Origin of the sequence: Effusibacillus consociatus, from assembly GCF_042652925.1 — a bacterium.
Classification (GTDB): domain Bacteria; phylum Bacillota; class Bacilli; order Tumebacillales; family Effusibacillaceae; genus Effusibacillus; species Effusibacillus consociatus.
The window spans coordinates 56,959-150,798 of the sequence record NZ_JBHSHC010000154.1 but is presented as its reverse complement, the minus strand read 5'-3'; the positions used below and the strand labels follow the sequence as shown (position 1 = coordinate 150,798).

The window sequence follows — 93,840 nt, the reverse complement described above, 5'->3', positions numbered from 1 at the left end:
TTGGCTCTATTTCATTAACATGGTGGCTCTCATTCATTAACCTAGCGGCTCTGCCGCGCCGAAATATTCACGGTGAGAGGAAGTTGTTTCATACGAAATCATCCTACATCAATTTGAGAGAAATAAAAAAGAAGGTCGCGATAAGCGAGCCTTCCTCATTTGTTAATTCGCTAAGAAAGCAATTCTATTCTCAAAGCGCTTAATACCCCTTGAGATTTTGTGTCAGTTCCTTAAACTGTTCCTTGGTAACCCGATTCCCGGGGTGATCCTACGGTGTAACAATTAGTCTCGTCTCTATTATATAAGCCTAGAACGCACATCGACAATTGCATTGATATCATCAGTCCATAATCTTGTTTCTTGTCGTATCAAAAAGGGCAAATTGGTTTTTCCGTAATAGGGTAGATAAGGGTGTGACAGCCAATTCCAGCAGCAATAGGGTTTTCCGCTCGTTGAATCAGTTTTGCCCTTTTCCCGAAAAAATCATCGTAAAAAACAGTAAATGTTGATAGGACTCAAGGGAAGTATACCATATATTGGAACACTAAGTAGATGTGCACAATAAAGGGGTTATGTGAAAGGTGGTTCTCAATGTAATCGATGATCTGATTTTCCTTCGCATACCACCATTGTAAGGTGTCATACCTTTCCCTGCAAAAAACTCCTGTATACGATTCAAGCATAAATCAAATTCGTCCGTAAAAATAACAAGATAACGCAGATTATTTTCTTTTTTCACTGCGTTTCTCCTTCAGCTCGCTGGCTGAATATCGTTTCATATCAGGATGATCCAGATACCGCTGTAATGATGCTTTTAGCTCCGGGTAGTCTTCGATTTCTTCTGCTGAATCTATATCTTGAAGGTCTTCCTCGTTTGTTTCAAAGTTCTCCACTTCGACGGAAACAAGCTTCCCATTAATCACGAACAGTCCGGATTGTTTCCCTTTCAGTGCACTTAAAAGCTCTTCTTTAGTCTGATCACTTAACAATCCCATGACCACCATCACCTCATGTTCATTATATCAAAATATTGGGAAATCATCTTATGCTATGACCACCCATTGGAAAGCAGCGACAGCAGAAGCCGTGCGCCATCTTTTACCCCCACTTACAAAACCGTTCTTTCTCCAAAGAACACTCATTCTCCCTTTTTTCAACACCATTGATGATATGCACTCCACATGTCGGCGATTCCAAATCATGGAATACACCCTTCCTTTTATCTTTAGATCTGTTATAAATCCGCGAACAGTCGCTTTTAGCCTCTTTTTTCAATTAAAGCACTTAACTCGTCACACAGCGCCGGCAGCTTAGCATAAGTAGTCAATAATTCCTGCAAATAGTGATCCCCTTGCTCAGGTTTGGACAGATTATCGACATAGATACGTTGGATGTGACGGGCATAACGAGCAGCCTCTTTATAAAATTTCCGTTGTTTTAACCGAATGCAAGCCTCGACTTTGGTCCGGTAAAATTCGATCATTTCCTGCGGATATCTTTTTCTTAAAAGTTTCTCATACTTTTCCAAGTGAAAACCAGGATAACCACTATGAGCATGAGCCATCACATACTCTAAAAGACCTCCGCTCGGCCTTCCGCAAAATCAACTTCCGCTTTAGTCGAGGAAAAACGGGGTTCGCATACAATTTGAATATAAGGGGCTTACCGGCTCATGTTATTCCTCTACCGAAATGTCTGAAATAAACCGGTCAATGTCGAAGTTTTTCAGCTTCTTCGCGCAGCAAAACTTATACTTGGCACCGCTCCCGCACGGACATGGAGCGTATGGATCAGACGGTCCCAGCCGTTCTTTCAAAGCTTTCTTCAGGTCGGTCAAATCCTCCGCGAAATCGAGTCCCATAATAAAATGCAGTCCGAATCGATCACAGAGCTGGGCGATCTTCTTGCCCTTCTCCTCCGATTTGACTTTCACTACAATGGGACGTTGTTCAGAACCTAATGAAACCATCGCATTCCTCTCTGTTATTTTTTCCTGTTTAAGCCTGCCACCGGGCAGATGTTTGTCCAAAGTCCGGTCATGCGCGGGAAGTTCCATTCTCCGATTCCCCATATACATCTCGGCCAGCGGTAGAAACGACTCCTGGTCGTCCGGATAAATTTCCAGATCGACAAATGCAAGCCGGGGAACTCCATCTGAGGCGGCAGCTATTTCCTTCACCCCATTCAGAACAGTAAGCTCTTCCTCTGACGGCAAAAACGAAATGGAGCGGTTGGAACGGTCATGGATGAAGGAAAGGTTCTGCAAGCCCACAACCAGCATTTCCCGCATTTGGCCAGCTTCCAGTTTCCGATAAACACGTGCATAAACGAGCATCATACGGAAATGGTGCGCCGCCCGTTCCGGTTCACCGACCTGCAGCAGGATATCTCCAAGCGAAAAATGGGATTCCATCTGTGAAGGGTCAACGCGAATCGACTGTTCGAAAGCCACTGCAGCCAATTCGGGCCTTCCTCCTTTGTAGTACAAATTCCCGAGCCGATTCCACAGGTAACCATCATTTGGTTGTTCATGCAACCTGTCCAAAAATCGCTCCTCTCCGTCGCTGACCCAGCGGGGACTGCTTCCGTCAAACAGTCTCAATTCACCGGTTGAATAACTGGCCTGACCATCCATATTACCAGCCAGAAGTCCTCCCATTACCCCCAGTCCAAGGAAAGGGGATGCTTCTTCCCATCGACCCGCACCGTTACAGTGCTTGCAGCGAAAATAAGCCGTTGCTTGGATATAGTCCATAAAATTCATTTCGGTACTTTTTCTTGAGCGCCCACGTTTTTTGTCGTCCTCGAACCAACGCGCGGCGTTAAAAAGGACGAGTCCCAAATCATACTGCCCTTTTCGGCCGCAATGGCCGCAAATGAGATAATGTTTATTCGGCTTGTACGGAGGGCGGATTTTGCTTTTCTTGTCTGCAACCTTTCTGGCATATTCACCAGGTAACATGGTTAAGGTCGGCTTTTCCTTGACATTTGATGGTTCCTGGCCGGTAATGATGCTGATCAACCTGGGGTTGATGGCTGCGTGTGGATTTGGCATACTCTTTTCTCCTTCCTAATCAGACTTGGATTGTCATCGCTTGTTCGCTGTAACCCATCGAATGGTATCCTTTCAACCTTTTCTTGTACATTCGCATAAACATGGGAACCTGGGTATCGACATAATCGTAGATTTGAACCTCGTGCTTTCCCTCGTAAAGTCGATGAAGTCTCCCTGCGTATTGCTGGAGCGTTCCCTTCCAGGAAATCGGCGTGACCAAAAACAGCGTATCCAGGCGGGCGTCATCGAACCCTTCTCCCACAAATCGGCCGGTGGCAAGAAGCACTCGTTCCTGGTCCCCAGGAATGGAACGAATCTGTTCTTGTACCGCCTTCAACTGCTTTTTTCCCATCCCGCCTCGCAGCACGATGACATTTTTGGCAAAACCCTGCAATCTTCTTTTAAAATATTCCAGATGAGAAGTGCGGTCCGTAAGCAAAATCGGATGGTGCCCGTCTTTGCGCGTGAGTGTTGCCGTTAACCCCAGTATATATTTGGCCTTAGCCTGCTTGAACACCTGCTCAAAGCTGAAAGCGGAAATATGATGACATTCGTCGACAACGATATGTCCGTAATCGGCAATGAAGTCTTTGATTTCCCCTTTTGCGTGAATCGTCTGCAACATGGCCACATCGATTCGCCCCGTTCTTTTGTTTTTGCCTCCGCCAATCATTCCGATTTCTTTCACCGGGATATTTAGAAACTCGGACAGCCGTTCCTTCCACTGTTCCATCAGCTGCGTGCGATGCACCAAAATTAACGTATTGACTGCCCTGGCCGCAATCATCCATCCGCCAACCACCGTTTTCCCAAACGCGGTGGTCGCAGACAAAATCCCGGTATCATGCTTAAGCAGCTCATGAACGGCTTGTTTCTGTTCATCCTTTAGTTCTCCTTGAAAGGCGACATCAATTGGCGTTCCCGGATTCCGTTCATCCACAACATCCATGATAACATCCTGGCTCTGAAGCAGTTGAACGACTTCATCATAGCATCCGCGCGGCAAAGCCAGATATCGTGCGAAGTCTTCGGAACAATTGATAATACGCGGCTTGCCGAATGTAGGCAACCGCATGGATTGCGCTTTATAAAACTCCGGGTTTTGAAAAGCGGCCATGCGTATAAAATGATTGATTTGCGAAGATGACAAACCCTCTTTGCCCACATATAGCATGTTGCTGAGCACCAGTTTCAGATGAGTTGGAAGAGGTTCTTTCGGAAGAGATGGTTTCTCCTTTCTCAACGGCAAAGTCCAGGGATCGATTTCATTCTCTTCTTCTGTTGCCGATTTGGCAATACGGATGACATCGCCTTTTCGTTCAGCTTCGCGGACAATCGCTTCCACTTCCGATAACGCCATTTTTCTGAGTGAGGACAAGAATATCCATTGATCTTTGTAAGGCTCATGATGATCGTCGATAAACAGGCTGTTTCCTTCCTTGCCGGGCAGCCTTTGCAGCGGCAAAGCAATCAAATTGCCGAGTTTCTTCTCCTTCGGCAGTGTATCCTGATTGGGAAACATTCTGTCATACGAGTCCAAACCTATTTGATGCCGTTTCTCCAAAGTGAGGGTCAATAAGGTGCTGCCCAACATTCGAGCTGTTCGGGCAGGAACCTGCTCGTTAAAAAAGATCCATACATGACCTCCGTTCCCCGAGCGCGAACGTTCCAATGCTGCAGGAACATTCAAATTGCGACAAATTTCCAGAAAAGCGGCCGTATCTTTCTTCCAGCTTGCTTTATCAAAATCGATTGCAAGAAACCAGCAAGTTTCATCAAGCAAAAGCGGATAAATGCCGATTGTGACCGGTCTATTCTCTTCCTGCAAATGAGCCTTTATCACTTCGTCCGTCAAAGGCAGGTAATCACCCCAAACGATTTTTCCGTTTTCTTTTCCAAGCCGTTCCTTCTGCGGAAAATACGCCGGTTTTCCTCTCTTATCGATTCCGCGTACGGCATAAACATCTTCCCGGCCTTTAAAGTAATCGCGAAACAATACGATTTTTTCTTCAATGGGAGATTGTTTTGTTACCATACCCAAAGTTACCGGATTTTTAGAGTACTGTAATTCCTCGTGCATCAACTCTAGTGAAGTCTTATTCTCAGAACAATGCTCCAAATGCGTTTCAGAATGGATCAATTGTTTCAAGTGTTCAATTTCGGTCAATAACTTAACATTCTGTTCTTGCAACCGATTGTTTTCTGCCCGCAGACGTTCCATCTCATTAGGGTCATAAATATCCAGTTTCAATTGAGCCGATTCATCACGCCTCTTTGCCATAGTACCTCTATACACATTCGAACGAATTCTCTATGGGTTTATTATAACACTATAATTTACAGATCTCGGAACAGGCCCACGTCAGCATGATTTGCTACCTCCGTCATGGGAAGTAGCGGGTGCAGTTGCATTATACCTCATGTTTACTTGCCCCTGAACTTCTTTTTGAGCAAAACGGCCAGAATGAGTGTCAAGGGAAGATCACTTTCAAATCGGCATTCTACCTGATATAATGCAGAACCTCTTCCCATTCTGTAGAGCAAGGAGCGGAAGTTCTGATCAAACCGGTGTTGACATTGTTCGAATATGGATTGTACCAGAACCCGTAGTTGTTTAATTTCAGGTTCTAGTCCTTTCTATCTATTATAAATGGAAGTTTTTTACGATTCGGATAGAAAGCTCAACTTCATCAATTTTTCTCTGAAAGCGGGCTTCCTGGGGTATTTTGCAAGAAGCATACGTACAGATTGTTCAGCCTCCGCTTCCCCTCTCGCTCGTTGCAGCATTCGGATGATCCTGCACACATCCTGGTAATGCTTTCGCGTACTCGACCGGTTCGCCGTGTTTTCAATGTGTATTTGAAACAGCCGCTTGATTTCGTCAGGAAATCGCTCCACTAGGTACGTATAAAACTCTTCAACCGTTGCAGGATGCTTTTTTACAATTTCCAAAAGTTTTTCGCTTTCCTGCTCTTCTACCAAAATCCTTGTGTAAATCTCTTTGTGCCAACCGTCTTTTTCCAGCTTATACAGCATGGACCGATAAACAGCCGGCCATTCCGCGGACGGGTAGGTGTTTTTGATCTGATGATAATAGGAGAAATCGCCGCCAAGTACCAGTTCCTCACCAACACTGCGTTGCAGGTCCAACTGTCCGGAACGCCGATAGGCTTCATATCGAAACTGCTTCCACTGTTTCACCAGCCCGGGCAAACCTCTGGCCTGATCCAGTTCTTCCCCTTCCTGGGCTAAATTGATTGCTTCCTCGAAACTATCATTATCCAGCGCCTGCTGTATGGCAAACTTCCGAAATTCAGGAAATTGGAGATTTTGGTTCAAATACTCTTTTGCCCGTTCCCTACTCTCATTCTCTTGAATAAAGCGGTAACGCAACACGGCTATGCGCTCGGCAAAATATCTTCCGCTCCATGTCCCTTCTTCTTGTTTGGAAATCATTCGGGAAACGTATTCTTCCCATTCCCTCAATAAATCAGTGGTTTTCGCTAACCGGGAAGCGCTTTCCAACAAAGCAAGCTGCCAGTCCGACCATCCTTCAAGAAGGGAGTGTTCGGATTCCTTGAGAAGCAAGCGGAATAGTTCCTCAACCTCAGTTTGAGAAAAGCGATCACCTGACTGGGTTACCTCTTGAATGCGTTCAAGACTGTCCTCAATGATGTCTCCGATTATTCCGCCCGAATCGTCCGCCGTCTGTAGTAAACTCAGCATTTCCTCCATGATGCACAGATTCATCCGTACGGCCAGAACCCAATCTGCATTCTCCATTGCTTCATGAGCCTTTTTGGCCACGCTTTGCGCGCCTTCCACCGCACGGCCGACATTTCTCCAGATTACAAAACCATAATTGTCGGAATACGTGTTAACATAAGTCCGAATCAGATTCCTGCATTCGGCCAACTCCTCAACTCCTCCGGCTTTGGAAACATGCAGTTTGATTCGGTCCTCCACTAAATCGGAGTCGGCGGCTAAAGAAAGCGGCAAGTGAACCAAATTGTCTTTACTTTGGGCTTCCAACAGCACCTTGAGATCTTTTTCAGGGGTGGATGGAAAATCGAAGTCCTTTTGTGACCCCGACGGTATCTCTTCACGAAGCTTGAGCAATACCGCCGCTTGATGCTTGCACACTGGTCCATAATCGTATGGACAATCACATTCCAACGTTATGATTCTACCGTCTTCGTCAAGCTCCACATACACACTATACAATTCATTGCCTTCCACTACCGCCTGAAAAATCCATTCTTTCACTTTATCTAACACCATGATGTGGCCGCCTAATAAATAATCTCGCCCTCTATCCAAAATAACCGGGTCGATATAACTGGTAATTTCACTTAATTTCAAGCTTTGGCACTTCCTTCCGCCATCCTTCCTTTGTCAGCCCTAAGTCGAGAATTTATCCGCCATAGTTTTTATTTAACATCAGCATGTAATCATTCCACTAAATATTTTTCCATTAATTCCTTAGCTTTTTTCTCACCGGCTTCTGTGATGCCGACTGATTTAGAACAACGACTGTCCGTGATCACTCCTTCTTCCAGCTAATTCGTTCAGCACGCCGAAATCATATCCTTTCGAAAAAAGCAGCTATAGTGGGCGGGGGTGAATCCCATGCAACAAGATCTTGTGAAACACAACTATATTATAGCTCAAGGGGGCCAACCCGGTTAGTCAGTATTGGTTTTATGGTATAATTTTCAAAAACATACGGAAAAAAGTGAGGTATGAATGATGAGCGCCGATATAAGATGGAAACAACGCTTTCATAACTTTCAAAAAGCGTTCAAAAATTTAGAAGAGGCTCTTGCTAAAACGGAACTTTCCAAGTTAGAAAAAGCCGGAGTCATTCAGATTTACCAGTTTACCTTCGAGTTGGCATGGAAGACGACCAAAGATTATTTGGAGGAAAAAGGAGTTTCAGTAAAATTCCCTAGAGACACCATCAAGGAAGCATTTAAATATGAAATAATAGAAGATGGTGAATTATGGCTGGATATGCTGCAAAAGAGAAATCTCATGGCACACACTTACGATGAAGCCTTGGCAGAACTCGCTTACAGTCTGATCGCTGATCATTACTATGCCGCTTTGAGACAAGTCTTGTTGAAGCTGGGAGCAGAACAATGAATCAATTTGGTATATCAGAGAAATCGTTTCAGTTATTGTTGGATACTTTTATACAGTATACTCAAGTGGAAGAAGTCATCCTCTTCGGCAGCAGAGCAAAAGGCAATTATAAAAAAGGAAGCGATATTGATTTAGCAATTAAGGGAGAAGAATGTTCAGCGAGTCTGGCTCTGACATTACAATCCTATATTAATGAGGAATTGCCTATCCCTTATACGGTGGATGTAATAGACTATAATTCTTTGAATCATAAGGAATTAAAAGAACATATTGATAGAGTTGGAATAAAATTTTATAAACGATGATCCTCAATACGCCTGTCGGACTTATGGCCGCACATTAGTGGCTTACCAATTTTGCGGGAGGGAACGTGCCGGTGACAAGCACGTTTCCCGCTGCCGTCCCTGAATCCGGTCGGGCCTTAACAGCGCTTACAGCTCCCATCATTTGTCATAATGTAATAACACACAGCACTCCACATGTATTGTGCTCGGAATAGGAAGGCACTTTCCCCCTTTCACTTCGCATGGACTTTTTTTGCTTATGCATCTTGCTTTGGATGCTGTTATGAAAGCCGGTTTTGTAGACGAAGGTCAGTTTATACGGCTCGGGACTACCTTGATCGGGGTTCTCCCCAATAATCACTTTATCAACGATGCTCTCGAATACGTTCCGGTCGAATGCGGTCAGAACCTCATTCGTTTGAAGCACTTTGCGAAAATGTTCAAGCCGTTTTCCCAAATCAATTTCTTCTTGCGCGGATTGCTCCAACTGTTCCTTTTCTTCGAGCAATTTAGTAAGCGAAGTATCGAGCTCCGCATACTTCTGTTCGTAAGTAGCCCTGTCTATTTTTTCATCCAGGCACAAATCAATCAGTTTGCAACGTTTTTGCTCCAAGGCCTCAATATCGCTAATAGTTTTGTTCAGCCGCTTTTGATGATTCTGATCGCTAAACACGGACTCCATTCTTTTCATAAGCTCGTCCAGCACATCCGAATTGTTGCGGCACACTAATTTGTACGATTCGACAAAAGCACCCTCAATCAGCTTTTCCTCCAAGGCTTTACTGTGAGGGCAGTATTTCTTCCCTTTTTTCGTGGCTGTCACGCACTGCCAAATCACCTTCTCATGCGGGGTTCCGCTGTGCCAGTTCCGCCGCGAGAGGTTACTTCCGCAGAAAGCACATTCCAACTTGCTGCTGAAAGCAAATTTCCTGCTGTACTTGTCCCGCTTGCCTTTCGCGCCGCGGCGGCGATTCTCGCTCCTTCGATGCAATATATCCTGCGCCTTCTCAAACACTTCCTCGCTAACAATCGGCTCATGATGATTTTTGACATAAAACTGATCTTCCTCGCCGTAATTGTCCAGTCTTCTCTTGGAAATGGGATCGACGGTAAATGTCTTTCCTTGCAACAAGTCACCTTTGTACTTCTCATTCTTTATGATACCAAGAATGGTTGTGTCCTGCCATTCGACTCTTCCGTACTTGGTTTTATGTCCAGCCTCAGTCAGTTCTTTTGCAATAACGTAAGCGCCGATTCCCGATGTGTATCGTTCAAAAATATAGCGGACGATTTTGGCTTCTTCTTGATTAACGGTTATCGTTTTCGTATTCACATCGTAATCGTATCCCAGACAACTTTGAAAGCCCACCAGTTCGCCTCGCTTCATCTTCATCTTCAGACCTTTTTTCACGTTCGCGGAAATGTTCTCCACTTCCTGCTGCGCCACGGAGCTTAAAATGACAAGCAACAATTCGCCGTCCATGGTCAGTGTATTGATATTTTCGTCTTCAAAAAATACGGCGATGTTTTTTTCCTTCAACATTCGGACGTATTTCAACGTATCCAGCGTGTTTCTTGCAAACCTGGAGATAGACTTCGTGATGATCATATCAATTTTCCCATCCATACAATCGTTAATCATGCGTTGAAAATCCTCGCGCTTCGTTACCTGTGTCCCGGTTATAGCTTCGTCCGCATAAATATCAACCAACACCCAGTCGCTGCGTTTGCTAACGAGATCGGTATAGTAGGCGACTTGCGATTTGTAGCTGTTCAATTGCTCCTCAGTGTCGGTACTTACGCGGGCATAAGGGGCGACGCGAAGAACATCCGATAACTTTCCGGCGTTGCGATCCGATATTTTCCGACTTGCTTTAATCACTTGCACTTCAAGAGCCATGATGTTGTCCTCCATTCTTATTTACTTGCCATCAGTTTAATAAGAGATGGGCGGACCGACAAATGTGCGAATCAAGAAGTAAGGTCCGAAATGATGCCGTAATCCTGCATCGTTTTGTTCTTTATCAAATGAAATTCGCTTTCGGTAATCAAAGATAATGCCAGCAGCTGTCTTATCATAGCGATTTGCAAACTGTACCGGATGAGTTTATGGTTCATAGCTACCTCCCAATCATTCTTAAAAACAGAAAAGCAGAGATGCGCAACGAACAAAACCTTATGCGCGCATCTCTGTTTCCGCCTCTGTTTTGGTTGCTTCTCTTCCATTAACCCTATCCGGCGGACAGTGGTTGGCCGTCCTCATAGGCTTCAAACCTCTTCCAGGATCGCTGCAAGCCGCCCCCATTGCGCTGAACTGTGGCTGGACGGAAGTATCATTATCCCTCCGCATGGGTCTTCGCCTTAAATGGAACCACCATTTATGTATTGCATGGGCAAAATCGCTCGCAGTTTACCGCTTCTGATTTCAAGGCATGCAGAAATAAGAATCGGCAAACTGGTCGTGGCGCGCCTGCAATTTGGCTCTCCCTTTTAGGCCATGCGGGGAACGTACCGGATAAGATTGTATTTAGTTTTCAAGGATCAATGAAGGATGAATAATATCCCTCTAATATTCATTTCATTTTTAGGGCAAAATCGGAACTACTTGTCCAAAAACTATCCTGCGCGGCTGCCTTTTTTTGAGACAATTAAATACCTATCTGGATTTGATATATAAAATACAAATCGAGATTGACTAGAACGGCGATTTCAAATAAGATAAAAACATGTTCATAAGGCGATGGAGTTCGCCATAAACCGCCGGTAACGGCTAATGACTCCTACCAGATTTTTATTCTGGTAGGAGTTTGTGTTTTGTTCCAAAAATTGGAAAGGAGGGGTCGATTTGATTTATGTGTATCTCGGTGTCGGCGGAACGCTCGGCGCTATTAGCCGCTATACACTTGGCATTTGGATAGGAGAACGTTTTGGACAAGCATTTCCGGTTCACACGCTAACGATTAATTTATTGGGTTGTTTCTTACTTTCTCTCTTCTATACGCTGACCACGACAAGATTTTTGGTACATCCGCACTTCCGCTCTTCTTTCGGAACAGGATTTGTTGGGTCGTTCACTACGTTTTCGACCTTTAGTTATGAAAATGTAACATTGCTTCAATCAGCACATTATGGATTAGCATTGCTCTACATTGCAGCAAGCCTGCTCGGCGGTTACCTGTTCACAAGCTTAGGTATACGCCTGGGTAACTATGAGAAAGGCAGAATCCAGCAGGAAAGTGAGTAAACGTTAATGGATATTTTATGGATAGGCATTGGTGGGTTTATTGGGGCGATTAGCCGATTTGCTGTCGTGGATGCGTTTAGTCGACGATCAATATCATCGATTCCTTTCGGAACGTTGACTGTAAACCTGGCAGGCTCCTTTTTACTCGGCCTTTTGTATGGGCTGACTTTGAATTTACATCTTACCGCCCTTTTGGGAACGGGCTTCTTAGGAGCTTTCACAACTTTTTCTACATTCCAGTACGAAATTGTTCAGATCCGCCGACTATATAAATGGCGCTCTATTGTCTCTTATGTGTCTATCAGTGTGATTTCTGGAATTGCTTTCTGCGCATTAGGTTATGTACTCGGGCATTTGTGGACCTAGACGAACATCAGGAGGATTGCCGCTATGAATTATGCTGTTTTTCAATTTATTAACGATTTGTCGGGACATCTTATTTGGCTCGATTCGATTATGGTACTTGTAAGCAAATACGGTTTGGAGTTATTTGCTATATGGCTTGGATTCGTGTGGGTACTTGGCGATGATCGAAGGAGACATATTGTTGTGCAGTCGGGGTTCGCTGGGATGCTGGCTTTGTTTCTGAATTATGTGATTGCCCAGTTCTATTTTGAGTCTCGGCCGTTTGTAAGCCATTCGGTTCATTTACTGTTCCCTCACGCAGCGGATGCTTCCTTTCCAAGCGATCATACATCGGGGGCATTCACACTTGCATTAATGGTACTTATTTGTAAACGCTGGTCCGGATGGTGAGGCTACAGTATGTTGGCTTTAGCCGTTGCAACAGGGAATTCGCGAGTATATGTTGGCCATCATTATCCGGGAGATGTGATAGCGTCCATCGTAGTAGCTTTTTTTAGCAAGCCTATTGCTTCAAAGCCGTTGGAGTCGCTGTCTACTTTTATAATAAAAATGTACAAAAAATTGTTCTTTCGCCTTTTGGCAAGAAAAAAAGCTGAACTTCCAAGTTAATAAATAACGATTGTAGTAGACTCATAAGCTCATTGTATTCCAAGCTCATAATCCTTCATAAGCTGATAAAACGTTGGCTTCTTCAACTTTTATGGGATTCTGATTTTTTCAAGTTTCCAAAACAAGTTAACTTTTTTGAGACCTCTTTCAGGAGCGTTCACATTACCTAAGCAGCAAGCCCCTTGCGGGTTGTTAACCTCACATCCACAGCGACCTGCCTGAACATGAGCTTTAATTTGGTCAGTTTCCTCATTTCGTGGATCAAATAAAATTCCCCATTTCGAATCATGTTGTGTCTCTCCCTCACGGGGAGATTTTGCGTCGAAGGTGGGGAATTTTCAACCGATTCTATTGAGGATTTTACCGCCGTTGTTCACATCCCTCTTCACGACATTGCATGACGAGGTCGTAAAACAGCTTTTCGGCAAGGCTTTTCTTGACGATTTGAGCAAATACGCGACTAAACGTTGCAATGGATGGAACGGGTCGATCAATGGGAAACCCACATTGGTAACGAAAGCGTAAATCACTTGTGAGTCTCAGATGAAGAGCAGTAAATTGCGAAATTCCTTCGAAAGGAGCCACCAACAAAGACCGTAAAATCGCTTCGCGGCTGTGTCCCGTTGCACCTTGGGGCGTAATGCTTCTCAATTCTTTGGCGTACGGGCGTAAGTCCAAAACCGAAAAAAATAAGGGCAGACGTTCTTTCGATTCAAGTTTTTGCAGTTCCTCAAAGGAAAAAAGTGATGGCTGGAGAATATACAAGTGACTTTACCTTCCTCGAAAAGTTTTCGTGTGTGGTTGCTTGAAAACTTCTACTTCTTGGGGTGAAGTCCTTTTTTATGCTTTTCAAGCGCTTGATACGAAAGGGCTCAGAAATCTGCAAAAGGCTCATTTAAGAAACCACCTGATTTACAATTAATTACATTGTGAAGTATGTGATAACAGATAACAAAACAGATGTAATAGCCATCGCTAGAAGTGGTCTTAACGCTTTCGTTCTAAGGTCTTTTAGACTAACATTTAAACCTAATCCAATCATAGCCATAGTTAGGATAAAGGAAGTGAAGAAAGAGATGCTATTCATGACACTAGTTGGGACGGTAATCAAATGACCAAGGACATAACTTCCAAATAAGCTCATGATAATAAAACCTATGAGAAACCATGGAAATTCAATTTTAGCATCAGAATCTGATTCAACTTTATTTTTTCGTTTCATCCAGTACATAAGAATAAAACTAAGTGGAACGAGTAAGAATACACGACCTAGTTTCGCTAACAAAGCAATAGCAAGTGCATCTGGACCAGCAGGCGCTCCTGCTAAGGCAACATGAGCAATTTCGTGTAGACCTACACCTGACCAAACACCGTATTGAAGGTCTGTCAAAGGGAGAAACGGACGTAAGATAGTGTATGTTATGGCGAAAATGGTACCAACTAAAGCAATTATACCTGCCCCAATAGCAGTATCTTCATCCTTTGCTTTCAAAATGGGTGAAACGGCTGCAATTGCAGCAGCGCCACACACCCCTGTTCCAATTCCTAATAACAAGGATAAGGAAGAATTCGCTTTGAATAGTTTTGCAAGCAACATTGTAAGAAGGATTGAAAAAACGATGGTTCCAACATCTCTTGCAAGCAAACCTAACCCTTGATGAAAAACAACATCAATGTTTAGTTTTAACCCAAAAAGGATAATAGCAAGCCTTAACAACCTTTTGGCAGAGAATTGGATTCCAGTACGGAATTTCTCAGGATATCCCCAAATTTGTCGATAAACTACTGCAATGATGATTGCACAGGCGAGCTGACCAACATGATCTAACCCGGGTATTTTTGATAATCCAAAACCAACTGATGCAATAATAAAGGTAAATCCAACACCACCGAACCAAAGTCCTCTCGAGGATGATTTTTTATGTTTTGCTAATGATGTATTCATTTTAACAACTCCTATATTTGCTTCCTTGTATTAAGAGTATATTTGTTTTGATAATAAGTAAAATAGATTATAATTATAGCTATAATATAAAATTACTTATCATGGAAGTTTAAAATTTTTAGACCCCATTTTATTCTAAGGAGGAAGACTCATAATGGATCAATCTTTACTTGTATTTACTACAGTTGCAGAACAAAAGAACTTTACTCGAGCAGCTGAACTTCTCCATATGACACAACCAGCAGTCAGCAATTATATACAAACGTTAGAAAAAAACATGGGGATAAAATTGTTAGAGAGGACAAACAAATATGTTCGACTTAGCAAGGCTGGAGAAATAGTATTTCATCACGCCAAGGACATCTTAGGTCTCTATACTCGAATGGAAAGACTCATTGATGATTTAAAACATACTGCAAGTGGTCCTCTTTCTATTGGTGCAAGTTATACTTTCGGGGAATACATTCTTCCTCATAAAATTGCCAGTTTGCTTAAATCCTATCCATTATTAAATCCAATCATTACTATAAAAAATTCTAATGAAATTATAGATTTAATAAAGAAACACGAGGTAGATGTTGGGATAATCGAAGGAGAGGCTAATAATGAAAATATAAAGGTTATACCATTTGCTCTTGACGAGTTATCAATTACAGTCCCTTCAAATCACCATTTAGCAGAACAAAAGGAAATAGACCCCTTGTCATTAAACCTAGAGACTTGGTTAGTTCGTGAAGAAGGTTCTGGAACGAGAGAAATGCAAGAAAAGGGGTTTAAACAATTGGGGTTTTCTCCGAAGAAGTATATGACATTTGGGAGTACGCAAGTTATTAAGGAATCTATTGAAGCTGGTCTAGGAATTTCTATACTCTCACACGCGTCAATAAAAAACGAACTAGAACTTGGTAAAGTGAAGTTACTTGATATAAATGGGTTTCCAATCTCACGAAATTTTTCACTTATAACTCCAAGAGTTGAATTTTATACAAAAGCAATCGAGATATTTATTGAATCCTTAGTTATAGAATGAAATCCAGTCAATTGTGAAGGACGAGGTGAAAAGCAAGCCCTATCAACGTGGAACAAGTTCATCCAATGTCAGATAAAATAAATACCAATCCCCCACCTATCGTTGTTAAAATCGGGTTATTAATCTTGGGAGTGATCTTAGCGTTGTAAATCCGCATTTTCCTGACGCTACCTCTAAAGGATCGCAAGGCACCAGCATCCTGAAGATCTTCGGCCTCATAGCGGCAGGCACAGGGAACAATGAACGAATTTTTAAAATGAAAGGCGTCCCTTTCCAAACCGCCGTCGTTACATCCGAACTCGCATGCCTGTTATTATCCCGGAGCTTCGTCCATCACACTCAAGCTGTTATTCAATGCTGAAGGAAAGATTCTCGGAACACAGGCTTACGGCAGAGAGGGCGTGGATAAGCGGATTGACGTGATCGCGACCGTCATGCGCCTGAAGGGCTCGGTGTACGACTTGACCGAACTGGAATTGTCCTATGCGCCGCCCTATTCCTCCACGAAAGATCCCGTCAACATGCTGGGATACATGGCCGAGAACGCACTGAGCGGCTTGTCTCCTATCGCAAGCCTGGAGGACGTTCATTTGCGTGACACAGAAGCAACGGTTCTCCTGGACGTGAGGTCACAGAAAGAATTCAATGCCGGACATATTCCCGGAGCAATCCATATTCGCGTAGATGAGCTCAGAGGCCGGCTGAACGAATTGAATTCCGCCAAGCCGCTCATGGTCTATTGTCAAGTTGGGTATCGCGGCAACGTGGCCACTCGAATCTTAAGACAGCATGGGTTTGATGCCGCTAACCTGACTGGCGGCTATAAATCCTTCGAGATCGCCTCCTTCCGCTCATCGGCATCGGAGTAAATAGTGAGGCTGATGCAGAAAAAACCCTGCATGACAGAGTTCTTTCTGCATATTGCCGTATTATTTGCTTTTATCTACGCAAGCAATGAGTCGTTTCTCGATATCCGTTGCAATCGCCATGAGGTTGTCATTTTCCACGAGGCCGATCAGGGCCGTAGGTTTCGGAAGGCCGATCCGGGTTTTCCCCTTCTCCTCATAAACCGCGATCTTGCAAGGAAGGAAATAACCGACTAAGGAATTTTCAGATAACACGCGTTTGGCTTCGACGGGATTGCAGACCTCCAGGATATGAAAGGTTTGTTCGAAATCCACACCCTTCTCCTGAAGTTTAGCCTTCATATCCAAATGCCATAGCACGCCAAACTTTTCTTCCTTTAGGGCTTCGGTCAATTTCTCAATGGCTTGTTCCGGAGTTTTCCCCGTTTCAACCGTGTAATGGAATGTCATTTTAATGTCCTTCCTTGTCATGCTTTCAGAGCAATCACGGCATATTGGGCATCTGTCGGCCTTATGACCTCAATAATCGAAAATCCATGCCGCTCCATGGATTGTTTCAATGCATCCGCGCTGATGCGATGATGGAGAGGCGGCCCTTGGGGCGTCTCTTTCTTCTCCCATTCAAGACATAGACAAATACCGCCGGATTTCAGGACGCGGTACATTTCTGCAACGGCCTGATCGACGGTTTCTGCTTCATGGAGCACGAGGGATGCGAGCACCCGATCCACAGATTCCTTTTCCAGCGGAATGTTCTCCAATTGTCCTTGCAGGGTCTGAATATGGTTCAGTTCACGTTCTTCAGCCTTGCTGCGGATGATATCCAGCATTCGCGGTTCGATATCGAGTGCGTATACGGTACCGCTCGTTCGCTCCGCCGCCGGAAGCGTAAAATATCCGGTGCCGGCCCCCAAGTCCAGAAGTGAAAGCGAATCACGTAAATTGAGTTTATCAAGTAGCGGCTCCGGAGGATTGGCTGCTTTGCGTTCAGGACTCTCCAACTTCGCCATATGTTCCGGATTGAACCTTCGATCATACATAGGATCTCTCCTCCTTAGCAGTTCCATCAGTACTCATCGATTTAAGCTTACCCATACGATAAAGGGTTAACCCTCCCGTTTATCGCTTCGACACCGGGCCTGTCCAAGCGCTGATACCACCGCGTAAGTGAGCCAGCCGGGTAAAACCGTTCTTCATCAGAATCCGCGCGGCACTTTTGCTTCTCATGCCGCTTCGGCAATAGAGCAGCAGATCCCGATCCTTGGGGATTTCGCAAAGTCGGCGATTCAACTGGGACAATGGGATATTCTTCGCCCCTTGAATATGTCCTCCCTTGAACTCTCCGGGTTCGCGTACGTCGATAAGAACCGTTTGCTTGGACCCCTCAAGCTCTTGTTTGAAATTTGCCGCACTAAGCGTCTTTAGCCCCTTCGTCGGACCGAATCGGAAATAAAAAAATGCGAGTACCAGAACGACGAGAATGATATTCACCCAAAGGTCGCTGTTCAACTGAAAAGTCCTCCTTTCGCCTTGGCTTTTATGCGCACCGGTTGCCTTCTCCGGTATATAGCTTTCGGAAGCCGCGTCGTCTGAGGATTCGCGCGGCGGATCTTCGCTCATAATCGCGATCCGCGATGATGAGAACGGAATCCTCCGGCGACAACGCCTTCTTCCAAAGCACCGGAAGACGGCCTAAAGATATGTTAATGGAGCCATTCACGTAGCTTGCTTCATAGTCCATGGCATCGCGAACGTTCAACAGTTCATTTCAGAATTCCGGTCGATGGCTTCTTTCCATGTTTGGGAATCCACCCAATTTAGCCCTTTAGCCGGCCAAATTCGGCAGAGTCCCCAAGTAGCCAGAACAAGAACGACCAGAGCAAACACGATCGCCACGTTCCTCCTCCTTTATTCGTTTATTCGCGGACCAACTCATCCGTCCAGTTATTGAGACCGCCTGTCATGTTTACGACGTTGTATCCCTGTTCGCTAAGCAGTTCGCATGCAAGACCGCTACGGTTGCCGCTTCTGCAAATGACGATGGTTTCGCGCTTGGGGTCCAGTTCATTGCGACGTTCGCCCAGTTGACCGAGGGGAATATGTTTGGCTCCGGCCACGTGGCCTTCCGCCCATTCCGCCGGTTCGCGTACATCCAGCAACATCAGAGGTTCCCCTGATTTCAGACGGGCTGCAACTTCTTGCGGAGTAATTTGCTTGGGAATCTTGAATGCCATGTTTTTCTCTCCTTCAGATTGTTATTTGTTGCGTTAGCGGCTTTTAACCAGAAGCTCTACAGCTTCCTTGACCATCTTTCCCGTATCGTTACCGGCAGCCTGTTCCGCCAGGATGCATTGCTGCAAATTTTCCGCAACGATCTGAGCGATTGCCTTGTCCGATGCGTTGCGAACGGCGGACAACTGTGCCACAACTTCTTTGCAGGACTTTCCTTCCTCCATCAAACGCAGCACCCCGCGGACTTGTCCTTCGATTCTGCGCAGCCGGGTTTTGATTTCGTCCGTGTATTCGTAGTTCATGTTCAACATCTCCTTATACGTGTATGGGTATAGTATAAAGAAAAAAATAGTAAGATCATACACGCTTGTTCAAATGAATAAGTTTACTTTTCCGTTCGCGGCGTCACCCAGATATGCGGCTACTCCTGCATACTCCAGACCATCGATCAATTCTTCCTGTTTCAGACCGAGCAAGTCCATAGTCATCGTACAAGCGACTAACTTCACGCCTTGTTCTTGAGCCAGTTCAATCAGCTCGGGCAACGACAATGCTTTGTGCTTTTTCATCACATATTTGATCATCTGGGGTCCCAGGCCGCCGAAGTTCATTTTCGCCAAGCCCAACTTCTTCGCGCCGCGCGGCATCATCCATCCGAAAGCTTTTTCAAGCAAGCCTTTGTTCGTTTTGATCGGTTCGTCGCGGCGAAGCGCGTTTAATCCCCAGAACGTGAAGAAGATCGTCACTTCGTGATCATACGCCGCAGCTCCGTTCGCAATGATGAATGCCGCAATGGCTTTATCCAAATCGCCGCTAAAGAGCACGATTGTCGTTTTATTTTTTGCCATTTCCAACGTCACATACCTTCTCTCTCATGAATTTTACTTATACCCCTATAGGTATAATAAAGATCAATAAAAAAGATTGCAACCCTTTTGCCGCGGCAAATACTTGCAGATACGATTTATCATTCACAAAATCGACGACCACACTTTAATGGCCGTGAGTACGATCAGGACGACCAAACCATATCGAAGCACCTTCACGTTGATTTTCGAACTGACCATCGTGCCGATCGGTGCTCCGATCAAACTGCCGGTGACGGTATATACCGTCGCCAACAGAGGGATATCGCCGCCCATGATTTTCCCGATGACGCCTCCGATGGCCGAAATGAAAACGATCGCGAGCGAGGACGCAATCGTTGTGCGCGTGGGAATTTTGAGAACGGTGAGCATAATGGGAATTAAGATAAACGCGCCGCCGGCCCCCACTATTCCGGAAACGATGCCTACTACAAATGCCGCAGTAATGGCGATGATTTTGTTGAAACGGAGGTCGTCCGTTTCCTGTTGGTTCCCCCGGTTGGGAATGAGCATCAACACGACGGCCAGTACCGCAAGGATGCCGTAAATCAGGTTGATGACATCCCCGTTCAATATACCCGAAACAAAGCCGCCGACCAGGCTGCCGGCAAGAATGCTGCTCCCCATGTAAAGGACCAACTGTTTATTAACGACGCCCGTTCCTCCCTTTTTGCTTTTTTTCCGGAACGCGATAACACCCGCAAGTGAAGCGAAAAAGACTTGGAACATGCTGATGGAGGAAACTTCGTGGGCGGTAAAGTGTGCCGCACCGAAAAGGGATGGAATATACAGTAGGAGGGGATAATTAATAATCGCGCCGCCAATACCGAGCAACCCCGAAAAGAAAGAGCCGAGCAGACCGATGAGCACCATGATAATGAGCAGTAAGAAATCCATGACACCCTCCTGTCGAAAAGTTATCTTTTAAGGCGTGACATCAAGGTGAATACAGGTTATAATTAAATCCAAGTAAAATCATCAGAAAAAAAGGTGATCCGCTTGCTTCAACAATTAAAAAGCCTTTTCGAAGATAAATGCCCGTTGTGCAATCAGAAGCTGCAAGCGAAAAACGACATGGCATGCACCACAAAAACTTGCCCCCGAGGCCATTATACCGAAGAAAGTTATTGTTCCCTCGGCGTCACCATCGTATATGACGAGTTAAAATAAGCGGGCCCTTCCGGGTCCCGCTTATTTTTTAGGATTTGCGAACGTAAAATTTATAAACGCCATCTTCTTCGACATGCTGAATGAGTTCGTGTTTTGTTTGTTTGACCCACGCCTGAAAATCATTCACGGAGCCTTTGTCCGTAGACAGAACCTCCATGACTTGACCCGTCTGTAGGCCATCCAACGCTTTCTTCGCCTTGACGATCGGCATCGGGCACGCCATACCTTTCGTATCCACCGTGATATCTGTATTCATATTCATGTTCCTCCTTTATTTATCATGCACCGCGCAGCGGTTCGGACCGATTTCCATCTCGCTCTGCTCGTTTTCGTTCGGTGTAATCTTACCCATGTTCGTTTGGCGAATCTCCTGATAGGCGTTCGGTTGAGGAGGCAAATTCACGGTTACCGTCCGCCGGAACGTCTCCTCGTCCTGAATGTTCAAGCCCGGATTGTCGCGGTACAGATCCGACAAACGGGCCATGACGCGGCCGCCTTCTCCCAGCTCCGTCACTTTGCCGAAATGGGCCGGCAGTACGATCAAATCCTGAGCCAAGCCTTTGTAACGGTTATACAAGGTGTTGCGAAGATCGCCAACCCAGTCCTCTGCTTTGCCAGCCAAGTCCGGGCGGCCGATCGATTCGATGAACAGGATATCGCCCGTAAGCAGATATTCATCATCTACGATAAACGACGTGCTGCCGATGGTGTGACCCGGCGAGTAAATGGGTTGAATTTTGATCTTCGTATTGCCAACCGTGATGTCACGGCCTTCTTCCAGTTTCTCATATGGGAACGTTACTTCTGTCGCGTCCTTGGGCGGCAGCCAGTACGTTGCGCCTGTTTGCTCCGCCAATTTGCGCCCGCCGGAAATGTGGTCCGCGTGCAAGTGCGTGTCCAGCGTGTGTTTAATGGTTGCTCCCTGTTCCTTGGCGAAGCGTTCGAATACATCCGTCATCCGGAGCGTATCGACCACAGCCGCTTCACCGCTGGAAATCACCATGTAGGAGAGGCAACCTTTACCGATCCGCACGAATTGGTACAGGGAGCCGCCGTCTTTCAAATCCCCGATTTTTACCGGCTCCAGATGCTCGCTCCAAGATTTCATGCCGCCTTCCAGATAAGACACGTTCGTTCTTCCAGCCTCGACCAGTTGTTCCGCCACGAATTTGGACGAGCCTTCCTTGGCGCATACCACCAGCAAGCGTTTGTCGCTTGGGATTTGTTCTAACGCTTGATCCACGCTGTCAAGCAAATCGAAATACGGAATGTTGATGACCTCGACGCTTTCCCCTTCGATTTTCCAATCGTCAAAATCGCTTTGGTTGCGCACATCAAGAATAAAGAACCCTTCTTTGTTCAGGACGATTTTCGTCAGTTCTCCCGCTGTCATCGGGCGGAGTCTGCTTGCAGTAGTCAATGTTGTTTCCCCCTTTGATGAATTAGAACGTCAAGGACACGTTTGCGTCCTTCGCGAAATTCAAGAACGTGACGGCTCCGCCGACTTCGATTCCTTCAATAAAATCCTCTTTCTTCAGGTTCATGACGTCCATCGTCATTTGGCAGGCGATGATTTTCACGCCCATTTCCTGCGCCATGTTCACCAGTTCCGGAATGGAAGGAATGTTGGCGTTCTTGAAGCCTTCCGCGAAATGCTCTTTGCCTGCGGGCAGCGGAAGCTGGTGATGCGCCTGCTTGTGGATCAGGTTCAGTCCTTCGAAGGTGAAGAAGATCGCCACCTCGGCATCCGTTGCCGCAGATGCGGTCGCGATGTTGAAGACCTTGTAGGCATCGAACAGTCCGCCGTTGCTTGCGATAATCGCTACTTTCGTGCTCATTTGGAATGACCTCCTTGGTCGATGATTAGATTTGAAAGTCCTTTTCCGTCGGGCCGGACCACCCACACATGCCAGGCTCCACGTTCTTCACGTTCTTGAAGCCTTTCTCGGCCAGCAATTGGCAAGCAAGATCGCTGCGTGTTCCCGTACGGCATACTACGTGAATGTCATCATCCGGATTGAGCTCGCCGAGGCGCTCTTCCAGCTCCCCAAGCGGAATGGAGACGGCCCCGGGTATGCGGTTAAACGCGTATTCGGCAGGCTCGCGAACATCGAGCACGGTTACGCTGCCCAGCTTTTTCTCCAGATCTTCATTGGTCACGGTGTGAGGATATTTCTTTTCTTCCTTGATCTCATCCGCGCTCGATTTACGGATGAAGTGCCTGAGCACGTCGCCCTCCTGAATCGTACCCAAATATTGATGGCCGGTATTCTTGGCCCAGCCTTGTATATCAGCCAGTGAACCTTTATCGGTTGCCTGAACCTCGATGACCTGCCCGGATTGCAGCTGATCCATCGCTTTTTTGGTTTTGACGATTGGCATCGGACAGGCCAAACCTTTGCAATCAAGCGTCTGATCGGCTTTGATTTCTGGATGTGCAGTCAAATCGTAACCCTCCTATATTGGTGGTTTTCCGGGGCCTACCTATCCTGTTCGAGTTTACCCAAATGACTTCAAACTCATTATTACGTATACCCCTATACGTATAATAATCGAGTAATGTATTGTTGTCAACTTTGGATTAACTGGGACTCAAGAGATATAAGGATTATAGTTATGAAACCAATATAAAAACAAAAAAACTGACTTTACCAGCTTGCATCCAGAGTTCACTAATTTCTGGAATTGATTTCTGCGTATTAGTTATGTACTCGGGCATTTGTGGACCTAGACGAACATCAGGAGGATTGCCGCTATGAATTATGCTGTTTTTCAATTTATTAACGATTTGTCGGGACATCTTATTTGGCTCGATTCGATTATGATACTTGTAAGCAAATACGGTTTGGAGTTATTTGCTATATGGCTTGGATTCGTGTGGGTACTTGGCGATGATCGATGGAGACATATTGTTGTGCAGTCGGGGTTCGCTGGGATGCTGGCTTTGTTTCTGAATTATGTGATTGCCCAGTTCTATTTTGAGTCTCGGCCGTTTGTAAGCCATTCGGTTCATTTACTGTTCCCTCACGCAGCGGATGCTTCCTTTCCAAGCGATCATACATCGGGGGCATTCACACTTGCATTAATGGTACTTATTTGTAAACGCTGGTCCGGATGGTGAGGCTACAGTATGTTGGCTTTAGAGGTTCCAACAGGGAATTCGCGAGTATATGTTGGCCATCATTATCCGGGAGATGTGATAGCGTCCATCGTAGTAGCTTTTTTTAGCAAGCCTATTGCTTCAAAGCCGTTGGAGTCGCTTTCTACTTTTATAATAGAAAATGTTCAAAAATCTGGGTATCGAAGACCAGTCCTGAATCCGTGATAAAGGTTCTTTGAAAATTAAAGATAATTAAAGGAAAAAGCACCCCCGGTAAAGAAATTAAAAGAAAATCATAACTTTTCCAACTTCACCTGAGAGGTGCTCTATGAAGATCCAATTTGTCCGCTCGAAAGAGCTAATTCTCTCTACTCACGCCGGTTTAGCAACCGTTGGTGCGCTGCTTGCACATACCGGACTTAGAAAGCGACTTAACCATACAAAAATTAAAGGAATGGAGACACCAATTCATTCCCACGCCGATGTCATGAAGAGCTACCTAGGCTTGCTCTGCCAAGGCAAGAGCGACTTTGACCATATTGAGCCATTCCGAAAGGATGACGTATTCTCGATTTGTCTGCAGCTTCAAAAAGTCCCTTCCAGCCCGACCCTTCGTCAGCGGCTGGATGCCGCGGCGCAAACACCGGAATGGAATCGGATTTTGCTTGAGGAATCCGCTGATCTCATTCGCAAGGTAAAGGCTCCATTAACAGGGCTGACAGCAGGTGAAAAGGCTTATGCGCCGCTGGATATCGACGTATCTCCTTTTGACAATTCCGGCACAAAGAAAGAAGGCGTATCTCGTACTTACAAAGGGACTGACGGCTATGCTCCCATCTTTGCCTACCTGGGCCAAGAAGGCTATGGCGTTAATGTGGAACTGCGTGAGGGCAGTGTGCATTGCCAGAAGGGAACAGCCGCATTTTTAGAACAGAGCATCGCATACGCCAAACGTGCAACGGACCTGCCGCTGCTCATTCGCATGGACGCTGGAAACGACAGCGCCGAAAATTTGCATGTTTGTCATCGCGAGAAAGCCGACTATATCATCAAGGCCAATCTCCGCAGAGAACCGAAGGAAATGTGGCTGCGCATTGCGGAAACGACGGGAATCGCCTGCCAGCAGCGCGAAGGAAAAGTCGAATATATCGGCGCGATAGAATTTCGCGAAAAGGGATTCGACCGCCCCCTTCGCCAAGTGTTCCACGTCATTCATCGAACGATTGATCGGGATGGACAAGTGTTGCTGTTCCCGGAAATTGAAGTCAGTGTCTATTGGACTTCACTTCGCTGTGCGCCTTCTCGAGTGATTGAACTCTACCGCGATCATGGTACGAGCGAGCAGTTTCACAGTGAAATCAAAACCGACTTGGACCTGGAGCGCCTGCCAGCCGGGAAGTTTGCAACCAACGATTTAGTGCTGCATGCTGGCCTGTTTGCTTACAATCTCCTTCGGATGATCGGTCAGGAGAGTCTGCGCGAGAATGATTCGCCGATCCGAAACAACGTGCAACGCCGCCGAATTCGCACGGTCATTCAGAACATCATTTATATGGCGGCAAGATTGGTACAACATGCGCGAGGCATCCAATTTAATTTTGGCTGCAACAGTCCATGGTTCCCCGTGATTAGCCGCATCTACCGAGCGTTTACCTGACATATTGGACTTACATACTTGGTCATACGGCCTTGTTTCCCAAGGTCTGTTTCGTTGTCCGCCGAATCAGAATATGGCCATTGAAAATAACGGTCATCTGTCCCAATTATCTCGATTTTACAACAATATCCACATTTTCCTCTGAGCGAAGTTAGACGTCACGGATTCAGGACCAGTTTACATCTAGTCGATTGTTTCCGTCTTGTTTCTACCAGACCAAATTTCCCCATTTTTGAAGGCAGGGTCTAATGCAGTAAAGCGGTAGCCCTAAAAAGGTTACCGCTTTTACTTTGTTGTATTCCGACAAGATCGTCGTCTTTAAGGGGCAAAGGAATGATTCATGCGAGCTACAATTTGTTTTACCAAAGATGTCGCTGTACTTTTGGGATTCGCAATCAATGTCTGTCCAAGAACCTTTGGGTTTACAGAAGAAAACCCCTAGCTTCGTGAAAATCAATATACCACGATGGTTGGAATTCCGCCGCTATCGCTAACCGAAAAAAAGCAGCCGGTAGCGGTGAAGTTACCCCCGTCAAGTAGACAGCTATAAAAGAAGCGCACTAAGCAGCCTTAGTTCGGTACTCCACCGGACTAAGGTTATTTAGTTTCTTTTGGAATCGTTGGTGGTTGTAGAAGCGGATATAGCGGTGGATTTCATCCACAAGCTGCTTCCTGCTGGTGAAGCGGTGGAGCCGGAGCGATTCACTCTTGAAATGGCCGAAGAAGCTTTCCATGCTGGCATTATCGTGACAATTCCCTTTTCGTGACATGCTGGCTTGAATCCCATGTCGTTTTAACAGCAAGCTGTAGGGCTTGGACGTATACTGGAAGCCGCGGTCGCTGTGCAGGAGAAGGCCCCGAGTCTTTCGGTTGCGAATCGCTTTCTTCACCGTATCCAGCACAAGACGAATGTCGTTACGCGCGCCAATCTTGTAGGCAATCACTTCGTTGTTATACAAATCGTAGATCGTCGAAAGGTACAAGAACGATTGGCCAAAGGGGAGGTATGTAATATCCGTGACCCATTTCTCAAGCGGACGTGTCGCCTGGAACTGGCGGTTTAGGACGTTGTCTGAGATCACGTACACCGCCTCTTTTGCTGCGAAATACGGCCGCTTACGCCGAATCACCGAGCGAATGCCCAGTTCCTTCATAAGCCGGTAAACGCGTTTGTGGTTGACCTGGATGCCGTAGAACTTCCTCAGCCAAGTACGTGTGCGCAAGTAACCATAGATCCCGCGTGTCCGCTTTCGGCATTCCATAATCTTAATCTTGAGCTGTTCATTCTCCTGTTGACGAGCTGTCAGCCTTCCCTTGCGGCTACGCCATTTGTAGTAACCGCTTCGAGAGACACCAGCCAGTTGACAGAGCAAAGCGACCGCATAGCGTTGCGCTAGCTCCTCAATGATTACGAACGCTTGCTGTCGCCGTCTGCTCGCCCCCTTTGCAGTGCCCATAACTTTTTTAGATATTCATTCTCCGCACGTAACCGATAAAGCTCCGCTTCCACGCTTTCTTCTCTGGTTCTAGGCCTGCCCTTTAAAGGTCCTGTTGCCTTCCCGCGTTTCTCCTCAAGCCCCTGCGCACCTTCTTCCTGATACCGTCTCTCCCAAAGCTGCAGCATAGATCGGTGAATCCCCAGTTCCTTCGCCACCGTCGTTGCGCTCATGCCCTTTTTTAGATACATATCTACGGCTTTCTGCTTAAATTCCGCTGAGTACGTTTTCCGAATTCCACCCATGAAAAAATCCCCTCCATGTAGACTGTAGTGCCGTTCTTTAGCACTTGTCTACTCGAAGGGGATAATATCACGGCGACGTGACGCTTCATTTTGTTTGCGTTGGAAAGTCCGATTCAAATCAGGAATCTCCCTAATACGCCGCTTATAAGCATTATTACAATATTTTCCATAATAACCTGCCACTACCCTAACTGCGCTCCCTTTTACTCGGCCTCGCAAAATCGACATTTGTACGGTCCTTTGTTATCGAACGAACGGCGAATACGCTTTCAAACAGCTGTAAATAAATGATTTTTTTCTACGCTAAAAATACGAAAAATCCGGTTTTTCCAACTCTAAGGGATTCTGATTTTTTCAGGTTTCCAAAAAAAGTTAACCTTTTTCGAGAGCTCTTACAAAAGCGTTCACGTTACCTAAACAGCAAGCCCCTTGCGGGTTGTTTACCTCACATCCACAGCGCCCAGCCCGAACATGAGCTTTAATTTGGTCAGTTGGTTGTTGGTCGGTTTCTATTGCTTGACTGAGACGCTCTCTCGTCCAATTGAAACAATAACATACAGGCACGCCCATGCTCGGATTCTTTTGGTACACAGGCACTTTCAAGTCGTCCTCGGCAAATGATTGCGAATGATTCCCGCTAAAATAGACGGTAGAGCAAGCAGAGTTCGAACAAAATACATAAGAGTTATCGGGTTCAATGGTTTCTAAAGCAGAAGCTTTAAGCAGGGACTTAAGCGTTATGAGTTGCACGTTCTTACCTCTTGTACCGCAGGAAGGGCACTCCTTCTTAGCGACACCTTCATGATTGGATGATGTACAGCAATCCATTCTAAACCACTCCTCTTGTAGACGTAAATGGGCCTAAGGGTGAGGATATATTTTTTCTTTTCTCATTTAATCCTGCCCATGGAGTAATGACAATGTTTAGTCTACAACTTTACATTCCCGTTCAAATTTACCGTCCTTCGGCTAGAAACTTTTCGATACGCGACTTAATCGCATCCCGAACCGCTCGAAATTGGCTCATGATTTCTTCCTCGGTGCCGGTCGCCTTGGCCGGATCATCGAACCCCCAATGCCACTTCACGACGTTTTTATTCGAAATCACCGGACAATGTTCGTCTGCATGGCCACATAACGTAATCACATAGTCAGCCCGATTCAAAATCTCCGGATCGATAACATCCGATGTATGGCCGCTAATATCGACGCCAGCTTCCTTCATCACCTGGACGGCACGGGGATTCAGCCCATGTGCCTCCAACCCGGCGCTTTTTACTTCGTAGCGATCATTACCGAGCGCCTTCAACCAGCCATCCGCCATTTGGCTGCGGCAAGAGTTTCCCGTACAAAGAAAATAAACGAGTTTTTTGTTATCTGACATGGTGAATCCTCCTGTTTATGTTAAGCTGCTTGCTTTGAAAAATACTTCCGCTGGAATCGGAGCGCGACGTTGACTAAGGCAATCATCACAGGGACTTCCACAAGAGGACCGATGACGGCCGCAAATGCTGCGCCGGAATGAATACCAAACACCCCGACGGCAACGGCAATCGCCAGCTCGAAGTTATTCCCCGAGGCGGTAAATGCCAGTGTAGAGGTGACCGGATACCCAGCCCCGGCTTTTTTGCCCATGAAAAACGAAATCAAGAACATGACGACAAAGTAAATCAAGAGCGGAATCGCGATCCTCACGACATCGAAAGGCAATTGAATAATCATTTCGCCTTTCAGCGAGAACATGACGATGATCGTAAACAATAACGCGATCAGTGTAATGGGACTGATTTTCGGAATAAAGACGGTTTCGTACCAGGACCGCCCTTTTACTTTTACAAGCGAATAGCGAGTAATCATTCCGGCCAGAAACGGTATCCCTAAATAAATAAACACGCTCTTGGCGACTTCGGCCATCGTAATGTCAACAACGACGCCCTCCAACCCGAACCGTCCCGGCAAAATCGTAACAAAGATATAGGTGTAGGCAGAGTAAAACAAAACTTGAAAGATCGAGTTGAAAGCAACGAGTCCCGCCGCGTACTCGGCATCCCCTCTGCACAAATCGTTCCAAACGATAACCATTGCAATACAGCGAGCTAAACCGATCATAATCAGCCCAACCATATATTCCGGATAGCCTTGGAGAAAAATAATAGCCAAGAAAAACATTAAGATCGGGCCGATAAGCCAGTTTTGAATCAATGAAATGGTTAACACTCTGCCATTTCGAAAGACACGGCCGATTTCTTCGTATCGTACTTTCGCCAGCGGCGGATACATCATTAAAATGAGACCAAGCGCAATCGGTATCGATGTGGTTCCAACTTGAAACTCATTCAAACCGGCGACAAAGTTAGGAAATACGTAACCCAAGCCAATTCCTATCGCCATCGCAACAAAAATCCATAACGTCAAATAGCGGTCCAGAAATGAGAGTTGCTTTTTCTCTTGTTTACTCACTTGCTGTACACCCCTTTTACTCGCATGTAACCGTCAGTCCTTGTTGCTCCAATTTCCGCAGTTCCTCGGATAGATCAGGCAAATGGGACAGAGCATAACCAATTTCCTCTACCCGCTTCTCATTGATGGAGTAGAACACCCATTGCCCCTTTCGCGTTTCGCGGACCAGTTCAGCCGTTTTTAGACGGCTTACATGTTTAGAAATGGCTGGCTGGGAAATGTTAAAGATGGGAACCAGTTCACACACGCAGCAATCGCGAATACGGAGCAAAGAAAGGATTTTCAGCCTTGTCGGATCGGCAAGAGCTTTCAGAATATCCGCTATCTTTTCAAACTCCATTGTCATGATTATCACCCCACACCAAAAACTATATAACCATATTGTTATTTATATATAAAAAAAGGTCAATACCGAAATTTCCGTCCCCCCCTCTCAACCCATTTCCTGAGATAAAGGCAAAATTAATACTTGCAAATTGCAAATAAATGCGATATAACTGTTTCATGAGGTGAAGCACCGTGGAAAATGTACGCGAATTATTTCAAATCATGACTCGTCGCTTTGGCTTTCTGAATAAAAACTGCTGTTCTGCCGGTGGCTGCGACATTTCCTTAATTCAAAGCCATATCCTTTACGAAATTGATCGCCAGCACAAGCCTTCCATCCAGCAAGTAGCAGAGGCATTAGGGACTGATATCACGACATTCAGCCGACAAGTCCAATCGTTAATCAAGATGAAATTAGTGAAAAAAACGCCCGATCCAGACGACCGGAGGATAAATCTACTTTCCCTAACGACGGAAGGCAAGTATGTTGCGGCGTCGATTGACCAACAAATGAACGACTATTTAAACGAAATCTTTTCGCACATGAACGATTTTGAAAAAGATACCGTCATTCGCTCGATCAAGCTATTAAACGAAACGATGGCGAAATCCGGCCAATGCTGTTCAACCCCTTCTTGTGGGTGATCTTTTTTTCTACAATAATTGCAATTTGCAAATAATTCGAGGGGGATTGGAATGTCAGCGATTTTCGATGCAATCGTTATCGGGGGTGGGCAAGCCGGTCTTGCTTCCGGATATTACTTGAAGAAGAACGAACTGCAATTTTGATCCTGGAAGCAAGCGAACAGGCAACCAGTTCTTGGCCACATTATTACGATAGTCTAAAGCTGTTTTCGCCATCTCGGTTATCATCATTGCCGGGCATGAAGATACCCGGAACTGCAACCCACTACCCATTACGAAACGAGGTGATCCAGTATCTAAAGTCGTATGCCCAGCGCTTTGACTACCGATCCGGACCAACCAGAAGGTTGTTGCCGTGGAGAAAAGCGAGTACGGTTTTACGATCCGAAAGGCAGCAGGAGACGAATATGAGACGCGAACGATCATCAATGCGACAGGCTCCTTTCATAATCCCTATACGCCGAACATCAGCGGAAAGGAAGTCTTTCAAGGAGAAGTCCTTCACTCTTCCGCGTACCGCAATCCGGATTGTTACCGGGGGCAACGAGTGGTCGTCGTCGGGCGCGGAAATTCTGCGGTTCAAATTGCAATAGAGCTTGCCGACAGCAGCCATACATTGCTCGCCGTTCTTCGGCCCGTTCAGCTTACGAAAACAAAAGTATTGGGAATTAACCTGCACTTTTGGATCAGAGCCGTCGGCTTGGATACCTTTCCATTCTGGCGATTTGGCAAAAAGCCTCCAAGTCCGAGTTCCGTTGCCGATTTAGCCGATTACCGAGCAAGATTAACGGCTGGGAAGCCGGATCAACGGGCTATGTTTGCCTCTTCTTACTCCGAGGGCGTCGTCTGGCCAGACGAAACCAAAGAACCGGTACAAACCGTCATCTTTGGACCGGGTATCGTCCCGATCTGTCTTCCCTTCATCCCATCGGGGCGCTTGACGCCGAAGGGAAACCGTTACAGACAGCAGGAATCAGCCTTTCCGTTCCGGGACTGTATTATGTCGGTTTGGAAGGACAGCGTTCCTTGCTTCCGCCACATTAAGGGGGAGGGGCCGGACGCGAAATATGTTGTTCGCAAGTTACGGCGTTACGTGAAAAATCACCTTTAGGAAGGCTAGTTCCCATGAACTTGAATTGGTTCGCCGCGGAGTACCTTATGAAACAGGAACAGCGTGAAATAGAGCGCTCGGCACGGGAAGCCTGGAAATGGCAAAATCCCAAGGAGTTATCAAGCCGGTTCCTTTGGAGACGGCAACTCACGATAGCAAACACAGCAGCTTGTTGCACCCCTAGCTGCTGCTGATTTGATAAAAAAGTTGAAGGAGAGATAGTTCATGAATCAAGTAACGAACGATCAAATTCGCCAAAATGTACGCAGCTGGTATAAAGAAATCGCCTTGCAAGAAGTGGAGTCGGGTTCGTGCTGCTCGCCAGCTTCAAGCTGCCGTGGATCGGCAAATGACGTTTCTTCGCAGTTGGGCTATTCATCCGAAGAATTAACCACTGTGCCGGACGGTGCCAATCTTGGCCTCGGTTGCGGCAATCCGCAAGCCATCGCGGAGCTTAAACCGGGAGAAGTAGTATTGGACCTCGGTAGCGGCGGCGGTTTCGATTGTTTTCTGGCGTCTCGGCAAGTCGGGGAAACGGGCCATGTGATCGGGGTCGATATGACGCCGGAAATGGTGAGTCGCGCCCGCAACAATGCCGTCAAAGGCGGGTTCACGAACACGGATTTTCGGCTAGGGGAAATCGAGCATTTACCGATCCCGGATCAAACGGTGGATGTTATCATTTCCAACTGCGTCATCAATCTTTCGCCGGATAAACTGCAAGTGTTTGATGAAGCATTCCGCGTCCTGCGCTCCGGTGGGCGTCTGGCCGTTTCCGATGTCGTGATGACGGCAGAGCTTCCTGCGGAAATCAAAAACGACTTGGATGTTTTTTATTCGGGGTGCATATCGGGGGCTTCGTCCGTTGACGAACTGAAGACGATGCTAACGCAAAGTGGATTTAAGGATGTGGTGGTCGAACTGAAAGAGGAATCCAGGGCGTTTATTAAAGATTGGGTTCCTGGGTCGAAGGTGGAAGATTGCATTGCCTCTGCCGTTATAAAAGGAGTTAAACCATAACCCAATCGGCACAGCTATAGATCATAAGTAAAGCAAAGCAGTTCTATCGTTGTTTGGATAGAACTGCTTTTATTTGGTTAGCTCGCCATTGCCCGGCATGTCTTTACACAGGAGAAGCAGGCTTCAGCACACCGCATACGTATTACAAATGACTTTTCCGTAAAGCCAATCTAACTGCTACATAGGAGACAACACCTACTGCGGATACCGTTCCGATAAACGTCAAAAAAGGAGATACCGCCAAAGTCCGCCTAGTCAATAACTTGAAAAGCGACGACCATCCGATGCATCTACACAGGCACCTCTTCCAAGTAATAAACAAGAACGGGAAACCGTTTGAAGGGTCCCCCGTTATTAAGGATACGTTGAATTTGAAGCCGGGCGAAGAATACGTTGTTGCATTTGAAGCAGATAATCAAGGGAACTGGATGTTCCATTTTCACGATCTTCATCATGCTTCGTCTGGTATGGTAACGGAATTAAAATATACAGACTATAAGACTGATTTTGTTGCAGACCCGAATGCAAGAAATAAACCAGAGTAATACAAAAATAAAAAATGAGCGCTTACCCGTAACCTGGCCAATTCGTCACATCGGCTCCATTGCGCCATTTTGGGCGTTGGTTCTTGATTTCGCTATTTTTGTGCCGACAGGGAGGAATCTTGTTGCGAAGAATCAGAAAGACTCGGCCTGCCGAACAACACCTGTTTATCCGAATCAAACAAGTCGCGGTAGACGACCTGTTCTCTACTGGAGGAAGCGTCCACTACTTTGCCGTCTCCCGCATAAATGCCGACATGCGTAATATCCATGAATCTGCCATTACGCTCGTAGCTCCAAAAAACAAGGTCGCCCGGAACCAAATCCGCCGCGCTTACGGTCAGGCCATCCTCCACGCAAAATCTGGCCTGCTCAGCTGCGGTTCGCGGCAAGCTAATACCTAGCTGATGATAAACCCATTGGATGAGATAGCTGCAATCCGTATAGTTATCCTGTCCAGCCTTCGGTTGGCTGTACGGATCGCCTAGACGAGTCAGCGCCAACTTGACGGCTTCACTGCCCAATTCGCCTTCGGGCAATTGCTGTTGAACCAAATCAAGCTGCTCCGGCGTCAAACCAACATCCGCATCTTTACCAAGTATCGCAAACATAAGCGGGCGAAACTCCTCGGACAGCATCTCCTTCATTAATTCCATCTGTTCATTTGTAAAGCGATACATATCTGCCTGTTGTTCCGCAGTATGGCTAGCGATCGTAATATGCAAAATACGTTCATACCAGGTAATTGTCTCTTCGCTTGTACTCCCGTCCTCATGTTCTTCCATAACCGTTTCCTTATGTTCTATCGTCTCAACACGAGATTCCAGCGAATTCATATCCCAAAACACCGATCGAATGATACCGATTCTTGTTGCATCAAGCGTAGCCACATCCATTCCGTTTTCCGCATCCATGACGGTCTTCACGGCAAAGACGGCGATAATGTCCATCCAGTTATCGATCCGCGTATTGTCCGCGCTGCCAGGATAATGATATTCCACCCGGTCTACATTGCCAGCGGATCGCTGCATATCTACCAGTCGGGCGGCGAATTCATCGTCTATTTCCTGAACGATTCGGGTAAGCGGCTTTACATCGGCATCCGTATTTTCACCAGACACAAAGATACCGAACGGAGAGGAAATGACAGAGGCTACCGCCATGATAATGCACAAAACTACAATTACCGAACCGCTGATCCCCAAAAGCGCCGTCAATCCCTTGACAAGAAAGGCGGTGGCTCTTACAACCATTTTAACGATAAGGCGATTCAATCTCGCGCCTGCTCGCGCGGTTTGAACGGACCGGCGGGCAGACATCGCCATCTGCGCAGCCCGCTGAGCTTCCTTGACGGCATTCATTCTCCCTTCAGTTTGAGCATCCGAATAATTGTTAGCGTGATCTAACCGATGCCCATTTTTTATAAATGTCGCTAACGTCTTGAAATTTTGCGCTTTCCGTTTGATCGTATGACCTGATTGTTTCATTATAGTAGACGGGACTCGGGTTAACGGATTCACGCGTCCATTTGCTGAATGAGATACCGCGGCGGAGAATGTTTCCTTCTTCCCGACCGGTTTTAGAGGGCCGATATCCCGTTTTCGCACCCGCTCAGGAGATCTGCTTGTTCTAGAACGATACAGAAGCCGGGCATTGACCCGGCTCTGTATAAAACGTTGTTTTCCTGGATGCAAGCCAGAAGACAAGACGTATTTTCCATCAACCGGCTTACGAAGATGTATCCTACGGTCAAGTCGCGGTGTACGCGCAATCGAAGACTCCGTATTAGCATCAATTGGGTTCTGACTTGTGACAGAATTACCATCTGGAAACGGCTTCCTTTTTAGAATGTGCCGAATCAATCTCTTGTTGATAAGCACACTCATCCCCATTTGGGCACGTATCGTTTTTTTCGTAGCCGCTGCGGACTGGCGCTGCGCATATTCAACTGGAGTCTGGGAAGTCGTCTTGTCATGATCAACCTGCCGCTTGGCACGAGCGCTTGAACGCCTTACACGATGCAATACGTTCGGTAATCTGTCCAAACGTTTGATGTCTTTCACAACATTCCTCGTTTTAATTTCCTTCATCGTCCCATTTCACTCCCAATGTCGGCAGCCATTCAGCGAATTTGTTCGGCCAGCCGTTTGATCGTTCTCTCGTGACTTCGGCAATATTCGGGATAACGAAGACGAATCGCTTCAAAAAAGTAGGGAGCATAGCTGCAATCGAATAATTCGTGGGGAGTAGAGTAACGTTCGCTGCCTGCTTCGGTCCAGCCGTTCCACAGATTAAAGGCGAGCCGACACACTCGAATGGTGCTGCCGGTTTGCCAAGGGGCCGAAAGACCCTCGGGCTTAATGCCGCCATTAGAAAAATCATACAAATCGCGGATATGACTTCTGGTTTCTCGGGAAATGCCCAATGTATAGAACAGCGACCGGTGGTAGCCATCGCTGCATTTCCTTTCATCCAGTATCTGAACATAAAACTTCTCGTGTTCCTCATCTCGAAATCGAATCGGATGCATCGTCACATACCCCTTTCATGGAGAATGCAGCGGCTGGTTGCAACCAACCGCTGACTGAACATGGTCCTCTATATAACAGTTCATTTTGGCAGGAAAATCGGACCCTCCGACGAAACGATTAGATGTTTTTCAGCAAGTATTCCATTTGTTTCAAGCCTCTTTGGATAGATTTACGAACCGCCCGCTCATCGACATGTTCGGCTCTGGCAATAGCGACTTTGCTCATGCCTAGGAAATAATGGGCATAAATCCGTCTGGCGGATTTCACCGGCAATTGGCACATAGCTTCATAAAGTTGCTGCCATGAAAGTTTGCGCTCGTAAACCTCCTCCGGTGAAATCGAAAGAAATAAAACATGCTGCTCAATCCCATCGTTGCGATCAAGCGAATAATAGGCCCGATGGCGATACGTTCGCAGTCTGTAGGCGCTTTCTTCCAAGTCGAAGCGGCGTATTTCATGAGCAACTTCTTCATCCACATCAACCCATACATCCGTCTTAAAAAAAGGATACATATCCCGCAAATTCATCTTTTTCATTCAAGTCCCTCCATTTTGGTTTGTTGGCAAACCAAAACAGAAGGGGGAGAACGACAGCCAGCGTTACCTTTTATGCATTTGTGTAATAGCTGAAAAAAACAAAAAAGACCTTGCCGCAGAGCATGCCAACTCTCCATTGCGGCAAAGTCTGAAAATGATATCCATCGTTGATGTGGTAGAAACCGTACTAGTAGGACAGACACATAAAGAGACCGCTGCATGACATTGCAGGCATCTGAGAGCACATAATATCAGCTCCATCTCACATGGCAACACCGCTGCGAGAAGAAAGATAGTCTGTTATTATGTTGGTGCTGTCATACGTTTTTTGTCCAAACGCTCCTTTTTATCTCGAACTCAGCCGGTTATAGGTCATTTGTTCGATGAAATTGAACTTACAAAACGACATTTTTTGGCGCCGTGCATAAACTCCTTTCAAAAGGGGACTTGATACCCTTGCATATAATTGTTATCACCTTTGTTCAAACGATTATCCTCTAAAAAGCATTGGACAATCTCATTAAATCGTTGTGGTTGGCACAAGTTGCTTGGGTTACAGGAATCCTCAATGACTTGTAAACGAGCATTGGACAATAGCCCTGCAGTTTCATTCATTTGCCTGATAACTGAATAGGAATGGTCCCCGGCAATACAAAGCGCGGGCACTTTAATTTGCGGCAAGAACGGGGTGAAATCAATCCCCCTGACCGCCAGGCGCTGTTTATACCATTCTCCAGATCTTTTTTGCAGCATTCCCTTTCGAATTGCACGATAAGCCAAGTCCCACTTATAATAAGTGATCTTCATCGAGCGTAAAAAGAATTCACCTGGCAAATAATACGAAAGCGAACTGATGAGATCGATCATGGAGACGAATTTGCCAAGCATAGTTGTCCTGACATTTGTACTCAAGCTGTCTGAAATAACGATTGCGCTTACTTGGTTTGGATACAAATTCGAGAATTTCTGAGCAATGATTCCACCATAGGAAACGCCAACAATTACAGCTTTTTTAATTCCCAAATACCCCAGGAGGAGACTTAGATCCTCACACTGGGTTTCTATAACTCTTCCAACCGGAACTATCAAATTTCCAGACTGTCCGTTTCCTCTCAGATCAAGGAACACAGTTTGATACGATTGTTTAAAATAATTTTTTTGAATTTCAAACATTTCATGTGTTAGTCCAAGACTATGAATAAAGACGAGGGATGTTCCTCGACCACAAACTTCATAATATAGCGAAGTTCCATTCACTTTCCAAAGTGGCAACATTCCCAACTCCTTTTCGTTAACATCTATTAACTTTTTTCCATTAACTATCTGCTAAAACGTAATTATCTTTCATGAGACGACAAGATATGTTACCCTTCATCTTGATAATAGCAAGCCTCAATATCCGCAATCACCAACACATCCATATGGCGTCCATAACGCAGAATCGGCTTGATTACGGATCGTTTCCATATTTTTTCCCACAAGGTCCGCTTCGATTGCCCGACAATCATCTGCGTACTTTGGATATCGTTGGCTTTATTCAGCAAGAGGTATGGAATCTGCCTTCGGCTCCGGGCAAACAGCATCATAAACTTACCGCCCAACCGCGCTGTCAAGTCTTCCAGCACTTTGATGCGTTTTTTCAACTCATCAGCAACCTCAGCATGATCGTGAACATACGTTACAACCCAGTCGGCCTTCAAACGATAAGCAATTCGAAACCCCCGCCTGATCAAGCGCTCTGCATTGGTGCTTAATGTTACCCCGACGAAGACCGTCTCCTGCTTTCTCCAAGGTCCGCGAAGCGAATCGTTTCTTTCCCAGGCTTCCAATCGTTCGTCCACATCGTCGGCGATTTCCCGTAGCGCCAATTCACGCAAAGCAATCAAATTGCCCGTTCGGAAGAAATGGTTCAAGGCCTGATCCACTTTATCCAGCGCATAGATTTTTCCTTCCCGCATTCGTTGCTGCAGCGTTTTTGGATCGACATCAATGAGCTCGACTTCATCGGCCATGCGCAACACGTGGTCGGGGAGGGTTTCCCGAACTCGCACGCCGGTAATCTGTTCAACCGCATCGTTCAAACTTTCCAAATGCTGTACGTTCATCGTCGAAATAACGGAAATGCCTGCGTTCAAAATATCTACAATATCTTCGAATCTTTTTTTGTTTTTACTGCCGGGCACGTTCGTATGTGCCAGTTCATCCACGAGTACGACTTCCGGATTGCGGCGAATGATGGACTGGACGTCCAGTTCTTCCAGATTCGCTCCACGATACTTCAACTTCGCCCGCGGGATCGTTTGCAGCGAACCGACTTGCGCTAACGTTTCTTTTCGTCCATGCGTTTCGAGAAGTCCAATGACGACGTCAATGCCTTTCTTCTGCAAATCGTTCCCCTCGCGAAGCATCGCATACGTTTTCCCGACCCCGGGGGCGGCGCCGATGAGCACCTTGAATCGTCCTCTCCTGATTTCCCCTATTTTTCGCTCCACTTCCTGATCGCTTAGCCTGCGGTAGCGATCATCCGACCGACCTTCCGTCAGCATTTTGGTCGGCAGTATCCGCTCTCCTTCCTTTTCAGCACGATCCGCAACGAAGTAGATATCCGTATGTCTCGATTTTTTAAGGATGCCGTTTGCAATCGATCCCCGCCACAGCTCCTGCCAGCGATTTTGCTTGGAATGGCCGAGTACAATTCTCGTTGCCTGATGCTGGACTGCGTAATGAGCCAACATGCCGGGGAGCTTCCTTTTGCTTGACAGTGGGAGTTCTTCGAATTTAGCGCCTATTTTTTCGGCCAATTTCACGATGGAACGCTTAAATGCAGTTGCTTCGCGAGACAGCATTTTTTTCGGATGGACAAATGTGACGATCATCAAATCGCCGCCCAACCGTTTGGCGATTTGTTGACCGCGGCGAATATGAATGGACCCGTTCCAGTAATATTGCGCTGCGACAAGAATGCGTTCGGCCGTTCCGGAAGGTCCGGTTAATCCTTGCTCCATGCGGTATTTCTCAAGAGAATCGTTGACGTCTTCCGCCACAAGCCGCAAAGCCAGTTCTCTCAGTTTTCCAAAGTTGCTTCGTTGGAACAACATAGGCGAGGAATCGCCATTGACGTGCCCTTCCTCAAGCCGCTTCAGCATCGTTTCCGGAGATACATCGATCAATTGAATTTCATCCGCCATCTCCAAAGTGTCCGCCGGAACGGTTTCCTCCACCACGACACCAGTCCATTTTCTCGCCAGTTCCGTTGCTCCTTCAAATTCGTACACATTGACGGTCGTGATCACGCTGATTCCATGACCGAGCAAGAATTGGATATCTTCGAGACGAGTTGGAAACCGTGCTCCTTCCCGATTGCGATGGGCAAGCCCGTCGACTAACACCACTTCCGGATTGCGCTTTACCAGCGCCTCGAGGTTCAGGTCTTTGCGTTCTATGCCATCCTTGATCCAGTGAATGCTTGGCACCCGTTCCAGATCTCCGAGCTGCTCCACCGTTTCAGGCCGCTGTCTTGTCGAAACCGCACAAATGACGACATCGATTCCCTGCTGCTTCAAATGCTGACCTTCCTGAAGCATGTGGTACGTTTTACCCGAACCGCTGACCGCGCCGATATAGATTTTGAGCCGACCGCGGTGCAGCTTGGAAATGGAGTACAGGATTTCTTCCGGCGTCTTTCTGCGAAAACTTCCCACTCTTGTTCCCCCTTGCGCAATCTCTATACTAAAATGCGATAACCCCGCCTATTTGGCCATAGGCAGGGCTCGCAGATGATATTTAACTATTTCATAAGTTCGCGCAGCGCGATGTTCAATTTCAACACATTGACTCTTGGATCCCCGAAAATCCCCAAATCCCGTCCTTCGGTATGTTCTTGTACCAGTTTCTCGAGCTCGCTCGAAGACAAACCGGTCAACTTGCTGATACGCGGAATTTGCACGTTGGCGGATTCTGGCGTAATATGGGGATCCAGCCCTGAACCGGAGTTCGTGATCAAGGCAATCGGCAATTGGCTAACAGGAACGTCCGGATTGTTTGCCTTCCACGCTTCAACGGATTCCTCCGTCCTTTTCAGCAAGTCCGGGTTCGATGGCCCGTAATTGTTGGAACCGGAGGCTTCCGCTTTGTATTCAATGCTGGAGACCCGGCCTTGAAAATATTTTGGATCGGTAAAGTTTTGCCCGATTAATTCGGAACCGATGATTTCTCCGCTGCTGCTTTTGATCAAACTGCCGTTAGCCTGATCTGACATCAAAAGTTGCGCGATGGCGGTGCAAACGAGCGGATACACAATTCCGCATAGCAAGATGAACAACAAACTGAGCCGAATCATGGAAAACAAGTAAGATCCGCGGGAAAGTCCCTGAACATGCTGCTCTGAATGATTCATTCCATTTCAATCCTCTCTGTATTCGTTTCAACTATACCCATAAGTGAACGACCATGTCGATCAATTTAATCCCGACGAACGGCGCGATGACTCCGCCCAATCCATAAATAAGCAGGTTCCGGCTGAGCAATTGGGCGGAACTCATCGGTTTGTAGGCAACGCCCTTCATGGCCAACGGAATAAGCAACGGGATAATGATCGCATTAAACACAAGCGCCGACAAAATGGCCGACATTGGTGATCCGAGTCCCATTACATTCAATACGTTCATTTCCGGAATCGCCTGCATGAACATGGCCGGGATAATGGCAAAATATTTGGCGATGTCGTTCGCCACGCTGAAGGTAGTCAGCGCGCCGCGCGTCATTAGCAGCTGCTTGCCGATCGCCACCACTTCAATGATCTTCGACGGATCGGAGTCAAGATCGACCATGTTGGCCGCTTCCTTGGCTGCCGTCGTGCCGCTGTTCATCGCAAGCCCAACGTCCGCCTGCGCCAGCGCAGGGGCATCGTTCGTTCCGTCACCCGTCATGGCCACCAGCTTGCCGGCCGCCTGTTCCCGCTTGATCACGGCAATTTTGTCTTCCGGTTTGCTTTCGGCGATAAAGTCATCCACACCGGCCTCGCGTGCGATCGTCGCTGCTGTCAGCGGATTGTCTCCTGTACACATGATCGTTTTGATTCCCATTTTTCGCAGCTGATCGAAACGCTCCCGCATGCCGGGCTTCACCGTATCCTTCAAATAAATCAACCCGTAAATTCGATTGTCGACGGCAACGGCGAGCGGTGTTCCGCCCTCCGATGCGATTGCGTTCCCTTTTTGGTCCAAATCGGCGGGAATCACTCCCCCCTTTGCGCTAACCCAAGCCTTGACCGCGTCAACCGCGCCTTTACGAACTTTGCGTCCGTCCGGTAAATCGATTCCGCTCATGCGAGTTTCCGCTTTAAATTCAATGAACTCCGCGCCTTCGACCGCATTTGCCGGATACGAATACCCTTCTTTTTTCATGAGTTCGAGTACGGATCGGCCTTCGGGCGTTTCATCCTTCACCGAACTGACGGCCGCCCATTCGGCTACCGTCTCCACGGATTCATCCCCAACGGCGATGAACTCACTGGCCATCCGGTTCCCAAACGTGATCGTACCGGTTTTGTCCAAGATCATCGTATCGATGTCGCCTGCCGCTTCAACCGCTTTTCCCGACATGGCCATTACATTGAAACGGGTCACACGGTCCATCCCGGCAATGCCGATCGCGGATAATAAACCGCCGATCGTCGTTGGGATGAGACACACGAGCAGCGCGATCAAAACGGGAATCTCCAGTTTAATCCCAAGATAGTCGGCCATCGGGGCCAAAGTCACTACTACGATCAGGAAAATCAGCGTTAGGCTGACAAGCAGGGTATTCAACGCGATTTCGTTCGGCGTTTTCTGCCTCTTCGCGCCTTCGACCAGTGCGATCATGCAATCGATAAACGATTCTCCAGGGTCGTTTGTAATCCGTACGGTAATCTGGTCGCTAACGACCCGTGTGCCGCCGGTCACAGAGCTGAAATCGCCGCCGGCTTCTTTAATAACGGGAGCGGATTCTCCGGTAATGGCTGATTCGTCCACGGAAGCCAAGCCCTCAATGACCTCTCCGTCACCCGGAATCATTTCCCCTTGCGAGACAATCACAATATCGCCTTTGCGCAGTTCCGTGGACGGAATCACCTTCACACTGTTGCCGATTACTTTATTGGCCATGATTTCTTTTTTCGTCTTCTTCAGCGTGTCAGCCTGCGCTTTCCCTCTGCCTTCAGCCAATGCCTCGGCGAAGTTGGCGAACAGTACGGTAAATAGCAGAATCAGAAAAACCGCCAGATTAAATCCACCTCGTCCTTGGGTACCGAAGTAGCCCGGAAACAGCGTCATCAACAACACAACGAACGTTCCTGCTTCGACGACGAACATGACCGGATTTTTCATCATGACAACCGGATTTAATTTGATAAAACTGTCCATGATCGCCTTTTTTACGATCTCGGCGGACAACATGTTTTTTTGTTTCGTATTCATGATCTCACCTCTTCTATTTCAGGAGCGTCAAATGCTCTGCGATCGGACCGAGCACAAGGGCGGGCAAAAAGGTCAAAGCTCCGATAATCAGTACGGTACCGACGAGAATACCCGCAAATAATTTGGTGTCCGTGCGGAACGTTCCGATCGTTTCCGGCACCCATTGTTTCGCCGCCAGGGAACCGGCTACGCCGAGCAGTGCCACAATAGAAATGTAACGTCCGAACAGCATGACAAGTCCCGTAGAAACGTTCCAGAACGTCGTATTGTCGCCCAAACCTTCGAAGCCGGAACCGTTGTTCGCGGCGGAAGACGTATATTCATACAGTACCTGCGAGATGCCATGGAAGCCGGGATTGCTGATGGCCCCTTTCCCCAAATCCGTCAAAAAGGCGATTGCCGAGGGCGCCAAAATAATAAGCGGGTGAGCTAAAATAGCGATGGCGACTAGTTTCATTTCCCGGGCTTCGATTTTTCGCCCCAAGAATTCGGGCGTACGGCCGACCATCAGTCCACAAAGGAAGACGCCCAATATCGCATACATCAGCATGTTCACCAACCCGACCCCGTCGCCGCCGAACACGCAGTTTAGCATCATTTGCGCCAGCGGCACAAGACCGCCCAGTGGCGTAAGCGTGTCGTGCATGTTATTGACGGAACCGGTTGTCGCCGCGGTCGTAACCGTTGTAAACAAGGCCGACTGCGCAATCCCGAACCGGACTTCCTTGCCTTCCATGCTTCCTTGCGAAGCGTCGATTCCGAGCGCATTCAGTGCCGGGTTCCCCCGCAATTCCGACGTGTACACAACCGAGAGGAAGGCGACAAACAAGATAAGCATCGCGCTGAAGATGACCCATCCTTGTTTTTGATTTCGCGCGAATCTGCCGAATGTATACGTCAATGCGGCCGGAATACACCACATCGACAGCATTTCAATCACGTTCGTCAGCGGATTCGGATTCTCAAACGGATGCGACGAATTGGCACCGAAGAATCCTCCCCCATTCGTTCCCAGGTGCTTGATCGATACGAGGGAAGCCACCGGACCGATCGCGATTTGTTGCGTCCCGCCTTCAAGCGTTGTCGCTTGAACGGTCGGACTAAGCGTTTGCGGCACCTTTAAAGCCACAAGCGCCAGCGTCACGATGATCGCCATCGGGATGAGCAGACGGGTATGCGCTTTGACAAAATCGGTGAAGAAGTTGCCGAGCGTTTTCCCTTTGCTTGTCAAGCCGCGAATGAATGCAATCGCTACGACGATGCCGGATGCCGCCGATGTAAACATCATCATTATAATGACAGCCATTTGTGAAAAATAGGACAGACCCGTTTCACCGCTGTAGTGCTGCAAGTTTGTATTTGTCATAAAACTGATTACGGTGTTGAAGGATAGCGTCGCCTCCATGTTGTCAATACCATTTGGGTTTAATGGCAATCCTTTCTGGATGCGTAAAATGAAGTAACTAACCGCCACCAAAATTACGTTGGTTAATATCAAACTGAGTGTGTACCGTTTCCAGTTCATTTCGGCGCGGTTTTTCAAACCGGTCAGCCCGTAGATCAACTTCTCGACCGGTCCGAATACGCGATCCATCCGGTTGGGCTGATTGGAAAACACGTGAAAGATGTACGTTCCCAACGGTTTGACCAGCAAAACTAAAATCAGAATGACCGCTGCCAGTTGCAAAATGGCCATTTTATGCCCTCCTCAAGACGTTTCATTAAGATTAAAATTTTTCCGGATTCACCAAGGCAAAAATGAGATACAAAAATATAAAAACCGTAAAAGTAATAACGACGATCATGAGTGTTCTCCCCCCGATTCACCTGCAACCCGTCCGCACCAAGCCAAAAATAAGCAAAACAATCCATACGCGCCAGCTAAAGTCAATACCATCGCGATATCCATCATGAATGATCAACCCTCCTCTGGAACAACTATCAGGTATGAATTTCTTTAACGGATTCAGCCTTCTTTATCAAGCAGAAACGAAACATCATCACTTTGGGTGTGAATGACGTAATTGGCACCAAGTCCTTTGTAGACCATTCTTGCATTGCTGCTTCCGGTGATGACATAGATCGACTTGTCTGTCCATGAACGGCAGATCTGAATGTATCTGCAGATCAAGGGCAAACTTAACTCAAACAAGAACACCTTACCCACCGGGAGCTCTGGAATAAGCCAGGTTTCTCGGTCTGTAGTATCGACCGACAGGATGTTTTTTACTCCCAAATGCACCAATCTTGATCTTTCGGTATCATTATTCGTAATCGCGGCAAAAAGCATTTTTTTGATTTGCAACGTTTTGATAAACTGCCCCCCGGTTTTGTTGGGCGCAGAGACGAGTATAAACTCATCGTGAGCTTCCATGATCGATCCCCTCCACCTTGTTCAGGCAACAAAAAAGAAGCTTTCGAAGAGGAACTCTTCGTCAGCTTCTTAGGCACGAAAAAACACCGTGTCTAATCACGACAATTGTTGCCTCTCTTAAAGACGCTTACGAGGTTAGCTGTCGGATTCGGGCGTAAGAGTCGCCCTACGCCGGATTTACCGGCGATTCACCCCATGAAGCCGACAAGACCGGCTTCGATTGGTTCCCCCGCTCCTTCGTGTTAATCGAAGAATTCAGCGATTGAAACGATGATTATCATGTTCACGAAACACCACAGAGGCATAAGCACTGTGGTCGAAACTTACGATCACAAGCTTCATCATCCTCTCTCTACAAGGGCCACACTTTTGAAAAGGGCTGCTTCCGCATTTACGAGTTTTCCTTACGGATTCGGGCGGTGAGAGTCGCCCTGCCCCTGCTTAAGCTTCGTATAAACGGGGGAATTCATCCCTTCCGGATCCGGTTGCCTTGCTCTCACACAAGCACTGATCCGTAGTTGGTTTCCTCTTGTTCCTGAGTCACAATTAAGCAACTGTAAATGAAAAACAATTCAATTCATGGACGTATGTTACTCCGAGATAAAAAAACTGTAAAGTGAAGCATATTGTATATCCGCTTAAAAAGAGTGCTTTATGTTTGGGAATTCATGACCCTGGCAGCAGATCTTCATTATTCTCGTATTTACTCATTATTTTGAGGTTTCTCAATCATTTTTACGAATTTTTTACGCCTAGTACCGGTTTATTTTACTCTTTTTTTACAGTAACCTAGAGAGGAGAGACACAAAAAAGAGCAGGATGTGTTTTGCTATGCATAAATGGAATGCGGTATGGATTTCGTTGCGACCGTACGTAAGCACGACTTTGCTGATCGCTCTCATGACCATGGTATTAAAACCGTTTGGTCTTGCTTTTGATTTGGTCAATATTGCCCTTATCTATTTACTCCCGGTTCTTATCAATGCCGTCTTCGGGGGACTGCGTCCTGCTTTCTACGCGGCAATCCTGGGTGTTTTAGCCTTCGATTTCTTCTTCGTGCCTCCTGTCTTGAGCTTTACCGTGGCAGACTTGCGCTATCTGGTTTCATTCGGCGTTTATTTGGCAGTCGCAGCATTAACGGCCAGCCTGGCGGCCAAGCTGAAGCAGCAGGCCATCTATTCCAAGCAAAGGGAGGCACACACCGCTGCACTATACGCGCTTAGTAAGCAGATGAGCGCGATAGCGGACATCGATTCTATGCTGGACCATTTTTCCCGACAAGTTTCAAAAACCCTGAACTCAGAAATCGCCATCTACTTGGCAGGTGACCGGAACAACCTGGCGCTTGCTCATCGGTCTGCCGATCGCTCCGAACACAACCAAGAGAATGAAGAACTCTCTATCGCAAAAAGGGTGTTTGAACTCGGCGAGACGGCCAGCTTGAACGACCCCCCAGGCTATTTTATTCTACTTCGGGCCGAGAACCGAAAATATGGTGTTATGGTGCTCTATCCAAAACAATTGCGAACTGGGATCACAACCGAACAAAAGCGGCTCCTCGAGGCGCTCACGGGCTTGGCGGCAAGCGCAATCGCTCGCGTCAGGCTGGCGGAGGAAGCCAGAATTGCTCATCTTACAGCAGAGTCGGAACGGCTTCGTACTGCGATTCTGAATTCGGTTTCCCACGAACTGCGCACTCCTTTGGCAACCATCATTGGCTCGGCAACTGGTCTGATCGAGGGCGAACATCTTTTTTCTACAGGGGATCGAATGGAGCTTCTTGTCACGATTCGGGACGGCGCTCTTCGTATGAATCGGCTGGTGACAAATCTGCTCAGCATGGTGCAGCTTGAGAGCGGGATGCTGCGCCTTAGGAAATACTGGTGTGATGTGGAGGACTTGATCGGTGTCACGTTCTCTCAAGTCAAAGACTATCAACAACATCGCAAACTGCGAGCCGAGCTGCCGGATGACGGTCCCATTATGGTGCTGGGCGATGAAGTGCTGCTGGAGCAAATGTTGGTCAATGTCGTCAGCAATGCGATCAAATACAGTCCGGATTACAGTGAAATTGTCCTAGCTGTACAAACCGGGGAAGAAGATGTTGTCATCTCTGTCTCCGATCAGGGGATTGGACTGAATGAGGACGAATACGATCGGATATTCGAAAAGTTTTACCGTTCAGCCGCGGCGAAACAAATAACAGGTACAGGATTGGGACTTGCTATTTGCAAAGGAATCGTCGAGCTTCATCAAGGAACGATATCGGCAAAGCCGAATGAGCCGCGAGGGACCATTGTGACGATCACGCTTCCCTTAAACAAGCAAGACGACTTGCATGCTGCATCTGAAGAAAGGGGCATCAAGAATCATGGCCATGAATGAACACGGGGCTCGCATTTTAATCGTCGATGATGAACCCCAAATACGCAAGCTTCTGAAGGTAACCCTGCAAGCCCATCAGTATGCCATCTACGAAGCTTCAACAGGTGAGGAAGGCCTCGGGCAGGCTTCTAGAATCATTCCGGACTTGATCGTACTGGATCTCGGATTGCCTGACATGTCCGGCATGGATGTGCTTGGCCGCATCCGGGAATGGTCGAATGCGCCGGTCATTGTGCTAACGGTAAAAGATCGGGAGGAAGACAAGATCGCCGCATTAGACAGCGGCGCCGATGATTATGTGACCAAGCCGTTCGGAATGGGAGAACTGGTCGCCCGAATACGTGTCGCGCTGCGGCACATGGCCAAATCGACGAACGAGCCCCTCCTCCGGATCGGCGAGCTGACCATCGACTTGGCACAGCGAATCGTAGAACTGAAGGGAGAACGAATCAAGCTGACCCCAACAGAATATGATCTTCTGAAAGTTCTCGCCTCGAATGCCGGGAAGGTCGTCACGCAGCGTCAACTGCTCCAACAAGTGTGGGGCAGCAACCACAATGAGTCAGACAGCCATTACTTGAGGGTGTATATCGGACATCTTCGCAAAAAACTGGAGGAAGACTCGACCCAACCCAAGTTAATCGTGACGGAGCCGGGCATTGGCTATCGCTTCCTGTCCAGGGAATAACAGAATCGCTGACCCCGGCTGTGTAACGATTTCTTGTTTGGCCGTCCGAAAAATCTCTTCAAAACGACAGTGTTTGTTCCTACGGCTTTCAAAGAATATCATGACAGTTGCTGACGAGCAGATAAGCCTTTGTAGGTAGTCTGCGCATCGTTTTCAGTATCTGTGATTACTCATCTTCATTAAGTCGTGTAGCAAAGACGGTAGTCGATTACAGGTAGTCGATTACTGTCTTGGCCCCCCAAAAAACATGTGCTACAATCGTTCCTTTTGATAGTCGCCTTTTCGCCTTCCGTTTGTTCATGAATTAGCTGTTCGTAAGCATGTGCGAGCTGTATGACTTTTCAGCAAATCAGCCACGTTTTGCGTAATTCCCGTACAAAAAGCGCATAGTTTCGGACGCGCATCCAAAGCGTGAACAGAAAGTTGGCGCTATATTCGTGCTGAAACAGAAGTTAGATTTCGTCGTTGACGTCGATCTGCCTTTGACCTTTGCATTCCTTTTTGAACTCCCGACGTTCAGACTCCTCAGTCCTTTCACCGGAGAAAACTGCTTGTAAACAAACCACGATACGAGCAGAACAAGGATTGCGTAAAGGTAAGGTTTCCAATGAACTCACTACCTGCTTTTGATCAATAATTCGACAGCTTCCCGAATCAGTTACATGTGGACTCACTTATTTTTTAACAATGAAGGAAGTTATTTGAAGAAATGGAAATCAAGGCAACTAAATGGCAAGTGACTCTAGAGCGCATAAGCACTTCTCCATTTTGACTGGTGAACAAGAAGGGCTCACTGGTTTCTTTCAAAAACTCAGATACACGTAGGGTTTCAAGAACACATGTTTGGAAGGAGTTGGCGTTTTTTTGGCGAATCATTGGGTATAAAGAAGGATTTTGGCGCAAATAACGAAGGTTCATTAGGAAGGATGGAGTTTTATTTGTAGGTCCTCAGGCTGATCATCTTCCTTTCAAGATCATACAAACGAAAAGGCAAACTCATTGAAAAATGGGGGCGCAAAACTTCAGACCTAAGGATTTTATCTATGGTAGCTGGGTTGCCGAATTTGTTGCTTCCAAGCTCAAAGCTGCTCCAATTCGGGGTAGCTTCTTATTTTGATTCTCTAGCAAAGGGAGTAGCCTTGATGCCTAATATAGAACAATTGATTGTACAAAACGATTTTTATCATGTGTTTCAGACCATTTACGGGTTCCCGGGAAAGAGCATACTGGGTTACGAGGCCCTCATTCGCAGTAAATCCAATATGAATCCAGATCTTTTATTTCAGCACGCCATGGAACAAAACAAGTTGTTCGAAGTTGATTCTTTTTCTATTTTAGAGGCCATTTCAGCTTACTTCAACTCTCCGGGCTCACGAGAACATGGCCCGTTGTTTATCAACATTTTCCCTTCAACCTTGGTCTCGCCTTTATTTATCGACTTACTCGACACCCTTGTCAAGCAATTCGAGCCTTATAGAAATCAAATCGTGTTTGAGATTAATGAGTCCATTTATGAGGGCCTATTATGGAAAAGCGCTTCTTTCAAAGATGCCATCCGTTTGCTGCGTGAACTGAATTTCTTGATTGCCCTTGACGATGTAGGAGATGGAACAACTTCGTTTCGAAATATTCTGGACATCTCACCGGATTTCATAAAAATCGACCGATTCTTTTCAGCTGACTTGAGTACATCCAAGAAGAAGCAAAAAGTTGTCGCACTGTTTGTCGAGTACTGCAATGACGAGTCCAATCTGATTTTAGAAGGAATCGAAAAAGAGGAGGATTTCGAGACCGCGCTATCTTTGGGAATTAAGATGGGACAAGGCTATTTATTCGGGAAACCGAATCGGTTAACGTAAACGGTTGAATGTGAAGTCTCACCCGAACATGAAGGAGTAATCAAGATGCAGGACAAACTGAACTATTTCCGGAAAGCAATGCTCTCATTAAAAATTTCTGAATTTGAAGTTCCGCCTATGCAGGATTTATTGATCATCGGGAAAAAAGCGCCTATCGGGCCGGAAGCGGTGAAGCGAATGGCACAGGCGATATCACCGGAACAATTTACAATCGTTAAATTGGAGCACGCCAAAATTGAAGCGGTCTTAATTCGAAACTCCCTTCTCCAAATGCTGGATGAACATGTGCTGATGCAAATCATACTGGAAGAAGCAGATCGCTTGATCAGCGACAACATGGTTCTTCGTTCCGAATTGAAAATATCGGTATCGGTTCAGCGGGAGGTAGAGTTGCAATGAGGGTCGCGGAATTCATGTCATCCCCGGTCTACACGGTTTCATCGGAAAGAAGCGTCCAGTACGTTTCCGACATGATGAATGAACTTAAAATTGGTTCGCTGCTCGTCACGGATCATGGAACAATTGTAGGGATTATTACGTCGCGGGATCTCCGTTCTTCCCACCCCAATCGCATTGTGGCCGACGCGATGACCCCAAACCCGATCAGTATTTTGCCTGACCAATTCGCCTGGGATGCATTAGAAAAGATGGAAAAACATTCAATCGAGCGTTTGCTTGTCATTCATGAAGAACAGGCAATCGGGATCGTGACCCGAGAAACGCTTCAGATCAAACTGAACCAAATCGTTGATCCGCTAACGGGTATGTACCGTGCACCTTATATTCAACAAATCGGCGAACATTTTCTGAACCGTCGCCAACATTTCCATTTGCTCTTTATTGATCTCAATAACTTCGGTGAAATCAACAAATTGTATGGGCATCCAGTAGGGGACGATTTTCTTGTCGAGTTCTCCAATCGCTTGCGTACATTAACAAACGAACAGGATTATGTCTGCAGGTATGCGGGGGATGAGTTTATTGTGATTACATGCCGTAATGAGAACGATGCCTTGCAATTAGGAGATTCCCTATCCCAACCCATCGTCATTCAAAACGTTACATTGTCCGCATCGGTGGGAGTCGTCAACGGCTTTCTCGTACCTGACTTTTTTTCGCTGTCTTTTCGAGAACTGATCAGCAGAGCGAGTCTTCTATCCACTTCTTTGAAACAAAAATCTCTTGCATGATGGAGAATTCGACTTTTCGTCAAACTTGAGAGCGGTAAAAAGCGTCAAGCATTCTGTCACGCGTCCTAAGCATAAACAGAAGGTTGGCGCTATTATTTTTAAAACGGATGTTCATCCTACCAGAACGTGTCGACTGTCTTCGCGATTCAATCCTGCATATTTTTTTTCTCCCATTGTCTTCTGATCCAGGCCACACCGAATAGCGCCGCGGGAATGCAAACCAATACCGTCAATGCCGAAAAAATGATCGAAGTCGATAAAGCATGCGTCAACTCTTGCAGATTGGGCGCGACCCATACGCTCATTAACAGCAGCAAGAAGCCGACAGGGAATACGATCGGCTGGTATTCACGAAGGTTCATCCATTGAGCGGCGCCCATGGCCGTCACATAAAAGAAAACACATATTTTAACAAATGCGCCCAACACCCAGATAGCCATAAAAAGCGACTCCAGATGGGTAAAGAAATCGGCCAGGTTGATGTATCTGGCGACAATCAGGAAAGGATAGATATAATTTCCCGTTAGATCCCCCAATAGCAGCAGCGTAACCAGATTGGATGACACAAGCGTCACAATGACGGCCAGCAAAGTTATCGCCATGCTTTTTTTCACTTTTTCCGCACGGTTTGCAAATGGAATTAAAAACGACACGGTCAGAAATTCGCTGAACCATGCTTGCAAAACAACCGAACCGGAGAGGGAAGGCCCGATACCTTCTCCCATAATCGGCAGCATCTTCAGAATATGAAGATCCGGAAGCAGGGGGATGATTAGAAGCAGAAAGAGCAGCGCAAAAACAGGGATAAATACATCGGCAAATCTCGCGATGATTTCCACGCCGCTACGAACAACAATGGCACATACGAGCACCATGCTTCCGGTTACCACCAGCAACGGCGTTTGAACTAGGAACGCTCCGACTACAAATTCGCCGTATTCCCGCACAATGACGCCGCCCAAATACAAATAGTATAACAGAATAACTAGCCCGAACACTTTACCCAACCTTCGACCTAAAATGCGTTCGCCTGCCTGAACGAGATTCTCGCCCGGAAACAATCGGTGAATGCTCAGCGCAATCCAGATCGCAATAACCCCACTGAATGCCCACATCGGAGATATCCACAAATCCTGCTTGGCGAATTGATACGTAATCGCCGGCGTGCTTAAAATTGCCGTCGGAGTTACCGCCAAATAGATCATTTTCCCGATTTGCGGAGCGGATATTTTCCCTTTTTCAATCACCATTCACCCGCTCCTTTGCACGGTGAGCTTCTCCAGCAAGTTTACCAGAGGTTTGTAAATAACATCCATCCACTGCGTAGGACCCGGCATTTGGGGATCGAGAACAAGCAAGATCGCCAATATCGCGCCCAATCCGATTAAGGCGCCATAAGCCGTCTTCTCCCGCTTCGTACATGGCGAAAGATTACGCCAATCATGCAGGACCATCAAAGCCAACACCGCGGCAACGCCCAGCAATCCCCCCCATATCATGATCCAATCATCACCTCTGTTCCGGCTTGAATATGCTTTTGTTGGTCAAGCCGGGACGGACAACTTTGACCTTTGCCTGTACATTGACTTCCAGTTTGGAATATAGATTGTCCCAGCGATCCTTGTTTCGATTCCACTCCCTCGGATACTTCCGATAAAAGGCGTCCGCGAAATTGAAAATATCCGCTTTCATTTCTTTTTGCGCCCGTTCCAGCGCCATTTGAACGCGGCGTATGATATCGTCTTCCAGTTCGCGCTCCAACTCCCAGATATGGTCCGGTACCGAAAGATCCAGCTCCGACGTATTTTCAACGATGTCATCCTGGGTCTCGATCCGAACCGTGAGGCTCCATTTACTTCCTTTAATGTGCGGGATCAACTCCGTACGGCTTTTTAGCAATTGAAGCGACACAAGTCCCTTGCTTTCGGTTGGGAAAACAGTCACTGTCGCTTTTTTCACTTCGTTTCTCAACCACATGATTCCCCGCGTCTCGGCATCGTTCATGCGCCCGATCATCTTGCCGTTTTTCAGGACCGCCGTGCCGTTAATGTAAGCGAACGCAGTCTGTTTACCATCGCCAGGCTTGATTTCTACCCAGGGAATGACAGCCGCTCTGGCTCTTCCCGCCATCATCTCCGCCAGTTCTTTCATCGTAATATTCAGCCCGGTTTCATTTTCGGCCATTTTACGTAAAGCTTGCGAAACCGAGCGTTCAATCGGCGGATCAAGTTCCAGCACCTCTTTGGCGGGATTCTGACTGACGAAAACATTGGCCCGCTCCCTCGGAATCGGATGTCTCGTCAAAAATTCCATCGGTTCGGCAAGTCCGTCTTTCGCCAGCCGCTGACCGAATACGAACACTTCGTCCTGGCCCCAAAACACTTTGCGGCTTAATACCTGCTGCAAATGGGATTCCGCATCAGCCATTGATAAACCGCGTGAGGAACGAACGAACGACTTGCCGGAACCTCCGCCGGTGTCCGAAGAGATGCTTCCCGATTGATCGGAGGAAGAGGGCGATACCACATATTGCTTAACGGAGAGTTCCAGTTTTCGATCTTCCGTCAAGTCCATCCCGCCGGCGGTAAGAATCGCCAAATCGTTTATTTCGGTTCGGTCCCAACATCCGGACAGCAACACCGCCGAGGCAATCAGCCCCCCCATTAACGTCCTCTTTGCACCTGATTTCGTCAATCTCCTGTCTCCCCTTTATGCGGGCCCGGGCGTTGACCGTGGGGCTGCCTTCTGGGATTCCACGCCCCCGTCATGTGGGGACGTTTGGTCATGAGCCAGCGCGGAGCGCGCCAGAGCACATCGTTCAGGCTGCGCCACTGCATCGGGGCCAGGGGGGCCATATATGGAGCGCCGAACGAGCGCAGTTTGAACAGGTGATTCAGAATGAGGATGCCCCCCATAATCAATCCCAGTAGCCCAAGAAAGCCGGCAAGCACCATCATGGGGAACCGCAGCAGCCTGATGGCAATGCCGACGGTAAAACGGGGGGCCATAAACGACGCGACGCCCGTAATGGCCACAACCATTACCATCGGCGCAGAGACGATGCCGGCAGCAATGGCCGCCTGACCGATGACCAGCGCTCCGACAATGCTGACGGCGGTGCCGATTTGCTTCGGCAACCGCGCTCCGGCTTCGCGCAGCGCTTCAAACATCGATTCCATCAGCAGTGCCTCGATAATGGCGGGAAACGGGATTTGTTCCCGGGATCTCGCCATCGTAATCAACAGGGAGTGCGGTATCATTTCCTGATGGTAAGTAATAACCGCAACGTAAAAGGACGGCCCCAGCAAAGAGATCAAAAAGAACAAATAGCGCAGCCAGCGTATTGCCGTACCTACAACATACCGCTCGTAATAATCTTCCGGCGACTGCAGCAAGGAGTAAAAGGTGATCGGCGCAATCAGCACGCTGGGCGTACCGTCGATCAAAACGACGACGTGTCCTTCGAGCAAGTAAGCGCTCGCCACGTCCGGCCTTTCGGTGGAAAGCAACTGCGGGAACGGGGAGAACGGGTTGTCCTCGATCAGTTCTTCAATGTACACGCTCTCCAAAATGCCGTCGATCTCAATTCGTTGCAGACGGCTCGTTATTTCTTCCACCAAAGCAGGGGCTGCAACTCCCTCCAGGTAGGCGAGCGCAATCTTCGTGCTCGTATAAGTCCCCATGCTCATCGTGACGATTTTGAGATAAGGGGTTCGGATTTTGCGCCGCAACAGAGCCGTATTGGTGCGTAGCGACTCAATGAACCCTTCCCGAGGTCCTCGCAGAACCGTTTCGGCGGACGGCTCGTCGATGGCTCGTTTTTCCCATTTCGGCAAGCCGATCGCCAGTCCCTGGTGTTCACGTTCCATCAGCAATACGGGATTGCCGCCGGATATTTCTTCAAGCACCTTGGCTATCGTATCCACCAGCTTTATCGAAGAAACGGCAATTTTTCCGCGAATGTCTGCCAGCGTGTAATCCATAGGGAAATCCTGCTGCAGCGGAGCGAGCACATGTTGATCCACTTCTTCGATATGAGCAAGACCGTCGATATAAACGAGCACAGCCTCCATGCGGTTGCCTATGCAGAACTCGTGAAAAATCACGTCAGAACAACGGATATACAAGCGCTGAAGCGCCTTAACATTCTCGGCCAGATTTGCGGAAAGAGCCGTATCGAGTTGCCGATTTTCTTCCTGATGCGCTAAGCGTTCGCCCTTGCGATGATTGGAGCGCGGGCGGCGGCTCCAAAATCCGTTCGTTTTCCCCATGGCGATCCCCTCATTTTTCATTTCCATTTTATTGTTGGCAATTTATTCTGTTTTTAATCGGTGTCGGGGAGGGGGCGCACACACTAAAAAAATCCCGATCTCCATCGGATGAGGGGATCGGGACTTGCACTCAAACTTTGAACTTGCCGACTAAAGCTTTCAGGGAATCGGACATTTCGCCAAGCTGGCGAGCGGTTTGCAGCATTTCCTGACTCGTGGCCGCCTGCTCCTCGGTCATGGCCGCAACCTCTTCAGTGAACGAGGCGGTTTCTTCCGTTATCTTCGTAATTTCCCGAATGGAACTTTCAATCGCTTTGCTGCCGGCGGACATCTGTCCCACAGAAGCGGCAACCTCCATGACTTGAACGCTCAGGTTGTTCACTTCGTTCATAATGGCCCGGAACGACTCGCTGGCTTTCATCATGGCCTGAACGCCATCCTTGACGCCATGGCTGTTCTCATTTACTTTCTGGACGAGTCCGTTAATGCCGTTCAACATCACTTCGATGGTTTCATGAATCTCGCGGGTCGAATGCGCCGCTTGGTCCGCCAGCTTGCGGATTTCACCGGCGACGACGGCAAACCCGCGACCTTGTTCCCCGGCGCGCGCCGCTTCGATGGCGGCGTTCAGCGACAACAGATTGGTTTGGTTGGAGACGTCCTGAATATATCCGACCACATCCCGAATTTTTTCAGACAGCGATGCCAATTCCGCGGCGGAAGCTTGAATGTCGGAAAACGTTTCTTCGATTTGCCCGATTTTTTCCGCATTTGCCTGCATTTCGCCGGCATTCTCCGTCGCGACGGACTGCGCTCGCTTGGCAAGGTCGGAAACGTCGGTTGTCGTGGCGGCAACCTGCTCCAGTCCCGATACCGTCTCCTGCAAAATCGCCGACATCTCTTCCGTCTGGGATACTTGTTGCTCCGCTCCCTGCGCTACGCGCTGGACAGATTCAGAGATCTGATCGGCGGCTTTGTAGCTCTCGTCTGCGCCAACCTTCAACATGGATGAGGAGCGTTCCAATTCCTGGGTCTTCCCTTGGATATCGGCGATCATGCTCTGCAGACTGGATAACAGCAAGTTCGTTTGATCCGCCAAATCTTTCGTTTCGTCTTTGGTTTTCACTGTAATTCGTTTCGTCAAATCGCCGCCGGAAGAGGCAATTTCCGCGATGGCGTTCCCAACTTTACGTACGTTCCTGGCCGTCAATGCGCCGGTGAAGAAAGACGAGATGATCGAAACGATAAGTACCAGCAACAGAGAGCCGTATAGCTGCAATCGGAGTTGACCGTTTTTCTTTTCGAGCGCCGACACCCGATTCAACGTAAGCTGTTTTTCGATGGAACGAAACGACGAAAGCTGCTCGCGCAGGGCATCCATATCCTGCTTCCCCGGATCGTCCTGGAAAAACTGCTGGATTCCCTTGTTGTCATTTGCCTTTTTCAAGGCAATCACTTTCTCGCCGGCGTTTTGAATCCAATGTTCCACATTTTTTTGAATGGCTTTCAAGTTGTCCTGCTGGCTTGGATTGTCGGCAACAAGCTGGAAAAGGGCGTCATAGTGCTTCTGCCAATTGGTTTTGCCGTTGTTGTACGGGTCCAAATATTTGTTTTCTCCGGTTATAATAAAACCTCTTTGGCCGGTTTCCATATCCACCAAATCCTTCTCAATGGACTGGGCCAGGCTATGTACTTGCATATCATGATCCGTAATGAATCTCGTTTCCTTCTGGAAGGAAGATAGTTGCCGGGTTACGCTGAGAATGGCGATGACAAAAAAAATGACGACGACCAGAAAGCCAAGGCCGATTTTATTTTGGATGCGGTTTAGACGAATGGGTACAGTTTTCATAAATTTAAGCGCTCCTTGTTACTAAGTTGAATTCAGAACCGGATTAACGTAAAATGGCTTTGTTCAAATCGTTTAGTCTTTGTCTGTGATGCACATGTCAATCATTGTGTTGGCTGAATTTTTGCTTGTACATTCTCTTGTCCGCCATTCTCAAGAGCTCGCCAAGATCGGTGCTCTCGTCGGGACAAACCGCATAACCGACAGAAAGATACACGAGCGTCTTCCATTCCTCTAGCGATATGAACAGCGCACTGCCAAGACGTCTCTGGAGCGCCCTGGCTCCTTCTTCGTCGGTGTACGGCACAATGACTACAAATTCATCGCCTCCCCATCGTGCAACATAGTCGTACTTGCTCGTTGTTTTTTCAAGCAGGTTTGACAGTTGACATAACACACGATCTCCGGTTTCGCGAGAGTATGTGTCGTTAATATACTTGAAGTTGTCTACGTCAACATAGAACACGAGCAGTTTGTTTTCGCAGCCTTTGAGATCGGCGAACCAGTCTGGGGAAAACGCGCTGAATGAACCCGCGATTATACGCCCCGGTCAAGTCGTCTCTTTGCGAGAGCCGCAACAGCGTATCGAACCGCTTGCCGCAAAAGTAACCCAACGGCAAAAAGACCGCGAGCGACATGGCCACGGCCTTATCCACTGCCTCGTAAGCATGCTTAATATAAATGAACAGAACAGCGACAAGGGAGATAACGAAAACGGCAGCCGTAACGCGACCGATCTTGTACATAAACCCCCGGCTACTTCAACGCTTTGGCCAGCGTTTCCAGAACTTTCTCCCTTTGAAACGGCTTGACGATAAAATCCGCGGCTCCTGACGTAATCGCATCGACAACCCGATCTTTTTGCCCCATTGCGGAACAGATAATGACTCGCGCCATAGGGTCTATTCGTTTTATTTCCTTACAAGGCGGCGATGCCGTCCATTTCAGGCATCGTAATATCCATCGTGACAAGTTCGGGTTTGTGCTGCCTGAAAAATTGTACGGCCTCTTTTCCATTCTCTGCTTCCGCTACCACTTCAAAGCGGCTATCCGTTATGATCTCTCTCAGCATCATTCTCATGAACGCCGTATCGTCCACAATCATAATTTTGGCCATGACAACCTCCCTCATGCCAATGCTCTCAAAGGCCTATGATTCCAAACCTATTATACTCGAAAATGGCACATATTTCATAGTCCGCCTTTTTAAAAATCAGACCATCGTATTTTTAGTCGATATCATGATTATTCATTGACAAGAAGGGGCTGACCTCACCAGAGACCAGCCCCTTCTCGCCACTTACTCCTATTCACCAGGCTTAGTTGTCATCAAGCTGTACAATTTTGTGTGCCGCGGGAACTTGTCGGTAAACGGCACAAGGGAGCTGCCTACCTTCATCAATCCGTTCCCGGCGTCAGCATTTGTAATATAAGAGAGTTGCAGTTCCGAAATATTAAGAAGCTCGGCAAGCTCTACCCGGTCGGTAGCTGCTTGATTCAGCATCACGATAAATTCGCTGTTCGCCAACATCGTGCGGGCTGTATGGCTTTGCAGCAAATCATCCACATTTTGCGTAATGCCAGTACAAAAAGCGCCATACTTTCGGACGCGCTTCCAAAGCGTGAACAGAAAGTTGGCGCTGTATTCATGCTGAAACAGAAGATAGATTTCGTCGATAATGATAAACGTATTTTTGCCTTTAGCCCGGTTTTGTGTAATCCGATTCAGGATGCTGTCCAAAACAACCAGCATGCCGATCGGGAGGAGTTGTTTGCCCAAGTCGAGAATATCGTAGCAAATGAGTCGGTTATGGACATTGACATTGGTAGGCTTGGCGAACGTGTTCAGACTGCCGGAAGTAAACAGTTCGATCGCCAGCGCAATGTCCTGCGCCTCCGGCTCCGCTTGCTTGAGCAGCTCCGCACGAAAGTCCTGAAGCGTCGGAGGCTGCCCCTTATAGTTGCTCTGCAAATACTTCCTGTACACGCTGGCGGTGCAGCGGTCAATGAGCGACTTTTCCTTGGCTCCCAGCTGGTATCCGCCAATCAACTGCTCGCAAAGCGAAAGGACGAATTCCGATTTAAGAATGATTGGATTAGCTCCATCGCCATATTGACGATTCATATCCATCGCATTGATATGGTTGGGCGAAGTGGCGGATATATGAATCGTCTCGCCGCCCATTGCGTTCACCAGCGCGGAGTATTCCCGTTCCGGATCGATCAAAATAATATCGTCGTCGCTGGCCAGCATCTGGTTGACGATTTCCCGTTTCGCGGTGAAGCTTTTGCCGGAACCGGATACGCCGAGGATAAAGCTGTTTCCGTTCAGCAGTTGCTTGCGATTGGCAATAATCATGTTTTTGCTGATCACATTTTGTCCGTAGTAAATGCCGCCAGGATGCACGATTTCCTGCGCCCGAAACGGAATAAAGACAGCCGTGCTTTCCGTCGTTAACGTCCGCAAGGCATGAACCTTTCGCAAGCCGTAGGGGAGCACCGTATTCAGACCGTCCATTTGCTGGTAGGTCAGCGTGGAAAACTGGCACAAATGCTTGCGGGCGGTTGTGAGCAGCGCCTCCGTATCGCTGTCGAGCTGCTCCTTGCTGTCCGCGATATGGACCATCGTCAGCAGGCCGAACATCATCCGCTGATCGCGTGTAGTCAGGTCGTTCAGAAATTCCTTGCTCTCTTTGCGTTGCTGCTCCATATCGTAAGGGACCACGGCGGAAAAATTGTTGTTCCGGTTTTGTCGCCGCTGCCAGTTGGTGATGTTCGTCTCCACGCCGAGCAAACGGCTCTCCACCTCGCGAACGGCCTCGTCGGTCGGAATCGGGATGATATCCAGCGACAGCAGCAAATTCCGGTTCAGGTCGCAAAGCTCGGACACCATGCTGTCCTTAATATAGCTGGCGTATTCCCGCAGAAAGATGACGCGGCCAAAAAAGTTGCCCATCCGAAAATGATCTTTTTCAAACTCGAACGTATCCGGGCAAATGTAGTCCTTGAAATCATGGCCCTTGCGCATTGTTTCGGACAGATGGAAACGAAAATCCGCTTCCTCGCCAATCCGAAAGAAATCATGGAAAATGCGCAGACGGTCGGTTGCATCCAGTTCGATACATTTGGAACCGAGACGGGAAAAATGCGACATCAATTCGGTTCCGACCCTCGCAAAATATTGACGGGCTTCCTCCACATTTTTCTTGACGACAGAAATGGTAACGTACTTTTCCTGAATCGTTCCGTTCGCGCCGATGGCCTTTGCGAGCAACATCTCGTTGTACTCTTGCCGGTACACATCGAGATGGTCCTGCCGTAGCGGAATCAGAATCGAGCTTTCAAAATCGGCCCGATTCAAACGCCGGTTATGGATTGTAATTTTCGTGGTCGCTCCGCTGTCAAAGGAATTGAGCAGCTCGGAATAAGACAAAAACATCGCTTCCTTGTCTTCCCTGGACGCTACGGCGTAGTTGATATCCTCGAACCGATACGATTTGGAGAACTTGTTGCCGACAAAAAAAATCCCGTCCGGCCAGAGGGCGCGAATCGGGATGACTTGCTGAACGCCTTTCGGGATGACCAATCGTTCCTTGTCCTGCTTGATGATGCGTCTGAGCGTTTTAATCACGGCGCTTCATCCTTTCCTGCTCATGATAGTGCATGCTCTTTTTCAGCGCTTCAACATAGATATTGGCCGAATAGAAGACGAAGCGCCTTGGCAGCAGAAATTCCGATTTCACATACGCCCAAAGCAACTGCTCGGCCGTCATGCCGTGATAGTTGATGAAACCCAAGGCTGCGCAGGGCGCGGCTCCCAAAATGCACATCCAACTGAGCGTTTCCAAGCCAAAGCGGCCGCGCAGTCCAAAATAAAGGCCGATCGCCGCGCCGACAGCCAGCACAGAAAAAAAGAACTGCCGCAAGGACAGTCCAAAGAATAAGCTTTCGGTATAATCCCGGATTTCCCGGTTTATTTTCACTTCCATTTGAAGTCCTCCCATTAACGATGTTCACTATGGTCTACAACTCGCCCCCAGCCTCCGGTTGAGCCGATGTTGGCTCTGTCTTTTTCGTTTCTTGCCAACTACTCATCGCCGGATGGAAGGGGATCGGAGAGAAGCGCAAACGCAAGCTGTACGCCGTCTCTCATTCCTTGCAAATACAAGCGTTCATTCTCCAAAGCCCGCGTAAAATGAACCTTGTCCTCCCATTCCATAAACGCCGGCAACTGCGTCATCTCCACGCAGGAAAACATCGCTTGAAAAGCCGTGTACTCTGCTTTACGATAGGTGCACAACTCGGGATCGCGTTCGATCCGAGCTGAAACGTGGTCCAGCCGCCGCTGGATCGCGTTTTGAAACCATGACGGAAACTCCATTGACTTCCCCCTCCTTATGCGAACGCGCTCTAGCGCAGCTGACGCTCTCGTCCGGACTTCCTTTGAAGCCACTGGACAATCCATTCGTCCACCTTCCGGCTTTGAGCCTGGACCGCCTCATTCTCGAACAGAGGAATTCCCTGATCAAGAGATTTTTTCCCGAGTTCGTTCAACTTCCTTCTTTCCTCCTCCAATTGACCAAGCAATCGTGTCATCGGTCGGCCTCCCAGTGTCTTCATTAGATCGGCGTTTCTGGCTGTCTGAATGATAGAGTATCTCTCCATTTTATTGCGAAAATCGGTTTATTTCATTTTAATGCGATAATCGCATTAAAACAATGATGCACTCACGTACAATTTGATTTGTATTGTGAGGTGCATACCATTGAAACATCGAAAAGAACCGCCAGGTGACAAAAATATTATCGGCGCGAGAGTTGTTGCCATCCGTAAGGCAAAGGGAATGAAACAGAAGGAGTTTCTCGCCAAATTGCAAACGGCCGGTCTCGACATCAGTCCAACGAGCCTTTCGCGTCTCGAAGGGCAGAATCGGCTTGTCCAAGACTACGAAGTTGTGGCGATTGCCAAAGCGCTGGAAGTTTCCCTCCGTGAATTGTTGGGCGAAGGGACTGAATAGTCGATCTAAAAGCGGTGTCTATCGTTTCTTTTACTCATAACCCCATCATTTCCCGCACTACTCGGTCCGCCATTTTCACCGTACCGACGAGGATGAGCATATTAAAAATTAACTCCCCGATATACGTCCATACCATCGTCACCGCACCCGCGCTTTCATCGACCGCTGGAGGCGCGGAGGCGAAGGCGGAATAGATGATGCAGGCGAGTACGATTACCACCCCCTCCATGCAAGCGGCTGCGTACCCTTTCAGGAACGACTTGCCGATATTTTGGCTCGGCTCCCCGGCAAAAGCGGACAGCGGAACGGGAGCAATCGCCGTATATATATAGATGCGAAAAAAACGTCCATACACTGACAGAATCATCACAAAAGATAGCACCGTGATGAACAGACTCCCCAGAAGGGTGACAACCCACAGTGGAATGCTTTGCCAAAAGCCAACATCTTCGATCGCTTTTGCAATCGTGTTTGGTAGGACTATGGCTTCTGTCTTTCCGAACCCAAATCGTCCCAGCATCGTCGAGATGATGCCCTGAACGATCGTGAACAACGCCATCATTAACTCCAGTCCATAGGTGACGACCGCTTTGGCTAACACAAAGCGGATAAACAACTTGACTGCCAACTCCGGCCTTTTCATCTCGGCAAAACTGCCAGTCGTCTTCACCACACCGATGACAAAAAACAAGACCAAAAGCGCCAGTCCCGTCGCCTGCAACGCGCCATGAATGTCGGTAATGACGCGCCAAACGCCGCCGCCCTTGAAGTCGGCCGGCGACTCGGTGACAAGCTGCCAGATTTCGTTCATTTTCTCGTTCCACGTATCGAGCGCATGTTCGAGATTGTCAATAATCCAACTGTTATTAGCCAAATTCTCACCCCTTTCTGTAATCAGGGGAAACAGACATATCGTCCGTTCCCCTCATTTATGACTCCATTTATCCGGCAATCAAGGTAAGAATTTCTTTCGTAAACGTAATAATGACCCCACCGGCTAGCGTCAGAAATCCGTTCGCTCGCTGGGAAGGGTCGTGGGACTTGAGCGACAATCCGATCTGGACAATGCCGAAGCCGAGAATAATCATGCCGATGGCACGGATTAAGCCGAATATGAAAGTGGACAAATTATTGACCGTCGTCATCGGATCACCCTCGGCATAAGCGGTGGAGACGAATACGGTTCCCGTTAAGATCAGCATGATATAGATCGAAAGCAACCTTTTCATTTTGAAATTCAAATTTTATCGCTCCCTTCGCAAAAATAGCGACTCTAATTCTTCCTCCGACAAAAGCTCGTAATCTCCGTTTTCATCCAGCATCGCGGTTCGCCAATCGAGCGCAAGTTCAGTACCACCATGCTGGTAGGGAAGACCTTTGCCATCCGTCGTAAGCGATACATGAGGATGCTTAAGCAAATCGTACTTGTCATCCTGAACAGGACGCTCGCCGCGAATAAAGAGAAGGGCATAACGGTTGTCGAGGAGTCGCACCTCATCGGGCGTCAGCAAGTCTCGGCCGGACAACTGATAGTTGATCGAATAGCTGCCGCTGCGTCCCTTGCTTTGGCCGTACGTGTTCGTGTCGATCGTTTCCTTGCCCAGCAGCTCCGAGACGTATTTGTGGGTGGATTGTTCATTGCCGCCCAGGTACAAAAATATGTCGCAGTTTCCCACGATCGATTCCCATGAATCCTTGTACAGCGCTTTGAGCTGCGCCAGATTTTGCAGGATGATGGAGACCGAAATCTCGCGGCTGCGCATGGTGGAGAGCAGCTTGTCGAATTCATCGGGCAAGGCGACGTTGGCAAATTCGTCCATCACGAAATGCACGTGCACCGGCAAGCGTCCGCCGTGCCGGTAGTCGGCCTCATACATCAGGCATTGGAAAAGCTGGGTGTAGAGCATCCCTACGATGAAGTTGAAACTGCTGTCGTTGTCGGGAATGACAGCAAACAGCGCCGTCTTCTTTTCTCCTATGGCGGACAATTCCATTTCATCGACCAGGCTCATCCCGGCGATCGAATGCAAGTTGAACTTCTCCAGCCGAACGCCGAGACCGATCAAAATCGATTTGGCGGTTTTACCCGCCGCCAGTTTGAAGATGTTGTACTGTTTAACCGCCAAATGTTCCGGGTCGCGCATGGCCAGCCGTTCAAACAACTCGTCCAACGGACTTTGGTAGGTTTCGTCTTCTTCCCGCACCTCGGCGGCGGCGATCATCTCCATCACCATCGGAAAATTCTGCTCCTCCGGCGGCGCTTCATAAAGCAAATACAACATAAGCGCCTCCAGTAGCGCCGTTTCGGACCGTTCCCAGAACGGGTCGTTCGTGTTGCTGCCTTTCGGCGTCGTATTGCGAATCAAATTGGTGACCAGTTTCAACACATCCTTGTCGTCGTGCAAATAGGCGAAAGGGTTGTAGCCGTGGGAGCGGTGCGGATTGATCAGATCGAGTACCTTGATGTCATACCCTCTGGCTTTGAGCAGATGGCCGGTATCGCGCAAGATTTCGCCTTTCGGGTCGAGAACGACGAACGACGTGTGCGCCTGCATGATGTTCGGTTTGGCATAAAACCGCGTTTTACCAGAGCCGGAACCGCCCACAACGAGCACATTTAGATTTCGGCGATGCTTGCGACCGTCGAGACCGATGAAAACCTGCTTGGTTAAAATTTTGTTTTGCTCCGGCTGCTTGCTTCGATATTTGGCGCATATGCTTTTCGCCCGTCCCCAACGGGCGCTGCCGTGTTCCTCCCGCCGCCGGTAGTTTCGCGGAGAGGCCAGATAAACGCCGACGCCGAGTCCATAGGCCAGCGTAAAAAAGAGCAGACAGCGCGGCGTATCTTCCACCCACCGGATGTCAAAAGGGTGGTGGATCGCCACGCTCAGATGTTCCACAATCGCCGGCAGCCCCCCGGAAAGTGCAGGGGCGGTCAGCATCGCCACCCACAGGACGGGAATAAAAAAAACCGCAAAGAATATCAAATGACTCCTTGCAGTTTCAACGCGCCTCATGATGGCTCCGTCGTTTATGTTTTGGATAAGGGGCGTCAATCGTTTTGAGCAACAGTTCATCGACGGCGTCGGTGGGGCGCTTCTCGCCGATCAAATCGTTTCGCAGCGCATTCAGCGCATGCACCACGATGCCATGTTCGTAATGATCCAAACAGAGAATCCGTTCTTCTTCCTTCACAGGCGCTCCCTCCTGAACAAAAATTGAGCATGTCCCGCGCGGCGCTCCTATCTTGCTGGTTCTGTCCGATGATGCTGCCGCTGCTGCACCAGCATCCGGTTCATCCTGCGGGCTATTTCATGCGCGGCATCCTTTATTACCGTCAGCTCGGCGCGAACTTGTTGCGGCTCGATGTCCTTCAACTTTTCGGGCACATGATGAAAGCGAAAGGAGGCAGTATCAACCCCGAATTGTTTGCACAGCATGTAAGAGGCGCAATATGCATGGAACGTAAAATCGGAACGGCTGTAACGGCCATCGCCGCGATCCACTTCCGCATGCGCCAGCTCCTGCGCGAGCGCCCGAAAAATATCTCCCGCATCCATGCCGCGGCGAATGACAATATTTCTCGTATCCGGCTGATAGAGCGCATTTGTTTCCGGCGGGAGCGCATCGCCGATGACGATCGGAACAGGGGCGCGATCCATCAGCGCTTTGATACGCATTCGATCGTCCGGATAGGTCGGTTGTTCCTGTTTTGGGTTGGCCGTCGTTTGCGTGATGTCGAACATCTTTTTGAGGTTATAACTGATGCCGGTGCTGCCGTCTTCCCTCCGGTACTCCTCGCCCGGCTCCAAAATATAAAAGCCGGTTTCCTTGCGGCGAATAAACACGCCTTGTTCCTTCCACGAATCGAAATCGGCGATGCGGGTCGCCTCCGGCCGCTGTGTGAGAATCAGAAGCGCATTGGATACGCTGTAGCGGTCGAAACGGCTTTGCACATCTAGATACCGCTGAAATTCATCGCCGCTGTGCAAGATGGCAATCGTAGCGGCATCAATCGTCTCGTAGGCCCATTGCCTGAGTTCCTGCTTTTTCTGTGCCCACGCTTCCTTGTCAAAAGGTTGCTTGGACGAATTCGCAGAAAAATGGCCGGATGTTTCCTGCCGGAATAAATCGTCCAGATTGTTCATTTCGCTTTCCCTCGCTTTCGGGTTCCGATTGGTTTGGTTTTGCCCGTCTTCGCTTTTCCATTATTTCGCTCGCTTCGCTTGGGCAGCGACGATTCCTTGGCCATCTGACGCCGTTCTTTCTCCGCCTTCCGATTTTCTTCCCGGATCTCGCGCAGCAGTTCGCGGATCGATGGCCGCTGCTGCACTTTCTCGGCTTTCGGTTCAATCATACCCCTTGCGGATGCTTCGCTGCGCCCGAAGGTAGGCTCGGACGGATGGGGCGGCTCCGTCGTCGCCACCGCGGGGTTTGGGTTGCCGTTCGCCGGGGAAGTTGGCTGCGCCGATTCGGGCCTCTGCATCAGTTCATCCAAAAAATCGTCGGCGTTCTTCGCTCCTGGCGTTCCCATGACTTCCGCTCCTTGTACCTCCGTCCTCAGCCGGGTTTGGTCCGATGCTTGTTGTTGACCCTCCCCGAACGCTGGATGGTCTTGCTGTTTCCCGGCGCGGGATTTCCCAATTTCGCTCTTAATGCTGGCTGTATCCACGGTCGCCAGCTTGAACCGCTCTACGATACGGTTGATTTTGGACGCGTCCTCAGCCCGCACCATCACGTCGCACAATCCATCGACATTCTTTTTGTCCCGCAGGGCACAGTACAGGACGCCGTAACGTTTGGCCTCCTTGCAAAACGTGGGCAGGTCTTCGTTTTTGACGGCAAACACTTTCAATTCCTTGCCGCTGCGAAGCAAGCTTTCCAGACGGATGCTGCCCTTCGTCCGCTTCTGCCCCTGTAGGGCGGCAAACAAATAGACGGCCAGATGCTTAGCGCCTTCACCGGAAATCTTGGCCATTACCTCGATACCCCGCAGACTCATGTTGACGACCTGATCGGCCGCCTCGGCTCCACTGCTCATGGATGGAATCCTCCCTTCGTAATGGTTGATTTTGCTTGTCGCCATGTAGTTTAGTCATCATTTCACCGGATCGGGCAAGGATGCCCGCACACAGCTTCACCTCCTTTCGGAGCGCGGCAAGGCGCTTGGATAATACGGCTATTTGCGCTTTGCAAGCGTCGATCCGGCCTTCCTCCTTGCAGCGGCGGAGGCGGTTGTACAGCGCTTTGCGCTCACTGGAAAGCAGGCGCATCTCCTGCCGGACGACGGATACATAGTCCAAAAGCTGATCCTTGCTGGAAATACGGTGCTGACAGAGCAGCTTGGTCTGCGCGGTAATAACCGCCAAATGCCGCAAGTCTTCACGCAATAAAAAATGCGTCCTTCTCACGGACGCGCGAAAATGAGGCAGTATGCCCATCTCATATAAGTAGCGCAAGTACAATGCTTGCAAGCCGCTGAACTTCCTGCCGGATCGAAGCGTTCCTTTGCAAACGGCGCGCCTGCGTCGCGGCATGGGCAGAGGCTGTGATTTACAGGGAATGCGATTTCGTAAAATCCGCTGTTTCAAAGCATCTTCCGTATAGTCGTCCCCCAAGCTGCGCAAACGAACGAAACGTTCCTTGCCCGGTGGACGCACCGCCATATGCTTCACGGTCGTTTTCACTTCATAACCCTGCTTATGCAAAGCAGCGATAAACTGGGTCCACGTCATGGATGCCGCAATCGCCAGATCTACATCGCTCCGAATCGCCCCCCTCCAGGTCGGCTTGCCTTCCCGATCCGCTTTCCATTCTCCGTAGTGTTTGGCCTTGCCCGGCTCGGGCTGCTCGATTACTGACAATGCATGTTCACGGCATAACCGGTCGGATGTTCTCCGTAGAAGGGCGTAGGAGGCTTTGTTGTCGTAATAACGTTTGCCGTCCATAAAGGAGACGGAGTTCAGCACAAAGTGATTGTGCAAATGCTCCTTGTCCAGATGGGTCGATACCACGACTTCAAAACGATCGCCCCATAGCTCATGTGCCAGCTTGACGCCGATGGTGTGCGCCGTTTCCGGCGTCGTTTCGCCGGGTGCAAACGCTTGGTAGCCGTGAAACGCGACGATGCCATCCGTCTTCTGAAATTGACGCTTGGTGCGCTGCATTTGCTCGTAAGCGGTAAGCGGGTCGCAATTGATGCCGCTCACGTAAAGCAGCCTTTCCGTCTTGGCATCCGCTTTTGCATATTCCAGCACCTGCCGCAAGCCTTCATTCTTCACGGCGCGATCTTGCGCTGTTTTGTCGGGATCGGTGGCGTAATCAATCACGCGCTTCAATCGGTCGGTGACATCCCATATCGCCGTCGTCGCCATACGTGACGCCCCCTTTACGGCGGATGCACATTTGGAGTCGCTTGCTCGGTTCTTCGTTCCGGCGCAGTCACGACCTGTTGAATTTGTTGGACGGCGCGGCGCAACTGATCGGCCTCCTGTTGAAAAGTGGCCCGATCCAGATGACCTGTCGAATGCGCTTTCGCCGCCAGTTGATTGAGATTGTTGCCAATGGCGTGAAGCTCGCGCATCATCGCATAATAATCCGGCGGCGGCAGCGGTTTCGGTATATACCCATTGATGAGCGCCCGGATGTACGCTTCCCGAGAAAGACCTGTTTGTTTCACTTCATTCATTAGGCGAGCATGTTCGCTTTCACTTAAACGAAGCAGAAATGAGATCGAACGTTTTCTCAACGAACAACCCCCTTTCAAAATCAACTATTCGAAGAAGCTTACCGCCGCGATAAACAAGCGATCTGTAAACCATCCGCTCATCGAATCGTTAACATCGCGATGAGGGGTCTTAGGGGCGCAGGCTCCTAACAAGCGAATTTGGATATCCAAATTCAGTGCTTGCTGCAACACGAGACATTCGTCTCGCGTCGCCATCAAACCACCTGCCGGGAACAAGAGAGGACCCCAAAAACACAAAAAGACGCCGATCCACTCGGGCGTCTTCCGCAATACTTTTTTGTTATCGCACCAACCAGCGGTAATCCTGGCGGCAGTCTACAATGAAATCGACATACACGATTTCATCCTGAATCTGATACAACACCAGAACCCATTTTTCCACAAACATCTTGTGGTACTTGTTTGACGGGATAAATTCCGCTTCGAGAAAAGGATAACGTTCCGGCATACTCGCTAAGGAACGTATCGCATGCAGCAATTCGTTTTTCGTTTTCCGCGCCGCATCCGGACTTTTCTCCGCAAGAAATCGCACATGAACCGCCAGCATTTGGCGGGCGCGATCGGAAACGACGATCTTATATCGGGGCATCTTTTCCATGCTGAACCTCGTCAATAATGCCCTCCAGGTAATCGTCCAGTTCATCCGGCGTCACACCAGCACGGCCCGCCAAACGATCCTCTTGCACAGCGAGCAGTTCTTCGCGCAGCTTTAACATCTTCTCGCGACGGGAGAACGTCTCGATGTCCATCACGACGAGATCGCCTTCACCGTTCTTGGTCAGATACACCGGTTCCCCGGACGATTTGCATAGATCGGCAATTTCATTATAGTTTTGCCGGATACTGGCGGAAGGCTTGATAATCATCTTGGTCACCCCTTGCATAGCTGTATATTGATTTTATTATACCTATTACATGCTATACAATCAATGCGGTTGCGCTTATCCTCAATCTATTCACATCTTATCCACATGCTGCGAAAATTTTCCGTAACCCAGAAAGAAAAGACATCGACCGTTCAGCGTCTACCGCTATCGGGATGGTTCACCGCATCTTCTTCGGAATTCCATCAATTCGTTGTTTACATCCTTTCCGAACTTAGGCGGCTCATCGGATATGAGAAGGGCGGGGGAGAGGAGCCTCTGTATCGTGGCTGCCGCCAATCGCCCCGGCTCATCATTATCCAGGTGCAGGACAAGTCGATTTACTTGGGGAAAGCACTTCAAGTAATGCGTTAGGGCAGACGGGGGAGTAGAGTCCTCCCCATTTGTCCTGGGCCTGTATATTCCGGCTAATGAAAGCTTATGCGCCTGCCGCCAATTCCGGCCAACGAGATGTTCCAGCGCGCAGTAGGATAAAAGATCAATGGCGCTCTCAAACAGATGCAGTTCCGTACTGTTTTCCGAGGCCGGAATGGAAAACGAATACCGCTTGTCGCTGCCAGCAGCTTCCCCCATATAACGGGTGCTTGTCGTACCGCGTATCGCCGCATAGCGCGGCGTCCCTTCCTGGTCAAATCCGACGAATACCGCGTTGTGATAGCGTCGGCTTTCATACAAGCGCCCCGTTTCGAGACAGTAGTCGATCACCGAACGGTGGATGCCTCGTTTGCTGAGATAGGTCACGACGCGATGCGATGTATGATTCGGTTCGGGAAGCTCAAACCGCGCTGGAAAAGAGCGTTGTTGCAAAGATTGCGAAAATGCAGGTGCGCTGTCTGGATGAACGCCTTCAATTTGCAGCACCGCATCGGGAAAAGACATGCCCCGCACTTTGATCAGGTAATCCAGCGCCGAGCGCCCGCCGATCCCCCTTGACCACCAGTACCATTTGCCGTTGGAAATTTTCAAGCTGTCATGTGTTCGGGTGGTGTAGACATTGCGGGAGCAGCGTACCAGTTCCGCAGGCTCGTGCATATGCAAATATGTGAGCAAATCCAGTTTTTTGGCACGTTCGATCTGTTCCTTGCTTACATAGCTCATTGCCGCAGCTCCTTTTGGAAATCCAAGCAGCGTCCGATGGGTATATTGTTCATCGTGCCTTACCCCTCTTTTTGGGGTACGTATAAGCTCTGCCTTCCTTCAATTTCGTAACGCCTTTCTTTTTCATGAATGCGTCTAAATCGCCTTCATGAACTTGACTGGTCACCCCGTTTGAGTCGCGGATGTAATAATACGTGTCGCCAAATCCGTTTTTCTCTTTGGATATCAACTCCAACGATGGCACGGTTTCTCCCTCCTCGATCAAGCCGGTTCCGTAACAAAAAGGCGGTAGAATCGGACAAAAGCATCCGCCGCTTGGGATGGCATACAACATGTTCATTCCTCCGGAAATGAGAAAAGGACCCCAAAACCGGAGTCCATTTCGTCATGAGATTTATAATCTTATCAGGTGGGCTTATCTTCGACCTGTGAAATACTACGCATCGTAAAAATTTCCTAAACAACAAAAAAGCCTGTCTCGCGATGAAGCAAGGCAAGCTTTCCTACCGATATTGCGATGACTTACCGATCCCTGTCCGGTTCACTTTTTTCCATTTCTTTAAACTCGATGCCGTCGATGGCATGCTCGTAAAGGAAGACCTTGATGGCGCGCATATCATTCGTGTTGTCGTACGCTGTCAACAGTTCGTTAAACTTCTCCATGTTTTTCTCTGTAATGGTCAGCATACCGTTTCCCTTTTCCAATAGCAGCTTGTTGGCCAGTAAAAGTGAAGTCCGCTTGTTGCCGTCCCAAAACATCTGCCGCCGCGCGCCCCACAGAAAAGCGGTAATCGCCCTCTCGGTATTCGTCATATCCGCAGACAAAAGCACGGCAAATTCCTGCTCGATTTCACCGCTTACGGTGAGAGGGGGCACATCATCCGTTCCGGGAATGCCGATTCTTCCCGTTCGCAAAACGCCCCATTCCAACGCTTCGTTTCTCGCCACATATTCGTTCAATTTGCAAATGTATGTCAGCGTTGTCGGCTCGTCAATGGTAGTAACCAGGTAGCGTCAGGCATCCCGCATATTCAGTACGGCCTGAATGTCGTCCAAGGTAACACCGGGTACGTTCACACCGTTCAAAATCGTTTGCGTCTGCGGAAAGGTGATGTTTCGGTTCTCCATCTTCATGCCGCAATATATATTTTCATCCCATTTCTTTTTGGCCAGAAACACGCTCTGTTGCCTGGTCAATGCAAATTTATCCGAGAAAGCGTTCATCTTCGTTCCCTCCGCCTGTAGATCATTAGTTCCGGTTTTTAGCTGAAAGGCATAGATACGCCACTAATTGGGATTAGAAAATAAGCAAAAGCAGCCAACTCCAAAGGGAGTGGCTGCCATAAACATGTTCGATATGAGCCATCTTCGCTGCGGCATCCTGCCTTAAAAATTCCAGCGTGTCTATCGCTTTTTTCAGCTTCGGCTCATTCATCGCAAGCACCTTTCAATTTTCTGAACTATTGAAGAGGGGTTAATGCTTTAATCTCCTCAACCGACAGTCCTGTTGCTTTAGCAATGGTTTGGATATCGATTCCCATGGCAAGGAGCCTAGCCGCAGTTTCCGCATTTGCCTCTGCCTTAGCCTCTGCCCTTGCCCCTTCAATGCGCGACTTTTCGTCGCTGAGCGCTTTCATCCGGGCGTCGTAAGCCATTCTCGCCGCGGCATCCTGACTTAAAAATTCCAGCGTATCCATCGCTTTTTTCAGCATCGGTTCATTCATCGTAAGCACCTCCCAATTCGATTTGTCCACGCCTCTCAAAAACAGCAACCAGTTGACCAACCCGCCTCGATCAAGCGGAATCGAATGCTGATCCAGCTTTGACAGTTCCATCACATGAATCTCGATGTCATCCAGAAGCGCAATCCCGGTATGATCTTCCCGCAAATAAAACACGCTGTGGTAACGATCATTGGGCAGGCAGGAATAATTCAAAATGTTGATCGTCACGCATTTTTTTAACGCATTGTAGTTGCTGCCCTTCGGAATCTGATGATAGTACATCTCGGCCCAATAGAACAGGGTTCGCTTCTCCATATGATACGGGTTAAACAGCTGCATCTCAATATTCAGCAGTTCGCCCTTCGCCGTCTTGGCCTTAATATCCATAATCGACTGCTTGTCGTCGAGGCCGTCCGCCTCCGTATACGGATTCAGCAGGACAATCTCCGTCAGCGGCGTCTCGCCCGCCTCGCGAAATGTGCTGTTCAAAAAAGCGAGCAGCACATCCCGATTATGTTCGCTGCCAAAAATGCGTTTGAAAACAATATCCACGCGGGGATCAAGCAAGTCATGCATCGGAAAACCACCCCATTCCTTTCCTTTTTAGTATATCATTTTCGTCCTGGAAGATGAAATACTTCGCCGGGACATCGGCAGGTTACAACACGCCAATTGTGCGCAAATATGCGAAACATCGGCATGGCCTTGGATGTAAAGCGCGATACCAGACCGTTATCGCTCACGGCCCACAGCCCGCCGTTCCGGTGCTTCTAATTCTTCGTCCGGCACGCTGTCCACGGCTTCGTTTTCCCGTTTGTCCATATTCAGCAGGGCATTCAATTCCGCAAGACGCGCCGCTTTCGTTTGCAGCTCCTGCTCCTTCTCGAAAGGAGCCGCGATTTGTTCTTTCGCCGTTTCCATTTGCAGACGCAAGGTGGCAAGCTGCTCGCGGGCATATTCCAGCTTCGCAGGCAAGTCGGACAAGGCGTTGTTGATGCGGCTAATGTTGCCGCCTGCATCCGCTCCGAGCGTCACCGTATGACCCAGTGCGCCGCGCAACGTGACCTTGTATTCCTTATGGAAACTGTCAAAGGACAGCCACAAGGAAAATCCCCGGTAGCTGCCGAATTCCTGCGGATCGGACGATATCATTCCTTTGCAAGCATCCAGCAAAGCCGCGCCCGCTGCCGCCCTTTCCGAGTAGGTGTAATCTTTGACCGTCATGCCGGGGAATTTATCTGCCCCATCCGCCTCGGATGCCAGAGAACGTGTATACAAAGCCGCGTCCTGTTCATAGCCGGCAATCCGTTCCTCCGTGGACCTGATTTGCTGCGGCAGCATTCTGAGCAGCCGGTCCTCCAGTGCGTAGCGCTGGCTCAAATGATTGGCTTTGAGCAGCTTCAATTTGGATACCTGGATGTCCAGGTCCATTTTCTCCTTGATGTACGGGTTGCCGGTCGCCAGCGCCTTCACCTCGGCATAGGAGAGGGCCGTCTCGTCGATATCCTCGGCGGAACGCACCGGCGACTTGCTGGTCATGATCTGCGAAATGAAGCGCTGCTTGTTCTCCAGCGTTTGATAAAGGTACGCGTCGAACGTGTTCTCCGTCACATAGCGAAAAATATGCACTTCGCTGTTCTGGTTGCCTTGCCGGATTATGCGCCCGCTGCGCTGCTCCAGGTCGCGCGGACGCCAAGGGCAGTCGAGGTCGTGAAGGGCAATCAGCTTCGTTTGCACGTTCGTGCCCGCGCCCATTTTGAATGTCGATCCGAGCAGTATCCGAACCTGTCCGCTGCGTACTTTGGCGAACAGTTCCTTTTTCTTGACCTCGGTATTGGCATCGTGAATATAGGCGATTTCCTCGGCAGGAACACCTTTCTCCATCAGCTTGCGCCGCAGCTCGTCGTAGACGTTGAAGGAGCCATCCTGTTTGGGGATGGATAGATCGCAGAACACCAACTGGGTCAACCGCTGCTCCTGATGTTCTTCCCAATACCGGTAAACATTGTCCGCGCAAGCGCTGACTTTGCTGCCTTCGTCGTCGGGAAGCAGGGGATTCGCCAGCCGCTGATCGAGTGCGAGTTTGCGTCCGTCATTGGTGATCGTCAGCATGTTGTCCTCGTGCGGCTCCACTTCCTTCGCCCGCACCCGCTCGGCGCGGCGGGCAAGATCTGCGACCATGTCGCGCTGAAAGTCGCTTGGCGGCACGGCAACATTGTGGAAATGGGCTTTCGGAACGGGAAGCTGGAGCATGTCCGCCGTCTGGATATCGGCCACTTCCTTGAACATATTCATCAGTTCCGGCAAATTGTAAAAACGGGCAAACCGGGTTTTCGCCCGATAGCCCGTTCCTTCCGGCGCAAGCTCTATCGCGGTGACGGTTTCACCAAATGTCGAAGCCCATGCGTCAAAATGTTGCAATCCCTGCCGCTTGAGCCGATCGTATTGCAAGTAGCGCTGCATCGTATACATCTCGGTGATGGAGTTGGAGATCGGCGTACCCGTCGCAAAGATGATGCCCCGGCCTCCGGTCAGTTCGTCCAGATAGCGGCATTTGGCAAACATGTCCGACGACTTCTGCGCTTCGGTTTGCGACAGTCCGGCCACATTGCGCATTTTCGTATAAAGAAACAGGTTTTTGTACGAATCGGCTTCGTCCACGAATAGCCGGTCTACGCCCAATTCCTCGAAGGTAACGACATCATCCTTCCGGCTGGTGTCGTTCAGCTTCTCCAGCTTGGCTTGCAGCGTCTTTTTCGTTTTTTCAAGCTGTTTGATCGCATACCGCTCGCCTCTGGCTTCCTTGAGTTCCCGGATGCCGCTTGTAATTTCCGAAATCTGTTCGTACAGTTGCTGCCGCTGACGCTCCGTCGAAATCGGAATTTTCTCAAACTGCGAATGGCCGATGATGATCGCATCATAATCGCCGGTGGCAATCCGCGCACAAAACGTTTTGCGGTTTTTCGTTTCAAAGTCCTTCTTGGTCGCCACCAGAATATTCGCCGACGGATACAGCTGCAAAAACTCCGCCGCCCACTGTTCGGTCAGATGGTTCGGAACGACCAGCATACTCTTGTTGCACAGCCCAAGATGCTTGCTCTCCATCGCCGCGGCGGTCATGGCGAAAGTTTTTCCTGCGCCGACACAATGAGCGAAAAGGGAGTTGCCGCCGTACAGCGCCCGGGCAACCGCATTGACCTGGTGCTGGCGCAGCCGGATTTCCGGGTTCATCCCGGTGAATCGGATATGACTGCCGTCGTATTCGCGAGGACGGATGGCATTGAACCGGTCATTGTACAGCCTTGTCAGCCGTTCGCGCCGCTGCGGGTCTTTCCATATCCAGTCGCGGAACGCTTCTTTCATCATCTCCTGCTTTTGCTGGGCGATGGCCGTTTCCTGCTTGTTCAGCACACGCTTTTCCACGCCATCCTCATACACGGTGTCAAATACGCGCACGTCCCGCAAATTCAGCGTATCTTCGAGAATTTTGTACGCATTGACGCGGTTTGTGCCGTACGTGACGTTCGCCTTGATATTGTTGCTGCGGTCATCGCTTTTGCCTTTGACGTTCCAGGCAGCCGTATATTCGGAATACATCACCTTGATATAGCTCTGATACATCGGCGGCGTGTCCACCAGCTCAAACAGAAATTGCCGAATGTCTTCCGGCGGCAGCCAGGTTGCGCCCAAGCGAACATCAATTTCGGAAGCATCCAGATCTTTCGGCTGCACCGCTTCAAGCGCTTTGACGTTTTCGCCGTAACGTTCAGCATCGTATGCGGCAAACTGTCTGGCCACACGCAGCTTCTCCCGCACATGGCCGGACAAGTATGCATCCGCCGTTAAGTAGATCGGCTTGCCTTCCTCGTCCAGATTTTCGGGATTGGGAAAGATGACGCCGCGCAGCTCTTTTATCAATTGTTCTTCCGTCAAGCCGGTTAGCTCCGCCATATACGGCAGATCGACACGGGCTTTTGCGCCGATGGAAACGGCGAGCGCCTCCGAAGCGGTATCCACCTGTTCCACGCGGATGCGCTGCCGGATAGTGCGTTTGGTGAACATATCCGCCTTGCGCAGCAGCCGCCCTTCCTCGTCGATGATTTCCAGCGAGCAAAGAAGAAAGTAAGAACTGTCATCCGAAAAAGCAAGGCTGTTGGCGCGGCTGTTGATCAGGCCGTATTGCGCCGTAAACCGGTCATACTGCGCATTCAGCTTGCGCTGTTGCTGCTCTATCATCTCATCGCTGTAGTCTTCGGTTTGATACTCGATCAGCTCGCGCACGGTGTCCCGCAGTTGAATCATTCCCTTGATGCGGCCTGACGCCGTCGCAGAAGTGTCCACGCGCCGCATCCGGCTGTTCTCCCGATAGTAGATTTGTCCATCCACCAGCGCAAAGCTGAAATTGCGGACAGACGGATCGGCGGGGAGGGAAGGTTCTTCTTCCTCCGGCTGGTCTTCCCGTTCGAGTTCCACCCATTCGGCATGGATGTTGGACAACGCCTCGCGCAGCAGTTCATCCAGTTTGGCGTCCGGAAATGGCTTGCAGGACGTTTCCTGACGATTGCCGTACATCCGGTCGTCAAAAACCATGGTGCCCAGCACCATATCGGGATGTTCTGCGAAATAGCGATTCACCGGAACACCGTCCGCTGTCTCGGAAAGGGATAGCCATGCTTCGGTTTGCTCGCTGACGGCGACCATGCGATCCCGTTTCTGCAAAAAGATAATGTCAGCGGTCACTTCGGTTCCGGCATTGGCTAAAAACGCATTACTCGACAGGCGCACCGCTCCGAGCAATTCGGCGCGTTCCGCAATATATTTGCGTACCGCAGGGTTTTGTTTGTCCATCGTTCCTTTGGACGTAATAAAGGCGATAATGCCGCCCGGACGCACTTTGTCCAATGTCTTGGCGAAAAAGTAATCATGGATGAGAAACTTGTGCTTGTCGTAACGTTTATCCGCCACGCCATAACCGCCAAACGGCACGTTCCCAATGGCGAGATCAAAGAAGCTGTCCGGCAAATTCGTCTGTTCGTAGCCGCTGACCGCTATCGACGCCTGCGGGTATAGCTGCCTGGCAATACGGCCGGTAATGCTGTCCAGTTCCACGCCAAACAGCCGCGAGCCTTGGAACGACTCCGGCACCAGACCAAAGAAATTGCCGATGCCGCAGGACGGCTCCAAAATATTGCCGCTGCGAAAGCCCATCGATTCCAGACAGTCGTACATCGCCTTGATGACGGTCACTGACGTATAATGGGCATTCAGCGTTGACGCGCGAGCGGACGCATATTCATCCGGCTCCAGCACATTTTTCAGTTCCGCATATTCGGCTGCCCACTGCGTGTTCGCTTCGTCAAATGCCTGCGGAATGCCGCCCCATCCGACATAGCGGGCCAGCACCGCCTGCTCGTCCGCTGTCGCTTGCCGCTGCTCCTGCTCCAGCTTGTTCAGCAGCCGAATCGCTTCCATGTTCCATTTGAACTTCGTTTTTGCGCCGCCATGCCCCAGCTCATCATCCGTAATCCGGTAGTTGATAGCCGGGACAGACGGGCGGGCTGGCGCGGTGCGGCCGGCCACAGGATCAGGGGAAAGGGAAGTGTCTGGCTGCGATATGGGCTCTCGCCCCTCCGTCACCGGCTCTTCCGGTGAAACCGCATCTTCCGGTGAAACCGCATCTTCCGCTGTTTCCCAGGCCGCTTCGTCAGACCGTTCCGGCTCCTGCTCTCCAGTAATCAGATGATCGTTCAGCGGGTTTTCGCGCAGCATCCGCTCAAAATCCCGGCGATTCAATGCTTTGATGAAGAGCGGGAACTGACGGTCTTGCAGCACCACTGTTCGTTGCTCCAGTTGCACAATTTCATATTCGTCCGCACCAATCCAGACCGTGCTGCCTTCGGCATAACCGTAGCGCGCCCGTTCCCGATTCACCGGCTTGTGTTCCGATTCCGCTTGTGCGTCTGGTCGGAAAAGCCCCGACGATGCATCCGGCTGCGGCACATCGGGCCTGGCCATTTCCGCCGCTTGCAGCCGCCGCTTTTCCTCCTGTTCCTCTGCAAAAGCGGGCAACCGCTCGGCTTCCTGCCGGTTCAAGTAACGTCCCGCTGCCAGCAGTTCGCCGATACGTTTCTGCACGTTCATCCACGGCAGCACCACCTGCGTATCCGGGTTCATGATCGAGCCCCGGGTCAGCGTGATGCCTTTGCTGTCATAATTCATGTGAATATCCGTGCCGATCAGCGCGGGAAGACGCCCGCCGGTCCCGTATTCCCGTTTCAGGAAATCGGCGTTCTCCTGTGCGGACAGCGACTGCTGGAAATGCAGCGCAATGCGAAACTTGCCGTTCTCAAAACCGCTGCCGTTTTGCAAAATGGCGTCAATGACCGCTTGCGGCATGAAAAAAGCGGAGGCTTTTGCGTCCTCCGCTTGTTCCATCCACAGCGTCTGCTGCTGGACGGATGGTTCTGACTTTCGCGACAAGTCAAATTCGTTTAACAGCATCATGCTGGCGATATGCCCGGCGATGACGCCCCAATCGTAAAAGCTTTGCGCCGTTCTTTGCTCCGCTGTACCTGTCCAAAGATGAAGCACATTGCTGTACGGCTCAAATCCGGCCTGCACCCCTTCATCCAGCGTCAGTTCGGTGATGCCTGCCGGAAACAAACCGCGCACATACAACATGCGCTCGCGCTCATCCTCGTGAGCAAGGAAAAATGCTGTGATGTCCGACTTGCTCTCCCGCAGCGGCGCGGCTCGGAGCATGTCATTGATGATGGCATGGTCGTGAAAAAACGGAAGACTTCGGTCCTCCGTTTCCCGGTCGTACCATTTTAATGATAAATCAGTTCCGCGAGAATCAGTTCCTCCGCCTGCTGCTTCAGGTTGTTCATATGTCCCGTCCAGGCCAGCGGGTCGCTCGCCTTGTCCGGGGCCGGGTAAGAAGCGAGCATCTCCTGCATCGTCCGGTCGATCTGCTCCCGCGCCGTCCGGTCGATGTCCGCCAGATGCCGGTTCAACTGCTCCGACAACATCAGATGGGCGTACATGCCCTTCCGCTCGGTTTTCAGAAACGTCTTGCGCATCATCCCGTACTTCCCAATGGTCGTCTCCGCTTCGCTCAGCGTCAGGTTGGGCAGCAGATAATCCCCTTGCGGCGTGTACGTCAGTTCCATGTTCATCCTTCCTTTCTTGTCGAGTAGCTTCATTGTGCGGCAAGGAATCGGGTCTTGCAAGGGTATGAAACGATTGCCCCTCATTTGCACGTTGTGCATCCCGGCGCAGCGCCCGGACGGTCGATTCCACTTCCCGCAGCATCATCTCGGACACATCGCTGATCGCTGCGCCCAAATGGGATAATGCTGGAAGCGTATTGAAATAACCAATGGCAGACAAATCCTCGGTGCTAATGTAAAGTTCGGGATTCAACTCGCAGCGGGTTAAGGCCATATAAGCGACGGCTTTTTCAGCCGCTTGTTTGAACAACAATTCCACATGCGGAACGTCCAGGTCCTCAAGCAAACTGTTCTCCCGCTCTTTCATCAACTCCGCCACATAATCGGCGCTGTTGTCATCCACGGCATTCCGCGCAGCAGCAAGGAGCGCAGCAGGCAGATCCGCACGTGGTTCAATCTCGTCCGGCGCGCCGAACGCATTTTCCAGCGTTTCGATCACATGAGCCGTGTCGCTGTCCTGCAACCGCCAAAGCGACACCTGCGGCTGGCGTCTGCTCTGGGTATCCGATACGTCAAACACATGGCGCAGGCCCAGGTGGTTGCCTCGGTCTTCAATCAGGGCAATCCCTTTTGCGCCGCGTTTCACCCAGCGATCCAGCCGCTTGTTCCACACCTCAATCGGCGCGCAGGCCGTTGCGTCCGGACGTTGTGCGTAGATTAACAGTTGATCCTGAAACGGATATTTATAGTTCCAGGCCGCCGTCCGCAAAAAATCCGCCCAGCGGTCAGGCTGATTCGTCACCGTGCGAGCCGTGCTGGCAGCCAGTTCGACGATGCGCTGCAACTTGGCTGTCATGAGAGCACCTCCCTTACCGAAACGTGATTTGATTGGTCAGGCGAATGCCTTCCTCGGAATAACGAGCCGTAATCCGAATGAGTCCAATAAGTTGCAGTCGATGCAGATTTCGGCGGACAGTGGAAGGAGAGAGACCCACCTCCGAAGCCAGCTTTTGCCGGACAACAAGACGCAGCCATGCCGCCCGCCCGCGCGGTCCATCAGGTAGCTGTACAATAGCTTTGCTGCATGAGGGACCAACGCTTCGGCCAGCAGTTTATACCGCATGAGATCGTTCATAGGCTTCCTCCTCAGCAGACGCTAACGCTCCGGCGACCGTTCCGACAAACGCTCCGGCCGGATGTAGCAGTACAGATAGAAATTGTAGTCTCCCGCATGCGGGAAACAACGCAGGTAGTACCGATGGTGTGCGGTTTGAAAACAAAAGCCGTATACGCCGGAATGCCACGCCCCCGATAATCGGGCCTCCGGATGCGACAGGCAAAAACGGTGCATCTGGCTGCGGCTTTGAAGCCATCCCTGCTTCGTCAATGCCCGCACAACCGCATCCAGTTCCGCCCGGAAAGCCGGCGTTTTTAGCGCTGGCAAATGCTCGAACCAGTTTGCCCAGAATGTCTCGCCGCTGCTGCCAAAATAACCGCGCAGGTGCCCGATGCAACCCCGTTCCGTATCCTTCTTTATCGAAGCGGAATAAAAATAGGCCGCGTCCTCCGACACGGCCGTTTGCAGTCTTTCCAGCATATTCTTTTCCTCCCGGCTGGTAGGTGTTCGCTCTAGGTTGCGACACACATAGAAGGGGAAAGTCCGATATCTGCCACAAGCCGACGGGAGGAAAGCCACACGAGGCTGTTTTTTCCTCCCGCCAAATCCGGTAAATAGCAGTACACCAGCTTGGCCGCAAGCGGAAGCGAGGCTCCGTCCAGCAGCCGATAACGAGTGAGATCGTTCATTGCGTCCTCCTATCGTTGCGTTTCCTTTTTTTTCTTCTGTGCGGCAGGCGTGGAAGGCGCTTGCTGTTGCTGCTCCACCAAGCGCTCCGGCCGGGCATAACAGTACAAGTAAAAGTTGTAATCCCCGGCAAAGGGAAAGCAGCGCAAATAGTAGCGGTGATCCTGCGTTTGCATGCAAAACCCGTACACATCCGTGCTCCTAGCACCGCCGATGCGCGCCTCCGGATGCTCGCTGCAAAATCGTAACATATGCTGGCGGCTTTTCAGCACCTTCTGATCGCCGATAGCTTGAAAGACCTTACCCAATTCTTCTTTAAAAGCAGTCGTTTCAAAGGGAGAGCGCCGGGGAAACCAGGTTACCCAGAACTCCTCGCCCGACCGCCCAAAATCGCCGCGCAGGTGGCCGATGCAGCCACGTTCGATCTCCTCTGCGGCAGAAGCGGAATAAAAATAAGCCGTATCCTCTGGCGCGGCACTTTGCAGCTTTTCCAACATGTTTATCCCTCCCGTCTGGTGAATTTAATGGGTGCCTCCCGTCCCAAAGTCGTCGTAGCTGGACAAATCGGCATGATAAAAGACGACGTCGCCGTCCAGCAGGGAGAACGTTGCCCCGTATGGATCGACGAAGCTGCGCTGAAACCCTTCCATCCGCCACTGATTGTCCAGCGGCGCGTTTTTATATTGCAGATGCGGGTGGTTCAAGTCTTGATTGCGGATCGTTTCGATGTTGAAATTGACGATGATGTACCCATCCTTCAGAAATACGGGCGCATGGTCGTCCAGCCGGTGCGTGCGGCCGTACTCGGCCAGATTGAAGCCTTTCGGCACCACGTACGGCGCGGCGGGCAAACTGTAGTCCCCTCTCCACCGCTGAACCGAAGCGTTGGCACGTGCCGCATCGATGCCGGAGGGCACCTGCGTGCTTCCGACAAACGTCCGAAGCTGAGGCGGCAGCAGCATGATATCGTAGCCGCCCACATAGGTCGGCTTCTGCGCATCCTTTACATATTGATCGATAAACGTCTGCCTCGCTCCGGGCGAACCGTTTAGCGCCCAAAGCGTTGCGGCGGTGTCGGTCAACTCCTGCTTCGGCACATTGCGCAGGCGAGCGTCGAGCGTCACATACCGTTTCTCCGCATCGTCGCCGGAGCCGATACGAATAAACCGCTGACTGCCTGAATGATAGTAGAGATCGACTTCTTGCCTGTTCTTCCCCTTGCTGTCCACAAAATAAAACGTTGGTGTAATGAGGATGCCGTCGCCCGAGCCGAACATGTTGCCTTTCGTCATGACTTCGAATTTGACATGGTAACCCGTTTTGACCGCAACATTTTTCTTGCCGCTCTCCGGGTGACTGCCTTGCCGTACTGGCAGCACGTAGGGAGGGGTATTGCCGCGCGGTGCGCCGTCAATGCCTTTCGTGCCGACCCAATAGGCGTTTCCTGTCGGCGTCGCGCTGCCCTTTTGGGTGCGGAACACCGATTCCCAGGCAAAATCGGCAATGTCGGTGATGCGGAAATCGAAGAGACGGCCAATCACTTCCACCGGAACCGCCTGCGTAGCGACATGGTTGGACAAGTCCAGGTTGGCATTCATCTGGGATGTGAAGGAAGCCGGGCTGTTTTCTGCGAAGGTACGGAATAACACGTCGTAATGGCCCTCGTCCACCCAAACGGGCAAGTAAAAGGTCGTCTGCAACTGGCCGACCGGGATGGACACCCACGTGTCCTTGGGGACGAACGTCGTTCGATCCGCTTTGTACACATCGAACGGAAAGCGTACCTGCTTGTCCCTCACATACTTGGCATAATCCCGATTGCCGTAGCCCTTGATGTCCTTGTGCGGGCCGCTTGTGGGAATCGTTACGGTAAAGGGCCGGTCCAGAATGAGCGCCGACCGCCCGGCAGTCGGCTGCGTTTTCTGGTTGTGGGCCTGATCGTCCGACACCGAGGCGTAGTTCACCACCGGCGTATGCACCGTCACCGGATTAATGCCGCCGATCGGATAGCTCTTGTTTTCTCCGCCGCCAATGCCCTTAACCAGTGTATAAAAGATGGTTCCGGTGCTCGGTTGATTGGCTTTATTCGTTTTTCCGGCATCAATGACATAGCCAGAGCCGTACAGCACATCCTGACCGATCATCGGGGGAGCCGGAATCGCTCCCGGCGTTGGAGCCGTCTCCTCGACGGTCCGGTTGTCCATAATCGTATTTCCGTTAAAAATGAGCGAGTCGTTTTTCACCTTGATCTTGCCGATGGCGCTTTCTGCAGTTGACTTCCAGTCCTCGTTCGGTACGGAAGGCCGGCTGGAACCGCCGGAAATCGTTTGTCCGGGAAGCGTCACATTCGAATAGACCGGATCGATGATATGCGTGCTGAGCGACGCATCATGCGCGGCGGAAACGGTTGGCGGCGCATAGCCGTTCGGCTCCAGCGTAACCGTTCCCGACGGAAGCGCATAATTAGAGACCGTTGCCTTCTGAATGCCGTACACTTCGAGATTTTGAATCGTCCAGAAGCTGTACTTGCGTTCAATCGAATAGTTTTTGCTGACCGTCTGTGTATCTGAACGCGGAACGGTAATGGTCGTCGAATTCCCGTCTGCATCGGGCGGACCGGATTGCGTCTCCGTCCAGGTAAGGGTATATGTTTTGCTCACCTGAATCGGGTATTGCTTCGTGCCGGTCGTTTCCGTGAACGTGTTGCGATACAAGTACGATTTGGCCGAGGCGTTCACATACAAACTTTCCGATGTCGGAATGCCTTGCAGCACATCAAATTTTTCTGCGCCGCGCGCATCCGCCTGAATGACAGCAGAAACGCTTGGCTCCATCGCTTCGGCCTGCTGGGATGCGCCGGGCTGCGGTTCTCCGCCGCCGTCGCCTTTACGCACCGTATGATCGGATGTCGAGTCCCCCGTATTGCCGTCCACATCCTTCACAACGACGGTGATTTGCACGCTCACTTTGTCGCCGGACGTGAACGGGATTTTGATCGGAATCGTTTTACTCGTTGAAGTGCCGGAGAGGGTGCCGGTTTTGTCGCCCGTTTGAACGAGCCTGGCATTTCGAATATCCGTGATTTCGTATGACTTCAAATTTTTTAACGACTTGACTTCAAAAACAAAATCCCCGTCCACTTCGGTCACGTTTTGGTCGACCGTTTCCGGCGCTTCAATCCGGGACGTGACCGTTACCGAGGAGGGAATTTTGTAAATGCCGATAAAGTTGGAGCCGCCCGATCCCACCAGAATGGAGCGCTCTTTGAGCTTGGGGTCGCCTTTTTCCAGAATAAACAGCTTCTCGTCGGGTTTGTTATTGTTCGTAATGTAAGAGCGGATGATTTCATACGTCTGACCGCCATATGTGACTTGCTCTTCGAACGTATGATTCGCCTCATCCCCGGTTGCGAAAACGCCTTTATCCACTTCTTTGAGCTTGGTGCCGTCTTCTTTTTGATAAATGGCTTTCACCGGATTGTTCTCCGCATATTCGGCAACCGCGTCCGTTCCGCCCAGATGCACCGTAAAGCTTCGCGTTCGCACCTTCGGATTGGTTGCCGGGTCTTCTTGCAGCCAGTCTTTCCGCGTCGGGTCCTGCTTGGGCGACAAATAGGAGCGAACGATTTTATACGTTTTCCCGTTATCCTCGATCGTTTCGGGAAATTCATGATTGATCGTTTCACCTAATTTGTACTTGCCCTTTTGAAACGTAACTTCCGGATTTTGAATGACTTTGCCGCCTACGGTTTTCGCAATCACATCGACCGGAAATTCCGCGCTGCGATAGGGTACATGAATGCCAAAATAATCGTCCAAGTCCTCCGGGTGCGCCCAAGGTTCGGCCCTCTTGATCTCATCTAACGTATAGAATGGCCCTTTGCGCACGTTGCCGTTTCCGTCGAGGGACACCATGATTGCATAAAGATATAAGTCGTCGTTGTCTTTGATGTCGCCCATTCCCGCGTTCCACATGCCTTCCGTGACAAGCGCCTCGCTGACTTCGTAATAGGTCGTCACAGGCTGGCCGGGGATGGGCGGATTCGGTTCTTGGCCGACTTGCCGTACTTGCTGGTCCAAAAATGAAGCATGTTGGCCGCTTCTCGGATCGCCGCACTGCTTGGGCGTCGTGTTCGAGCATAATTGGTCCCGGCGCACCGTCCAACCCACAGTTCTGTATTTAATAGATGATGTTGCAGCCGTACTTGTGATTTCAAAGCTGATTTTTCCTGCCTCAGTTCTTACTTTGGGGGTTTCGGCTTTCGCTGCGAAAGGAAAACCCGAAAATAAAAAAGAGCATGCCAGAAGCACGCTCAACGCCGATTTTATGAATTTGTTTTTCTTCATCTATTCCGAGTCCGCCTTTCTGATGAAATAATTGCGGAATAAACTGGCTCCCGGATCGACTTTCAATGTACTGCCCCAATCGCCGCCAACATTCGTGGAAAGGGAAATATCCGCGTAACCTTCGTACCAAACCTGCTTATCGAATTTGCGATCATTGGGGAACCGCTCATCGTACAGCAAATTTTTACTTTCCGTGAATGAGTTGAATTTGATTCTGAACTTGGAACGTACATAATTATTTCCAAACCCGTCTTTATAGATCATGGAAGGCTCGGGATCAAGGAATCCTTCGATCTGAATCTTGTTTTCTTTAACCCACTCCACATACCGCCGGATATATTTCAATTCCGCATTGGAGCTTTGCACTTTCCTGGCGAATACCGCCTGCGCCCAAGAATCGTCAATCGTTTTGTAATCCACGTTCAGCCACAACGCGCCGAACATTTTCAGACGGTTCATCCATATATCCACGTTTTTCTTATTGAATTCCGGTATGGTTGAATACAATACCGATGAAACTTTGCTGTCCGTAGGATGCGAGTAGGGATAGGCCATCTCGTACACTTCATTCGGCACATCGGCCAGAATGTACGGGTAATCTTTTGCGTTCTTCGGCAAATGGGTTGTGCGAATCAGGCGGCCCCATTCATCATACTTCGCATTGGCGTCTTCTTGTGTGGAAATGAAGACGGTCGATGTCGGGCTATCCCAATTCACTTCCGCCCCCAGCGCTTCGCTGACAAAACGCAGCGGGACAAACGTCCGGCCGCCGCTGGTAATCGCCTTCGAATCGAAGGCCATTTCTTTACCATTGACGAGCGCCTTGCTATCGCCGATCGTAAGCACAATATGCAGGTCGTCCCGCTCAATCGGTACGGTCATGGTTTTGGGTTTCCAGCCTACGTTCGCGCCCATCTTTTCCGCGATGAATCGAACCGGCACGAGTGTCCGGTTGTTTTCATCGACAAACGCTTGCGCATCGGGAAACCAGATTTTTTGTCCGTCCATGACGACGCTGACAAAAGACGGAGGTTTGCCTGCCGCGCTTGCCGTCGCACTGAACAAGCTGCAAATCATCGCGGCGACAAGTCCTGAAAATATCCATTTTCTCACGCAATTCGCTCCTCTCTTAATAGGGATCATGACAAGTTTGGAAGATTTCGACTGTCAGGTTCATCATAGAGCCGATCCGACGGCGTGTCCACTTTCCGAAATAACCGCCGAATCGTTAAGATGGCGAGACAGGACAGTCCAGCGGCATATAGCCTTTTTGCGCAGCCGCTTTTTCGCTGGAAAACGTCTCTTCCACTGGATAAGTAAAGCCGCATGTGCTGCGATAATACACCTTCATGCTTCCTTTCCTGGCCCCGACAATCTCCGGCTTCTTGAGCACGCGGCTTCCGCCGAGCGCATAATTGTTGTAAAACTTGCCGCCCATCGGAATGCCTTGAATAAAGGCAAGCACCCCGACGTCATCCACGGTATTGTGCCATTCCTCCTGCGAAATGGTCGGCAGCGTGAAGGTGTAAGAAAAGCCGTATCGGGAAACCGATTCGTTGTGTTTGTTGATCCGGTAGGCGAGTTCGTCTTCAATTGCGCGGACGATGGTACTCCGGCGCACCTGCTCAAATCGCTCCGCATCCTTTAATAGCGCAATGTTCGTCTGCTGCCTAACGTCGGCCCGCAAGCCTTCGTGCCAGCTCCGGCTGCCCGCATCGTAAGCGAGGACGAAATCGTCCAGCGTGAACGAAAGGCTGTTGCCCGATGAATCGGCGTAAGCATACGGCTTTTTCGCTCCCCAAACCGGTTTCCGTTCCGTTTTCCCGTCGGCTCCCGTCCACTCCTCCTCGGCATAAACGTAGAAACCGTCGTAACCAATCACCGCAATAGCCGGGATATACCGATTGAGTACGCCTTGCGCAACGGGATCGTCGGCAATGCCGAAGTTTGCGTACAGCGTCCGAAAAAAAGCGGCAATCGCCTCGTCCTTGTTCAGCGCCACCCGCTTGGCCGATTCGTATTGCGTCTCCCGCCGCTGGTCGGCATTGACGGTCAACATCCGCGCCGCGTCATCCACCGCCGCATCCAGCGCGGCGTTATAGCGCAGCTCGGTCAATAGCGCCTTCCGCTGCGTTTCGACCTCGATCCGGTTCACGGTCGCAAACGGCAGGAAAATGAGCGCCCCGACAATGGCCCATTCAATCAGCCTCATTGCGCACCACCCCGCCGTAAGGAATGAAGATTTTTTCGTTCGGACTGATGGCCTGGTTCAGAAAATCGAACAGGATCGTGCCGGGAGTCCGGTTCGTATTTTTGACCGTGACCGCAAACGTGTCGCCGACCCGCAGCTTGTAGCGTCGCGCCGGATCGTCTTTTGCGGCCGTGTTGTTCGGGAACAGAACAGGCAAAATCTGCGCGTTGTAAAATAGGTCGTAGTGCACTTCGTAGCTGTCCCGAAACGTGTCCGGCCTTGTCGGGTCGTCGTAAACCGGCACGTACTTTTTGCTGCCGTGTTCCATTTGCACATCGAAGGTGTTGCCCGTTGCCGCAATCGCCTCCATAAAGTCCGTATACATGGTCGGCGACACAAAGCCCTTGTCCCGCACCGCATCCACAAACGTTGTCGTCGCTTTCAGGACGACCAGTTCCGAAATATCGTCCTGCTGGTCGAAGGCTGCGGAAATGGGGTAGAGGTAGAGCAAAAGAACGGCAATGAGCACCGCGAAAACTTTCGAGAAACTGTTCATGGCATTCTCCTTAGCGTAAAGCGAAAATGAGGCGAAGCAGCTGTCCGGACGCATCCCGCTGGGCGACTGCCGTATACCGGGCATTCAGCTGAATCCCGGCGGGGACGAACAAGTCTCGATCGAGCGGCGGTACGTACCGAACGCCATCTACCACGATTTCCGCTTCTCCCGTCTCCAGCCGGGCAATGGACTGCGCTACCTCTGCGCCGGATACGGTACCATCGCCGGCAATCGGCGAAAACTCCATCTGCATGTTGCGATCCAGCGACTTTCCCGACACATAGGCGGTGGCATTCAGCGCGGCACCGGTTTGAAAGAGCAGCAGTCCGCTTGTTACGGCCATCAGAAAGAGAAGACAGGCCACGCTCATTTCCAGCATCGTTCTGGGGGCATGTTCCATCGGCTTCCTCCTTGGAAAAACTGGGCGTCCGTCTATACCCGAAAGGACGCCCCATCAGCGTTGTGATGTCAGTAAGGGCGCTTACTGCTGCCGGAACACGATGCCGCGAATGACGTTGCTGCTATCGTGCACCAGTTGCGCCCGAAATTTGCCGCTCGGATTGACGTAGTTGATATTCGCTTCATCGAGCGCATGGCTCAGTTGCCCCGGCGCTTCACCAACCACTGAGCCGTAGGTCACACTGTCGATTGGAACACCCGTGTTGATCACCTTGCCATACCACTGACCTGCCGGATTTTTCCCGGTGATAATCTGGATGCCGAACTGGTCTTGATCGCTGAACTTGCGCAGCGCGTTGACCACCTGACTGCCCGATAACGTCGTGTTGTCGTACACCGTAAACGCCGTTTGCGACAGCTCCGTCTGGATATTGCTGAAATTGCTTTGCGCCGCCTTGGTGGAGTCTTGCGCGGAAATAAACAATACGACGGCGAGGGTAATGAGCGCGATGGCCAGAAAAATGCCAGCCGCCATCACGAGTGCTTTTTGCGCGTTGGACATGAACCGATCTCTCCTTCGAATGAAATTCGAAATAAAAAAAGACACTTCCCGTTTGGAAAGCGCCGCAACATGTCCGCTTACTGAATGCGCTGAAGCTGTTCGTAGTAAACGGACATCTGGTGCAAGCTGACGATGACGAGCGGAATGACCAGATAGCCGAAAATGAGGGCTATCATCGGCGCAAACCCGATCCATTTTCCCCAGCCTGCCTTTTGCTCGATCAATTGCTCGTACTCCTGTTTGCGCTGCTCCTGCGCGTAAGCCTGTTCCGACTCCAGGTCGTCGAACGCTTCCCGGATCGGCAAACTTTGCGCCGCCAGTTCCAGCTTCTCGACCGTGCGGACGAACGGCACAAACGGCGCATCCTCTTTCAGCTGCGCCAGCGCCTGATCCGCGCCCTGTTCGAAATGGAGCAAGCAGGTCTGGAGCGGTTCCTTGAACACGCGGGCAAACTGTTCCATCCAGATGAGCAGATGCTCGACCGACATCCGGTCCATATCCGCCAGCATGGCGATGACCGCATGCAGTTGGTCCACTTCATGCTTCATCTCCATCTGCCGCATGCGCCGCTGGAACATCCGAACGCCGACCGGCATGGCGTAGCCGCCCCATCCCGCGAGAGCGGCGAGGAGCGCTTCCCACCACTTCACATACTGATTGTCAAGCTTCGTGAGCTTGCCCATAATGCGCCGAGCCGCGGCGCGAAGCTGATCGTCCTTGTTTGTTGCTGGCGATTCGCTGCGGAGCAGGGCCATCACCGTTTCTTCGGTGCGATGCTTCACCTCCTTTACGCGATCGATGATGCGGCGATCGAGCGCCGCCGCCTCGCGCGCCTTGGCTTCCTCTTCCGGCGAAAGTTGACCGAACAGGATGCCCTGCTTTACCGGCGCATACAGGATTTGATGCCGGCTTGCGGCATGAAGCGCCATAAACATCCCGAGCACAGCCAGAAAAGCCATGCCCCCCGCCACGATGCGCTGCACATAGAGCCATTCCAGCCGAAGCGGCGACGCGGTGTCTTTCAGCAGCTTGACCATGCGGTCAGCTTCCCGGGAACCGGGGGCGGGACCGAAACGATGCACAAGCCAGCGCATCCACGGCCATTCGTAAACCCGTTTCTCCCATCTTTTTCGGCCGGTTGGTTTTGGACTCGCGTCCAGCTCCTGAATGTTCCGCAGCAGGACGTAGGACAGCCATACGACCGCCATCAGGCCGATTTTCACGATCCAGCCGGTCGTGCTCGCATAAAAGGCGTCCATGGCCGGAAAGTAATGGCTGGCCCAAGCTTCAATCGGCCGGGTAAACAGCAGCGGCAACAGCGCGATGGCGGTCAGTCCTTGCAGCAGGAAGCCGAGGCGCTCGCGGCGCAGCAATTCCAGATTCAGTTCGGTCGCGAGCTTCCCGAGCGCCTTCAAGTACACGGAACCGGCTGCGGTTCGTTTGTCGCCGTATTCCTTCACCAGATGCGACAGCCCGGCCAAGCCCTGCAAATAGCGGTTCGGCGCGCTCTCGATATACTGCGCCAGCCGCTGCTCAGCGTCGCTTGCCGTCAGCACTTCGTATATTTCGTGTCCGTGCAGCGCCATCTCATACGGCGCGCCGTCCGCCGCTTCATAAATGGCTTCTTCCACCATGCCATGACGATGATAATGATGACGCACATCCGAAAAAAAATGCCGGAGTTGCCGGAGCAGTCGCGTCTCCAGCCGATGGACCAGGTTGTCCGAAAAGATCCCGTGGCCAACCCAGAAGCCGATGCCAATCATGCCGAGCGCGGCCGGGTCGCGCACGCCGATCGCCAGCGGAACAGCCGCCGCGAGCAGCACGCCCCATATGAGGAGCGCCGTCTTCATCGTCTCCAGCCGCAGCTTCCATTCGTCGCCAAGCTGGAGAATGGTCATTCGTTTGCGAAGTTGAAGCAAATAACCGCGTAAAATCGGTACACTTTCGCATAGGCGATACAGCTGCTGCAACACGCTGTACATCTTTTGCTTCTTGCGGGCTTTGCCCGGTTTGCGCAGCGCTTCATACTGCCGAACGGCCTCCACGTCCGAACCGTGACGGGATACCCATTGAAACGCCGCCACCATCGCGAGGAACAATACCGTCGCTGCGCCCAGCAATAGGGACAGCCATTCAAGCCTCATCGCCATCCCCCCAGTGAACCGCCAAAAACGCCTCGAACGCCGCCTGGTCCGGCCCGGCGAGGCATGCGGCGATTTCCTTTCGGCTTCGCTCGGACAACGGATGAACGGCGACATAGCGTCCGTCGCGGTACTCGATGACGTTCCGCGCGACGTAATGCGGGCGGTCCGTCGAGCGGAGGAAATATTCCAGCATCGTCTCCATGAACGCCGTCATTTTCTCCTCGGTCGTCGTTTTGTGGCGGAATGTCTCCGGGTAGGGCGTTTCCTGCTCCACCGGGACGCATTCGGTAATCCGTTCGATGTAGCGATGTCCGTCAGCGTCCCGCCTGAGGTGAATATCGAAGTTGATGACGCTGACGACTTGCTGCTCGGCCACTTTTTCGTTCGTAAACACCCTTGTCTTCAGCAACGAGTTGCGCAGCGAATAGACGAGATCGCGGAACGTTTTGGCGTGATGCGTAAACAAGGTGAACAGCGAAGCGACCTGCGCCATCTGCACCATCCAGGCCGCAACCGGGTCGGTCGCCACTTCTCCCAAAATATTGACCGAGCCGTCCGTTTTTTTCTGAATATCCAGCCCGTCCTGCCCGGAGATCGTTTCGGTTTCCCGCAAGCTTAAAATGTTGCGATCCCGGTATATTTTCCGAAGCTGAAGCTCAAAGCTCATTTCCTGCACCCGGATCGGCAAGATGGCCGGAATGTAGCGCACCATCGCCATCAAGAGCGTCGTTTTGCCGCTGCCTTGTGCGCCGGTAATGGCCGTTATGCGCTCACCCATGACCAGATATCTGATCAGCCCAATGGGCAGCTCCGCATTGTCGTCCTGTATCAACTGTTCGAGCGTGGCGTTTTGCACATCGAATTTGCGCACAAAAAAAGCCCACGATTCGCTGAACCGGGGGCGCAGCACGACGACGCGGGAGCCGTCGGCCATTTCGTTCACCTTAAAACCGTTCGCCTCGGACAATTGGCCGGGGAGGTTATGTTTGTACACGTTCTGGCACACGCGCCTCAGTTCTTGCTCCGAGCCGAAGGACAGGAAGCTCAAATGAATGGACTTCCCTTTATAAAACAGCCACACGCTGTCATGCGACCTTGGCACCTCGGAAAGCTGCGCTTCTTCCTCCAGGCTCCATTCGCCTTCCCACATCGAGGGCGGGATGCCGGAGACGCCGCCCGATACGCCGTCGATTTTCATGTCGCGGATTTCGTCGATGACGCTAAACCCTTTGTAATGCTGGTATATCCGCTGCACAACAATCTGCGTTTTGTCCTCGGCAGACAGCTTGCGCGCTTCCTGCTTGTATATATCGCGGATTTCGTCGGCGGTAATCCGGTACGACTCGGTCTCCTCGTCTTCCATGCTCCGTTTGGGGCGATCCAGTTCGTATTTTCGGATCAGTTCGTCCAGCGCTCTCAAGCGATGCTGTTTCTTAAACAGATAGAGCAGGATGTCAAACTGATCTTGCGGCGACAAGTCTTTCGGCTCGTCAAACGGCAGAAGGCGATTCAGGTTATTATCGTCGAAGGTATAGCGCTGTTCGAGCAAATCAGCGATGACCTGCTTCACATACGCCTTGTCCCGCAAATCTCCGGACGTGCAGCCCCGCAGCGCTTTCTTCAGTTCTGCTCGCT

99 protein-coding genes, 4 pseudogenes and 3 riboswitches (1 of these 106 only partly in view) are annotated in these 93,840 nt (G+C 49.7%); of the genes and pseudogenes, 21 read left to right on the top strand and 82 right to left on the bottom strand.

The window, feature by feature from the left end; all coding sequences use genetic code 11:
- Positions 1–722: 722 nt before the first annotated feature.
- The 5 genes from ACFO8Q_RS22855 to ACFO8Q_RS22835 form a co-directional block, all read right to left on the bottom strand.
- Positions 723–995 (bottom strand): hypothetical protein, encoded by a 273-nt coding sequence (locus ACFO8Q_RS22855; protein WP_380029452.1) that lies wholly within the window; start codon positions 993–995, stop codon positions 723–725.
- A 263-nt stretch (positions 996–1,258) separates the two neighbouring features.
- Positions 1,259–1,567 carry a hypothetical protein gene (locus tag ACFO8Q_RS22850; protein ID WP_380029450.1) on the bottom strand — a complete coding sequence of 103 codons (309 nt, stop codon included), beginning with the start codon at positions 1,565–1,567 and terminating at the stop codon, positions 1,259–1,261.
- A 108-nt stretch (positions 1,568–1,675) separates the two neighbouring features.
- Positions 1,676–3,055 (bottom strand): tetratricopeptide repeat protein, encoded by a 1,380-nt coding sequence (locus ACFO8Q_RS22845; RefSeq protein WP_380029447.1) that lies wholly within the window; start codon positions 3,053–3,055, stop codon positions 1,676–1,678.
- A 19-nt stretch (positions 3,056–3,074) separates the two neighbouring features.
- Entirely contained in the window at positions 3,075–5,336 is a 2,262-nt protein-coding gene (locus ACFO8Q_RS22840) for a TOTE conflict system archaeo-eukaryotic primase domain-containing protein (protein ID WP_380029445.1), read from the bottom strand.
- 380 nt (positions 5,337–5,716) lie between these two features.
- The gene (locus ACFO8Q_RS22835) at positions 5,717–7,417 is read right to left on the bottom strand and encodes an SWIM zinc finger family protein (protein ID WP_380029443.1); all 1,701 of its coding nucleotides are present in this window, start codon (positions 7,415–7,417) and stop codon (positions 5,717–5,719) included.
- Between the two features lie 387 nt (positions 7,418–7,804).
- Between ACFO8Q_RS22835 and ACFO8Q_RS22825 the strand changes: the two genes are divergently transcribed.
- Complete coding sequence (locus ACFO8Q_RS22825; protein ID WP_380029439.1) at positions 7,805–8,200, top strand: nucleotidyltransferase substrate binding protein; 396 nt, start codon at positions 7,805–7,807, stop codon at positions 8,198–8,200.
- Positions 8,197–8,505 carry a nucleotidyltransferase family protein gene (locus ACFO8Q_RS22820; RefSeq protein WP_380029437.1) on the top strand — a complete coding sequence of 103 codons (309 nt, stop codon included), beginning with the start codon at positions 8,197–8,199 and terminating at the stop codon, positions 8,503–8,505. The genes ACFO8Q_RS22825 and ACFO8Q_RS22820 overlap by 4 nt, the downstream gene beginning before the upstream one ends.
- A gap of 145 nt (positions 8,506–8,650) precedes the next feature.
- On the opposite strand, the gene ACFO8Q_RS22815 is transcribed toward ACFO8Q_RS22820, so the two are convergent.
- Positions 8,651–10,384, bottom strand: coding sequence for a recombinase family protein (locus ACFO8Q_RS22815; RefSeq protein WP_380029435.1), 1,734 nt, complete (start codon positions 10,382–10,384; stop codon positions 8,651–8,653).
- A gap of 71 nt (positions 10,385–10,455) precedes the next feature.
- Positions 10,456–10,602, bottom strand: a complete 147-nt coding sequence (locus tag ACFO8Q_RS22810) for a conjugal transfer protein (RefSeq protein ID WP_380029433.1) — start codon at positions 10,600–10,602, stop codon at positions 10,456–10,458.
- Positions 10,603–11,211: 609 nt separating this feature from the next.
- A riboswitch (Fluoride riboswitch) is annotated at positions 11,212–11,274 on the top strand.
- A 64-nt stretch (positions 11,275–11,338) separates the two neighbouring features.
- Here ACFO8Q_RS22810 and crcB (ACFO8Q_RS22805) point away from each other — a divergent pair.
- The 4 genes from crcB (ACFO8Q_RS22805) to ACFO8Q_RS22790 are packed head-to-tail and all read left to right on the top strand — an operon-like array spanning position 11,339 to position 12,703.
- Complete coding sequence (gene crcB, locus ACFO8Q_RS22805) at positions 11,339–11,728, top strand: fluoride efflux transporter CrcB (RefSeq protein WP_380029477.1); 390 nt, start codon at positions 11,339–11,341, stop codon at positions 11,726–11,728.
- Between the two features lie 6 nt (positions 11,729–11,734).
- Positions 11,735–12,094 carry a fluoride efflux transporter CrcB gene (crcB, locus tag ACFO8Q_RS22800; protein ID WP_084423365.1) on the top strand — a complete coding sequence of 120 codons (360 nt, stop codon included), beginning with the start codon at positions 11,735–11,737 and terminating at the stop codon, positions 12,092–12,094.
- Positions 12,095–12,118: 24 nt separating this feature from the next.
- The gene (locus ACFO8Q_RS22795; protein ID WP_380029431.1) at positions 12,119–12,484 is read left to right on the top strand and encodes a phosphatase PAP2 family protein; all 366 of its coding nucleotides are present in this window, start codon (positions 12,119–12,121) and stop codon (positions 12,482–12,484) included.
- 9 nt (positions 12,485–12,493) lie between these two features.
- Positions 12,494–12,703 (top strand): phosphatase PAP2 family protein, encoded by a 210-nt coding sequence (locus ACFO8Q_RS22790; RefSeq protein ID WP_380029427.1) that lies wholly within the window; start codon positions 12,494–12,496, stop codon positions 12,701–12,703.
- Between the two features lie 166 nt (positions 12,704–12,869).
- Here ACFO8Q_RS22790 and ACFO8Q_RS22785 read toward each other — a convergent pair whose 3' ends face one another.
- The 3 genes and pseudogenes from ACFO8Q_RS22785 to ACFO8Q_RS22775 form a co-directional block, all read right to left on the bottom strand.
- Entirely contained in the window at positions 12,870–12,992 is a 123-nt protein-coding gene (locus ACFO8Q_RS22785) for a hypothetical protein (RefSeq protein WP_380029425.1), read from the bottom strand.
- A gap of 89 nt (positions 12,993–13,081) precedes the next feature.
- Positions 13,082–13,468 (bottom strand): annotated as a pseudogene (locus ACFO8Q_RS22780) (transposase); the annotation flags it as partial.
- Between the two features lie 157 nt (positions 13,469–13,625).
- The gene (locus ACFO8Q_RS22775; RefSeq protein ID WP_380029423.1) at positions 13,626–14,648 is read right to left on the bottom strand and encodes a YeiH family protein; all 1,023 of its coding nucleotides are present in this window, start codon (positions 14,646–14,648) and stop codon (positions 13,626–13,628) included.
- 154 nt (positions 14,649–14,802) lie between these two features.
- Between ACFO8Q_RS22775 and ACFO8Q_RS22770 the strand changes: the two genes are divergently transcribed.
- Positions 14,803–15,678, top strand: coding sequence for a LysR family transcriptional regulator (locus tag ACFO8Q_RS22770; protein ID WP_380029421.1), 876 nt, complete (start codon positions 14,803–14,805; stop codon positions 15,676–15,678).
- A gap of 401 nt (positions 15,679–16,079) precedes the next feature.
- Positions 16,080–16,547, top strand: coding sequence for a rhodanese-like domain-containing protein (locus tag ACFO8Q_RS22765; protein WP_380029419.1), 468 nt, complete (start codon positions 16,080–16,082; stop codon positions 16,545–16,547).
- Positions 16,548–16,607: 60 nt separating this feature from the next.
- On the opposite strand, the gene ACFO8Q_RS22760 is transcribed toward ACFO8Q_RS22765, so the two are convergent.
- From ACFO8Q_RS22760 to ACFO8Q_RS22700, 13 genes are all read right to left on the bottom strand, one after another.
- On the bottom strand, positions 16,608–16,994 hold the full coding sequence (locus ACFO8Q_RS22760) for a DUF302 domain-containing protein (RefSeq protein WP_380029417.1): 387 nt from the start codon (positions 16,992–16,994) through the stop codon (positions 16,608–16,610).
- 17 nt (positions 16,995–17,011) lie between these two features.
- Positions 17,012–17,584: a class I SAM-dependent methyltransferase gene (locus ACFO8Q_RS22755; RefSeq protein WP_380029415.1), complete on the bottom strand. Its 573-nt coding sequence runs from the start codon at positions 17,582–17,584 to the stop codon at positions 17,012–17,014.
- A gap of 79 nt (positions 17,585–17,663) precedes the next feature.
- A complete protein-coding gene (locus ACFO8Q_RS22750; RefSeq protein WP_380029413.1) occupies positions 17,664–18,053 on the bottom strand; it encodes a rhodanese-like domain-containing protein in 390 nt (129 codons plus the stop codon).
- Positions 18,054–18,081: 28 nt separating this feature from the next.
- A complete protein-coding gene (locus ACFO8Q_RS22745) occupies positions 18,082–18,303 on the bottom strand; it encodes a rhodanese-like domain-containing protein (RefSeq protein WP_380029411.1) in 222 nt (73 codons plus the stop codon).
- On the bottom strand, positions 18,300–18,440 hold the full coding sequence (locus tag ACFO8Q_RS22740) for a hypothetical protein (RefSeq protein WP_380029409.1): 141 nt from the start codon (positions 18,438–18,440) through the stop codon (positions 18,300–18,302). Before ACFO8Q_RS22740 ends, ACFO8Q_RS22745 begins: the two co-directional genes overlap by 4 nt.
- Before the next feature lie 20 nt (positions 18,441–18,460).
- Positions 18,461–18,778: a rhodanese-like domain-containing protein gene (locus tag ACFO8Q_RS22735; RefSeq protein WP_380029407.1), complete on the bottom strand. Its 318-nt coding sequence runs from the start codon at positions 18,776–18,778 to the stop codon at positions 18,461–18,463.
- 33 nt (positions 18,779–18,811) lie between these two features.
- Entirely contained in the window at positions 18,812–19,078 is a 267-nt protein-coding gene (locus ACFO8Q_RS22730; RefSeq protein ID WP_080835020.1) for a metal-sensitive transcriptional regulator, read from the bottom strand.
- A gap of 69 nt (positions 19,079–19,147) precedes the next feature.
- Entirely contained in the window at positions 19,148–19,624 is a 477-nt protein-coding gene (locus tag ACFO8Q_RS22725; protein WP_380029475.1) for a DsrE/DsrF/DrsH-like family protein, read from the bottom strand.
- Between the two features lie 123 nt (positions 19,625–19,747).
- Positions 19,748–20,539 (bottom strand): sulfite exporter TauE/SafE family protein, encoded by a 792-nt coding sequence (locus ACFO8Q_RS22720; protein ID WP_380029405.1) that lies wholly within the window; start codon positions 20,537–20,539, stop codon positions 19,748–19,750.
- Positions 20,540–20,840: 301 nt separating this feature from the next.
- On the bottom strand, positions 20,841–21,068 hold the full coding sequence (locus ACFO8Q_RS22715) for a sulfurtransferase TusA family protein (RefSeq protein ID WP_380029403.1): 228 nt from the start codon (positions 21,066–21,068) through the stop codon (positions 20,841–20,843).
- Between the two features lie 15 nt (positions 21,069–21,083).
- The gene (locus tag ACFO8Q_RS22710) at positions 21,084–22,205 is read right to left on the bottom strand and encodes an MBL fold metallo-hydrolase (RefSeq protein WP_380029473.1); all 1,122 of its coding nucleotides are present in this window, start codon (positions 22,203–22,205) and stop codon (positions 21,084–21,086) included.
- Between the two features lie 49 nt (positions 22,206–22,254).
- Positions 22,255–22,650 carry a DsrE/DsrF/DrsH-like family protein gene (locus ACFO8Q_RS22705; RefSeq protein ID WP_380029401.1) on the bottom strand — a complete coding sequence of 132 codons (396 nt, stop codon included), beginning with the start codon at positions 22,648–22,650 and terminating at the stop codon, positions 22,255–22,257.
- A gap of 25 nt (positions 22,651–22,675) precedes the next feature.
- Positions 22,676–23,257: a sulfurtransferase TusA family protein gene (locus tag ACFO8Q_RS22700; RefSeq protein WP_380029399.1), complete on the bottom strand. Its 582-nt coding sequence runs from the start codon at positions 23,255–23,257 to the stop codon at positions 22,676–22,678.
- Between the two features lie 310 nt (positions 23,258–23,567).
- Between ACFO8Q_RS22700 and ACFO8Q_RS22695 the strand changes: the two genes are divergently transcribed.
- Both ACFO8Q_RS22695 and ACFO8Q_RS22690 read left to right on the top strand, forming a co-directional pair.
- On the top strand, positions 23,568–23,933 hold the full coding sequence (locus tag ACFO8Q_RS22695) for a phosphatase PAP2 family protein (protein ID WP_380029397.1): 366 nt from the start codon (positions 23,568–23,570) through the stop codon (positions 23,931–23,933).
- 307 nt (positions 23,934–24,240) lie between these two features.
- Positions 24,241–25,569: an IS1380 family transposase gene (locus ACFO8Q_RS22690; protein WP_380029395.1), complete on the top strand. Its 1,329-nt coding sequence runs from the start codon at positions 24,241–24,243 to the stop codon at positions 25,567–25,569.
- A 560-nt stretch (positions 25,570–26,129) separates the two neighbouring features.
- Here ACFO8Q_RS22690 and ACFO8Q_RS22685 read toward each other — a convergent pair.
- The 6 genes from ACFO8Q_RS22685 to ACFO8Q_RS22660 all read right to left on the bottom strand — a co-directional run bounded on the left by ACFO8Q_RS22685 (position 26,130) and on the right by ACFO8Q_RS22660 (position 30,110).
- Positions 26,130–27,026, bottom strand: a complete 897-nt coding sequence (locus tag ACFO8Q_RS22685; RefSeq protein ID WP_380029393.1) for an IS3 family transposase — start codon at positions 27,024–27,026, stop codon at positions 26,130–26,132.
- The gene (locus ACFO8Q_RS22680) at positions 26,978–27,310 is read right to left on the bottom strand and encodes a transposase (protein WP_380029391.1); all 333 of its coding nucleotides are present in this window, start codon (positions 27,308–27,310) and stop codon (positions 26,978–26,980) included. The genes ACFO8Q_RS22685 and ACFO8Q_RS22680 overlap by 49 nt, the downstream gene beginning before the upstream one ends.
- A 372-nt stretch (positions 27,311–27,682) precedes the next feature.
- Entirely contained in the window at positions 27,683–28,138 is a 456-nt protein-coding gene (locus ACFO8Q_RS22675) for a putative iron-sulfur cluster-binding metallochaperone (protein WP_380029389.1), read from the bottom strand.
- Positions 28,139–28,265: 127 nt separating this feature from the next.
- Positions 28,266–28,694, bottom strand: coding sequence for an arsenate reductase (thioredoxin) (arsC, locus tag ACFO8Q_RS22670; protein WP_380029387.1), 429 nt, complete (start codon positions 28,692–28,694; stop codon positions 28,266–28,268).
- Positions 28,695–28,714: 20 nt separating this feature from the next.
- On the bottom strand, positions 28,715–29,770 hold the full coding sequence (gene arsB, locus ACFO8Q_RS22665; RefSeq protein ID WP_380029385.1) for an ACR3 family arsenite efflux transporter: 1,056 nt from the start codon (positions 29,768–29,770) through the stop codon (positions 28,715–28,717).
- A 16-nt stretch (positions 29,771–29,786) separates the two neighbouring features.
- Complete coding sequence (locus tag ACFO8Q_RS22660; RefSeq protein WP_380029471.1) at positions 29,787–30,110, bottom strand: ArsR/SmtB family transcription factor; 324 nt, start codon at positions 30,108–30,110, stop codon at positions 29,787–29,789.
- A 179-nt stretch (positions 30,111–30,289) separates the two neighbouring features.
- Between ACFO8Q_RS22660 and ACFO8Q_RS22655 the strand changes: the two genes are divergently transcribed.
- The 4 genes and pseudogenes from ACFO8Q_RS22655 to ACFO8Q_RS22640 all read left to right on the top strand — a co-directional run.
- Positions 30,290–30,742 carry a MarR family winged helix-turn-helix transcriptional regulator gene (locus ACFO8Q_RS22655; RefSeq protein WP_380029383.1) on the top strand — a complete coding sequence of 151 codons (453 nt, stop codon included), beginning with the start codon at positions 30,290–30,292 and terminating at the stop codon, positions 30,740–30,742.
- Between the two features lie 51 nt (positions 30,743–30,793).
- Positions 30,794–31,853: pseudogene (locus ACFO8Q_RS22650) on the top strand (NAD(P)-binding domain-containing protein).
- Between the two features lie 225 nt (positions 31,854–32,078).
- On the top strand, positions 32,079–32,873 hold the full coding sequence (locus ACFO8Q_RS22645; RefSeq protein WP_380029381.1) for an arsenite methyltransferase: 795 nt from the start codon (positions 32,079–32,081) through the stop codon (positions 32,871–32,873).
- 203 nt (positions 32,874–33,076) lie between these two features.
- A pseudogene (locus ACFO8Q_RS22640) lies at positions 33,077–33,418 on the top strand (multicopper oxidase domain-containing protein); the annotation flags it as partial.
- A gap of 92 nt (positions 33,419–33,510) precedes the next feature.
- On the opposite strand, the gene ACFO8Q_RS22635 reads toward ACFO8Q_RS22640, so the two are convergent.
- The 10 genes from ACFO8Q_RS22635 to ACFO8Q_RS22590 form a co-directional block, all read right to left on the bottom strand.
- Positions 33,511–35,505, bottom strand: a complete 1,995-nt coding sequence (locus ACFO8Q_RS22635; RefSeq protein ID WP_380029379.1) for a C40 family peptidase — start codon at positions 35,503–35,505, stop codon at positions 33,511–33,513.
- Between the two features lie 32 nt (positions 35,506–35,537).
- Entirely contained in the window at positions 35,538–35,945 is a 408-nt protein-coding gene (locus ACFO8Q_RS22630; protein WP_380029376.1) for a DUF6075 family protein, read from the bottom strand.
- 118 nt (positions 35,946–36,063) lie between these two features.
- Positions 36,064–36,483, bottom strand: coding sequence for a sigma factor-like helix-turn-helix DNA-binding protein (locus tag ACFO8Q_RS22625; RefSeq protein WP_380029374.1), 420 nt, complete (start codon positions 36,481–36,483; stop codon positions 36,064–36,066).
- A gap of 435 nt (positions 36,484–36,918) precedes the next feature.
- Entirely contained in the window at positions 36,919–37,758 is an 840-nt protein-coding gene (locus ACFO8Q_RS22620) for an alpha/beta fold hydrolase (RefSeq protein WP_380029469.1), read from the bottom strand.
- Positions 37,759–37,847: 89 nt separating this feature from the next.
- Positions 37,848–40,184, bottom strand: coding sequence for a histidine kinase (locus tag ACFO8Q_RS22615; protein ID WP_380029372.1), 2,337 nt, complete (start codon positions 40,182–40,184; stop codon positions 37,848–37,850).
- An 86-nt stretch (positions 40,185–40,270) separates the two neighbouring features.
- Complete coding sequence (kdpC, locus tag ACFO8Q_RS22610) at positions 40,271–40,879, bottom strand: potassium-transporting ATPase subunit KdpC (protein WP_380029370.1); 609 nt, start codon at positions 40,877–40,879, stop codon at positions 40,271–40,273.
- A gap of 31 nt (positions 40,880–40,910) precedes the next feature.
- Positions 40,911–42,941: a potassium-transporting ATPase subunit KdpB gene (gene kdpB, locus ACFO8Q_RS22605; RefSeq protein WP_380029368.1), complete on the bottom strand. Its 2,031-nt coding sequence runs from the start codon at positions 42,939–42,941 to the stop codon at positions 40,911–40,913.
- Between the two features lie 13 nt (positions 42,942–42,954).
- A complete protein-coding gene (kdpA, locus tag ACFO8Q_RS22600; protein WP_380029366.1) occupies positions 42,955–44,637 on the bottom strand; it encodes a potassium-transporting ATPase subunit KdpA in 1,683 nt (560 codons plus the stop codon).
- 31 nt (positions 44,638–44,668) lie between these two features.
- Positions 44,669–44,746, bottom strand: coding sequence for a potassium-transporting ATPase subunit F (locus ACFO8Q_RS22595; protein ID WP_380029467.1), 78 nt, complete (start codon positions 44,744–44,746; stop codon positions 44,669–44,671).
- A 161-nt stretch (positions 44,747–44,907) separates the two neighbouring features.
- Positions 44,908–45,315, bottom strand: a complete 408-nt coding sequence (locus tag ACFO8Q_RS22590) for a hypothetical protein (RefSeq protein WP_380029364.1) — start codon at positions 45,313–45,315, stop codon at positions 44,908–44,910.
- Positions 45,316–45,424: 109 nt separating this feature from the next.
- A riboswitch (cyclic di-AMP (ydaO/yuaA leader) is annotated at positions 45,425–45,586 on the bottom strand.
- 560 nt (positions 45,587–46,146) lie between these two features.
- Here ACFO8Q_RS22590 and ACFO8Q_RS22585 point away from each other — a divergent pair.
- The 5 genes from ACFO8Q_RS22585 to ACFO8Q_RS22565 all read left to right on the top strand — a co-directional run bounded on the left by ACFO8Q_RS22585 (position 46,147) and on the right by ACFO8Q_RS22565 (position 51,437).
- Positions 46,147–47,700, top strand: coding sequence for an ATP-binding protein (locus tag ACFO8Q_RS22585; protein ID WP_380029362.1), 1,554 nt, complete (start codon positions 46,147–46,149; stop codon positions 47,698–47,700).
- Positions 47,687–48,388 (top strand): response regulator, encoded by a 702-nt coding sequence (locus ACFO8Q_RS22580; protein ID WP_380029360.1) that lies wholly within the window; start codon positions 47,687–47,689, stop codon positions 48,386–48,388. The genes ACFO8Q_RS22585 and ACFO8Q_RS22580 overlap by 14 nt, the downstream gene beginning before the upstream one ends.
- A 979-nt stretch (positions 48,389–49,367) precedes the next feature.
- Positions 49,368–49,451: riboswitch (cyclic di-GMP riboswitch) on the top strand.
- Between the two features lie 79 nt (positions 49,452–49,530).
- Positions 49,531–50,247: an EAL domain-containing protein gene (locus ACFO8Q_RS22575; protein WP_380029357.1), complete on the top strand. Its 717-nt coding sequence runs from the start codon at positions 49,531–49,533 to the stop codon at positions 50,245–50,247.
- A gap of 45 nt (positions 50,248–50,292) precedes the next feature.
- Positions 50,293–50,646 (top strand): hypothetical protein, encoded by a 354-nt coding sequence (locus tag ACFO8Q_RS22570; RefSeq protein WP_380029355.1) that lies wholly within the window; start codon positions 50,293–50,295, stop codon positions 50,644–50,646.
- Positions 50,643–51,437 carry a GGDEF domain-containing protein gene (locus ACFO8Q_RS22565; protein WP_380029353.1) on the top strand — a complete coding sequence of 265 codons (795 nt, stop codon included), beginning with the start codon at positions 50,643–50,645 and terminating at the stop codon, positions 51,435–51,437. Before ACFO8Q_RS22570 ends, ACFO8Q_RS22565 begins: the two co-directional genes overlap by 4 nt.
- 146 nt (positions 51,438–51,583) lie before the next feature.
- On the opposite strand, the gene ACFO8Q_RS22560 is transcribed toward ACFO8Q_RS22565, so the two are convergent.
- The 12 genes and pseudogenes from ACFO8Q_RS22560 to ACFO8Q_RS22505 form a co-directional block, all read right to left on the bottom strand.
- Positions 51,584–52,687: a GerAB/ArcD/ProY family transporter gene (locus tag ACFO8Q_RS22560; protein WP_380029351.1), complete on the bottom strand. Its 1,104-nt coding sequence runs from the start codon at positions 52,685–52,687 to the stop codon at positions 51,584–51,586.
- On the bottom strand, positions 52,688–52,936 hold the full coding sequence (locus ACFO8Q_RS22555) for a hypothetical protein (RefSeq protein WP_380029349.1): 249 nt from the start codon (positions 52,934–52,936) through the stop codon (positions 52,688–52,690). It abuts the gene before it with no gap.
- Positions 52,937–52,946: 10 nt separating this feature from the next.
- Positions 52,947–54,131, bottom strand: a complete 1,185-nt coding sequence (locus tag ACFO8Q_RS22550) for a Ger(x)C family spore germination protein (RefSeq protein WP_380029347.1) — start codon at positions 54,129–54,131, stop codon at positions 52,947–52,949.
- Positions 54,128–55,708 carry a spore germination protein gene (locus tag ACFO8Q_RS22545; protein WP_380029345.1) on the bottom strand — a complete coding sequence of 527 codons (1,581 nt, stop codon included), beginning with the start codon at positions 55,706–55,708 and terminating at the stop codon, positions 54,128–54,130. Before ACFO8Q_RS22545 ends, ACFO8Q_RS22550 begins: the two co-directional genes overlap by 4 nt.
- 130 nt (positions 55,709–55,838) lie before the next feature.
- Positions 55,839–57,560: a methyl-accepting chemotaxis protein gene (locus tag ACFO8Q_RS22540; RefSeq protein WP_380029343.1), complete on the bottom strand. Its 1,722-nt coding sequence runs from the start codon at positions 57,558–57,560 to the stop codon at positions 55,839–55,841.
- Positions 57,561–57,657: 97 nt separating this feature from the next.
- Positions 57,658–58,023, bottom strand: coding sequence for a GGDEF domain-containing protein (locus ACFO8Q_RS22535; RefSeq protein ID WP_380029341.1), 366 nt, complete (start codon positions 58,021–58,023; stop codon positions 57,658–57,660).
- Positions 58,010–58,303, bottom strand: a complete 294-nt coding sequence (locus ACFO8Q_RS22530; protein ID WP_380029339.1) for a hypothetical protein — start codon at positions 58,301–58,303, stop codon at positions 58,010–58,012. The genes ACFO8Q_RS22535 and ACFO8Q_RS22530 overlap by 14 nt, the downstream gene beginning before the upstream one ends.
- Positions 58,304–58,313: 10 nt before the next feature.
- Positions 58,314–58,674 (bottom strand): annotated as a pseudogene (locus ACFO8Q_RS22525) (response regulator).
- A gap of 189 nt (positions 58,675–58,863) precedes the next feature.
- Entirely contained in the window at positions 58,864–61,188 is a 2,325-nt protein-coding gene (locus ACFO8Q_RS22520) for a VirB4-like conjugal transfer ATPase, CD1110 family (RefSeq protein ID WP_380029337.1), read from the bottom strand.
- On the bottom strand, positions 61,181–61,546 hold the full coding sequence (locus ACFO8Q_RS22515) for a PrgI family protein (protein WP_380029335.1): 366 nt from the start codon (positions 61,544–61,546) through the stop codon (positions 61,181–61,183). Before ACFO8Q_RS22515 ends, ACFO8Q_RS22520 begins: the two co-directional genes overlap by 8 nt.
- A 98-nt stretch (positions 61,547–61,644) precedes the next feature.
- A complete protein-coding gene (locus ACFO8Q_RS22510; protein WP_380029332.1) occupies positions 61,645–61,938 on the bottom strand; it encodes a hypothetical protein in 294 nt (97 codons plus the stop codon).
- Between the two features lie 29 nt (positions 61,939–61,967).
- The gene (locus tag ACFO8Q_RS22505; RefSeq protein ID WP_144878490.1) at positions 61,968–62,153 is read right to left on the bottom strand and encodes an aspartyl-phosphate phosphatase Spo0E family protein; all 186 of its coding nucleotides are present in this window, start codon (positions 62,151–62,153) and stop codon (positions 61,968–61,970) included.
- A gap of 169 nt (positions 62,154–62,322) precedes the next feature.
- Here ACFO8Q_RS22505 and ACFO8Q_RS22500 point away from each other — a divergent pair, with 169 nt between their 5' ends.
- The gene (locus ACFO8Q_RS22500) at positions 62,323–62,574 is read left to right on the top strand and encodes a helix-turn-helix domain-containing protein (protein ID WP_380029329.1); all 252 of its coding nucleotides are present in this window, start codon (positions 62,323–62,325) and stop codon (positions 62,572–62,574) included.
- A 34-nt stretch (positions 62,575–62,608) separates the two neighbouring features.
- Here ACFO8Q_RS22500 and ACFO8Q_RS22495 read toward each other — a convergent pair whose 3' ends face one another.
- The 19 genes from ACFO8Q_RS22495 to ACFO8Q_RS22405 form a co-directional block, all read right to left on the bottom strand.
- Entirely contained in the window at positions 62,609–63,448 is an 840-nt protein-coding gene (locus ACFO8Q_RS22495) for a VirB6/TrbL-like conjugal transfer protein, CD1112 family (protein WP_465251897.1), read from the bottom strand.
- Between the two features lie 67 nt (positions 63,449–63,515).
- Positions 63,516–63,815, bottom strand: a complete 300-nt coding sequence (locus ACFO8Q_RS22490; RefSeq protein ID WP_465251896.1) for a glutamyl-tRNA amidotransferase — start codon at positions 63,813–63,815, stop codon at positions 63,516–63,518.
- Between the two features lie 3 nt (positions 63,816–63,818).
- On the bottom strand, positions 63,819–65,591 hold the full coding sequence (locus ACFO8Q_RS22485; protein ID WP_380029327.1) for a VirD4-like conjugal transfer protein, CD1115 family: 1,773 nt from the start codon (positions 65,589–65,591) through the stop codon (positions 63,819–63,821).
- Complete coding sequence (locus ACFO8Q_RS22480; RefSeq protein ID WP_380029324.1) at positions 65,578–65,769, bottom strand: hypothetical protein; 192 nt, start codon at positions 65,767–65,769, stop codon at positions 65,578–65,580. The genes ACFO8Q_RS22485 and ACFO8Q_RS22480 overlap by 14 nt, the downstream gene beginning before the upstream one ends.
- 47 nt (positions 65,770–65,816) lie before the next feature.
- Positions 65,817–66,722 carry a hypothetical protein gene (locus tag ACFO8Q_RS22475; protein ID WP_380029322.1) on the bottom strand — a complete coding sequence of 302 codons (906 nt, stop codon included), beginning with the start codon at positions 66,720–66,722 and terminating at the stop codon, positions 65,817–65,819.
- Positions 66,719–67,576 carry a PcfB family protein gene (locus tag ACFO8Q_RS22470; protein ID WP_380029319.1) on the bottom strand — a complete coding sequence of 286 codons (858 nt, stop codon included), beginning with the start codon at positions 67,574–67,576 and terminating at the stop codon, positions 66,719–66,721. The genes ACFO8Q_RS22475 and ACFO8Q_RS22470 overlap by 4 nt, the downstream gene beginning before the upstream one ends.
- Positions 67,533–68,948, bottom strand: coding sequence for a relaxase/mobilization nuclease domain-containing protein (locus ACFO8Q_RS22465; protein ID WP_380029317.1), 1,416 nt, complete (start codon positions 68,946–68,948; stop codon positions 67,533–67,535). Before ACFO8Q_RS22465 ends, ACFO8Q_RS22470 begins: the two co-directional genes overlap by 44 nt.
- Positions 68,949–68,962: 14 nt before the next feature.
- A complete protein-coding gene (locus ACFO8Q_RS22460; RefSeq protein ID WP_380029314.1) occupies positions 68,963–69,322 on the bottom strand; it encodes a plasmid mobilization protein in 360 nt (119 codons plus the stop codon).
- A gap of 24 nt (positions 69,323–69,346) precedes the next feature.
- Positions 69,347–69,517 carry a hypothetical protein gene (locus ACFO8Q_RS22455; RefSeq protein WP_380029311.1) on the bottom strand — a complete coding sequence of 57 codons (171 nt, stop codon included), beginning with the start codon at positions 69,515–69,517 and terminating at the stop codon, positions 69,347–69,349.
- Positions 69,518–69,602: 85 nt separating this feature from the next.
- A complete protein-coding gene (locus tag ACFO8Q_RS22450) occupies positions 69,603–69,920 on the bottom strand; it encodes a type II toxin-antitoxin system RelE/ParE family toxin (protein ID WP_380029308.1) in 318 nt (105 codons plus the stop codon).
- A complete protein-coding gene (locus tag ACFO8Q_RS22445; RefSeq protein ID WP_380029306.1) occupies positions 69,898–70,188 on the bottom strand; it encodes a type II toxin-antitoxin system Phd/YefM family antitoxin in 291 nt (96 codons plus the stop codon). The genes ACFO8Q_RS22450 and ACFO8Q_RS22445 overlap by 23 nt, the downstream gene beginning before the upstream one ends.
- 165 nt (positions 70,189–70,353) lie before the next feature.
- Positions 70,354–71,304 carry a DUF3991 domain-containing protein gene (locus tag ACFO8Q_RS22440; RefSeq protein ID WP_380029304.1) on the bottom strand — a complete coding sequence of 317 codons (951 nt, stop codon included), beginning with the start codon at positions 71,302–71,304 and terminating at the stop codon, positions 70,354–70,356.
- A 49-nt stretch (positions 71,305–71,353) separates the two neighbouring features.
- Positions 71,354–71,638: a hypothetical protein gene (locus ACFO8Q_RS22435; RefSeq protein WP_380029302.1), complete on the bottom strand. Its 285-nt coding sequence runs from the start codon at positions 71,636–71,638 to the stop codon at positions 71,354–71,356.
- 188 nt (positions 71,639–71,826) lie between these two features.
- Positions 71,827–72,234 carry a hypothetical protein gene (locus tag ACFO8Q_RS22430; RefSeq protein WP_380029300.1) on the bottom strand — a complete coding sequence of 136 codons (408 nt, stop codon included), beginning with the start codon at positions 72,232–72,234 and terminating at the stop codon, positions 71,827–71,829.
- Between the two features lie 84 nt (positions 72,235–72,318).
- Positions 72,319–72,528, bottom strand: a complete 210-nt coding sequence (locus ACFO8Q_RS22425) for a cytidine/deoxycytidylate deaminase family protein (RefSeq protein WP_380029298.1) — start codon at positions 72,526–72,528, stop codon at positions 72,319–72,321.
- Between the two features lie 73 nt (positions 72,529–72,601).
- Positions 72,602–72,739, bottom strand: coding sequence for a hypothetical protein (locus ACFO8Q_RS22420; RefSeq protein ID WP_380029296.1), 138 nt, complete (start codon positions 72,737–72,739; stop codon positions 72,602–72,604).
- 25 nt (positions 72,740–72,764) lie between these two features.
- The gene (locus ACFO8Q_RS22415) at positions 72,765–73,604 is read right to left on the bottom strand and encodes an Rpn family recombination-promoting nuclease/putative transposase (protein ID WP_380029294.1); all 840 of its coding nucleotides are present in this window, start codon (positions 73,602–73,604) and stop codon (positions 72,765–72,767) included.
- A 156-nt stretch (positions 73,605–73,760) separates the two neighbouring features.
- Positions 73,761–76,259, bottom strand: coding sequence for a helicase-related protein (locus tag ACFO8Q_RS22410; protein ID WP_380029460.1), 2,499 nt, complete (start codon positions 76,257–76,259; stop codon positions 73,761–73,763).
- A gap of 3,599 nt (positions 76,260–79,858) precedes the next feature.
- Positions 79,859–80,200, bottom strand: coding sequence for a TnpV protein (locus ACFO8Q_RS22405; RefSeq protein WP_274364792.1), 342 nt, complete (start codon positions 80,198–80,200; stop codon positions 79,859–79,861).
- Between the two features lie 298 nt (positions 80,201–80,498).
- Between ACFO8Q_RS22405 and ACFO8Q_RS22400 the strand changes: the two genes are divergently transcribed.
- Positions 80,499–80,921, top strand: coding sequence for a hypothetical protein (locus ACFO8Q_RS22400; protein ID WP_380029292.1), 423 nt, complete (start codon positions 80,499–80,501; stop codon positions 80,919–80,921).
- 171 nt (positions 80,922–81,092) lie between these two features.
- Here the strand turns inward: ACFO8Q_RS22400 and ACFO8Q_RS22395 are convergent, their stop codons facing one another.
- From ACFO8Q_RS22395 to ACFO8Q_RS22340, 12 genes are all read right to left on the bottom strand, one after another.
- A complete protein-coding gene (locus tag ACFO8Q_RS22395; protein ID WP_380029290.1) occupies positions 81,093–81,335 on the bottom strand; it encodes a hypothetical protein in 243 nt (80 codons plus the stop codon).
- Positions 81,336–81,356: 21 nt separating this feature from the next.
- Positions 81,357–81,797 carry a hypothetical protein gene (locus ACFO8Q_RS22390; protein WP_380029288.1) on the bottom strand — a complete coding sequence of 147 codons (441 nt, stop codon included), beginning with the start codon at positions 81,795–81,797 and terminating at the stop codon, positions 81,357–81,359.
- A 32-nt stretch (positions 81,798–81,829) separates the two neighbouring features.
- Complete coding sequence (locus ACFO8Q_RS22385) at positions 81,830–82,006, bottom strand: hypothetical protein (RefSeq protein WP_380029286.1); 177 nt, start codon at positions 82,004–82,006, stop codon at positions 81,830–81,832.
- 9 nt (positions 82,007–82,015) lie between these two features.
- Positions 82,016–82,501: a hypothetical protein gene (locus ACFO8Q_RS22380; protein ID WP_380029284.1), complete on the bottom strand. Its 486-nt coding sequence runs from the start codon at positions 82,499–82,501 to the stop codon at positions 82,016–82,018.
- 24 nt (positions 82,502–82,525) lie between these two features.
- A complete protein-coding gene (locus ACFO8Q_RS22375) occupies positions 82,526–86,350 on the bottom strand; it encodes a DUF5704 domain-containing protein (RefSeq protein WP_380029282.1) in 3,825 nt (1,274 codons plus the stop codon).
- Positions 86,351–87,463 carry a copper amine oxidase N-terminal domain-containing protein gene (locus ACFO8Q_RS22370; RefSeq protein WP_380029280.1) on the bottom strand — a complete coding sequence of 371 codons (1,113 nt, stop codon included), beginning with the start codon at positions 87,461–87,463 and terminating at the stop codon, positions 86,351–86,353.
- A 115-nt stretch (positions 87,464–87,578) separates the two neighbouring features.
- Entirely contained in the window at positions 87,579–88,562 is a 984-nt protein-coding gene (locus ACFO8Q_RS22365) for a hypothetical protein (RefSeq protein WP_380029278.1), read from the bottom strand.
- A complete protein-coding gene (locus tag ACFO8Q_RS22360) occupies positions 88,549–89,097 on the bottom strand; it encodes a hypothetical protein (RefSeq protein WP_380029276.1) in 549 nt (182 codons plus the stop codon). Before ACFO8Q_RS22360 ends, ACFO8Q_RS22365 begins: the two co-directional genes overlap by 14 nt.
- Positions 89,098–89,107: 10 nt before the next feature.
- Complete coding sequence (locus tag ACFO8Q_RS22355; protein WP_380029274.1) at positions 89,108–89,497, bottom strand: hypothetical protein; 390 nt, start codon at positions 89,495–89,497, stop codon at positions 89,108–89,110.
- A gap of 81 nt (positions 89,498–89,578) precedes the next feature.
- Positions 89,579–90,058, bottom strand: coding sequence for an ABC transporter permease (locus ACFO8Q_RS22350; RefSeq protein WP_380029272.1), 480 nt, complete (start codon positions 90,056–90,058; stop codon positions 89,579–89,581).
- Positions 90,059–90,135: 77 nt separating this feature from the next.
- A complete protein-coding gene (locus ACFO8Q_RS22345) occupies positions 90,136–92,205 on the bottom strand; it encodes a hypothetical protein (protein ID WP_380029270.1) in 2,070 nt (689 codons plus the stop codon).
- A protein-coding gene (locus ACFO8Q_RS22340) for an ATPase, T2SS/T4P/T4SS family (protein ID WP_380029268.1) crosses the window boundary here: on the bottom strand, positions 92,195–93,840 show its 3' portion. Its footprint extends 226 nt past the window's final position; 1,646 of the gene's 1,872 nt are visible here — the last part of the coding sequence; the start codon falls outside the window, past its right edge; it ends in the stop codon at positions 92,195–92,197. Before ACFO8Q_RS22340 ends, ACFO8Q_RS22345 begins: the two co-directional genes overlap by 11 nt.

Coding starts and splice junctions, on each gene's coding strand:
- ACFO8Q_RS22775 (WP_380029423.1), bottom strand. CDS start 14,648: ATGAATACATCATTAGCAAAACATAAAAAATCATCCTCGAGAGGACTT.
- ACFO8Q_RS22380 (WP_380029284.1), bottom strand. CDS start 82,501: ATGTTGGAAAAGCTGCAAAGTGCCGCGCCAGAGGATACGGCTTATTTT.
- ACFO8Q_RS22405 (WP_274364792.1), bottom strand. CDS start 80,200: ATGGAACTGACGTACACGCCGCAAGGGGATTATCTGCTGCCCAACCTG.
- ACFO8Q_RS22420 (WP_380029296.1), bottom strand. CDS start 72,739: ATGAATGAGCCGAAGCTGAAAAAAGCGATAGACACGCTGGAATTTTTA.
- ACFO8Q_RS22415 (WP_380029294.1), bottom strand. CDS start 73,604: ATGCATGACTTGCTTGATCCCCGCGTGGATATTGTTTTCAAACGCATT.
- ACFO8Q_RS22690 (WP_380029395.1), top strand. CDS start 24,241: ATGAAGATCCAATTTGTCCGCTCGAAAGAGCTAATTCTCTCTACTCAC.
- ACFO8Q_RS22345 (WP_380029270.1), bottom strand. CDS start 92,205: ATGAGGCTTGAATGGCTGTCCCTATTGCTGGGCGCAGCGACGGTATTG.
- ACFO8Q_RS22515 (WP_380029335.1), bottom strand. CDS start 61,546: ATGGAAGTGAAAATAAACCGGGAAATCCGGGATTATACCGAAAGCTTA.
- ACFO8Q_RS22840 (WP_380029445.1), bottom strand. CDS start 5,336: ATGGCAAAGAGGCGTGATGAATCGGCTCAATTGAAACTGGATATTTAT.
- ACFO8Q_RS22435 (WP_380029302.1), bottom strand. CDS start 71,638: ATGTTGTATGCCATCCCAAGCGGCGGATGCTTTTGTCCGATTCTACCG.
- ACFO8Q_RS22815 (WP_380029435.1), bottom strand. CDS start 10,384: ATGGCTCTTGAAGTGCAAGTGATTAAAGCAAGTCGGAAAATATCGGAT.
- ACFO8Q_RS22425 (WP_380029298.1), bottom strand. CDS start 72,528: ATGAACGCTTTCTCGGATAAATTTGCATTGACCAGGCAACAGAGCGTG.
- crcB (WP_084423365.1), top strand. CDS start 11,735: ATGGATATTTTATGGATAGGCATTGGTGGGTTTATTGGGGCGATTAGC.
- ACFO8Q_RS22440 (WP_380029304.1), bottom strand. CDS start 71,304: ATGAGCTATGTAAGCAAGGAACAGATCGAACGTGCCAAAAAACTGGAT.
- ACFO8Q_RS22545 (WP_380029345.1), bottom strand. CDS start 55,708: ATGGGGAAAACGAACGGATTTTGGAGCCGCCGCCCGCGCTCCAATCAT.
- ACFO8Q_RS22585 (WP_380029362.1), top strand. CDS start 46,147: ATGCATAAATGGAATGCGGTATGGATTTCGTTGCGACCGTACGTAAGC.
- ACFO8Q_RS22685 (WP_380029393.1), bottom strand. CDS start 27,026: ATGGGCACTGCAAAGGGGGCGAGCAGACGGCGACAGCAAGCGTTCGTA.
- ACFO8Q_RS22385 (WP_380029286.1), bottom strand. CDS start 82,006: ATGAACGATCTCACTCGTTATCGGCTGCTGGACGGAGCCTCGCTTCCG.
- ACFO8Q_RS22630 (WP_380029376.1), bottom strand. CDS start 35,945: ATGCATCCGATTCGATTTCGAGATGAGGAACACGAGAAGTTTTATGTT.
- ACFO8Q_RS22755 (WP_380029415.1), bottom strand. CDS start 17,584: ATGTATGATCGAAGGTTCAATCCGGAACATATGGCGAAGTTGGAGAGT.
- ACFO8Q_RS22735 (WP_380029407.1), bottom strand. CDS start 18,778: ATGGCATTCAAGATTCCCAAGCAAATTACTCCGCAAGAAGTTGCAGCC.
- ACFO8Q_RS22820 (WP_380029437.1), top strand. CDS start 8,197: ATGAATCAATTTGGTATATCAGAGAAATCGTTTCAGTTATTGTTGGAT.
- ACFO8Q_RS22350 (WP_380029272.1), bottom strand. CDS start 90,058: ATGTCCAACGCGCAAAAAGCACTCGTGATGGCGGCTGGCATTTTTCTG.
- ACFO8Q_RS22590 (WP_380029364.1), bottom strand. CDS start 45,315: ATGGAAGCTCACGATGAGTTTATACTCGTCTCTGCGCCCAACAAAACC.
- ACFO8Q_RS22725 (WP_380029475.1), bottom strand. CDS start 19,624: ATGGCAAAAAATAAAACGACAATCGTGCTCTTTAGCGGCGATTTGGAT.
- ACFO8Q_RS22710 (WP_380029473.1), bottom strand. CDS start 22,205: ATGACAGCGGGAGAACTGACGAAAATCGTCCTGAACAAAGAAGGGTTC.
- ACFO8Q_RS22635 (WP_380029379.1), bottom strand. CDS start 35,505: ATGAAGGAAATTAAAACGAGGAATGTTGTGAAAGACATCAAACGTTTG.
- ACFO8Q_RS22410 (WP_380029460.1), bottom strand. CDS start 76,259: ATGAACCCGGAAATCCGGCTGCGCCAGCACCAGGTCAATGCGGTTGCC.
- ACFO8Q_RS22360 (WP_380029276.1), bottom strand. CDS start 89,097: ATGAACAGTTTCTCGAAAGTTTTCGCGGTGCTCATTGCCGTTCTTTTG.
- ACFO8Q_RS22465 (WP_380029317.1), bottom strand. CDS start 68,948: ATGGCGACGACGGCGATATGGGATGTCACCGACCGATTGAAGCGCGTG.
- ACFO8Q_RS22625 (WP_380029374.1), bottom strand. CDS start 36,483: ATGAAAAAGATGAATTTGCGGGATATGTATCCTTTTTTTAAGACGGAT.
- ACFO8Q_RS22695 (WP_380029397.1), top strand. CDS start 23,568: ATGAATTATGCTGTTTTTCAATTTATTAACGATTTGTCGGGACATCTT.
- ACFO8Q_RS22620 (WP_380029469.1), bottom strand. CDS start 37,758: ATGTTGCCACTTTGGAAAGTGAATGGAACTTCGCTATATTATGAAGTT.
- ACFO8Q_RS22505 (WP_144878490.1), bottom strand. CDS start 62,153: ATGACACGATTGCTTGGTCAATTGGAGGAGGAAAGAAGGAAGTTGAAC.
- ACFO8Q_RS22365 (WP_380029278.1), bottom strand. CDS start 88,562: ATGAGGCTGATTGAATGGGCCATTGTCGGGGCGCTCATTTTCCTGCCG.
- ACFO8Q_RS22375 (WP_380029282.1), bottom strand. CDS start 86,350: ATGAAGAAAAACAAATTCATAAAATCGGCGTTGAGCGTGCTTCTGGCA.
- ACFO8Q_RS22470 (WP_380029319.1), bottom strand. CDS start 67,576: ATGAGTCTGCGGGGTATCGAGGTAATGGCCAAGATTTCCGGTGAAGGC.
- ACFO8Q_RS22450 (WP_380029308.1), bottom strand. CDS start 69,920: ATGGAAAAGATGCCCCGATATAAGATCGTCGTTTCCGATCGCGCCCGC.
- ACFO8Q_RS22730 (WP_080835020.1), bottom strand. CDS start 19,078: ATGAACTACGAATACACGGACGAAATCAAAACCCGGCTGCGCAGAATC.
- ACFO8Q_RS22555 (WP_380029349.1), bottom strand. CDS start 52,936: ATGATATGGGGGGGATTGCTGGGCGTTGCCGCGGTGTTGGCTTTGATG.
- ACFO8Q_RS22855 (WP_380029452.1), bottom strand. CDS start 995: ATGGGATTGTTAAGTGATCAGACTAAAGAAGAGCTTTTAAGTGCACTG.
- ACFO8Q_RS22565 (WP_380029353.1), top strand. CDS start 50,643: ATGAGGGTCGCGGAATTCATGTCATCCCCGGTCTACACGGTTTCATCG.
- ACFO8Q_RS22845 (WP_380029447.1), bottom strand. CDS start 3,055: ATGCCAAATCCACACGCAGCCATCAACCCCAGGTTGATCAGCATCATT.
- ACFO8Q_RS22660 (WP_380029471.1), bottom strand. CDS start 30,110: ATGGAGTTTGAAAAGATAGCGGATATTCTGAAAGCTCTTGCCGATCCG.
- ACFO8Q_RS22680 (WP_380029391.1), bottom strand. CDS start 27,310: ATGGGTGGAATTCGGAAAACGTACTCAGCGGAATTTAAGCAGAAAGCC.
- ACFO8Q_RS22595 (WP_380029467.1), bottom strand. CDS start 44,746: ATGATCGTCGTTATTACTTTTACGGTTTTTATATTTTTGTATCTCATT.
- ACFO8Q_RS22645 (WP_380029381.1), top strand. CDS start 32,079: ATGAATCAAGTAACGAACGATCAAATTCGCCAAAATGTACGCAGCTGG.
- ACFO8Q_RS22445 (WP_380029306.1), bottom strand. CDS start 70,188: ATGATTATCAAGCCTTCCGCCAGTATCCGGCAAAACTATAATGAAATT.
- ACFO8Q_RS22540 (WP_380029343.1), bottom strand. CDS start 57,560: ATGAAAACTGTACCCATTCGTCTAAACCGCATCCAAAATAAAATCGGC.
- ACFO8Q_RS22675 (WP_380029389.1), bottom strand. CDS start 28,138: ATGGATTGCTGTACATCATCCAATCATGAAGGTGTCGCTAAGAAGGAG.
- ACFO8Q_RS22715 (WP_380029403.1), bottom strand. CDS start 21,068: ATGAATACAGATATCACGGTGGATACGAAAGGTATGGCGTGCCCGATG.
- ACFO8Q_RS22770 (WP_380029421.1), top strand. CDS start 14,803: ATGGATCAATCTTTACTTGTATTTACTACAGTTGCAGAACAAAAGAAC.
- ACFO8Q_RS22790 (WP_380029427.1), top strand. CDS start 12,494: ATGTTGGCTTTAGCCGTTGCAACAGGGAATTCGCGAGTATATGTTGGC.
- ACFO8Q_RS22510 (WP_380029332.1), bottom strand. CDS start 61,938: ATGGAGTTTCCGTCATGGTTTCAAAACGCGATCCAGCGGCGGCTGGAC.
- ACFO8Q_RS22810 (WP_380029433.1), bottom strand. CDS start 10,602: ATGAACCATAAACTCATCCGGTACAGTTTGCAAATCGCTATGATAAGA.
- kdpB (WP_380029368.1), bottom strand. CDS start 42,941: ATGAATACGAAACAAAAAAACATGTTGTCCGCCGAGATCGTAAAAAAG.
- ACFO8Q_RS22785 (WP_380029425.1), bottom strand. CDS start 12,992: ATGATTCGAAATGGGGAATTTTATTTGATCCACGAAATGAGGAAACTG.
- kdpA (WP_380029366.1), bottom strand. CDS start 44,637: ATGGCCATTTTGCAACTGGCAGCGGTCATTCTGATTTTAGTTTTGCTG.
- ACFO8Q_RS22825 (WP_380029439.1), top strand. CDS start 7,805: ATGAGCGCCGATATAAGATGGAAACAACGCTTTCATAACTTTCAAAAA.
- kdpC (WP_380029370.1), bottom strand. CDS start 40,879: ATGAATCATTCAGAGCAGCATGTTCAGGGACTTTCCCGCGGATCTTAC.
- ACFO8Q_RS22720 (WP_380029405.1), bottom strand. CDS start 20,539: ATGGATTTCTTACTGCTCATTATCATGGTGCTCATCGGTCTGCTCGGC.
- ACFO8Q_RS22705 (WP_380029401.1), bottom strand. CDS start 22,650: ATGAGCACGAAAGTAGCGATTATCGCAAGCAACGGCGGACTGTTCGAT.
- ACFO8Q_RS22475 (WP_380029322.1), bottom strand. CDS start 66,722: ATGAACAATCTGGACGATTTATTCCGGCAGGAAACATCCGGCCATTTT.
- ACFO8Q_RS22580 (WP_380029360.1), top strand. CDS start 47,687: ATGGCCATGAATGAACACGGGGCTCGCATTTTAATCGTCGATGATGAA.
- ACFO8Q_RS22485 (WP_380029327.1), bottom strand. CDS start 65,591: ATGAGGCGCGTTGAAACTGCAAGGAGTCATTTGATATTCTTTGCGGTT.
- ACFO8Q_RS22560 (WP_380029351.1), bottom strand. CDS start 52,687: ATGGTGATTGAAAAAGGGAAAATATCCGCTCCGCAAATCGGGAAAATG.
- ACFO8Q_RS22355 (WP_380029274.1), bottom strand. CDS start 89,497: ATGGAACATGCCCCCAGAACGATGCTGGAAATGAGCGTGGCCTGTCTT.
- ACFO8Q_RS22390 (WP_380029288.1), bottom strand. CDS start 81,797: ATGCTGGAAAGACTGCAAACGGCCGTGTCGGAGGACGCGGCCTATTTT.
- ACFO8Q_RS22455 (WP_380029311.1), bottom strand. CDS start 69,517: ATGGCGACGCGAGACGAATGTCTCGTGTTGCAGCAAGCACTGAATTTG.
- ACFO8Q_RS22575 (WP_380029357.1), top strand. CDS start 49,531: ATGCCTAATATAGAACAATTGATTGTACAAAACGATTTTTATCATGTG.
- ACFO8Q_RS22530 (WP_380029339.1), bottom strand. CDS start 58,303: ATGTACAAGATCGGTCGCGTTACGGCTGCCGTTTTCGTTATCTCCCTT.
- ACFO8Q_RS22570 (WP_380029355.1), top strand. CDS start 50,293: ATGCAGGACAAACTGAACTATTTCCGGAAAGCAATGCTCTCATTAAAA.
- arsC (WP_380029387.1), bottom strand. CDS start 28,694: ATGTCAGATAACAAAAAACTCGTTTATTTTCTTTGTACGGGAAACTCT.
- ACFO8Q_RS22795 (WP_380029431.1), top strand. CDS start 12,119: ATGAATTATGCTGTTTTTCAATTTATTAACGATTTGTCGGGACATCTT.
- ACFO8Q_RS22760 (WP_380029417.1), bottom strand. CDS start 16,994: ATGACATTCCATTACACGGTTGAAACGGGGAAAACTCCGGAACAAGCC.
- ACFO8Q_RS22395 (WP_380029290.1), bottom strand. CDS start 81,335: ATGAACGATCTCATGCGGTATAAACTGCTGGCCGAAGCGTTGGTCCCT.